Genomic DNA, 115343 nt, shown 5'->3' on the forward strand with positions numbered 1-115343 from the left:
CGAAATGGCGGCGGCGATGGGTCGCATTGTGCCCTTGTGTTTGCGCGTATTATAGCCAGAGTGGTTATCAGTGTGGAAATGACCACGCGGATTTTGGTCATGTATATTAGGGGGTTTTATTGGCTACCTCGACATCGGCAAATGTGGCGCATCAGCCAGCGGGGGGAGAGCCCTCGCGCAGAGATTTCCTTTATATTGCAACAGGCGCAGTCGGCGCAGTCGGTCTGGGATCGGTGGTCTGGCCGCTGATCAGCCAGATGAACCCGGATGCCTCGACGCTGGCGCTGGCGTCCTCGGAAGTGGACATTTCCGGCATAGCCGAAGGCCAGATCGTCACCATCAAGTGGCGCGGCAAGCCGGTTTTCATCCGTCACCGCACGCCGAAGGAAATTGAAGAAGCCCGCAACGTGGATATCAACACGCTGCCTGATCCGCAGTCGGACGAGTCTCGCGTCCAGAAGCCGGAATGGCTGATCCTGATCGGCGTCTGTACGCATCTTGGCTGCGTACCGCTCGGACATCAGGGTGAATATGAGGGTTGGTTCTGCCCTTGCCACGGCTCCGTCTATGATACTTCAGGCCGCATCCGCAAAGGACCTGCGCCGAAGAATCTGGAAGTGCCGGAATACACTTTCCTCACGCCGACAAAAGTTAAAATTGGTTAAGTGCCCCTGGCCCTACCTGAATTGCGAGACTTAACATGAGTGGACATTCGACCTACGTGCCCTCAACCGGCCTGACCCGCTGGCTTGACGCACGCTTGCCAATTATCCGCCTGCTGCATGATGCCGGTGTCAGTTACCCTGTGCCGCGCAATCTCAATTATTTCTGGACGTTCGGCGGCATTCTCACCTTCATGCTGGTGGCGCAGATCATTACCGGCGTCGTTCTGGTGATGCATTATACGCCTGAAGCCAGCGTGGCCTTCGGTTCTGTCGAGCATATCATGCGCGACGTGAACTACGGCTGGCTCCTGCGCTACCTGCACGCCAACGGCGCGTCCATGTTCTTTCTTGCCGTCTATATCCACATGTTCCGCGGTCTTTACTACGGATCATACAAGGCGCCGCGTGAAGTCCTCTGGATTCTCGGTGTCATCATCTTCCTGATGATGATGGCGACCGGTTTTATGGGCTATGTGCTGCCGTGGGGTCAGATGAGCTTCTGGGGTGCCACCGTCATCACCAATCTCTTCTCGGCCATTCCGTTGGTCGGAAGCAGCATCACAACCTGGCTGTGGGGCGGTTATTCGGTGGATAATCCGACGCTCAACCGGTTTTTCTCGCTGCATTATCTGCTGCCCTTCATGATTGCCGGTGTCGTTATCCTGCACATCTGGGCGCTGCATCATGTCGGCCAGAACAATCCTTCGGGCGTTGAGGTCAAGGATTACAAGAAGGACACGATCCCCTTCACGCCTTATGCCACGGTGAAGGACGGCTTCGCCATCGTCTGCTTCATGTTGTTCTATGCCTGGTTTGTCTTCTATGTGCCGAATTTCCTTGGCCATGCCGACAATTATATTCTGGCAAATCCGCTGCAGACCCCTGCGCATATCGTGCCGGAATGGTATTTCCTGCCGTTCTACGCCATCCTGCGCGCCATTCCCTCGAAGCTGGGCGGCGTCATCGCCATGTTCTCGGCCATTGCCGTGCTGGCCTTCCTGCCCTGGCTGGATACGTCCAAGGTCAAATCGGCAACCTTCCGCCCGGTTTACCGCGCCTTCTTCTGGATCTTCGTGATCGTGGGGCTGGGCCTTGGCTATCTGGGTTCGCAGCCGCCGTCGGACGGAACCGTGCTGGTCGCCCGTATCTTCACCACCTATTACTTCCTGCATTTCCTCGTGATTCTGCCGCTGCTGGGCCTGTTCGAAACGCCGCTGCCGCTGCCGGTCTCGATTGCGGATTCGGTTTTGGGTAAAAACGCCAACGCGCCGGCAAAAGCGTGAGGGGGCTTGAGGAAATGAAATCCATGTTGAAGTTGAAAACAACGTTCCTCGGACTGGCCTTCGGCCTTGCTGTGGCTGCTGCGCCTGCTCTGGCGCAGGAGCATCATTCCGTGGCGCCGGAGCGCCAGAGCTGGTCCTTCGCCGGCCCTTTCGGCACCTATGATCAGGCGCAGCTGCAGCGCGGCTATCAGGTCTACCGCGAAGTGTGCTCGAACTGCCATTCGATGAAATATGTCGCGTTCCGCAATCTTGCCGATCCGGGCGGGCCGGGCTTCACCGAGGCGCAGGTCAAGGCGCTGGCTGCAACCTTCAAGATCAAGGACGGCCCGAACGATTCGGGCGACATGTTCGAGCGTGAAGGACGCCCCTCGGATTATTTCCCGCCGGCTTTCCCGAACGAGCAGGCCGCCGCTGCCGCAAACAACGGCAAAGTGCCGCCGGATATGTCGGTTCTGGCCAAGGCCCGCACCTTCAAGCGCTATGATTATTTCCCGATGGACGTGCTTGCCGCCCTCTGGGACGTTGTCACGCAATATCAGGAACAGGGCCCTGACTATATCGTCGGTATCCTGAACGGCTATGAGGATGCTCCGAAGGGCTTCGCCCTGAATGGCGCCAATTACAACACGATCATGCCGGGACACCTGATCGCCATGCCCAAGCCGCTCAGCGACGGGCAGGTTGAATATACCGATGGCTCGCCCAAGACCGTCAAGCAATATTCGCTGGACGTCGCTGCGTTCCTGATGTGGGCGGCAGAGCCCAAGCTGGAGGAGCGCAAGCGCGACGGCTTCCGCACCATGGCGTTTCTGCTGGTCTTCGCCGGTCTGCTGTATTTCACCAAGAAGCGGATCTGGGCGGATGTCGCGCATTAAGGCTTGATACAGACATGAAATTGGCCTCACTCTTACCGGGTGGGGCCTTTTTTTTGGAGGGTGCATGACGAAGGCAAAGGTCGGGATCATCGGCGGTTCGGGTCTTTACGATTTTCCCGGTCTTGAGGATGCGCGCGAGGAGACGGTCCGCACACCTTGGGGAGAGCCATCCGACGTGCTCAAAACCGGACGTGTGGGCGCGGTTGAGGCCGTGTTTCTGCCCCGTCATGGCCGGGGCCACCGCTTCACGCCGTCGACGATCAACTATCGCGCCAATATTGCCGCCATGAAACAACTTGGCGTGACGGACATCATCTCCTTCTCCGCCTGCGGATCATTCCGAGAGGATTTGCCGCCGGGTCATTTTGTACTGGTCGATCAGTTCGTCGACCGCACGTTCCGGCGCGAGAGCAGCTTTTTTGGCGATGGCTGCGTGGCGCATGTGTCCATGGCAGAGCCGGTTGCGCCCCTGCTGCGCGAGCGCCTGTACCGGGCCGCGAATGCGGCTGGTGTGCCAGCGCATCCGGGCGGAACCTATCTGTGCATGGAAGGCCCGCAATTTTCGTCACGGGCGGAGTCGCTGCAATACCGGGCTTCTGGCATGGATGTCATCGGCATGACGACAGCCACCGAGGCCAAACTGGCGCGGGAGGCGGAGATTTCCTATGCCTGTGCCGCCATGGTGACCGATTATGATTGCTGGCATGAGAGCCATGCCCATGTCGACGTTGCCTCGGTCGTCGCCGTCATGAAGCGCAACAGCGGTGCGGCGCAGGCCATGCTGGACGCATTTCTGCGCGCCTTCCCAACCGAGCACGAGCCATGTCCCATCGGCTCCGATCGTGCACTCGATCACGCCATCATGACGGCGCCGTCGCACCGCTCACCCGTATTGCTGGAAAAATTGCGCGTCATAGCCGGACGCGTTCTCAACCCGTGAGGAACATTATGGATCTGAAGGACGCTATCCGCTCCATTCCCGATTATCCCAAGCCGGGCATCGTCTTTCGCGATATCACGACTTTGCTGGGAGATGCGCGTGCCTTCCGGCAGGCGATTGATGCGCTCGTGCAGCCATGGGCCGGCACAAAGATCGACAAAGTGGCGGGCATGGAAGCGCGGGGCTTCATTCTGGGCGGCGCGGTGGCGCATCAATTGTCGGCAGGCTTTGTGCCCATCCGCAAGAAAGGCAAGCTGCCGCATGCCACCGTGCGCATCGCCTATAGTCTCGAATATGGCCTCGATGAAATGGAAATGCATATGGATGCCGTGCGCCCTGGCGAGCGGGTTATTCTTGTCGACGACCTTATCGCAACGGGCGGCACGGCGGAGGGCGCCTGCAAGCTGCTCAAGCAGATCGGCGCCGATGTGGTTGCCGCCTGTTTCGTGATCGACCTGCCCGATCTGGGCGGCGCCGATAAGATCCGCAAGATGGGCGTACCGGTGCGCAGCCTGATCGAATTTTCCGGACATTGATCGCTACAGAGTGACAAACACCCGCGAGCGGAAGCGGAACACTTCCGCTCCGTCAGTATTGAATGCTTGATTCTGGCTTGTCACCAACCCCCAGCCGGGGCGCGATACCGCCCGCTTTTCCAGCACTGTGCTGGTGTAGCGCAGGGTTGTACCGGGCAGCAGGTTTGCGCGCCAGCGCATGGCCTCAAATCCGGGGGAGGGGCCGAATTGCGACGGCGGGAGCCGCTCCGGGTCGGTCAGTGCGGCGCTGCGCGCGCGGTGCCCGAGCATGGCGCGCATCCAGCCGCCAGCCATCAGCCAGGGGCTGATGTGTTGCGCGCCGGCTGCGTCATAGGCCTGATTGAAGGACTCCACTTCCGCTGCGCTGAAATGATGCACGCCCAGAAGGCAGGGTTCGCCCACCCGCATATGAGATAAACGCGCTGTATCGGCTTCATTGGCGGCAGGCGGCTCGGTTGCCGCATCGGGCAGAGTCAATGCCGGTGCGCCCCAATGCGAGATCTGGCTCATGATCAGCCCGTCCCCGCGCGTCGAGAGCCGGAGTTCGAGTGCAGCACGATCTTCATGTTCCATTTGCGCCGGAAGCAGATGCGCTTCTGCGAACAATTCGCGGTCCGGGCGCAGCGGGCTCAGCCAGCGCGTCTCCGGCACCTCACAGCAAACACATTCCAGTCCTCGCTGCTGCAACGCGCGGGAGACAAGTGCATGCTGCAGGGCACAGGTCTGCCAGCCGGAGGATGCAAGCCCCCTCAGCAGCGATGCCTGCGCCGCGGTTTCATCCATATGGAAGGGCTGCGGATCATAATCGCGGGCAAATCCGACAAGCGCCTCGCGTGAAAGAAACGTGCTCCCCAGCGCTAAAACTGCACCGGGCTCGCCGAACAACTGGCGCAACCGCAAGCCGGTCATATTCTGAAGGTCCAGAAGCGGTTGGCCAGAAAATTCCACATCAGGATCGTTCCCGTCGTGATGCTCTGCGCCAGAATATAGGGAATGCGCAAATAGCTCATCAGCAGCAGGCTCATCAGGAAGGTCAGGGTAAATCCCGTGCCGGCTACGGCAAAGAAGCGCCAGAACGCCTCGCTGTGACGCCGGTTGGACTGGCTGAACGTATGCCGTTTGTTGAGCAGATAGGATACGGTCATGCCGCCAAGAAAACCGATCAGCGTCGCGGGCACGGGGTTCCAGCCGAAATTTTCCCTCAGTCCGATCATCAGGCCGAAATGGACGAGCGTGGCTATGGCGCCGACCACCAGAAAGCTTGCGAATTGTTTTGAGAGCAGAATTCTGTACATGCCTATACCGGAATCCGGACGCTGACGCGCAATCCGCCGAGCGGGCTGTCGCCCAGGGTGATGTCGCCGCCATGCGCGCGGGCAATGTCGCGGGCTATGGCAAGGCCGAGGCCGGTGCCGCTCTCATCCTGATTGCGGGCCTCGTCCAGACGGAAGAAGGGCCGGAAGACAATTTCGCGTTGATCGGGCGCGATGCCGGGACCATCGTCGTCGATCATGATCGAGAGGAATCTGTCGTTACGCATGACCGAGAGGTCGATGTTCCTGCCATAGCGCTGGGCATTGCCCACGAGATTGGCAAGACAGCGCTTGAATGCGGCGGGGCGGAGCGTGACGGTCGTTTCGCCGGTTATGTTGATGCGGGTCTGGTGGCCGTTGCGTTCGGCATCTGATTTAAGTTCCTCGAGCAGGGCGCGAATATCGGTGGCTACCGGCGCTTCCCCGGTGTCGCCCTTTGCAAAGGCCAGATAGGCTTCCAGCATCATGCGCATTTCCTCGACATCGCGCTGCACGGCCTCAAGGTCTGGCGTCTGTTCCATCAGCGCCAGAGACAGCTTGAACCGCGTGAGAATGGTGCGCAGATCATGGCTGACGCCGTTGAGCATGGTGGTGCGCTGCTCGATGGCGCGGGCGATGCGGTTCTTCATCTCGATGAACGCTTTGCCTGCCTGCCGCACCTCGCGCGCGCCGCCCGGCTTGAACTCGAGATCGCGGCCCTTGCCAAAATCCTCGGCGGCATCGGCAAGGCGCAGGATCGGCCGGATCTGATTGCGCAGAAAGGCGATGGCCACGGCCAGCAGCACCAATGAGGTGCCAAGCATCCAGATGATGAAAATATGCGAATTGGAGACATAGGCGCTGTTTCGCGGCGCGATGATGCGCATCACATCCGGCCCGATCTTGATGCGTATCTCGATAAGGCGCGAGCGGCCGATCGTATCAAGCCAGAAGGGCCGCTTGATCTGCTGCGAGATTTCGCGCGAGAGCGCGTTGTCGAGCAGCGAGAAGAACGGCTTGGGCAGGGCTGGCGGCAGTTCCTCAGCGGTAAAGATCTGCACGTCCAGACCCCAGCGGTCTGCAGCCAGCTTTTGCAGCGCACGGAACTGACTGGGGCCGGGCGCCGCAACATAAAGATCGACGACAGCGCCAATATCCTGCGTCAGATTGGCCGAAAGACGCCGGGTCACCGACTGGTAGTGGCGCTCCATGAAGAAATAGGCCACCGCTGTCTGCAGCATCACCATCGGCACGATGACAATGATCAGCGAGCGGGCATAAAGCCCCTTGGGCATCATATTGCCGATGCGCCGCCAGATGCGAAACCAGTAGATACGGACGATCCGGCGAAATTCCTGAAGCGCCGGGGGCAGAGGCAGAGTGAGGTCCGGAATCCGCATTTAAGGATCGATAAGGATGCGATAGCCGACGCCCCGCACGGTTTGCAGGTAAAGCGGATTGGCCGGGTCATCCTCTATCTTCCTGCGCAGGCGGTTGATCTGCACGTCGATGCTGCGCTCGCTGCCGGATTCTCCCGGCGGGCCGAGGTCGTCGCGCGAGATCGTTTCCGATGGCTTTTCCAGCAAAGCGCCGAGAATTTCCTTCTCGCGGTCGGTGAGGTGGATAACTTCTTCGCCCCGGTGCAATTCGGCGCGGTCAAACAAAAAGGTGAACGGCCCGAAGCGCACGCTTGCGGCACTGCCCGAGACCAGCCGGGGACTGGAGCGGCGCAGCAGCGCCGCCACCCGCAGCACGAGTTCGCGCGGTTCGAACGGCTTGCCGATGTAATCGTCCGCGCCCGCCTCAAGCCCGCGCACGCGCGCCTCCGTTTCGCCGAGAGCCGAGAGCATCAGTATAGGCACGGCGGAATCGATGCGCAGGCGCGCGGCAAAGCTGAGGCCAGATTCGCCGGGCATCATCACGTCGAGAATGATCAGGTCAAAGGCGAATGTCTTGAGACAGGCCGTGGCCTCGACCACATGCTGGGCGGTGGTGACGCGATAACCCTGCTCCATGAGAAAGCGGGACAAGAGCGCGCGGATGCGGCTGTCGTCGTCCACCACGAGAATGTGGGGCGCGTCATCGGCAGGAAGCTGTGGTTTCTCTTTTGTCACGGTTCACCTGAAGCCGTCCGGCTTTCTCTCTAGATAATATTATCTTCGCGCCAAACAAGGCGCTCGGCCTTTTCTCTTTCCTCAGGATCGATCAAAGCCGTTAAGAATTTTATCGCATTGCCATGCGCTTGTGGCTCCAGCATGGCAAGCGCGCGAGAAAAGCGCTGGGTCTGCAGCCGCGCGAGGTCCATGGCGAGGCGCCGGCCCTCGGGCGTCGGATAAAGCAGGCGCTGACGCCGGTCGATTATGCCCGCCCGCACTTCGACATGTTTGGTGTCGACCAGCTCTTTCATCACCCGGTTGAGGCTCTGCTTGGTTATTTTCAAAATATCGAGCAGTTCCGCCACGGTGAGGCCCGGCTGACGCGAGACGAAATGCAGCACCCGGTGATGCGCCCGGCCAAATCTGAGGCTTTCCAGCAGGCGATCGGCATCGCCGACAAAATCCCGGTAGGCGAAGAAAAATAATTCGATCAGATCAAACATGGGCGCGGGTTCTCCCGGCGCGGATATCGCCGTCTGGATCTGTTTCGTATTATCTGAACCGGTCATGGTATTACGTCAGCACTATTGACATTGTTTGTGGCGTGATTAATCTCATATGAATACGTGTGCCTTAGGGCCGCCGTCAATCCAGAGACGCTTTTCGTTGAAAATAGCGGGGCTCGATCCGGCCAGAGGCGCATGATCGAACAGACTTTGCCCCATTGCGCGGCAGCTGTGTTTTGAGGAGTTGGATAAATGGCAGGCCTTTCTTTTGACCAACGTGACGGCTTCATCTGGATGGATGGAAAAATCGTTCCCTGGAAAGAGGCCAAGCTCCACGTATTGTCGCATGGTCTGCATTATGGATCCTGCGTGTTCGAGGGCGAGCGCGCCTATAATGGCAAGATTTTCAAATCGCGCGCGCATTCGGAGCGTTTCCGCAAATCGGCGCAGATCCTTGATTTTGAGATTCCCTATTCTGTCGAGCAGCTTGACGCAGCCAAGGCCGAAGTCGTGAAACTCAATGGTTCGCCCAATTGCTATGTGCGTCCGGTTGCCTGGCGCGGCAGCGAGATGATGGCGGTTGCGGCGCAGAATTCCACCATCCATGTGGCTATCTGCACATGGGAATGGCCGAGCATGTTCGATGTCGCCACCAAGATGAAGGGCATCCGGCTCGACATCGCCGATTATCGCCGTCCGGACCCGCAGACCGCCCCCTGCGACTCGAAAGCCGCCGGTCTTTACATGATCTGCACCATCTCCAAGCACCGGGCCGAGCGCAAGGGCTATGCCGATGCCATGATGCTGGACTGGCAGGGCCGCGTGGCTGAATGCACGGGCGCCAATATCCTGTTCACGCAGGGCGGCAAGGTGATCACGCCTATTGCCGATTGCTTCCTGAACGGCATCACCCGCCAGACCGTGATCGCGCTGGCGCGGGAAAACGGTATCGAGGTTGAAGAGCGCCGCATCATGCCGGAAGAACTGGCCGGCTTCGACGAATGCTTCATCTGCGGTACGGGCGCCGAAGTGACGCCGGTTTCCGAAATCGGTCCCTACAAGTTCACGCCCGGCGCAATTTCCCGCAAGCTGATCGACGTTTACACGGCGGCCGTGAACGGCTGAGCCTGATTCTGTTTCCGCTCATTCCCAGCGTTTCAGGCTTTGTTCGTCTGCATCTCTGGCGTCGACCCAGTCGCCGGAGGAGCCGTCCTTGCGATGTTCCTTTTTCCAGAAGGGCGCGCGGGACTTGAGATAATCCATGAGGAAGTCGGCGGCGGCGAACGCCTCGCCGCGATGGCCTGATGCCGCGATCACCAGGACAATCTGCTCGCCGGGTTGGATTTTGCCATAACGATGGATGATGGTCAGGCCTTGCAGTTTCCAGCGCTGCTGGGCCTGCGCCGCGAGGCGGGCAAGTTCCTCCTCGGCCATTCCGGGGTAATGTTCCAGTTCGAGGGCGCTGAGTTGCCCGCCTTCATCCCTGCACAGGCCAATGAAGCTCACCAGCGCGCCGACGTCCCGGCGTCCCTCGCAAAGCGCGCGCGCTTCGGCGGCAGCGTCAAAATCCTGTTCCTGAATCAATATTCTGGCCATGACGTCCTCAGCCGCCCGTCATGGGCGGAAAGAAAGCAATTTCCTTTGCTCCGGCGATTTTTGCATCATGCCTGACATGCTTGCGGTCGATGGCGGCGCGGATGAACGGGCCGCGCTCGAAGGCATAGGCATAGGTCTCGTCGCGCGCGGACAACCATTCAATGAGCGCGCCGACGGTTTCCACCGAGCCGGGAAGCTCCAGAATCTCTTCCGGCTTGCCGATCCGCTCACGCACCCACGCGAAATAGACGATTTTGACGCTCATTCCTCGACCACATGTTTGAAGCCTGCACGCAAATAATCATAACCTGTATATAGGGTGAGCAATGCGGCGGCCCAGAGCAGGATGTTGCCGATCTCCTCGGTATGGGTCAGCACGGGCTTTCCGGCCCAGCCGACGATGAGAAATCCCAGCGATACGATCTGCAGCGTCGTCTTGTATTTGGCGACGGTGGAAACCGGCACAGAGACCCGCAATTCGGCGAGATATTCGCGCAGGCCCGAGACGAGAATTTCACGGCACAGAATGACGATGGCGGCCCAGAGCGACCAGCTTCTGATGTCGCGGTTGGCCACAAGCATCAGCAGACAGCTTGCCACGAGCAGTTTATCGGCGATGGGATCAAGCATCCGGCCCAGCGACGATTGCTGCGACCAGGCTCTGGCCAGATAACCGTCGAAGAAATCCGTGATGCCCGCCAGCGTGAAAATGCCGAGCGCCGTCCAGCGCATCCAGAATTCGCCGGGCCAGTACATGCAGATGATCACCAGAGGCACGGCGACGACGCGGCCATAGGTCAGCAGATTAGGTAGTTTCAGGTGATTGAAGCTCTTCGAACGCATAGGGCAAAGGAACATGCGCCGCTTGCCGCCGTCAAGCCGCCGGAGACCAAGTTTTATCCCTGTTCGTTGAAAAAATTGAATACGAGCCGGGCGGTGGCTGCATTGATGCCGGGAATTTTTTCAAGATCAGCCAGAGCAGCGCGCGAAATGGCCTTTGCCGTGCCAAAAGCACTGAGCAGGGCGCGCTTGCGTTTGGGGCCGATCCCCTCGATTTCATCGAGCGGGTTCTTGGTGAAGTCCTTCTTGCGGCGGGCGCGATGGGTGCCGATGGCGAACCGGTGCGCCTCGTCCCGCAGCCGCTGAACGAAATAAAGCGCCGGGTCGCGCGGGGCAAGACGGAAGGGCGGCCTGCCCTCGACAAAGAACATCTCGCGTCCGGCATTGCGGTCTGGGCCCTTGGCGATGGAAGCCAGCGCCACGCCGCTGATGCCAAGCTCTTTCATGATGTCGCGCACGGCCTCGAACTGACCCTTGCCGCCGTCGATCAGAAGCAGATCGGGCCATTGCGGAAAGGTATCAGGATCGGCGACGGCGGGCGCCGCAGGCTCGCCCTTGTTTTCTTTGATAAGACGCTCGAAACGGCGCTTGAGCATGGTCCGCATCATGGCATAGTCGTCGCCGGGCTTTATGTCGGCGCTGTCCATATTGTAGGTGCGATAATGGGCTTTCATGAAGCCGTCAGGCCCGGCGACCACCATCGCGCCAATGGCGTTGGTACCCATGATGTGGCTGTTGTCGAAAATCTCAACCCGGCGCGGCGGCTTTTCGAGCCCGAATGTCTGTCCCAATGCAGCCAGCAGCTTGGTCTGCGCCGAAGTGTCCGCCAGCTTGCGGCCAAGCGCCTCGCGCGCATTGGTGAGCGCATGTTCGACAAGATCGCGTTTCTCGCCGCGCTGAGGCACGGCGATTTCAATCTTGCGGTCCATGCGCTCGCTCAGGGCATCGGCAAGCATCTCCCGGCATTCCACCTCATGGCTGAGCAGGATGAGTTCGGGCGCGGGCTTGTCCTCATAAAATTGCACCAGAAAGGCGCTGAGCACTTCCTCCGGCTCGAGGCTCTTGTCGGCGCGGGGGAAATAGGCGCGGTTTCCCCAGTTCTGGTAGGTGCGGAAGAAGAACACCTGAATGCAATTTTGCCCGGCCTCCTGCGTGATGGAGAAGACATCGGCCTCTTCGACGCTCTGCGGATTGATGCCTTGCGCGCCCTGAATATTGGAGAGCGCGGCAATACGGTCGCGCAGCTTGGCAGCCTTCTCGAATTCGAGATGTTCGGCATGGGCATGCATGTCGGCGGCAAGGCGCTCGCGCACGGCAATGCTCTTGCCGGAGAGAAAATCCCGGGTTTCCTGCACCAGTTCGGCATAGTCCTGCGGCGTTATCTCGCCGGTGCATGGCCCTGAACAGCGCTTGATTTGATAAAGCAGGCAGGGCCGCGTGCGGTTCTCGAAATAGGAATCGCTGCAGGTGCGCAGCAGAAAGGCGCGCTGCAGCGTGTTGAGCGTGCGTGTCACGGCCCCGGCATTGGCGAAGGGGCCGAAATAATCTCCCTTGCGGTTGCGCGCGCCGCGATGCTTGGTGAGCTGCGGCGCGGCGTGATCGCGCGTGAGCAGAATATAGGGAAAACTCTTGTCGTCGCGCATCAGCACGTTGAAGCGCGGCTTCAGTTGCTTGATGAGATTGGCTTCCAGCAGCAACGCTTCCGTTTCGGTGGCCGTGGTGACAAACACCATGGAGGCCGTCTGCGCGATCATCCGGGCGATGCGGTTCACGTGGCCGGCTGCACGTGTGTAGGATGCAACCCGCTTTTTGAGCGACTTCGCCTTGCCGACGTAGAGCACCTCGCCGCTGCTGTTCAGCATGCGATAAACGCCGGGCGAGAGCGGCAGGGTTTTCCAGAACTGATGAATGACCGCAGCGCCGCGCTTCACCGATTCCGGCGCGGCGGTTTCGTCGTCCAGTTCGAGTTCGAGCGAGGTGGCCTGCTCGTTCTCTTCCTCGAAGATTTCGTCAGGCGGGCTGTCCGGCAAGGTCTTGGGTCCTGTCATGGCTCTTATTTAAGGCGATTAAAGGTGAGCGCAACAGGTTCCGGCGATCAGAGATCCCGCTCAAAGCGCAGAGCCGTCATGCCATCCTCGTAAAAATCCTCATAAGTATCGAACTGGCGATAATGCCGGGAATAGAGCTTGATCGCCGGCTGGTTGTCGGCGCGCACCTCAAGCTGCATTTTGCTGCAGCCCCGTATGCGTGCGGCCTGCTCGCAAGCGGCAAGCAGGGCGGCGCCGGCGCGCTGGCCGTAAAATTCGGGCTGCACGGCAATGGAATAAAGCCGCGCGGTGCGCGAGCCCTTGCGAAAGGCGACAAGCGCATAGCCTGCAAAAGCGCCGTTCAGTTCGGCGACGATCATCGCCACGCGCGGGTTGCGGATATAGTCCCGGAGTGAGCGGCGCGAGAGCCGGTCGCCATCGAAAACCCGGTTTTCGAGAGATTCCAGCTGGTCGATGTCGCCGGGCAGGGCCGGGCGCAGTTGCAGATCTGCCGTCATGGTGCTGAACCTGCCGCCTGTGATGGGTGGGGCGGCAAAAACGCGTCGATCGCGGCCCAGCATTGCGCGCGGGTATTGTCCTGTTCCATCAGGACTTCATGTTCGGCCTGCGGCAGGGTGATCAATTTTCCGGCCTTGAGGCGATGGGCGAAGGCTTCCGTGGCGCGCAGGTCGACAACGCGGTCGCCGCCTGCGCCCAGAACCAGAATGGGTGTGACTGTGCGGCGCGGGAAATCCGGCTCCGCCAGTCTGGCAATGAGCCTGAAGGCGGCGTTGAGCCAACCTATCGTGCAATGGCCAAGACCAAGCTGCGGCGCCTGCGCCAGCGTCGCGGCATTGCGGGCATAGCGCGCCGCATCGCGCGTGAGCACATTGCCGGCGAAGGGTGCCGTATTGCTGGCTGTGCTGCCGCCGCCGGGCGCATATGCGCCGCCAAGGCCCAGTGCGTCGAGCGCGGCGATCAGCCAGCGGCTCAGTTTGGGATACCGGATGCCATAGATATCGATCATCGGCGCGGACAGCACCATGCGCGCGAAGGGCGCCTTGCCGCTGCCGGCCATGTCGAGCAGAATGCCGCCGCCCATGGAGTGGCCGAGGGCATAATGGGGCTCCGGGCAATCGGGCAGAAATTCACGCTCCATCGCTGCGACGTCCTGCCAGTACGCGTCGAATTCATCGATATGGCCCTTGCGCGGATTGGGCAGCAGGCGCTGCGATCCGCCTTGGCCGCGCCAATCAAAGGCCAGCACGCAAAAACCGCGCTCCAGAAATTCGCCGATCACCTCAAAATATTTCTCGATATATTCTGAACGCCCCTGACATATGACGATTGTGCCGCTGGCGGGGGCTTTTCGTGCCGGCCAGAGCGCCGCGCGCAGATGCAGGCCATCCGGCGTGACGACATCCCGCACGTCGGCGCCCGGCGGGCAGGGATTATCCGGCGTTCCGTAGAGTTGCATGCCTGAGCCTCCTGAATGCGATCTATAAGGCCGAATCACGTCATTTGAAATTCGAATTGCCTCTTGAAAGCCTAAAAATCAGCCCCCATCTCTTTTCCGCGCGGGCCATGTGGACGCGTCGGACATTGGTCTTCGCCCTATGGGAAGGCCCCGTCCGGGTAGTGATGCCGATCATCATTCATGTCGCTTCTTGGAGGATATGCTATGCGTTATGATTTTACCCCTCTTTATCGCTCAACCGTTGGCTTCGACCGTCTGTTCAGTCTGCTTGACCGCAGCGTCGGCAGCGATGTCGCGCCGACCTACCCGCCCTACAATATCGAGCGCAGCAGTGAAAACGCCTATCGCATCACACTTGCGGTGGCCGGGTTTGCGGCTGGCGAGCTTTCTATCGAAACGCGCGAGAATGCGCTGACGATCCGCGGCGCCAAGCAGGACAACGAAAATGAGAAAGCCGCTGCGAAGACCGAAATGCTCTATCAGGGCATTGCCGCGCGCAGCTTCGAGCGGATGTTCCAGCTTGCCGATCATGTGCAGGTAACCGGCGCGAGCCTTGAGAACGGCCTGCTGCATGTCGATCTCGTGCGGGAAATTCCCGAGGCCAAGAAGCCGCGGGCCATTCCGATCACAACCGGCGCCGGGGTAAAGACCATCGAGGCCTCGAAAGCCGCCTGATCCGGGAGCACGGCTCTCTCGCGCCCCTTGCCGTGAACCGGCAAAGCAATCCGGATTTTACCCCCGGGTTGCTTTGCCAACGGCGCACCGCATCGCGCCTCAGCCAGCGGCAATGCGCAGAAATTCCGCCACCTCGGCCGATGTGGTCGTGAAAGAACAGATCAGCCGGATGAAACTCTCGTCCTCTGCTGGGCGTTCGGCTGGCGGCAGCGCATGGGGCCGCCAGTCATAAAAAGCCGCGCCTGAGGCTTTCAGGCGTTCAGCCGTCGCGGCAGGCAGAATCACGAACAATTCATTGGCTTCACGCGGCCAGACGAGGCGGATGCCCTCTATGGCCGCAAGGCCATTGGCCAGCGTCTGCGCCATGGCATTGGCATGGGCGGCGAGTTCCAGCCAGTGGTCGCCTTCGAGATAGGCGGCCATCTGCGCGCCGAGCAGGCGGCCCTTTGACAATGTGTGGCCGGCCCTTTTGCGCAGATAGCCGAAATTTTCCGCCTGGGCGGGATTGAAGAAAACCACGGCTTCGCAGGCGAAGGCGCCATTCTTGCTCGCTCCCAGCGAAACCACGTCGATTCCGGCCTTCCAGCTCATTTGCGCCGGGGTCAGGCCCAGATGCAGGAGCGCGTTCGCAAAGCGCGCGCCGTCCATATGCACCGGAATCTGATGCTTGTGGGCCAGAGCGCTGAGTTCCGACAATTCATCGGCGGTATAGACAGTGCCGCTCTCGGTTGCCTGCGAGAGCGACAGGGCGGCGGGCTGCACATTATGCACCACGCCCCTCGGCAGGGCGGCGATGGCATCCTGCAGCGCGGCAGGAGTGATCTTGCCGTTTGTGCCGCCAATGCCGACAAGCTTTGCGCCATGCGTGAAAAATTCCGGTGCGCCGCATTCGTCTGAAACGATGTGGGATTGCTCGTGGCAAAAGATCGCACCCCAGGGCGGACTAAGGCTGCTCAAAGCCAGCGCATTGGCTGCCGTTCCGGTGCTGACCAGAAACACCTGGCACTCACGCTCGAAGAGCGCGGCGATCTGCTGTTCGGCGCGCTTGGTCCAGATATCCGTGCCATAGGCGCTGGCATTGCCCTGATTTGCGGCCACCAGCGCGGCCAGAACACGCTCGCTGGCAGGTGCGGTGTTGTCGCTTGCAAAATTCATGAGACCGTCCGATCCGTTGTCTTGTCCATCCGATCAAGGATAGGGCGGATCGGCCTGCGGATAAATGCTTTCATATTGCTAAATTTAAAGGCTTACCCCCGCTTGTCGAAGCTCATAAAATCTGTCAAATTGCGGCGCTCGTAAATGGGACAGCTATACTGACCATTATCGGGACTGAAAGGTGGAAATGGTTGTTGAAGCGGCTTTTCGCCGTTGAAAACACCAGATGGAGTTGAGAAATGACCAAGGTACGTGGAACTGGCCCTGAAGATCGTGGATTTGCCACCGCTGCGCGCGGAGCAGAGAAACGTCTTAAACGCCTGTCTTCCTCCACAACCCTTGCTTCCCTCGATCACGGAACCACTGACATGACGAATTTTTTTCACGCTGACGGCCTGCCGGATGCGCAGGGCCTTTACGACGCCCGCCATGAGCACGATGCCTGCGGCGTCGGTTTTGTTGCCCAGATGAGCAACCAGAAGTCGCATGATATTGTCGCCAAGGGTCTTGAGATCCTGCTCAACCTTGATCACCGCGGCGCTGTGGGCGCCGATGCCAAGGCAGGCGACGGCTGCGGCATGCTTATCCAGATTCCCGACCGCTTCCTGCGCGAGGAAATGAACCGCGCCGGCGTGACGCTGCCGCCGGCCGGTCAATATGCTGTGGGCGCGATCTTTTTGCCGCGCGATGCCGAGGGCCGCAAGATCGTCATTGATATTGTCGAGAAGACGGTTGCCGATGAGGGGCATCAGTTTCTTGGCTGGCGCGACGTGCCGGTGGATTCGTCCGGCCTTGGCGAGACGGTCAAGCCGACTGAGCCCGGCCATGCGCAATATTTCATCGCCAATGCCAAGCCCGAAATATCGCAGGATGAATTCGAGCGCCGGCTCTACATCACCCGCAAGGTGATCTCGGCGCGCGTCTATGCCCTCAGGGACAAGCGCACCCGCGAGTTTTACCCGGTGTCTTTGTCTTCGCGCACGCTGGTCTACAAGGGCATGCTGCTGGCGACGCAGCTTGGCGATTATTTCAAGGATCTGCGCGACCCGCGCCTCGAATCGGCGCTGGCTTTGGTGCATCAGCGTTTTTCGACCAATACGTTCCCGACATGGTCGCTCTCGCACCCCTATCGCATGGTGGCGCACAACGGCGAGATCAACACGCTGCGCGGCAATGTCAACTGGATGGCGGCGCGGCAGGCTTCCGTCGACAGCGAATTGTTCGGTGCGGATATTTCCAAGCTCTGGCCCATCTCCTACGAGGGCCAGTCGGATACAGCCTGCTTCGACAATGCGCTCGAATTCCTTGTGCAGGGCGGCTACAGCCTCGCCCATGCCATGATGATGCTCATTCCCGAAGCATGGGCCGGCAATCCGCTGATGGACAAGACGCGCCGCGATTTTTACGAATATCACGCCGCATTGATGGAGCCGTGGGACGGGCCGGCCGCCGTGGCCTTCACCGATGGCCGCCAGATCGGCGCCACGCTGGACCGCAACGGCCTGCGCCCCGCGCGCTATCTGGTCACCGATGACGGGCTTGTCGTCATGGCCTCGGAAATGGGCGTGCTGCCCATCCCGCAGGAGAAGATCATCACCAAGTGGCGTCTCCAGCCGGGCAAGATGCTGCTCGTCGATCTTGAACAGGGCCGCATCATCTCCGACGAGGAAATCAAGCGCACCCTTTCGAACGCTTCGCCCTATGGCCAGTGGCTGGAGCGCACGCAGATCGTGCTCGAAGACCTCAAGCCCGTCGCGCCGCGCGCGGCGCGCACGGATGTCTCGCTGCTCGATCGCCAGCAGGCCTTCGGTTACAGCCAGGAAGACCTGAAGATTCTGCTCGCCCCCATGGCGGTCACCGGGCAGGAGGCTGTCGGCTCCATGGGCACGGATACGCCGATTTCGGTGCTCTCCGACAAGGCGAAGCTGCTCTATACCTATTTCAAGCAGAATTTTGCGCAGGTGACCAACCCGCCGATCGATCCGATCCGCGAGGAACTGGTGATGAGCCTTGTCTCGTTCATCGGCCCGCGCCCGAACCTGTTTGACCTTGAGGGCAATTCGCGCCGCAAGCGGCTCGAAGTGCGCCAGCCCATTCTCACCAACGGCGATCTCGAAAAGATCCGCAACATCGGTCATGTCGAGGATACGTTCGACACCAAGACACTAGACATGACCTATCCGGTGGAAAAGGGCGCATCCGGCATGGCCGACGCTTTGGAGCGCCTGTGCGAGCGCGCCGAAGCTGCGGTGCATGGCGGCTACAACATCATCATCCTGTCGGACCGTATGGTCGGCCCCGACCGCATTCCCATACCGGCGCTGCTCGGCACGGCCGCCGTGCATCATCATCTCATCCGCAAGGGTCTGCGCACGTCTGTGGGCCTTGTGGTGGAGACGGGCGAAGCGCGCGAAGTGCACCATTTCTGCTGCCTCGCCGGCTATGGCGCGGAGGCGATCAACCCTTATCTTGCCTTCGAGACGCTGGATGCCATGCGCCCCGAACTCCCCGAGGAGGTTGATTCCTACGAGGTGGTCAAGCGGTTCATCAAGTCGGTGGACAAGGGCCTGCTGAAGGTCATGTCCAAGATGGGCATTTCGACTTATCAGTCCTATTGCGGCGCGCAGATTTTTGACGCTGTCGGCCTGCAGCAGTCCTTTGTCGACAAGTATTTCTTCGGCACCGCCACCACCATCGAGGGTGTTGCGCTGGCTGAAATCGCCGAAGAAACCGTCCGCCGCCACAAGGATGCCTTTGGCGACTCGCCGGTCTATCGCAATTCGCTGGAAGTGGGCGGCGAATATGCCTACCGCACCCGCGGCGAGGCCCATAACTGGACGCCGGATTCCGTGGCCCTGCTGCAGCATGCCGTGCGCGGCAACAGCCGGGACAAGTTCCGCGCCTATGCAAAGCTGCTGAATGAGCAGGACGAGAAGTTCCTCACCATCCGCGGGTTGTTCCGCATCCGCAATGCCGAGGAAGACGGGCGCAAGCCTGTTCCGCTCGATGAGGTTGAGCCGGCGGTCGAGATCGTCAAGCGTTTCGCCACCGGCGCCATGTCCTACGGGTCCATCTCCCGCGAGGCGCATACCACGCTCGCCATTGCCATGAACCGTATCGGCGCCAAGTCCAATACGGGCGAGGGCGGCGAGGAATCGGATCGCTATGTGCCGATGGCCAATGGCGATTCGATGCGCTCTGCGATCAAGCAGGTGGCTTCGGGCCGGTTTGGCGTCACGACGGAATATCTTGTCAATTCCGACATGATGCAGATCAAGATGGCGCAGGGCGCAAAGCCCGGCGAAGGCGGCCAGCTGCCCGGCCACAAGGTCGATGCCGTGATTGCCAAGGTGCGCCATTCGACGCAGGGGGTGGGTCTCATCTCGCCGCCGCCGCACCATGACATCTACTCGATCGAAGATCTGAAGCAGCTCATCTACGACCTGAAGAACGTCAATCCGGCGGCGCAGGCCTCGGTCAAGCTGGTGTCCGAAGTGGGCGTCGGCACGGTTGCCGCAGGCGTCTCCAAGTGCAAGGCGGATCACGTCACCATTTCTGGTTTTGAGGGCGGCACCGGCGCTTCGCCGCTGACCTCCATCAAGCATACCGGCAGCCCGTGGGAGATCGGCCTTGCCGAGACTCACCAGACGCTGGTGCTCAACAACCTGCGCTCGCGCATCACCGTTCAGGTGGACGGCGGCATCCGCACGGGCCGTGACGTTGTTATCGGCGCGTTACTGGGCGCGGACGAATTCGGTTGCGCCACCGCGCCGCTGATCGCTGCGGGCTGCGTGATGATGCGCAAGTGTCATCTCAACACCTGCCCGGTCGGGGTCGCCACGCAGGATCCCGTTCTGCGCAAGCGCTTTGTCGGCCAGCCGGAACATGTCATCAACTTCTTCTTCTTCGTCGCCGAGGAAGTCCGGGAACTGATGGCGGAAATGGGCTTCCGCACCTTCAATGAAATGGTCGGCCAGATGCAGATGCTCGACAAGAGCCGCGTTGTCGACCACTGGAAGGCCAAGGGGCTCGATTTCTCCAAGCTGTTCCACAAGCCGAAGGCATGGCCGGGCGCAACGCTCTTCCGCTCGCAGGAGCAGGATCACGAGCTTGATGCCGTGCTTGACCGTACGCTCATTGCCAAGGCCAGGGGCGCGCTCGAAAAGGGCACGCCGGTGATCATCGAGAGCCCGATCAACAACACCAACCGCACCGCAGGTGCGATGTTGTCGGGTGAGATTGCCAAGCGTTATGGCCACAAGGGGCTGCCCGACGACACGGTTCATGTGAAGTTCACCGGCACGGCGGGGCAGAGCTTTGGCGCATGGGCGGCGCATGGCGTGACGCTGGAACTGGAAGGCGAGGCCAACGATTATGTCGGCAAGGGCCTTTCGGGAGGCAAGCTCATCGTCTATCCGCCGAAGTCCGCCGCCAAGATCGTGCCGGAGGCGAGCATCATTGCGGGCAACACGCTGCTTTATGGCGCGATTGCCGGCGAGGCCTATTTCCGCGGTGTCGTGGGCGAGCGTTTTGCCGTGCGTAATTCAGGCGCGATTGCGGTTGTCGAAGGCACGGGCGATCACGGCTGCGAATATATGACCGGCGGCATTGTCGTGGTTATAGGACAGACGGGCCGCAATTTCGCGGCGGGCATGTCCGGCGGCATCGCCTATGTGCTGGACGAGGACGGCACGTTTGAAAAGCGCTGCAACCTCTCGATGGTCGAACTGGAGCCCGTGGCCGAGGAGGAAGAGCTCAATGAGCGCATCCACCATCACGGCGGCGATCTGGAGGGCCATGGCCGTGTCGACGTGATGTCGGACATGACGCGCTTCGACGGCGAGCGTCTGCATCAGCTCATCGCCAATCATGCCCGTTATACGGGATCGCAGCGCGCCAAGGATATTCTGGCGCATTGGGAGCAATATCTGCCCAAGTTCCGCAAGGTCATGCCGGTTGAATATCGCCGCGCCCTGCAGGAATTGTTGGCACAACAGAACGGCGAGCAGATGCTCGTGGCGGGAGAATAATCATGGGAAAGGTCACCGGCTTTCTGGAAATCGATCGGCGCGACCGGCGCTATGCCCCGGCTTCCGATCGCATCCGCCATTTCAAGGAATTTGTAATTCCGCTTTCGGAAGAAGCCACGAAGGATCAGGCGGCGCGCTGCATGAACTGCGGCATCCCCTATTGCCACAACGGCTGTCCGGTCAATAATCAGATTCCCGACTGGAATGATCTGGTTTATCTGGGAAATTGGGAAGAGGCTTCGCGCAATCTGCACTCGACCAATAATTTCCCGGAGTTCACGGGCCGTATCTGCCCGGCGCCCTGCGAGGCATCCTGCACGCTGAACCTGCCGGATACGCCTGTCACGATCAAGACCATCGAATGCGCTATTGTCGACCGCGCATGGGAGAACGGCTGGCTCAAGCCGGAACCCGCGGCAAACAAGACCGGCAAGAGGGTCGCCGTCGTCGGCTCCGGTCCGGCTGGCCTTGCCTGTGCCCAGCAACTGGCCCGCGCGGGCCATGAAGTGCATGTCTTCGAGAAGAACCAGAAGCCCGGCGGTTTGCTGCGCTACGGCATTCCGGATTTCAAGCTTGAGAAGAAGCTGATCGACCGCCGTCTGGCGCAGATGAGCGCCGAAGGCGTCATCTTCCATACCGGCGTCAATGTCGGTGTTGATTATCCGATTGAAAAGCTTCAGGCCGAATATGATGCCGTGGCTCTGGCCGGCGGTTCGGAAAAGCCGCGCGACCTGCCCGTGCCGGGCCGCGAACTCAATGGCGTGCATTTCGCCATGGAATTCCTGCCGCAGCAGAACCGCCGCGTCTCCAACGAGCCGGTAACGAGCAACATGCCGATTCTGGCCGGCGGCAAGCATGTCGTCGTCATCGGCGGCGGCGATACGGGTTCCGATTGCATCGGAACGTCGATCCGTCAGGGTGCGTTGTCCGTCACCCAGCTTGAAATCATGCCTGCACCGCCGGAAAAGGAAGACAAGCTGCTCACCTGGCCGAACTGGCCGCTGAAGATGCGCACGTCTTCCAGTCAGGAAGAGGGCGCTCAACGTGACTTCGCGGTCAATACCGTGCGGATCAACGGCGAAAATGGCGTGGTCACGTCCATTGACTGCGTGCGGCTGGATAGCAAGCTGCAGCCGATCGAGGGCACCGGTTTCCAGATCAAGGCCGATCTGATTTTGCTCGCCATGGGCTTCGTCGCGCCTGTCCACGAGGGGCTGCTCAACGGACTTGGCGTCAAGCTTGACGGGCGCGGCAATGTCGCGGCCGACGTGCGGACCTACAAGGCCAGCGTTGACAATGTGTTTGCCTGCGGTGACATGCGCCGTGGCCAATCGCTTGTGGTGTGGGCGATCCGCGAGGGCCGCCAGTGTGCACATGAGATCGACAGGCACCTGATGGGCGAGACGGTCCTGCCGCGCTGAGCCGCAAGCCAGTTGATGAAATTCAAGCCCGCGCGTGTCGCGGGCTTTTTCATGGATTGGGTGTATCTGCTGCCGGAGCCCACGAGAAATCGTCGGCGCGGCCGGGATGCGGGTCGAGGGTCGCCGGCGGCTGGATCCCGAGCGGCTTGCGGCTCCGGAGTGTCGGCACAAGTTCGCTGCCGGATGCGGAGGGCAGGGCCGTGAGCGAGATCACCGGGCCGGAAACAGGGCGTTCCACCTTGACGGGCGGCGGAATTTCTCCCGGCGCCGACTGGCCTTCGGGATTGTTGGCGGAAGGTGTCGGCGTCACGAGATCCTGCCGGGGCTGGTTTTCCTCAAACAGCCGCCGTATGTCCTTTTCAACCAGACTTGCCAGCTTGCGTGTGCCGGCCTTGGTAAAATGAATGCCGTCGCTGGTGCGCAGGCGCACGATCTGGCCGTTGAGATCCGGGCCGTTCTGGTCATAGTCGCCCTTTTCATTGGCGAAGAGATCCCAGATATCGATATATTCTGCGCCGCTCGCGCCAGCGGCATCGCGGTAGATTTCATTGAGCCGCGCCATGCGGTGCGCATAGTCCACATTGTGCATGATCGGCAGGCCGACCCAGATCAGTCTGACATGTTTGTCCTGAAACAGCTTGGCCTCGGCTTCCACGCGTGCGCGGTAGGAGTTGATCCATTCTTCCGAATCAACCGGGATAGTCACCTTGCCATCCTTGAGAAAAGGCTGGTGATCGTTTGAGCCGATCATGATCACGGCCACATCGGTTTTATCCGTGCCATTGAGCAGATCTGCGCTGGCTTGGCGCCAATCATAAAAATCATCGCGCACGAGGCCGGATGCATCGCGCGTGCGTTTGGTTACGAGTATTTCGGGCTTGTCGCTCAGTGCTTCGGTCAGGCCTTGCGCCAGCATGTCGCCGAGCGAATCCCCCAGCACCTGTACGAAAAAACTTGGCGGCACCGCGGGTCTGGCTGGTGTCTGCCTGTTGCCGGCGGCCAATGGAGCAAGCGGGCCGGCGCGCTTTTTTTTGGGCCTTGCAGGCTCTGCGGGGGCGGGCTTTGGCGGCTGCGGTGAAAAAATGCTGCGCAGCAGATCAAATATATTGCCGTTGGGCGGGCTCTGGGCCAATGCCGGGGCGAGGCCGCCAAGCAGAGCGGTCAAAATCAGAAAAAGGCGGATTTTATGGCGCAGCATGCCTCATCATAGCAGAGGGGCGCGTCCGTTGCATCTGTGGAAGCAGCCCTGACGCCGCCTATGGGCTGAGTTCGGCGGTCACGATCTGTTCGGGAGCAGATTGTTCAAGCCGCTGGTGCTCAATGGCCACCAGCAATGTCGAGCACAGCCCGATGATCAGGCCGAGGCGGGTGACCTGAAGCTGAAATTCCCTGACCCTCGAAATGCGGCGCTGGCGACGGGCCTTGAAGTCTTCGATTCCATCGGCTTTGAGATAGACCATGGGTGCGGTTCCCAGCATTCGATAAGGATGCACAAAAGTAGCTACAACTTTAATAATATATTATAGTTAATTATTTATTAAAAGTTGTAATCTGCATGTATATCCTGCCGTTGCTGGTCATGGTGTTTCAAGCGCCGAAGGGCAGAGTCCATGTTTCGGTGAGCGTGCGCGTGCCCGCGCGAAGGAAAGCGCGCAGGTCGGTGGATTGTCCCGGATCGACCTGAACATCTATGGCGGCGCGGAACCCCTCGATATGCGGATTGACCACCATGAATGAGCGCAGGATGCGGCCGTTTGTCGTGGTCGGCACCAGTTCCACGAGGTTGGCGTTGTTCAGGTAGAAGGCCAGATCGCCGCCGGCGAAATCGATGATGAAGCGCCGGGCGCCGAGCGGCACCGGATCGCCGGAGCCTTTGGCGTGGGGCTGCGTCTCGAATGTATGGAGCGCCTGCCCGCCCGGAGACAGGCGCGGATCGTCGAGCAATGCTGTGAGCCTGTAGCCGAAAACCACCGGCTTGCCCGGCTCAGCTGGAGCGCTTGGCACCCAGTTGGCGACGATATTGTCGTTCGTTTCGTCGGAGGTTGGCAGTTCGGTCAGTTCGATGCGGCCGTCGCCCCATTTTTCGCGCGGCTCCACCCAATAGGAAGGCCGCCGCTCATAAGCAAGATCAAGGTCCTGATAATGCTCGAAGGCGCGGTCGCGCTGCATGAGACCAAAGCCGCGGATATCCTTATCGACAAAAGCCGAGGTTTCCGAACGGTTTGGATTACGCAGCGGGCGCCATATCCATTCGCCCGTACCGGAATGCAGCAGCAGACCATCCGAATCATGCAATTGCGGGCGGTAATCGTCGGCGTTGCGCGGATCATTGACGCCGGTGAAGAACATGGAGGTCAGCGGCGCCAGCCCGATGTGAGTCAGGGAATGGCGCGGAAATAGATTGGCGGTGACGTCGATGAAGGATTCGAGGCCCGGATGCACATCGAACCGATAGGCGCCGGTCAGCGAAGGGCCGTCCAGCAGGGCATAGATCGTGGCGTGGTCGGCGCCGGGAGCCGGCGTCTCCAGCCAGAATTCGCGGAAGAACGGAAATTCTTCCGGGGCTGGGCCATTGTTCAGGGCGATGCCTCTTGCCGACAGGCCGTAATGCTGGCCGCGCCCGAGCAGGCGAAAATAGCTTGCGCCCAGAAAGGCGATCAGTTCGTCAAAGACGGTAGGCTGGTTGAGCGGGGCATGAAGCCGGAAGCCGGCAAAGCCCAGATCAACGGGGAAGGGCTGCGGAAATTTGTTATGGCCGTAATCAAACAGGCTCGCCGTATAGGGAATGGGCGCCGCAATGCCGTCCCGGATGAGATTGATCATCACCGGCTGCTTATACAGGTGTCCAAGATGGAACAATTGCAGCCTGAACGGGCTGTCCTTGGCGGCGAACAGTGATTTTTCCGGCCGGAAGCGGATATCGCGCCAGTCGTCATAACTCAGATTTTGCAGGGTGTCGGGCAGTTTTGCCGGCGAGGGATCGTAAGGCATGTTCGCCAGTTCACGGGCGCGCTTGATCACATCGTCGAAGCCGAAGGCCGCGTCGGGCACGCCGGGCGTTTGCGCGTGGAGCGGAATCACAGCGAACAGACTGGCGCTGGCGAGGGCGGTGAGGGCGGCGCGGCGGGTGAATTTGGTCATGAATTTCGTCTTGCTGGATAAAAGTGGCGAATTGAGGGTTCAGTAGCCTTAAATGGCCCGGCGGGCAAGGCAACCGGAGCCAAATCGTGACTCGGGATTTGACGCCGGATCCGGGCCAGATTCCAGCTCAAAATCTCCTGTCGGCGCGGCGCAGAAAATCTTTGTCTCGCGTATAAAAAACGCTTGCTTATGACAGCAAAATTCGTATTTATCGGCTTGCCCAATTTCGCACGTGCCTGTGGTCGTGTGTCGGTTGGTGGGGATCCGGACAAGAGGCCGGTCAACCACCTTCAAAAAGCCGGCAGCCGGAGGCGAACCGGCGAACTCCGCCAAACGGAGGACGCGACTTAAAGCAACGACGGACCGGGCTTTTTTGGTCTCTATTGCGCCTCCAAAGCGCGATAACCGAAGAGGCTTGTCTTTCTTGCCGGGCGTGCGGAGAGGTATTCCCCTCCAATCGATGGCTACGACCAGATGTATGATTTTCGAATCATGCAGCTGAACGCGTATCCAACGGCGCAGCATCTGACTGTGACTATCTGGTCTTGGCCGGGTATGCGCGGTCTTAGGTGGCAATTTGGTGTCTTTCGCGTTTCCAACGCGCGCAAGGACGGCTGACTTGTCTCCTGAAGAGTTCTAACTCCCACGCGAAAGCGTGGCCCTGGCTACAAAGGGGATGCCGCCATGACTGATCGTATTATGGATTTTCTGCGCGAGCGACGCGCGAACGGGCTGGATAACGGACCATGTGTCGTTGTCGACCTTGAGGTTGTACGCGACAATTACAATGCCTTCGCCAGGGCGTTGCCGGACACGCGCGTTTTCTATGCCGTAAAGGCCAATCCCGATCCGGCGGTGCTGGATCTGCTGGCGCGGCTCGGTTCCTGCTTCGATACCGCCTCGGTGGTCGAAATCCAGCAGGTGCTGGCCACTGGCGTTTCGCCCGACCGCCTGAGCTTTGGCAATACCATCAAGAAGGAGCGCGACATCGCCCGGGCCTTTGAACTTGGCGTGCGTCTCTTTGCCGTGGATTGCGAGGCCGAGGTGGAGAAGGTGGCGCGCGCCGCACCCGGATCGAAGGTTTTCTGCCGTATTTTGTGCAATGGCGACGGTGCTGAATGGCCGTTGTCGCGTAAGTTCGGCTGCGCGCCCGAAATGGCGCCGCGCGTGCTTGAGCTTGCGCACCGCTCCGGCCTGCAGGCTTATGGCATTTCCTTCCATGTCGGTTCGCAGCAGCGCAATCCGCGCATGTGGGATTCGGCGCTTGCATCCTCGGCCTCGATCTTCAAGGATCTGGCGGAGCGCGGCATCAATCTGCAGATGGTCAATCTGGGCGGCGGTTTCCCGACCAAATATCTCAAGAACGTGCCGGCCGTGAAGGCTTACGGGCAGGCGATCTTCCGTTCGCTGCGCAAGCATTTCGGCAACAATATTCCCGAGACGATCATTGAGCCAGGCCGCGGCATGGTTGGCAGCGCCGGCATCATCGAGGCGGAAGTCGTGCTCATCTCGAAGAAGGCCGACGACGACAAGGTGAAGTGGGTTTATCTCGATATCGGCAAGTTCAACGGGCTTGCCGAGACCATGGACGAGATGATCCGCTATCCTATCCGCACGGAATATGATGGCGATGCGCTGGAGCCTTGTGTTCTGGCCGGCCCGACCTGCGATTCGGTGGATGTGCTCTATGAAAAGGAGCCGTATCTGCTGCCCGTCAGTCTGGAGATCGGCGCGAAAGTGCTGATCGAGGGGACGGGCGCCTATACGACCACCTATTCGGCCGTTGAATTCAACGGTTTCCCGCCGCTCAAGTCCTATGTGATCTGAGCCGCGTCATTCCAGAGAGAGCCGGCAGCGGCTCTCAATCTTTTATCTTTCCCGAACGGCCATTTATGGTGCGAGGGTTGTCTTTGCCTGATGGAGGCTCTGATGACCACGATGAATTTTGCGCGCGCGGCCATTGCCCGCAGCTTGGATATTGCGGCCGAGCCGTCAACCTTGTCGCTGCGTCAGGAAACGCCGCGTGATTTCGTTGCGCGTGAAGCCTTGCTGGATGCCGCTTTCGGTCTCGGGCGTTTCGCCAAGACCTGCGAGCGTCTGCGAGAGGGGCGTCTGGCGGCGGCCGGGCTCAGCTTCATCGCGGAGGACAGCGGCATCATCGTCGGCACATTGCGCTTCTGGCATGTGGATGCCGGCGGCGTGCCTGCGCTCATGCTCGGCCCGCTCGCCGTATCGTCCAGCCATCGCAGTGTCGGCCTCGGCGCGACCATGATGCGGCTTGGCATGGCACGGGCAAAGGCCCTTGGTCATGAGGCTGTCATTCTTGTCGGCGATGCTCCCTATTATGAGCGGTTCGGCTTTCGCCGGGAATATGCAGAGCGGCTTGTGCTGCCCGGCCCCGTCGACGAGAAGCGGTTTCTTGCCTGTGAGCTTGCGCCGGGCGTTCTGGCCGGGGCCAGCGGCCTTGTCCGGGCAACGGGGCAGGTTGAGGGCGGCTGGCGCGTGGCAGCCTGAATCGCGCACGTGAATAGCGCAAAGCGGTTCGCCGTGGTTGACTCTTGCGGTCAATCATGGCTTTAACCCATTCAAATCAAATTGAATTCGGAGAAAATGATGCAGCATTGGCCAAAGCATGGGCATATTGACGGGGCGATTGTGATGATTGGTTTCGGGTCTATCGGCAAGGGAACTCTGCCGTTGATCGAACGTCATTTCACTTTTGATCGCGAGCGCCTGATCGTTATCGATCCGGACGACACCGACCGTCATATTCTGGATGCGGCGGGCATAAAGTTCCTGCATCTGGCCATCACCAAGGACAATTACCGCGAGGTTCTGCCGCCGCTGCTCACGGCTGGCAAGGGGCAGGGATTCTGCGTCAATCTTTCCGTCGATACCTCCTCGCTGGCGATCATGGAACTCGCGCGTGAAGTTGGCGCGCTGTATATCGATACCGTGGTCGAGCCATGGCCGGGATTTTATTTCGACAAGACGCTCGATACGTCGGCGCGCTCGAATTACGCGCTGCGCGAAAGCGTGCTCGAGGCGCGCCGCCGCAATCCGGGCGGAACGACGGCCGTGTCCTGCTGCGGCGCCAATCCGGGCATGGTTTCGTGGTTTGTCAAGCAGGCGCTGGTCGATCTTGCCAGCAAGCTTGGCGACGCCGGATCAGAGCCGAAGACCCGCGCCGAATGGGCCGCTCTCGCGCACCGTCTTGGTGTGAAGGGCATTCACATTGCCGAGCGCGACACGCAGCGCGCCAAAACGCCGAAGCCGCAGGGCGTGTTCGTCAATACCTGGTCGGTGGAAGGCTTTCTCTCAGAGGGTATGCAGCCGGCGGAGCTTGGCTGGGGCACGCATGAAAAGTGGATGCCGGACAATGCCGGAACCCACAAGAGCGGCTGCGGCGCGGCCATTTATCTCAACCAGCCGGGCGCGAACACGCGCGTTCGATCCTGGACGCCGACGGCGCAGGCGCAATATGGCTTTCTGGTCACGCATAACGAATCGATCTCGATCGCCGATTATCTGTCGGTGAAGGATGAGAGCGGCAAGGTCATTTATCGCCCCACCTGCCATTATGCCTATCACCCCTGCAATGATGCCGTATTGTCGCTGCATGAAATGTTCGGTCAGGCGGGCAGGATGCAGGATCAGCATCACATTCTCGGCGAGGCCGAAATTCTTGACGGCATCGACGAACTTGGCGTGCTGCTGTATGGCCACGGCAAAAACGCGTATTGGTTCGGCTCGCAGCTCTCCGTCGAGGAAACGCGCCGTATTGCGCCAAACCAGAATGCCACCGGTCTGCAGGTCACTTCCGCCGTGCTGGCTGGCATGGTCTGGGCGCTGGAAAATCCAAATGCCGGAATCGTGGAAGCCGATGAAATGGACTACCGCCGCTGCCTTGAGGTGCAGACGCCTTATCTTGGCCCGGTGATCGGCGCCTATACCGACTGGAACCCGCTGACAGATCGTCCCGGTTTCTTCCCTGAGGATATCGACGAGAGCGATCCCTGGCAGTTCCGCAACATTCTGGTGCGGTAAGGGGTTTTCGCAGGATTCCCTCTCCGGGGGGCATGCCCTTGCGAGGAGGCGAAGCCGACGCGGCAATCCATGAGGCACATGGATTGCTTCGCTTCGCCCGCAATGACGGTTGAGAGCTTTTGTCTCTCATCCTTTCTGCTCAGTGGAGTAGGGTGAGTATGACTCCAGTCCTGAACCTGCCTTAAACCGGCAGTGTCAGCAGGCCTGCCGCGCCGTCCCTTGTCCCGAAGGCGAGCCGCCGCCCGCCGCTGTCCCATGCGAGGGTGGTGACGGCATCCTTGCTGTCTTCCGGCATGGAACGCACCAGAATTTCCGAGCCGTCCTGCAGGCGGCACAGCACGATCCAGCCATCCTCATAGCCCGTGGCGATGATCAGCGCCTTCGGATGGAAGGCGCAGGCCGAGACGCGGGCCGAGCGCACGCCGCATTCGCGCGGCGACTGGCCCATGGGACCGCCCTTGGCCTGAAACGGCCATATGACACAGGCTTCCGCGCCGGATGTCGCCAGCCAGTTGCCGTCCGGCGACCAGGACAGCGAACGGGTCTTGGCCGGATAGCCGGTCATGCGCATGTTGGATTTGTCGGCGATGCGCCAGCCGTGCAGGGCATTCTCCTGCATCGAGGTTACTGCGAAGCGGCCGTCAGGCGAGAATGTGAGGTCGAGATGAGACCCTTTCCATTCGAGAAAATCCGGGACTGCGGCGGTATTGGGAAACCAGAGCGATACGCCGTTATAATGGGCGATGCCGAGACGGTAGCCCTTGGGCATGAAGGCGAGACCGCGCGGCGTCGAGGGCGCGCTCCAACTCCTGATCTCGCCGCGCGCGTCGCGGGCCCGGACGTCGCGCCCGGCATTCCAGGCCAGCACGCCGTCGTCGCGCACGGCGATCGTGTCGATCCATTTGCCGCCCTCATCGGCGATGAGCTGGCTTGTGCCGTCGCTGCTGGTGGCCAGCAGCTTGCCATCGTCGCCGCCGGTATAAAGCCGCGTGCCGTCGCTGGCGGCGCATAGAATGGCCGCATCCTTGTGGGCTGTTAAGATCTGCGGATTTTCTTTGGCCAGCACGATCCGGCCGTCGCTCAGGGCAAAGGCCGGCACGCCGCCGATGAACGTCGCGGCAATGACATGCTCGCCAGCTTCAACCGGCGCGACATTGGCGGTGAGCGATGAGGTTGGTGTTACAGCCGGCACGCTTCAAAGCCTTTGCGGATCAGGTCCTGCTTCAAATCCCGGCCGATAAACACCAGCTTGGAGCTGCGTTTTTCGTCCGCGCGCCAGTCGCGTTGCAGATCGCCGTCGAGGATCATATGCACGCCCTGAAAGACAAAGCGCTTCGGCTCGTTCCTGAAGGCGATGATGCCCTTGCAGCGCAGGATGTTCGGGCCTTCGGTCTGCACCAGATCGTTGATCCAGGGCATGAATTTATCCGGATCGACATCGCCGTCGTGTGTCAGCGCCACCGACTGCATGTCTTCGTCGTGATAATGCTTCAGACCGTGATGATGATCGTGGTCATGGTCATGATGGTGGTGATCATGATCGTGATCATGGTCGTCGGCATGGAGGAATTCGGGCTCGATTTCGAGAATGCGGTCGAGATCGAAAGCATTCTGCCCGAGTACCGCGTCAAGAGGCACAGCGCACTTTACGGTCTTATGCAGCTTGGCATAGGGGTTGATGGCGCGGATGCGGGCTTCGACTTCGCGCAATTCGCCCTCCGAGACAAGGTCGGTCTTGTTCAGGATGATGACATCGGCAAAAGCAATCTGGTTCTTGGCTTCCGGCGCGTCTTTGAGACGGGCGGAAAGCCATTTGGCGTCGGCGACGGTGACGACAGCGTCAAGGCGCGCCGCCTCGCCGACATCGGCATCGACAAAAAATGTCTGCGCCACGGGGGCCGGATCGGCAAGGCCGGTGGTCTCGACGATGATGGCGTCGAATTTGCCCTTGCGCTTCATCAGCCCTTCGATGATGCGGATGAGGTCGCCGCGGACGGTGCAGCATATGCAGCCGTTATTCATTTCAAAGACCTCTTCGTCGGCCCCGACGACGAGATCATTATCGATGCCGATTTCGCCGAATTCATTGACGATGACGGCAAAGCGCTGGCCATGTGGCTCGGTGAGGATCCGGTTGAGCAATGTGGTCTTGCCCGCACCCAGATAACCGGTGAGAACGGTGACAGGAATCTTGTCAGACATGCAAACTCCGCAAAAACTATTTGCCCCTATATGGGAGAGAAAGCGGGCTTTGTCATCTGTTCCTGTCTAAAAAGGGTGATATTGATAGGCCCAGGTCTCGGTGAGCACCTTGTCCCCGGCCTTGAGATAGAGCCTCAGTTCCACCGGTTCCGTGCCCTCGACGATGAGGTCGAACTGCGTACGCCAATGGCCCGGTACGTCATCCGGCACGGCTTCCGTCAGTTTGTAGGCGCCAAACGTGCCGCGCGATGTGCTGACGACCGCTTCGGGGATGATTCCGGCGGGAATATCCTTGAGCGGACCGCCGAGAAATTCAACGAGAAACTTGCGCACGCCTTTTGGCCGGGGCTGGCCGGGCTGGCCGCCGCGTCCAAGGCGCGTGGCCACCACGCGGCCCAGCGGCGAGGGAAACGGCTCGTCGGCCAACCAGTGAAGGCGGTAGGACAGATCATAGGCATCGCCCGCTTTTGCCGGCTTGCTGGGCACCCACATGGCAACGATATTGTCGTGGATTTCATCGTCCGTGGTCAGTTCCAGCAGTTGTACAGCGCCATCGCCCCAGCCGCGCGTCGGCTCCACCCATAATGAGGGGCGGCGCTCGTAGCGCACGCCATCCTGATAATGGTCGAAGACGCGGTCGCGCTGCAGCAGGCCGAAGCCTTTCGGATTCTGGTCGATGAAGGCTGAGGCCTGAATATGCGGCGGATTGTTCAGCGGCCGCCAGATGTGCTCGCCATTGCCTGTCCACATGGCGAGGCCGTCGGAATCATGCACTTCCGGCCGCCAGTCCTCGGCTTTGTCCTTCACGGTTTCGGAAAACCAGAACATCGAGGTCAGCGGCGCTATGCCGAACCGTGCCACATCTGCGCGCAGATGCACAGCGGCGCTGATGTCCATGATGACGCCCTTGCCCCGCTGCATGACAAAGCGATAGGCCCCGACGACGGAGGGGCCGTCCAGCAGCGCATAGAGCGTGACCGGCCCGTCGCCTTCCGGCGTTTCGATGTAGAACTGCGTGAAATCCGGGAATTCCTCAGATTTTCCGGCGACGGCGCTGTTGATGGCAATGCCTCTGGCCGAGAGACCATATTGGTACAATTCGCCGATGGCGCGGAAATAGGACGCGCCGAGAAACGCGACCCAGTCGTTCTTTTTCCAGTCTAGCTTGCCGTTGCGCGGTTCCTGATAGCGGAAGCCGGCAAAGCCGACATTGGCAGGCAGTTGCCGCGCCGGACTGTCGGCGGGCATATCGAAATAGGAAGGGTCATAGAGAATGGGCCGCGCTTCGCCTTTTGCAACGACATTCATGCCCACCGGCTTCTTGAAGAATTTGCCGAGGTGAAAGAAGGTGACGGGATATTCGCCCGGACCATCGGCAAAAAGGGCATGATCGGCGCGGTAGAATATTTTGCCGTGCGCCTCATAATCGATCTTGTCGAGAATGTCGGCGGCAACGACGGCAGGAGCCTGATAGGGCATGGCCGCCAGCGCCTTGACCTGTTCCTTCAGACTGTCAAAAGAGAATGGCCGGGCCGGGCCGAGATGCAGGCCGTTCAGGGTTTTCATGTCATCGGCTTCGGCCGCGGCTGCCGCGCCGATGGGATAGGACAGGCCAAGCGCGGCGAGAGCCTGCAGCAGCGCGCGCCGATCAATGGAAGATGGCATGGTGTCACCTCAAGCGGATGAATGAAAACCCGGAGGCGTTCCGGATCAGGTCTGTGCGGGAAGAGTTCAGGCGCGGATCGGCTCGACCTTGAGCGCGGCGCGCACAAACTTGAACACGCCAAAGCAGCCGATCAGCACGAAGAGCACCTCGACAATGCGGGAAATATCCTTGGGTAACTGGAACAGGCCGCCCAGCGCCCAGCCTGCGGCCCAGGACATGGCCAGCAATTCTGTGCCGAGCAGAATGCCGACGCTCACCACGGTCACGCAATTCTGCCAGTTGATCGATTTTTGCGCACTCTCGGTCAATGTCCGTTCCTCATCGCATTTTCTATGTTTGGATTATAGCAGGATTGCGCCGTAAACAAGGAATTTGTCGAATCCTCCGGCTGGACAAGACAGCCGCCAGTGATGAATATGCGGCAAAACGAGAGGAAACAGAATGTTGCATGTGACACCCGGCTTCTCCCGCATCGGCGAGGAAAATGCCTTCGCCGTCCTCGCCCGCGCCACCGAGCTCCAGCGTCAGGGCCGCGATATCATCAATCTTGGCATCGGCCAGCCGGATTTTGCCACGCCGGCGCATATTGTCGAAGCGGCGATCAAGGCCCTGCGCGACGGCCATCACGGCTATACGCCCGCAACCGGCATATTGCCGCTGCGCGAGGCGGTGAGCGCCGATCTCCACAAACGTTTCAATGTTGAGGTTTCGCCCGATCTCGTGATGATTGTGCCGGGCGGCAAGGTCACCATGTATATGGCCATTCTCATGTTCGGCGAGCCGGGCGCCGATATTCTCTATCCCGACCCCGGCTTCCCGATTTACCGTTCGATGATCGAATATACCGGCGCGCGCCCCATTCCCGTGCCTGTCCGCGAAGAGAACGGCTTTGCCTTCTCGGCGGAAGAAACACTGGCGCTGATCACGCCGCAGACGCGGCTCCTCATCCTGAATTCGCCCGCCAATCCGACGGGCGGCGTCACGCCGAAATCAGAGATCGACAAGCTCGTTGCCGGTCTGGCCCGGTTTCCGGATGTCGCCATCCTTTCGGATGAGATCTATGGCCAGATGACCTATGACAATGCCGTGCACCAGACCCTGCTCGCCTATCCCGAGATCCGCGACCGGTTGATCGTCCTCGATGGATGGTCGAAGACATATGCCATGACCGGCTGGCGCATGGGCTATTCGGTCTGGCCCAAGCCGCTCTACGACAACGCGCGCAAGCTGGCGGTCAATTCCTTCTCCTGCGTCAATGCCCCGGCGCAATGGGCGGGACTTGCCGCACTCACCGGCCCGCAGGATGCCGTTCACATGATGGTGGCCGAGTTCGACAAACGCCGCAAGGTGGTGGTGGAAGGGCTGAACAAGCTGCCGAATGTCGGATGCGCCACGCCCAAAGGCGCATTTTATGCCTTTCCGAACATCAGCCGCACCGGCTGGAAGGCCAAGAAGCTGGCCTCCGCACTGCTGGAAGAAGCAGGCGTCGCCACGATCGGCGGGCCGGATTTCGGCGTCTATGGCGAAGGCTATATCCGCCTGTCCTACGCCAATTCGACAGAGAATATCGTGAAAGCTCTGGCGCGGATGGATGAATTTCTGGCGAGCGCCAAGCCGGTTTGAAGGCCTGACCGCCTCTCCCCGCAAGTATCGGGACGCGCCAGGCGCGTCCCGGGATGACGGGGTAGGGCGATTCCCGCTAGCCCTTCAGCACGCTGGCGTCGCGCGCCAGCCGTTCAACCAGAGCATAATCTCCGGCAGCCAGCGCGCTGGCCGGGATCATCCATGAGCCGCCCACGCACACCACGTTTTTGAGCGCGAGATAGGTCTTGGCCTTCTCGGCATCGATCCCGCCCGTGGGGCAGAAGCGCAGTTCTCCCAGCGGCCCGCCGATGGAGGACAAGTATTTCGCGCCGCCGGCAGCTTCCGCCGGGAAGAATTTCAGCGCCGTGAAGCCGAGATCCATCAGGTTCATGGCTTCGGAGGCTGTGGCGATGCCCGGCAGGAACGGTATTGGCGAAGCGGCGGCTGCGCGGGCCAGCGCGGGCGACGTGCCGGGGCTGACCAGAAAGGCCGCGCCGATTTTGGCGCTGGCCTCGATCTGCTCGGGCCGGGTGATGGTGCCGACGCCGACAATCGCGCCCTGCACTTCGTTGATGATGGCCTTGATCGCATCCATGGCGGCGGGGGTGCGCAGGGTGATTTCGAGCACCGGCAGGCCGCCCGAGACAAGGGCGCGGGCCTGAGCAAGCCCATCCTCGACGCTGGAGACGGTCATCACCGGAATAACGGGCGCCCTGGCCATGACATTGAGCGTGGCTTGCGTGTGCTGGTAAAGGGTCATAACAACCTCGGCCTTCTGGAACTGAATTTGAGATATGAAACTTTTCCGTTTCCTAGCCTGTTCCGCTTGACGGGGCAACAGCCCAGACTGCACCCTGCGGCCTGCTTATGGACGAGGATCCTGTGAATGCGGACTGAGACGCGTGTGGTCGTGATCGGCGGCGGGGTTGTGGGCTGCTCCATTCTCTATCATCTGGCCAGAGCCGGATGGAGCGATGTGGTGCTCATTGAAAAGAGCGAGCTTACCTCCGGCTCCACATGGCATGCGGCGGGCGGCACGCATACGTTCAATGGCGATGCCAATGTTTCCCGCCTGCAGAAATACACGCTGGAGCTTTACCGTGAACTCGAAGAATTTTCCGGCCAGTCCTGCGGGCTGCATGCCAATGGCGGCCTGATGCTGGCGGCCAATCAAGGCGAGATGGATTTTCTCCATCTGATGAAATCACGCGCCCGCTACCTCGATATGGAAACCGAGCTCATTCCCGTTTCGGAGGCCAAGCGGCGCAATGTGCTGATCGAGGAAAAATATTTCACCGGCGCGCTGTGGCGTGCCGATGGCGGGCATTGCGATCCGGCCGGGACGACTCAGGCCTATGCCAAGTCGGCGCGGATGCTGGGTGCAGAAATCAACCGGTTCACCAGAGTGCTTTCGCTGGCGCAGCGCCCGGACGACAGCTGGGACGTGGTCACTGACAAAGGCGTGATCCACGCTGAACACGTGGTCAATGCCGCCGGGCTCTGGGCGCGCGAAATCGGCCACATGGTGGGGCTGGATCTGCCTGTTCTGGCGATGGAGCATCATTACATTGTCACTGAGGCGATTCCCGAACTTGAGGGGCTGGAGCGCGAGATCGTCAATACGACCGATTTTTCCGGCGAGATCTATGTGCGGCAGGAGGGCCGCGGCGCGCTGCTGGGCACCTATGAGCAGGCCTGCGTACCCTGGGCGCCGGACAAGACGCCCGATGACTTTTCCATGCAGCTTCTGCCCGATGATTTTGACCGGCTTGCCCCGGAACTGGAGGTCGGCTTTCAGCATTTTCCGGCTGTTGGCCGCGCCGGTATCAAAAAGGCGATCAACGGGCCGTTTACTTTCGCCCCGGATGGCAATCCGCTGGTCGGGCCGGTCAGGGGTCTGCGGAATTTCTGGGTGGCCTGCGCTGTGATGGCGGGCTTTTCGCAGGGCGGCGGCATCGGACTCGTTCTCTCACGCTGGATGAAGGACGGCGATCCCGGCGCCGATATCATGGCGATGGATGTATCGCGCTTCGGCGCTTATGCCACGCCAAAATATACGAAGGCACGAGTGATCGAGAATTACCGCCGCCGGTTCCGGCTGGCTTTCCCCAATGAGGAACTGACCGCCGCGCGGCCGGCACGCCAGACGGCGCTCTACACACGGCTTGATGCGGCCGGTGCGGTATTTGGCGCAAATTTTGGGCTCGAACACGCCTTGTGGTTTGCGCCCAATGGCGTTGCGCGGCGCGAAACCCCGACATACCGTCGTTCCGAGGCTTTTCAGCATGTCGGAGCCGAATGCAGGGCGGTGCGTGAGCGCGTTGGTCTTTATGAAACCTCCAATTATGGCAAATATGAAGTGACGGGTGCGGGTGCGCGGCGCTGGCTCGACCATCTGCTGGCCTGCAGGATTCCGCGGCCGGGCCGCATGGCCATCGCGCCGATGCTGAATGCGCGCGGCCGCATAGTCGGCGATCTGTCGGTTGCCTGTATCGGGGAGGATCGCTACCTGCTGATCGGCTCGGGTTTTGCCGAAGGCTATCACATGCGCTGGTTCATGGCGCAGCACCCGCCGCAGGATGTGTTTGTGCGCTCCGCTGCCTCGACGCTCAACGGACTGTCGCTCGCCGGCCCGCGGGCGCGCGATGTGCTGCAGAAGCTGGTGCGGCATGATATCGGCGCGCAAGCCTTCAGGCTATTCGATGTGCGCGAAATGGCGGTGGGGTCGGCTCCGGCGCTGGTTTCGCGTTCCGGTTTTACCGGCGAACTGGGCTATGAACTGTGGGTGACGCCGGATTACATCTGCGCGCTCTATGACGACATAATGCAGGCGGGGGCGGAATTCGGCATCCGCCTGTTTGGCGGACGGGCGCTCTCCTCCCTGCGGCTTGAAAAGAATTATGGTTCGTTCAACAAGGATTTCCGCCCCGACTATACGCCGTTTGAGGCGGGGCTTGACCGGTTTATTGATTTTTCCAAGAATTTCATGGGCAGGGAAGCGGTTCTGGCCGAGCGCGAAACGGGGCCGAAGAAGCGTTTCGTCACACTGAGTGTGGATGCGCCCCACGCTGATGTCATCGGCTACGAGACAATATTGCAGGACGGACGGGTCGTTGGCCATGTCACGTCTGGCGGATATGGCCATTGTGTGGGATCAAGCATTGCCATGGGCTATATTCCGGCTGAACTCGCGCAGGACGGGGCCAGTTTCATGATCGATATTCTGGGGCAGATGTGCCCCGCCAGACTGACCGCCGTACCGCTGCATGATCCGCAGGGCCTGAGGCTGCGGGCATGAGCGATCCTTTCAATCCGGAAGCGCCGCAGCCGCGTCGCCGCACGGGCGGACGGGGCGGGCGAGAGCGCGTGGCCGCGTCTGCGCCGCTGGGGCAGGTGCGCAATCCCTGGAAGCCGGTGGAGATCTTCACCGAAGAACAGATCGAGCAGATTCTGGCGGCAGCCTTTGCCGTGCTGCTGGATCACGGCATGGAAATCCGGTCCAGACAGGCGCAGGACATATATGACGCGCATGGCGCGCTTGTCGATTTTGAAACGGGCATCGTCAAATTGCCGCGTGAAGTGGTGACCGATTATCTGGGTTTCGCGCCCGAGACATTCACCCTTCGGGCGCGCAATGGCGCGCGCAATCTTGTTGTTGGCGGCAATGTGCTCAATTTCGGCCCCGTGGGGGGCGCGCCCAATGTTTCGGATCTCGCGCGCGGGCGGCGCTATGGCGACATGGCGGCCTTCGAGGAAATCATCCGGATCAACCATGCGCTGGGCGCGCTGCACTGGCAGGGCGGCGTGGTGGCGGAGCCGGTGGATGTGCCGGTGCCGGTGCGGCATCTGCGCATGAATATGGCGCATATCATCGGCAGCGATCAGGTCTGGCAGGCGCGCGGCGTCGGCGGGACTGCTGCAATGGATTCGCTGGCCATGAGCGCCATTGAGCACGGCTGTTCGCTGGAAGCGCTGGCCGGGGATCCGGCGCTGATGATCATCACCAATGTCAATTCGCCGCGCCGGGTCGATGAGGAAATTCTGGATTCGATCATGCTTATGGCCGCACACGGTCAATGCGTCTGCATCACGCCCTTCACACTGATGGGGGCCATGGCACCGATCACGCTTGCCGGCGCATTGGTGCAGCAGACAGCGGAGGCGCTGGCGATTATCACGCTGTGCCAGATGATCCGCCCCGGCGCGCCCTGCATCATGGGTGGGTTCACGTCGAATGTGGACATGCGTTCCGGCTCGCCGGCCTTCGGCACGCCGGAAAATGTTCATGCGACGCTTGGCGGCGCGCAGATCGCAAGAGCGCTCAAGCTGCCCTATCGCGCCAGCGCCGTGAATGCCTCGCCCGCGGTGGATGCGCAGTCAACCTACGAGACCGGCTTTTCGCTCTGGGCCGCGATCATGGCCCATGCCAATCTCATCACCCATGCGGCGGGCTGGCTGGAAGGCGGGCTGGTCAATTCCTACGAGAAAATCGTTGTGGATGCCGAGATGCTGCGCGGCTGGGCCGAAATGCTGAAGCCTGTGGCGTTCAATACGGATGATCTGGCGCTCGAAGCCATAGGCGCCGTGGCGCCGGGCGGGCATTTTTTCGGCTCGGCCCATACCATGGCCCGGTTCGAGACGGCATTCTATCGCCCGTTGCTTTCGGACTGGAGCAATTTTGAGAGCTGGCAGGAGCATGGCGCCAAAGATGCCACCACGCGGGCGCACGATATCTGGAAAAAGGCACTTGCCGAATATGAGCCTCCATCGCTGGATACCGGCGTCAGGGAGGCGCTGGCCGATTATGTGGCGCGGCGCACCCGCGAGCTGATGCCGTGATCGCCAATGCCCGCATGTATGGCGTGACGCCCGGAGTCGAGGCGCTTTGGCGTGGTTTGCTGGCGCATGTCTGCGCCGAAGCCGGCATGGCCATGGACTATCTGCCCTATCCGGCGCCGCAGCCGCTTGAGCCGCTCTGGCAGCGTCCCGACCTTGGCGCCGTGTTCATGTGCGGTTATCCGATCCGGCTGCGCATTGCCGATGTGCAGCCTCTGGCCGCGCCTGTGCCGCAAGCGGACTGGGCCGCGGGGTGTGCGGTCTACCGCACCGATTTCATTGTCCGCGCTGACAGCCCCTGCCGCACGCTCGCGGAGACATTTTCCGGCCATTTCGGCTGGACAGTGGCGCATTCGCATTCGGGTTTCAATGCGCCGCGTCATCATCTGCTGCGTTATCGCACAGCCGGGCGGCAACGGGTCTTTGCCCGGGTATCGGGCAATCTCATTACCGCGCGCGAAGTGCTGGACCGCGTTGCCGACGGCCGGCTTGATGTCGGGCCGCTCGATGCCTACTGGCATGATCTGATGCGGCGTCACCGGCCTGAACTTGTGCAGAATATCCGCATTATCGAGAGTACGGAATGCGCGCCCATGCCCTGTTTCGTGGCTGCAAAGGCGGTTTCCCCTACCGATGTTGCCCGCCTGAAGGCGGCCTTTGCGCAGGCCCACACGCAGAACTGGTTTTCCGCGCTCGCAGGGCCGCTCGGCATATCGGGCTTTGCCGGAGTTGATTTTTCAACCTATCAGCCAATGCAGGACTGGCAGGACGAAGCGCTGGCTGCAGGTTATGCCGAGCCGGGATGAGGGCGGCAACGGGGGTGTCGAAGCTTACGGCGCCCGTCCGAGCGGATGCACGGGCACATCATGCGTGCGCAGGAAATAGCGCCGGGCAATGTCGCCGTAGCCGTTGTAAAGCAGGCCGCCGTTCTCGCGCAGCAGGCGTTCGCGGTTCTTGCGGTACCAGGCAGGTATCTCATACCAGGGCATCATCGGTTCCTCATGATGCACAGAATGTAGGTTGTTGAATAAAAACAACCAGCCGAATATGCCGGCGTTCTCGACGATGGCCGTGCGCTCCTTGGTATTGGCGGCGGCGCGGTGTTCGGCGAAGGAGCGCAGCAGCATCAGCGATGTGCCGGGATAGACCATGCCGAAAACATAATAGACGAGATTGATCTTGCAGACGGCGATCAGCCAGAACAGCACAAGCGCGAGCGGCAGGACATGGCGCGCCCAGGCCGTGCGCGCCACATGCTTGCCCTTGCAGATGGCTCTGAATTCGCTGGCAAAAAACCGGGGCACGATCCAGAGCGGGCCGATAATGAGCCGCCCTGCCAGTGTATTCTGCGCCTTGACAAGCATACGCGCCGGCGCCGAGAGACGCGCCCAGTCCGAGTTTGTCCAGTAATAGGTTTCCGGATCGTCGAACGGGTCGGTCAGGCGTTCGTCGCGGTGATGGATGAGATGGCTGACCCGGTAGCTCTCGTAGGGCAGCCAGAGCGAGAGCGGGATGGAGGCCAGAGCCCGGTTGAACCCGCGCCAGATGGTGGGATGGCCATGCAGGATCTCGTGCTGCAGCGAGGTCTGCCAGGCAATGAGCCAGGCGCCGATGGGCGTCGTCACCCACCAGGGCAATGCATTGGCGTGGAAGGTGAGCAGTGCCCAGCCTGTGTAGATCAATGCAGCGAGTCCAAGAGTCGGCCATTCGATGCGCGCGCCGGAGGCCACGGCCTCTGGAGTGTCTTTCATCCCTTTTTCTGCCTGCATCGCGATATTTTTCTTGGAATTGCCCATAATGATCGATCAGTATCGGCAATATGCTAGGTTATTCGCCGTTTTGCGCAAAGCCGAATTGTCTTGTAGAAGAATGTTTCGACATATGAAATTTAGGTAGAATTCCGAATATGCGGCATGGACGGGATCATGACGGCTGAACGGCGCGGCCAGGCAACCATGGCGGATGTGGCGCGCCTTGCCGGAGTTTCGGCCATGACCGTTTCGCGCGCGCTCCGCTCGCAAAGCGCGATCGCGCCCGAGACGCGCGCACGCATTTTCGAGATCATAGAGCAGATCGGCTATGTGCCGGATATGACTGCAGGCGGGCTGTCCTCGCGCCGTTCCGGGTTTATCGCCGCGCTGGTGCCAACCATCAACAATTCCAATTTTGCCGATACGGCCCGCGGACTGACGGATGTACTCACGAGAGCGGGCCTGCAATTGCTGCTGGGCTACACCGATTATTCGCTGGAACGCGAGGAACTGCTGGTCGAATCCATGCTGCGCCGTCGTCCGGAGGGCATCATGCTGACCGGCGGCATTCACGCCGAGCGCACGCGGCGGCTTCTGAAGCGTGCGGCAATTCCTGTCATCGAGACATGGGACCTGCCTGCCGATCCGATCAATCACGTTGTCGGTTTCTCTAATGCTGCGGCGACCGAGGCGATGGTGCATCACCTTCATGCACGCGGCTACCGGCAGATCGCGTTCATCGGCGGCGCCAGCACCGAGGATACGCGCGGCTCCGACCGGCGGCTGGGCTATATGCGTGCCGTTGACCAGCTCGGCCTGCCGCAGGGCCGCATTGTCACCTATGGTCTGCCGCCCATCTCGATCGAACATGGCGGCGAGGCGCTGGCGCAGGTCATAGCCCGCTGGCCGCAGACTGATGCCGTTGTCTGCGTGTCGGATCTCTCCGCCTTCGGCGCGCTGAGCGAATGCCACAGGCGCGGCATCAAGGTGCCGGGCGAGATCGCCATAGCCGGCTTCGGCGATTTCGATCTCTCGCGCTGGTGCTGGCCGAAGATCACCACCGTCGCCATAGACAGCGCGCGCATCGGCCAGGCCGCCGGAGACCTGTTTGTGCGTGCGCTGCGCGGTAATGAGAGCGCCCTCCCGCCGCAGACAATCCGCTTCGATTTTTCGATCATCCAGCGCGAGACAAGCTGATCCGGCATTGCCGCGCAAATTTTGCGCATGACATGAGAACCTCTTGCCGACCGAGGAATTTCTCGCTAACGTTATCGATAACAAGAAGGGTAAGGCACGGCCTGCCCCAGACATTATCGTCGTTGCGGCCGCTCCGCGCGCACGAAAGGGGAGAAAAACTTGGCTTCGTCAATCCGCTCATCCGCTTTGGAGCCGACCGCCCGGGAACTGGCGCAGTTGAGCCCGGTCGAGCGCGTCAAGCGTCTGATCCCCGTTTACGGACTTGTTATTCTGGCCGTGGCGCTGGCGGCGCTGTTTTCCATTCTGCTGCCGACCACCTTCCCGACATTGCTAAACCTGCGTTCGATCATCTCGGACAAGGCCATTATTGCCATCCTGTCCCTCGCGGCCATGATCCCGATGGTGACCGGCAAGATCGATCTGACCATCGGTTATGGCATTGTGCTCTGGCATATTCTTGCCATATCGCTGCAGACCATGTTCGGCCTGCCCTGGCCGGTGGCGGTGCTGATTGTCATCCTGCTTGCCGCGCTGGTGGGGCTGATCAACGGGTTGCTGGTTGAGGTGGCGCAGATTGACTCGTTCATCGCCACGCTGGGTACCGGCACCATTCTTTACGCCATTGCCATGTGGCACTCGCAGGGACGGCAGGTGCTCGGCATCCTGCCCGATGGCTTTCTCAATCTGACGGCGAACGAATTCTGGGGCATTCCGCTGCCCATCACCGGCCTTTATCTGCTCATTCTCGCAACCATCATGTGGCTGGCCCTGGAATATCTGCCGATAGGCCGCTATTTTTACGCCATCGGCGCCAATCCGAAAGCGGCGAGCCTTAACGGCATTCCGGTGCGTTTTTACACCATGCTGGCGTTTATTGCTTCGGGCACATTGTCTGGCATTGCCGGGGTGCTTCTGGCCAGCAAGCTGCGCATCGGACAGGCGAGCGTCGGCCTCGAATTCCTGCTGCCGGCGCTGGTGGGCGCCTTTCTGGGGTCGACAACCATCAAGCCGGGGCGGGTCAATGTCTGGGGCACGCTGGTCGGCGTGACCATTCTGGCCATCGGCATTTCCGGTATTCAGCAATTTGGCGGCTCATTCTGGGTGGAGCCGATGTTCAACGGCTGCACGCTGCTGATCGCCATAGGTATTGCGGGCTACGCGCAGAGGAAGCGCGCGCCCGCAATGAAGAAAAAGCCCGCCGGGGAGAACCAGAGGCGGGATCAGGAGACAATCGGCAAGGATCAGCCTTAGCCGTTATAAAGGGAGGAACTCATGCTGAGACTGATGTTGCTGGGCGCGGCAAGCGCGCTTGTTCTGAGTGTCAGCGTGGCCAGCGCCGACGAATTCGTCGATATGGCCGCGAAAAAGGCCGCCGCCGCCGAGGCGCGCGCCGATAAATGGGACGGGCCGACCGCTGGCCCGAAGGCCGCCGCCGGAAAAAATATCGTATTTGTCGCCGGCGATCTGAAGAACGGCGGCATTCTGGGCGCCTCGGAGGGCGTGAAGGAAGCCGCTGCCGCCATCGGCTGGAAAGTGACCGTCATTGACGGGCAGGGCTCGGTTTCGGGGCGTACTGCCGCCATGGGTCAGGCGCTGACGCTGAAGCCCGACGGCATCGTTGTGGGCGGCTTCGACACCAAGGAACAGCAGGTTTCCTTCGATGCCGCAGCGAAGGCCGGCGTGCCGGTGGTCGGCTGGCATTCAGGCACCAAGCCGGGGCCGGAGCCCGAGGCGGGCATTTTCGCCAATGTCACCACTTCGCCGCAGGATGTCTCGGATACGGCCGCCTATGCCGCCATTGCCGACTCGAAGGGCAAGGCCGGCGTGGTGATCTTTACCGATTCGCAATATGAGATCGCCGTGTTCAAGGCCCGCGCCATGGAAGCCGTGATCAAGAAATGCGCCACCTGCAAGGTGCTTGAATTCGTCGATTCGCCGATTGCCGAAAGCTCGCAGCGCATGCCGCAGCTCACCACCACCCTGCTGCAGAAATATGGCGACGCCTGGACCTATTCGCTGGCGATCAACGATCTCTATTTCGATTTCATGGGTCCCTCGCTCTCTGCAGCCGGCAAGAAGGGTGACGGAACGCCGAAGGCCATATCCGCAGGCGACGGCTCCGAATCGGCCTATCAGCGCATCCGGGCCAAGCAATATCAGATGGCTACCGTGCCGGAGCCGCTCAATATGCAGGGCTGGCAGCTGGTGGACGAGCTGAACCGTGCTTTCGCCAAGCAGCCCTGGTCCGGCTATATTTCCGGCATTCATCTCGTGACGGCGCAAAATGTCGCCTATGACGGCGGCGCCAAGAATGTTTTTGATCCGGATAACGGCTACCGCGACCAGTATAAGAAAATCTGGGGCAAATGACACGCAAACATGCTCCGCCGGTTCAGGCGGAGCATGATGTTTAATATCGGCTGGCCCTCATTCCGCGCTATGCGCGGCCTGAGGGCCTTTTTTATGGCGATGTGGCCTCTCACGCCTTGCCATAGCCGCCGCCGGTGGGCGTGACGATGGTTATGGCTTCGCCTGCTTCCAGCACGGTCTGGGCGCAGCCGGGCAGTTCTTCGATATGGCCATCCTTGCGGCGTACGAGATTATGTCCAAGTTCTCCGCCCGCGCCGCCCTTGAGGCCAAATGTGGGTACGCGCCGGTGGCCGGAAAGAATGGCAAGATCCATTTTTTCGCGGAAGCGCACAGTGCGCGACGTGCCGTCCCCCGCATTCCATTTGCCCTTGCCGCCCGAACCGCGCCGGATATGAAAATCCTCCAGCACCACGGGGAAGCGATATTCCAGAATTTCCGGGTCGGTCAGGCGCGAATTGGTCATGTGGGTGTGCACGCCGGATGCACCGTTGAAGCCCTCTCCCGCCGGCGCGCCGGAACAGATGGTTTCGTAATATTGATATTTGTCGTTGCCGTAGGTGAGATTGTTCATGGTGCCCTGCGCGGCGGCTAAAGCGCCCAATGCGCCAAACAATGTGTCGGTGACGGCCTGCGAGGTCTCGACATTGCCCGCAACCACCGCAGCCGGATATTCCGGGCTGAGCAGTGAGCCTTTGGGCACGATGATGTGCAGCGGGCGCAGGCAGCCCGCATTCATCGGGATGTCGTCTTCCACCATCACGCGGAACACATAGAGCACAGCGGCGCGGGTGACGGGCTCGGGCGCGTTGAAATTGGTCGGCTGCTGCGGCGAGGTGCCGGTAAAATCGACGGTCGCCTCGCGCTTGCGCTTGTCGACAGTGATTTTCACCTTGATGAATGTGCCCTGATCCATCTCGTAGGAGAATTCGGAATCGCTCAGCTTTTCTATGACACGGGCGACGGATTCGGCGGCATTGTCCTGTACATGGCCCATATAGGCCTGCACCGTTTCAAGACCGAATTCGTGAATGATCTTGCGCAGTTCCTGCACGCCTTTCTCGTTGGCGGCGATCTGGGCCTTCAGATCGTTGATGTTCTGCACGACATTGCGCACGGGATATTGCGCGCCGAGCAGGAGGTTGCGCAGGGCCGTCTCCCGGAACTTGCCGCGATCCACCATCTTGAAATTGTCGATATAGACGCCCTCTTCGACAATATGCGTGGCCTTTGGCGACATGGAGCCGGGCGAGAGGCCGCCGACATCGGCGTGATGCCCGCGCGAGGCCACCCAGAACAGGATGTTCTTCTTGTGCTCGTCGAAAACGGGGGTGCAGACGGTGATATCCGGCAGATGTGTGCCGCCGTTATAGGGCGCATTGAGCGCGTAGACGTCGCCCGGTCTGATCCTGCCTGCATTCAGCCGGATGATCGTCTCCACCGAGCGGTCCATCGAGCCCAGATGCACCGGCATATGCGGTGCATTGGCCACCAGACGCCCTTCGGCATCGAATACTGCGCAGGAGAAATCCAGCCGCTCCTTGATGTTCACGGAATAGGCGGTGTTCTGCAGCGTCACGCCCATCTGCTCGGCGATCGACATGAACAGGTTGTTGAAAATCTCCAGCAGCACCGGATCGGCCCTCGTGCCGATGGCGGTGCGCTGGGCCAGCGCCTCGGTACGGGTGAGCACAACGTGATCCTTGGCGGTGACCTCGGCCTGCCAGCCCTTTTCGATCACGATGGTCTGGTGCGGTTCGATAAGGAGCGCCGGGCCCTTCATGGTCTGGCCCCGCTGCACATTGGCGCGCCGGTAGACCGCCGCCTCATGCCACTGCCCGGCGGAGAAAAACCGCGTCCGCGCATCGGCATTGGCGGGCGCCTGCGTCACGGCACCCTTGCGCTCGGCAAAGCGCGCGCCGCCGCCCACGGCTTCGACGGAGACGGCCTCCAGCATCATGGTCTTCGTGCGGTCCATGAAGCCGAAACGGGCCTTGTGCGCCTTCTCGAAGGCATGGCGCAGGCGCACCAGCGCGTCGCCGCCTTCGGGCATCGGCAGCACCAGCGCCGTATCGGTTCCGGCATAACGGATATGGGCGGAGACATGCACCTCGATATCCCGCGCGCCGACACCCTGTGCCGCCACCTCGTCGGCCGCCGCCGCGCCAAGCTGCATGCCGATATTGCGGATCGTATCCATCGCATTGACGTCGAGTTCCTCTTCCACGCCCTGGCTGCGGTGGGCGCGGATATCCGCAAGGCCCATGCCATAAGCCGACAGCAGCGAGGACAGCGGGTGAATGAGCACTGTCTTCATCGACAGTGCATCGGCCACAGCGCAGGCATGCTGTCCGCCCGCGCCGCCGAAACAATTGAGCGCATATTTGGTGACGTCATAGCCGCGCGCCACCGAAATTTTCTTGATGGCCTCGGCCATATTGGCCACGGCAATGCGGATGAAGCCGTCTGCCACTTCCTCTGGGCTGCGGCCGTCGCCGACATCGCGCGCCATCTGCGCGAAGGCGGCGCGCACGCTCTCCACATCCAGTGCTTCATTCTGCCGCGGGCCGAAGATTTTGGGGAAATAATCCGGCTGTAATTTGCCCACCATGACATTGGCGTCCGTCACCGCCAGCGGTCCGCCGCCGCGATAGCTTTTCGGGCCGGGCCGTGCGCCGGCAGAATCGGGGCCGACGCGAAAGCGCGCGCCGTCAAAATGCAGGATCGAGCCGCCGCCCGCCGCCACTGTGTGAATGAGCATCATCGGCGCGCGCATGCGCACGCCCGCCACTTCCGTCTCGAAGGCGCGTTCGTAGGCGCCGTCAAAATGCGCGACATCGGTCGATGTGCCGCCCATGTCGAAGCCGATGACCCGGTTGAAGCCTGCGCTCTTTCCGGTCTGGGCCATGGCCACCACGCCGCCCGCCGGGCCTGAGAGAATGGCGTCCTTGCCCTGAAACAGGCTGGCGGCGGTCAGGCCACCCGACGACATCATGAACATGAGCCGCGCGCCGGAGCGCCCGACATCCAGTTCCTCGGCGACCTGCGCCACATAGCGCGACAGGATGGGCGTGAGATAGGCATCCACCACCGTTGTGTCGCCGCGCCCCACCAGCTTGATCAGCGGCGAGACCTCATGCGAGACGGAAACCTGAGTAAAGCCCACTTCGCGCGCCACTTTTGCCGCCAGCTTTTCATGCGCGGGAAAGCGATAGGCATGCATGAAGACAATGGCGACGGCCACAAATCCGTCTGCCCGGGCCTTGACCAGCGCCGCGCGGATTTCCGCCTCATCGGGCGCGCGCTCGATGGTGCCGTCGGCCAGCACGCGCTCGCTGATTTCGGTTACGCCGGAATAAAGCTGCTCGGGCTTGATGATGTTCTTGGCGAAAATCTGCGGGCGCGCCTGATATCCAAGCTCCAGCGCGTCGCGAAAGCCTTTGGTGGTGACGAGCAGGGTTTTCTCGCCCTTGCGCTCCAGCAGCGCATTGGTGGCCACGGTTGTGCCCATCTTCACCGCGCCGATGCGACCGGCGGGAATGGCCTCACCCTTCGCAAGACCGAGAAGATCACGGATGCCCTGTACGGCAGCATCGCGATAGGCGGCCGGATTTTCGGAGAGCAGCTTGTGCGCGTGCAGATGCCCCGCCGGATCACGCCCGACAATATCCGTGAAAGTGCCGCCGCGGTCGATCCAGAAGTCCCAGAGCTGTGCGGCCTGTGCTGTCCTGCTGCGTGATCTTGCCATCTGATTTCTCCTTGCTGCCAACATCAACAATTTATCGACAATTTGTCAATAAGAAGATGGCGTTTTGGCTTGGTAAATAATTCGCCTTGCGCTAAACTTGCCTGAAAATGGAATCACCCATGTCTGATACACCGTCCACGTCCTCCCGCCTCGGCCCCATCGTGTCTTCAGCGCATCTGGCCACCGGCGCCCTGCCTGCGCTTTCCGAGTTTGAATTCGGACTGATGATGGCCGGTCATGCCTTCAACCGCTGGATGGTGCGCGCCATGGCGGCCAGCGGCGTCGCCGATCTTTCGGCGCTCGACATCATGGTGCTGCATTCGGTTAATCATCGCGGCCGCTCGAAGCGCCTTGCCGATATCTGCCTCGTCCTCAATATCGAGGATACGCATCTCGTGACCTATTCGCTGAAGAAGCTTTCGCAGCTTGGCCTTGTCAAATCGCAGAAGGCGGGCAAGGAAAAGGCCGTGGCCATCACGCCGCGGGGCGAATCCGTCTGTCTCAATTATCGCACCATCCGCGAGGATATTCTCATCGCCTCGGTGCGCGCGCTTGGCCTTGACGAGGCGGCGCTCTCGGACATGGCGGCGCGTTTGCGGCTCCTGTCCGGCACGTATGATCAGGCGGCCCGCGCTGCCGCGAGCCTTTGATGAATTACCGCCACGCTTTTCATGCGGGTAATTTTGCCGATGTGTTCAAGCATATCCTGCTGACGCGCATTCTGGCCTATCTCGTGCGCAAGCCCGCGCCGTTGTTTTATCTCGACACCCATGCCGGAACCGGCCTCTATGATCTGGCGTCGGATGCGGCGCAGCGTTCGCCCGAATGGCAGGGTGGCATTGCGCGTGTCGCGGGCTGGTCATGTCCGGACAAGCTCGCGCCGCTGCTGGCGCCCTATATTGAGGCGGCCATAGCCGGACAACAGCCGGATGCGCTGACATCATACGCCGGCTCGCCGCTTATTGCGCAGCGCTTGCTGCGGGCCGAAGACCGGCTCGTTCTGTGCGAATTACATCCGGAGGATGCAGAGGAGGCGCGGATACATCTGGGCCGCGACCGGCGCGTCCATATCCGCCAGGGCGACGGCTATGAAGCCCTGAACGCGCTCGTGCCGCCGAAAGAGCGGCGCGGCCTCGTGCTTATTGATCCGCCTTATGAAAAGCCCTCCGAATGGCATGATCTTGCGGCGGCGCTGAATCTGGCTCTGCGGAAATGGCCCACCGGCGTCTATGCGGTCTGGTATCCGATCAAGGATGGCCGGGAGGGCGAGATGCTGGCTGCTGCGCTGGACCCTGCGCGCATCCAGAATCTGCTCTGCCTCGAATTGCGCATCGCCGAGACAAACCGCGCTGGCAAGCATGACCGCAAGGGCCTTGCCGGAACCGGTATGCTGGTGATCAACCCGCCCTTTCCTATGGCGCAAGAAGCGCGGCTGATCCTGCCTGATCTTGCCCGGCTGCTGGCGCCCGGTCATCCTGAATGGCGTGTGGACTGGCTCCGGCAGAGCTGATCAGGCCCGGCGCGCCAACAGCAGCATGCCGCCGATGCCGGATAGCGCCGAGCCGATCAGCACGCCCGCCTTGGCGAGATCGGCCACCTGTTCCTGATCGTCGAAGGCCAGATGCGTGATGAACAGGCTCATGGTGAAGCCAATGCCGCAGAGCATGGCGACGCCGTAAAGCTGGCGCCAGTTCGCGCCCGCCGGCATATGCGCCGCGCCGAGCCTGACGGCGGCAAAGACACTGGCGAACACGCCCAGTTGCTTGCCCACGAACAAGCCAAGCCCCGCCCCAAGCGCTGCGCCGGAGAACAAGCCGCTGATGGCCAGCGCTATGCCGGCATTGGCGAAGCCGAACAGCGGCAGGATCAGCAGCGACACCAGCGGCGCGAGAGCGTGCTCCAGCCGCTGCAGCGGCGAGTGTCCCGACGAGCGCAGCGGCACGAATGCGGCGGTGAAGACGCCTGCCAGCGTCGGATGCAATCCCGAATGAAGGAAGCAGGCCCAGAGCAGCACAAAGCCGCCAAGATAGGGCCAGAGCGCCATGATATTGCGCCGGTTGAGCAGCCACAGAGCCAACATCACCAGCAGCCCGAGACACAGAGGCAGGATGTGAATCGCCGCAGTGTAAAATCCGGCGATGATCGCCACCGCGCCCAGATCATCGAGAATGGCCAGCGCCGTGAGAAACACGCGCAGGCTGGCCGGCACCCGCGGGCCAAGCACCGCGACGCAGCCCAATGCAAAGGCGATATCCGTGGCCGAGGGAATGGCCCAGCCGCGCCAGAGCGCCGGATCATGCCGGTTGATCGCAAGATAGATCAGGCTCGGCGCCGCCATGCCGCCCACTGCGCCAAAGAGCGGCAGGGTGCGGCTGCGCCAGCTGCTGAGCGCGCCGTCGACCCATTCCCGCTTGATCTCCAGTCCGACAAGCAGAAAGAACACCGCCATCAGGCCGTCGTTTATTGCGGGCTGAAAGCCGATGCCGCCATGTTCGGAAGTGAGAACCGAAAAATAGAGAGGCGCGTAACGCGAATTGGCGAGGCCAAGCGCCAGCACGCTGGCCAGAAGCAACAGCATATCGCCGGAGACCGCATTGGCGACAAAAACGGCGAAGCTGCGGAACGGTTTCAGCATGATCTCACGGCATTCCCAAATTCAGATAGAACCATGCCAAAAACCGGCCAGACAGAAGATTGATCTTTGGCGTAAATTGCCTGCAACTAGAAGCCAGATCGTAATGCTTTGCAAAGGTGAATTGCAATGAAGTCTCATGCGCAGGTAGTTGTCATCGGCGGTGGCGTGGTGGGCGCCAGTGTGCTCTATCATCTCACCAAGCTCGGATGGCGGGATGTGGTTCTGCTTGAGCGGGCGGAACTCACCGCCGGGTCCACCTGGCATGCGGCGGGCGGTGTCCATACCGTTAACGGCGATCCGAATGTCGCCAAGCTCCAGCAATATACCATCGAGCTTTACAAGGAAATCGAGGCTATTTCCGGCCAGAGCTGCGGCGCGCATATCACCGGCGGCATCATGCTTGCCGGCACGAAGGAGCGCGTCAACTGGCTGAAAATGGCGCAGGCGCGCGGCCGTTATCTTGGCATGCACCTTGAGATGATCTCCCTCGACGAGGCCTATGATCATTTCCCGCTGATGGATAAATCCAAGTTCATCGCCGCCATGTATGACCCCGTCGAGGGCCATGTCGACCCCTACGGCGTCACCCACGCCTATGCCAAGTCAGCGCAGATCGGCGGCGCCACCATCTACCGCCAGACGCAGGTCACCGATCTCACCCAGAATGAGGACGGCTCGTGGAATGTCATCACGGCGCAGGGCAATATCCATGCCGAGCACGTGGTCAATGCCGGCGGCCTGTGGGCGCGCGAGGTGGGCCGCATGGTGGGCATCGAGCTGCCCATTCTGGCCATGGAACACCAATATCTGATCACCGAGGATCTGCCGCAGCTGCAGGGCCGCAAGGAGCTTGTCCACTGTATCGACTTCGAGGGCGAGATCTACACAAGGCAGGAGCGCGGCGGGGTGCTGCTCGGCACCTATGAGCGCGCCGGCGTGCCCTGGTCGGAAAAGGAAACGCCGTGGGATTTCGGCCAGAACCTGCTGCCCAACGACCTTGAGCGCATTGCGCCCTCGCTGGAGGTGGGTTTCGATCATTTTCCGGCCATTGGCGAGGCGGGCATCAAGAAGGTCATCAACGGCCCGTTCACCTTTGCGCCGGACGGCAACCCGCTGATAGGCCCGGTGCGCGGATTGCGCAATTTCTGGGTGGCCTGCGGCGTCATGGCCGGGTTTTCGCAGGGCGGCGGCGTCGGCCTCGCCTTGTCCAACTGGATGGTGCATGGCGATCCGGGCTTCGATGTCTGGGGCATGGATGTCGCCCGCTATGGCTCATGGGCAACATTGGCCTATACTAACAAGAAGGTGCGCGAGAATTATTCCCGCCGCTTCTCGATCCGCTTTCCCAACGAGGAACTGCCCGCCGCGCGGCCCCTGCGCACCACGGGTGCCTATGACCTGCTCAAGGCCGAGAATGCGGTCTTCGGCGATTATTGCGGTCTTGAACATGCGCTCTGGTTCGCTCCCAAAGGCACGGACCCGGTCGAGGAGGTGACTTTCCGCCGCTCCAACGCCCACGAGCATGTCGCTGCCGAATGCCATGCCGTGCGCAATTCCGTCGGCCTGCTGGAAATTTCCAACTATGGCAAGTTTGAGGTCACCGGTCCCAATGCCAGCGTGTTTCTGAGCCATGTCATGGCCAACAAGCTGCCCGCTATCGGCAGGATGGTGCTTTCGCCCATGCTCAACGAACAGGGCAAGCTCATCGGCGATTTCACCATCGGGCGCCTTGCGGAAAATCATTATATCCTCATCGGCACCTATGCCGCCGAGATATTCTACATGCGCTGGTTTGAGCAGCATATGCCGGGGGAGGGCGTCGAGGTGCGTCCCTGTGCCATGGAGGTCAACGGCTTCTCGGTCGCCGGGCCAAAATCGCGCGCGCTCCTGCAGAACCTTGTGCGTGAAGACCTGTCCACCGCGGCATTTCCTTTCCTCAGCTTCAGGAAGATGGATGTCGGCATGATCCCGGCCTATGTCGGACGCGTCTCCTTCACCGGCGATCTGGGCTATGAGATCTGGGTGCATTGCGAATATCAGCGCGCGCTTTTTGAGCTGCTCAAGGACGCCGGCGAAGCTTTCGCCATCCGGCCCATCGGCGGACGGGCGCTCAATGCCCTGCGTCTGGAAAAGAGTTTCGGCACATGGGCGCGCGAATATCGTCCGATCTATGGCGCTTATGAGGCCGGGCTTGGCCGCTTCGTCGATCTGAACAAATATGCCTTTATCGGCAAAGAGGCCGCAGAAAAGGAAAAGGCGAATGGCGGGACGCTGCGCCTCGTCACCTTTGATATTGCCGCGACCGATGCCGATGCCATCGGCGACGAACCGATCTGGCATGACGGCAAGGTGGTTGGCTGGGTCACGTCCGGCGGCTACGGCCACAGCGTGCAAAAATCGCTGGCCATGGGCTATATCCCCCGCGAACTTGCCGGGGCAGACAGCGGGTTCGAGGTGGAGATCATCGGCGAACGCCGCCCGGCCCGGCTGCTCAAAGAGGCTGCCTTCGATCCCACCGGCGCAAAAATGCGCGCCTGAAGCCCGGCGGTTTGCAGTCGCCTGTCGTCCGCCGCCTGACGGGCGGCGGCGCTCACATCGGCAGGTCGAATTTTCTGGTGTCGATGTCGTCCACCGGCGGCAGTGACGGGGCTATCTGTTGCGGACGGACATAGGCCGTTTGCCGTTGCGGCGCATAATTGTCCGCGCCTATGGGTGCGGGCGGGCGCAAGAGATCGTCTATGGTTCTGGGACGCGGCGAATAGGCCTGATAAACCGGCGGCGCACCTATATTGATCGGGCCGGGACCCATCGCCACCTCGGAATTATGCGGCGCCGCATTGCGTACATTGAGTTCCGGCGCGGGCGGCAGATCGGGCGGGCCGGGCTCGTGGCCGGGAGGCAGCGGCTTGCAGATCGTGTGCATTGTTCCGTCGCGCATGAAAGAATGCCGGGCGAGATCGACGTGAATGTGGTTGTGATGATACGAATCGGCGCCGGGGGCCAGAACCGTGGTGAAATAGGAGCACGCACCGGCCTGCGCCTCATGCAGGAAGGCCTGTTTCTGGTCGTCGCGGCTGTTCCAGTCTTTCTCGACGTTGATCTCACGGCCTGAGGCGAGAACGAAACCGGCAATGTCTATGGCATTGCCGAAGGAATGTTCTGAGAGCGCTGCGCCATATTTATGGTCGATGGAGCGGCAGGAATAGGAGCCCATGGTCTTGATTTCGACAACAGGCTCGCCAAAACGCGCTTCGGCGCTGGGCTGCACGGAATTAAGTACCCATTGGTCCAGCGCGGGGATCATGGGGCAGGCGAGCGTGGCGTGGGTGTCGAGTGCGACAGTGCCACCCGCGAGTGCCGTGGTGCGGAACGGATGCACCATGCCGCAGATGCCCGGCCCGTCGATCGCGGTCATGGGTTCGGTATAGGCTGTCGGCTGCACCAGCTTTTGCGCGAGGCATGCTTCCTCGGCCTGCGTGCGCCACGCCGGACGCTGCGCACGTTCAAAAAGCGAGCACCCGGCCAGACTGATCAATGCCAGACCGAGTGCGAGATATGGTCTTACCCTACGCACCATACCATAAGGTTAGGTGGATTTATTTAAGATGCGGTTAAGCATAAGAAAACCGGAGGCGAGAGCGCTCACCAGCCGAAGAGAACCTGGCCCAGCAGCCGCCCCGGCACCAGCGTGAACAGTCCGGCGATGCAAAGCCCGGCAAAATTGCTCAGCATGATGTATTTATGCCGGGCGACATGGCCGCTGCGGATGGCCAGAAGGCCGAGCGGGATGGAGCATAATGTCACCAGCGAGAGCAGATGTATGGGGCTGAAATGCCCCGGAAACAGGCTTTGTATGCCGATGGAGGTTGCGGCTGTTGCCAGCATGAGCCCGCTCCAGATGCGGCCGCTCCATTTGTGCAGCGCGCTGCCCTTGCGCTGGACGGCGATCGAAATGCCCAGAACCAATGCGCCGATGGCCAGCATAAGATGCATTAGAACCACAGGGTTTGCGCTATAAAACGGGGTCACAGTCATTTGGTTTCCGTTGGTCTCGCGTTGCTGGTTCTGAAACCAGTTTTTAATTCCGGCACTGGCCAGCCCGATTTTTCAGATTCCAATACTAAGGAATTTCAAATCTCACAAATGAGATTATTCTCCAGCCGGAACCGTGTCAATTTCATCGCCCGTACCGCACCGGTTATTTCGGTGTGTATCACATTTTGAAATGTCGATATCTTCAATTGATGTTTGCGGGTTGACCGATAAACCTGACGATAAACGCCTTATAGGTACAGGCGCCGGCCGCAGGCCCGCCGTCCAAGGCAAGAGAGGATTTCATGGTACAGCCCGCGCCGCAGGTTGCGTCCGCAGCCAGAGTGACGATCACCGGAATCGAGATCAGCCAGCACCGGCTGCATTTCTCGCCGCCGTTTCACGCAAGCTGGGACACCAAGCCGCGCACCTTCTGGGACGCGACAATCGTGCGCGTCCATACCGATGCGGGCATCACGGGCATTGGTTCGGGCGATCTTATGGTGGGCTTTGCCGGCCATGAGGATCTGTTCATCGGGCAGGACGCGCTGGCGATAGAGCGCCACTGGCGTGTGATCAACAACATCAATTTCCATTATGGCCGCTGCTGGCCGCTTGATCTCGCGCTCTGGGATCTCGCGGGCAAGATCACCGGCCAGCCGTGCTGGCGCCTGCTGGGCGGCTTGTCGAATTCCATCCGCGCCTATGCGTCGTCCGGCACCCTGCGTGCGCCCGAAGCCCTCGCCGATGCTGCGGAGGCCTATCTGGCGCAGAATTTCACTGCGCTGAAGATCCGTTTTCACCGCGGCGACTGGCGCAAGGACATCCGCGCGCTCGAGGCGGTGCGGAAGCGTATCGGCGACAGGATGGACCTGATGGTCGATTGCAATCAGGGCTGGCGCATGACCTGGGATACCTATGCGCCATGGTCGCTCAAGGATGCTGTCAAGGTGGCGCGCGAACTGGAGAATCTCGGCGTGTTCTGGATGGAGGAGCCGCTCTACAGGGGCGACCGCGAGGGCATGAAGAAGCTGCGCACCATGACGGATGTGCGTATCGCCGGGGGCGAGATGACGCGCGAGCTTTATGAATTCCGCGATCTCATCACCGAGGGGGCGGTAGACATCGTTCAGCCGGATGTGGCGCTGGTGGGCGGCATCACCGGCTGCCGCCGCGTAGGCCTGATGGCGCAGGAGCATAATCTGATTTTCACGCCGCATACCTGGACGAATGGCATGGGCGTCACCGCCAATGCCCATCTCACGGCCGGCATGTCGGACGCGCCTTTTATCGAATATCCCTATGATCCGCCGGAGTGGGGCCTTGACCGGCGCGACTACATGATGGCCGAGCCCTTGAAAGTTGACGCGAATGGCATGATTGTTCTCTCGGATCGTCCCGGAATGGGGTACGATCTCAATGAAGATCTTCTGGCCAAGACTCGCATCGGATAGGGACAAAAATGGATCGCAAATGGCTGCCGTTGAATGCATTGCGCGCTTTTGAGGCTGCGGGGAACCTGCTGAGCTTCACTGCCGCCGCCAACAAGCTGACTGTGGCGCAGAGCGCGGTGAGCCGCCACGTGATCGTGCTGGAGCAGTTTCTCGGCGTGCCGCTGTTCGAGCGCAGGCCGCAGCAACTCATTCTCACCGATGCGGGCAAGCACCTTCTGCCGGTGGTCTCCAAGAGCTTCGATCGCATCGATCAGGCCCTGGGTGAGATCATCCGCGAGAAGGGTACGCCCAAGCGCGTGCTGAAAGTGTTTCTGCCGCCGACCTTCGCGCATCAGCTTGCCATTCCGCTGCTGCAGGATTTTCGCGCCGAGCACCCCGACATCACATTGGAAATTGCGTCCAAACCCTCAAATTCACCCGCCGATGGCGATCCGGATGTCGCGGTTGTCTACAGCCAGCCCGAAGTGAGCAATTCCATTCTCGACCTGTTGTGGATGGTGCGGCTGACCGTTCTGTGCACGCCGCAGGTTGCGGCAAGCTTCGATGGCACGGACATCACCACCTTCCTCACCCGAAACGACCTCCTGCACGTCAAGCTGGATCAGCGCCCGCGGCATGAGTTCTGGGAAATGTATATGCGCGGCCTCGGCCGGCCGGATATCCGCGTTGACCGCGGCCTCGTTTTCGATACGGCGCAGCTTGCGGTGCAATATGCCCTGACCGGCGGCGGGCTGGCGCTGGTGGACCCCATGCTGTTCAAGACGGAGATTGCCGAGGGCCGTCTGGTGCAGCCTTTCGATACATTGCTCGACGATGGTTATGGTTATTATCTGGCCACGCACCCGGAAGATCTGAATAATGAGGCTGTTTCTCTGTTCCGCTCATGGTTGATTCGCTGGTTTGGCGGATTTAATCTTGCTGAAGGAACGAATATTTCTGTAAAATAATTTTTTATATTTAATTCCAGCCAGAATTCATGAGCCGTACTCGACATGTACTGAAATTATAGATTATGGTCGCCGTGCTTCCCTATGGGAATATTTGCACGGGAGTTATCATGCGTACATTTGTTGTAGTCGGCCTGGCGTTCACAATGATCTGCGCCGCCGGACAGGCCGGCGCGCAGAGTGTGATGAAGCAATGCAGCGATGCCTATCAGGCCGCCAAAGCCGCGAATGGCCTCAACGGTGAGACATGGCCGCAATATTTCAGCCATTGCGCCACCGAAAAGAAAGCCGTCACGCCTGCAACACCTGCCGCGCAGGCGGTTCCGGCGGCACCAGCCGCCCCTGTTGCCGCCGCGGCCTCTGTTCCCGCTGCTTCCGTTCCTGCTGCTGCTCCGACGCCAGCGAAGGACAATACTGCGGCGCCAGACGGGACCGCCAAACAGGCGGAAGCCTCGGACAAGACTGATCAGGCTGCCCCGGCCGCTTCGCCCGCCAGATCCCGCCAGAAAGAATGCGGCAATGAATGGCGCGCCAACAAGGCGGCTCTCAAGGCGCAATATGGCTCCTGGCCGAAATATTGGAGCGCCTGCAACCTGCGCCTTAAATCCGGCGGCAAATAGCAGCGACGCTCCGCGTTCACAGGCCCAGATAGGCGCTGGCCGAAATCGCCACGCCGAGTGCGGTGAGGCCAAGCGCCATGTGCCAGGGCCAGCGTCTGCCGCGCGTGATGATGGCGATGGTCGCAACCGCAATGGCCACGTGAATAATGGTCACGCCGATCGTGAGAATATGGTGGCGATGTTCGTGCCCGTCCGCTTCGGCCAGCTTTTCGTCGCGCTGATGCTCGAGTTCCTCGGCCTTTTTGCGGATCTCGTTCTGATCGGTCTCGTTGCCGCGCGCGCTTTTGTCGAATGCGGCTGCATCGCCCGCGCCGCCGGCTTTTGCCTGCTGGCTGGCAATGTCATACAGGTTTTTCTTGATGCTTTTTGCCTGAAAGAAGGCCCATTGGTCGCTGGCCTGGCTTTGCCGCAGGACGGCGACATTCTTTTCGGAGATGGCCTTGCCGGACTCGATCGTCTCCAGCGAGCCGATTGTCGCCGCGATCACCGCCAGCACCGCAATGGTCATCGAGACCGTGGTCAGAAACGGATTGTCCTCATGGGCGGCATGCTGGGCATGTTCGGCATGTTCCAGATGTTCCTCGGTCTGGTTTTCCATTTTCGGCCTCATTAAAAATCAGTGCACCGATATCCTAGCCCGGGCAGGACCCGATTGCCAGCGCGGTGCTTTTCGTGTGCAATGCAATAACCATATGGCGCGACGAAGATTGCCGAATTTTAATTTGCGCTCCGTGTGTAATCGCCACTACACAGGGCGGCGCTCTGGAAACAAGAAGGTGGCCGGACTCCGGATTGACTGCATGATCAGAACCCTATTGCGATCCGGTGTTGTGCTGGTGCTTTTGCCTTTGGCCGGCTGCGTGGCCGAGGCCGACAAAACTGAGCTCGCTATTGCCGTTCCGGGGCAGTTCAGCGCTGCAAAGGGCGCGGCAGCCTCGGCGATGGATACTGATTGGAGCCGCGCGTTCGGCTCTGACGAACTGGCCCGCCTGAGTACTGAAGCTCTGGCCGGCAATTTCGACATCGCCACCGCAACGGCCAAGATCGAGCAGGCGCAGGCGCAGGCGGGCATCAGCGGCGCCGCGCTTTATCCGACGATTGACGCCAGTTCCGACGCCTCGCGCAGCATGACGCCGGGCACCGCCAAATCGAGAAACGGTCCGTTCACGCGGGTGGTCAGCAACAGTTTCGATCTGGGCCTCAACGCCAGTTACATGGTCGATTTCTGGGGCCGCAACCGCGCAACCGCGGCGGCGGCGCAGGCGGGCGTGACCGCCAGCCTCTATGACCGGGAAACGACGCGCCTTTCCACGCAGGCGGCTGTCGCCAACGCTTATTTTCAATATCTGGCCGCGCAGGACCGTCTGGCCATTGCGGCGCAAAATCTTGCGACGGCGGAACGTGTTCTCACCGTTATCAATGCGCGCATCACGGTCGGCACGGCCACGAAGCTCGATCAGCTCACGCAGGAATCGGTTGTGGCCAATGCCAAAGCCGCCGTGCCGCCGCTCGACATTTCTCTGGCGCAGGCGCGCATGACGCTGGCCGTTCTGCTGGGCAGGCCGCCGGAAAGCCTGACGATCCGCGGGGGGAGCCTTTCCCGCCTTCGCGATCCGAAGATCACGCCCGGCCTGCCGTCGCAGATATTGGTTCGCCGGCCCGATATTGCTGCAGCCGAGGCCCGCCTCGAGGCGCAGAAAGCCAATGTCGCCGCGGCGCGGGCGGCCTTCCTGCCCGCTGTGTCCCTGACCGGCAAAGCGGGGCTGGAGAGCATGACGCTGAAGAATCTCTTCCGCCCCGAGGCAGCGCTTGCATCGCTCGCCGCCGGGCTGACTCAGCCCATTTTCGATGGCGGCACGCTGCAGGGCGAACTTGCAGATGCGCGCGCGCAGCAGCAGCAACTGTTGCTCGCCTATCGCAAGAGCATCATTTCCGCCTTTTCGGATGTCGAGAATGCCCTTACGGCAATAGCGGCGCAGCGGCGGCATGAGATGTTGCAGGGCGAGGCGGTTGCCGCCGCGCAGCGCACCTATGACATCAACGAGAAGATTCTGCGCGAGGGATCGGTGGATGTGACCAGCGTCCTCAACGCCGAAACCAACCTGTTTCAGGCGCAGGACGCGCTTGTGCAAATTCGACTGGCGAAATTTTCGGCCTATATCAGCCTGATCGAGGCACTGGGCGGCGGCTGGACCATGCCGGACAAGGCAGGGGGGCTATGAAAAGGCTGATCATCATCGTTGTTCTGGCGCTGGCCGTTTTTTATGGCTACAGCGAGGTCACCGGCTATCGGCCCGCCTTTCTCGCGCGGCTCTGGCCAGTCGCGCCCGTGCAGAAAGATCCCAAACTGGCGCGCCGCGCCCTTGGCGACGAGGCCATTTCCGTGCTGGCCAGCCCGGTGCGGGTGGAAAATGTGCCGGTTACCGTCGATGCCATCGGCACCGCGCAGGCGCGTAACACCGTTGTCGTGCGTTCGCAGATAGACGGCAAGCTGATCGCGCTCAATTTCACGGAAGGGCAGGATGTTGCGGCGGGCGATCTGCTGGCGCGGCTTGATCCTGCTGCGGCGCAGGCGCAATATGATCAGGCTCAGGCGAAAAAGGCGCAGGATGAGGCTGTTCTCGCCAATGCCCGCATCGATCTTGAACGTTATTCAAAACTGGCCACCTCGCAATATACCTCGCGCCAGCAGGCCGATACGCAGGCGGCAGTCGTGACGCAGGACGAGGCCATCGTGCGGGCGGATGAAGCCGCTCTGGCCAGCGCAAAGGTGCAGCTCGATTACACCAGCATCCGCGCGCCCATCAGCGGGCGGGTGGGGCTGCGGGCGATTGACAACGGCAATATTCTTCATGCCTCCGACACCAATGGTCTGGTGACGATCACGGAGGTGCGGCCCATTGCCGTCATATTCAACCTGCCGCAAAAATATGTGCGGGCGGCGCTGTCTGCCTATTCACGCGGGCCGCTGCCGGTGAAAGTGCTGGATTCGGACAATGCCACGCCTCTTGATGAGGGGCATGTGACCGTCATCGACAATCAGGTCGATCAGACATCTGGAACGGTCAGGTTCAAGGCGGAATTTCCCAATGCGCAGTTGCAGATCTGGCCGGGCCAGTTCGTCAATGTGCGCATTGAGGTCGCCAATCTGCCCGATGCCATGGTGGTGCCTGCCGTTGCGGTGCAGCGCGGCCCCTCGGGCGCCTATCTCTACCGGATCAATGCAGATTCGACATTGGCGCAGGTGGCGGTCAAGGTTACGTATCAGGACGAGACGCGCGCCGTGGTCGAGGGCGATATAGCTGCAGGGCAGCAGGTTGTCATGTCAGGTTTCGCACGGCTTAAGGACGGCGCCAGGGTCAGCGTGTCCGACGGTAAGGCCGCGCCCGCGCCTGACGCCAAACCCGCCGATCCGGCGGCAAAGAAGAAGCCATGAGCGACGACGGGCGCGAAGGTCCGGCGCCGTCGGCGGGCAGCGTCTCGGCACCCTTCATCCTGCGCCCTGTCGCCACATCGCTGCTGGCGCTGGCAGTGCTGCTGTGCGGAGTGCTCGGCTATATGCGGCTGCCTGTCTCGGCCCTGCCGCAGATTGATTTTCCGACCATCGTGGTCACAACCCAATTGCCGGGGGCCAATCCTGATACGATCGCGCAACTCGTCACCGCGCCGCTGGAGCGCCAGTTCGGGCAGATCCCCTCGCTGGCCGCCATGTCGTCTCAGAGCACGTTCGGGCTGAGCCAGATCACGCTGCAATTCGACCTTGACCGCAATATTGATGCCGCGGCGCAGGATGTCCAATCGGCGATCAATGCCGCCAATTCCAACCTGCCGAAAAATCTGCCCTATCCACCAACCTATTCCAAGGTGAATACGGCGGACGCGCCCATTCTCATTCTTGCGCTCACATCGCGCAGTGTGTCCCTGCGTGCGCTGAGCGATATAGCTGACACGCTGATCGGCCCGCATCTCAGTCAGGTGAGCGGTGTCGGCCATGTCTCGATTGAGGGCAACATCCGCCCTGCGGTGCGCATCGACGCCGATCTCAATCGTCTGGCGGCCTATCAGATCAGTCTGGAGGATATGCGCAGTGCCATATCTGCGGCCAATGTTGCGGGCTCCAAGGGGGCTATCGACGGCGCCTTGCAGTCCTACACCATCGGCGCGAACGACCAGATCGGCGCGGCGGATGCCTATCGTCAGGTTGTGGTTGCGCATCGCAACGGCATCTCGGTGCATCTTGGCGATGTCGCCGCCATCTCGGACGGGCTGGAAAATACCCGCGTCGGCGGCTGGTATCAGAACGAACCGGCCATCGTGCTGAATGTGCAGCGCCAGCCGGGCGCCAATATCGTCCGCACCGTTTCCGCCGTTCTGGCGGAACTGCCGCGCCTGCAAAGCGCTATTCCCGCCGGAGCCGAACTCAGGATCGTGCATGACCGCACGAACACGATCCGCGCCTCGATTCACGATGTGCAGTTCACGCTGGTTCTGAGCGCGGCGCTGGTTGTGCTGGTTGTGCTGTTGTTTCTGCGGTCGCTGCGCGCCACGATCATCGCCGGCGTGGCGCTGCCGCTGTCGCTGATCGCCACCTTCGCACTGATGTATGTGGCGGGCTTCAGCCTCGACAATCTCTCGCTGATGGCGCTCACCATCGGCACGGGCTTCGTTGTCGACGATGCGATTGTCATGATCGAAAATGTCGTGCGCAATATCGAGGGCGGCAAGACGCCGTTGCAGGCGGCGCTCGACGGCGCGCGCGAAATTGGCTTCACTGTTATTTCGCTGACGGTTTCGCTGATTGCGGTGTTTATCCCGCTGCTGTTCATGACCGGGCTTGTCGGCCGGATGTTCCGCGAATTCGCGCTCACACTCACCATTGCCGTGGTGGTTTCGGCGGTAGTTTCGCTCACCCTGACGCCGATGATGTGCGCGCGCCTGCTCAAACCGTCGGCGGGAAGACGCCCGCACTGGCTGGCGCGTCAGGCCGAGCGGCCGCTGAACTGGATGAACGGAGCCTATGCCCGGAGTCTGGACTGGGCGCTGGCCCGCCGCGGGCTGATGGTGGGCGTGATGCTTGTCACCATGCTCGCCACCGGCCTTTCCTATGTCTACATGCCGAAGGGCTTTCTGCCGGAGCAGGATACCGGGCTGATCGAGCTGACATTGGAGGCCGCGCCGGATATTTCGTTCGCCCAGATGACTCTGGCGCAGGCGCAGGTGGCCGAAGCCGTGCGCAAAGACCCCGATGTCGCCGGTCTTACGGCGGTTGTGGGCGTCGGCACCACCAATGCCACCGGCAATGTGGTGCATATGGCGGTCAGCCTGAGGGACAGGGCGCTGCGCCGCGACAGCGCCGCTGTCATTGCCGCACGGCTTCAGGGCCTTGTTTCGGACATGCCGGGGCTGGCCCTGTTCGCCCAGCCTGTGCAGGATCTGCAGATTTCCACCCGCGTCACCCGCGCGCAATATCAGTATATCCTGTCCGGCTCGGATGGAGCGCAGGTGGCGCTCTGGGCGCGCAGGCTGGTGGCGCGGCTGCGGCAGGACCCGGTTCTGCGCAATGTTTCGAATGAATATGATTCAACCGGGCTGCGCGCGCAGGTCAGGATCGACCGCGACAAGGCCGGACGCTTCGGCATATCGATGCAGACCGTGGATGACACGCTGAACGACGCCTTCGGGCAGCGGCAGGTCTCGACCATCTATGCGCAGGCCAACCAATATCGCGTCATTCTTTCTGCCGCCGATGCGCAGAGCCGCGATGTCTCGGCCCTCTCGCATATCTATCTGCCGGGGGCCAATGGCGTGCAGGTGCCGCTGCAGTCCTTTGCCACGGTTGAACTGATCTCCGCGCCGCTTGTAGTGGCACATGAAGAACAGTTTCCGGCGGCGGCGCTCAGTTTCGATCTTGCGCCCGGCAAGTCGCTTGGCGCTGCGGTGCTGGCGATGGCGCAGGCGCAATCGGATATCGGCATGCCCGCGTCGGTCATCGGCAATTTCAGCGCCGATGCCGCAGAATTCCAGAATGCGCTGGCCGGTGAGCCCTGGCTCATTCTGGCGGCCATCGTCGCCATCTATCTGGTGCTCGGCATCCTGTACGAGAATTTCTTTCACCCTGTCACCATCCTGTCCACCCTGCCTTCCGCCGGCGTGGGAGCGTTGATCGCGCTGCAATTGCATGGCGACGATCTTTCGGTTGTGGCCCTGATCGGCATTCTTCTGCTCATGGGCATCGTCAAGAAAAATGCGATCATGATGATCGATTTCGCTCTGGAGGCCGAGCGGGGCGAGGGCCTCAGCCCCTATGAGGCGATCGTGCGCGCCTGCCATCTGCGATTCCGCCCCATCATGATGACGACCCTGGCGGCTTTGCTCGGCGCATTGCCTCTGGCTTTCGCGCATGGCACGGGCAGCGAATTGCGCATGCCGCTCGGCATTTCCATTGTTGGCGGTCTTGTTCTGAGCCAGATGCTCACACTGTATACGACGCCCGTCATCTATCTGCTGATTGAAGGCCTGCGCCGCAGGCCGTCGCGGCTGGCGCCGGCATCATGAATGCCTCGCGTCTCTTCATCCTGCGTCCCGTGGGGACGACGCTCATGGCGCTCGGCCTGTTTCTTGTCGGCATGGTGGCCTATGTCTTTTTGCCGGTCGCGAGCCTGCCTGCGCTTGATTTTCCGACCATTCGCATATCTGCCAGCCGTCCGGGCGCCGACCCGGCAACCATGGCAGCCAGTGTCGCCGCGCCGATAGAGCGCCGCCTCGCCACCATTTCGGGCGTGAGCGAACTCACTTCGGTCAATTCTCTCGGCAACAGCCAGATAACCATCCAGTTCGACACGAGCCGCGCCGTCGACTCGGCGGCGCAGGATGTACAGGCTGCGCTCAACGCCGCCGCCACCGACCTGCCGGGCGACCTGCCGGTTCTGCCGACCTTCCGCAAGGCCAATCCGGCAGCCATGCCGGTGCTGATCCTCGCCCTGACCTCCGATACGCTCGCGCCTTCGGCGATCTATGACATTGCCGATACGCTGCTGGTGCAGCGCATATCGCAATTGCCGGGGGTGGCGGATGTGGTTGTCAGCGGCTCGGAACAGCCGACGGTACGCGTGCAGGTGGACGGCGCGCGGCTGGCCGCGATGGGGCTGAGCTTCGATGCCGTGCGCGCGGCCATTGCCGCTGCCAATGCCCATGCGCCGATCGGCGCACTGGAAGGCGCGGCGCAGACCATCACGATCGGCGTGGACGACCAGCTCGTCAAGCCGGGCGATTATGCGGATATCGTCATCCGCACGAGCAATGGCCGGTCAATCCGGCTGGGCGATGTTGCCAAAGTGTCGCCCGGCGTGCGCAACCGGCGCTCAAGCGCGACCTATAATGGCAAGCCTGCCGTGATCCTGCAGGTGACCAAGCAGGCCAATGCCAATGTCATCGAAACGGTCGATGGCGTGAAGGCGCTGCTTCCGGCCCTGCGCCCTTTCCTGCCGGCAGGACTGGATATCTCCATTCTCAACGATCAGACGAAGGTGATCCGCAATTCCGTGCAGGAAGTTCAGAAAACTCTCGGTATGTCGATCATTCTGGTCATGCTGGTGGTGGCTTTGTTCATGCGCGGCGCAACCGCCGTCATTGCCGCCGGTGTCACCGTGCCGCTGACGCTGGCCGGAACGTTCGGCGCCATGTGGCTTGTCGGATTTACCGTGGATAATCTTTCGCTCATGGCGATCATTATTTCGGTAGGCTTTGTTGTCGACGATGCCATTGTCATGATGGAAAACCTGCACCGCAACATGGAAAAAGGCCTCAGGCCTTTGCAGGCGGCGCTGGCAGGCTCACGGCAGATCAGCTTCACCATTATTTCCATCAGCCTTTCATTGATTGCCGCCTTTGTACCTCTGCTGTTTGCCGGGGGGCTTGCGGGCAAGATCCTGCGGGAATTCTCGCTCACGCTGACCTTTGCGGTGCTGATTTCGACCTTTGTCTCGCTGTCTGTCACGCCGATGATCTGCGGCCATTTCATGAAGCTGGAGGAAGGGCCGCCGCATTGGCTGGGGCGTCAGGTGGAGCGGATACTTGCGGGAATGATCCGCTTTTACCGTGCCACGCTCTGGCCGGTGCTGCATCATCCCTGGCTGGCGGGGCTGGCCACAGTCGTCACCGTTAGCCTGACGGTCGGACTCATCATCGAGTCGCCGAAAAGCCTGTTCGCGCAGGATGATACCGGCCTGATCTTCGGCTCAACCGAGGCGGCTCCGGATGTCTCCTTCGCCGCCATGCTGGATCTGCAGAACAAGGCGGCGGCGATTATCCGTGCCGACCCGGCGATTGCATCCGTCGCTTCGTTTATCGGCAGTGCCGGTCCTTTGTCGAATGCCGTCAATCAGGGGCGGTTGTTCATCGGCGTCGATCCGCAGACGCTGAAGACGACCCGCTCGATCGATATCATCAACCGCCTGCGTCCAAAGCTGGCCCGGCTGGCTGGCATTCACGTCTATCTTTCGCCGTCCTTCAGCATCCGTGCGGGCGCGCGGCAGGGCAAATCGGTCTATCAGTTCACGCTCTGGGACCCCGATCTCAACGAGCTTGAGGCCGCAATTCCCCGCGTGCTGGCGCGGTTCGGCATGTTGCCCGGCCTTGTGGATCTGACCTCGGACCGTGATTCGGGCGGGCTGCAGGCAAATGTCGTCATTGACCGCGATATGGCGGCGCGCCTCGGCGTTTCCGTGCAGGATATCGACACGGCCCTGAACAATTCCTTTGCCCAGCGGCAGATATCGACCATTTACGGCGATCGCAATCAATATAGCGTCATTCTGGAACTTCCCTCGGATCGCCAGCGCGACCCGGCGGACATACCGGATATTTACCTGCCCTCAAGCTCGGGCAGGCAGGTGCCGCTGGCAGCGCTCGCGCATGTCGAACGCACCACCACGCCGCTGGCGGTCAATCATCAGGGCCCGTTTCCGGCGGTCACCTTTTCCTACGATCTGGCGCCGGGCTATAATCTCAATGACATGTCGAAGGCGATGGAAGCGGCCGTGGCGCAACTGCATCTGCCCGATAATCTGCATGCCGATCTCGCCGGCGATGCGCTGGCGTCGACGCAGGGCACATCCGGCACGGGCCTGCTGATCATCACGGCGCTGCTGGCGGTCTATATCATTCTTGGCGTGCTCTATGAGAGCCTGCTGCATCCGCTCACCATCCTGTCGACGCTGCCATCGGCGGGTCTGGGCGCGCTGATCGCGCTGCGCGTGGCCGGCATGGACCTCAGCCTTGTGGCGATGATCGGCATCATCATGCTGATCGGCATCGTCAAGAAGAACGGCATCATATTGGTTGATTTTGCCATTGCCGCGGAGCGCGGGCAGGGGCTGGCGCCCGCGGACGCCATTTTTGCGGCCTGCATGGAGCGTTTCCGGCCGATCCTGATGACGACAATGGCGGCGATGCTGGGAGCAGTGCCGCTGGCCATTTCCACAGGGCCGGGTTCTGCCCTGCGTCAGCCGCTCGGCGTCACCATCGTCGGCGGGCTGCTGCTCAGCCAGATATTGACGCTTTACACCACGCCGATCATCTATCTCGGTCTTGCCAATCTCTCGCGCTGGAATAAAACGCGCCGGAGCGGCGCACCCGCCGTCGCGGGCCTATAAATTACAGATCCGGTAACCGAGCGTTAACCTTAACCATGTCTTAAAGAGGGGGATGCGTGTTGCGGGCCTGTGCGGCTTTTTTGCAGCCTGCCTCAGATTTGCCGGATTGCTGACGCTGATGGCGTTGAAAATGTGTAAGATTTGAAGGATCAAATCATGAATGCTGCTGACGTAGCCACGACCGCAATGTCGCCCGTGACGGAAGTTTCCCTGATAGGCATGTTCTGGTCAGCGCATTTTGTCGTCAAGCTGGTGATGCTGGGCTTGCTGGGTGCCTCAGTCTGGTGCTGGGCCATCATCATCGATAAAACCATTATGTTCTCGAAAACCTCCAAGGCCATGGAGCGTTTCGAGGAAGTGTTCTGGTCTGGCCAGTCGCTGGAAGATCTTTACCGCGGCCTCTCCGTGCGCCCCACCATTGCCTCGGCCAGCCTGTTCGTGGCGGCCATGCGCGAATGGAAGCGCAGTTTCGAGACGGCAAGTTCCTCGTTCATGGGGTTGCAGGCGCGTATCGAGAAAGTGCTGGATGTGTCCATCCAGCGCGAGATCGAGCGGCTCGAGTCCAATCTTCTCGTTCTGGCGACGGTGGCCTCCACCGCGCCGTTCATCGGCCTGTTCGGCACCGTATGGGGCATCATGACGGCCTTCCGGTCGATTGCCGCATCCAAGAACACGTCGTTGGCCGTGGTGGCGCCGGGTATCGCCGAGGCGCTGTTTGCCACGGCTATCGGCCTGTTTGCCGCTATTCCGGCGCTGATCGCCTATAACAAGCTGCAGGGGCAGGTGGCCAAGACGCAGGCGCGTCTCGAAGTTTTCGCCGATGAATTTTCGGCGATTCTGTCGCGCCAGATCGATCAGCATTCGGCGGATCGCAAGGGCTGAAGGAGCACGATCATGGGAATGGCTGCAGCCAAGGGCGGTGCGAAGGGCGGACGGCGCAGACGCGGCGTGCCGCGCTATGGCGCCATGGCCGATATCAACATGACGCCGTTCATCGACGTGATGCTGGTTCTGCTCATCATCTTCATGGTGGCCGCGCCGCTTCTGGCCACAGGTGTGCCGATCGATGTGCCGCCGACCGCCGCAGGACCGATCAATGTCGATCAGAAGCCGATCACCATCTCGATAGATGAGAAGGGCGACATATATCTGCAGGATCAGCCTGTGCCCGCCGATCAGCTTGCCGACAAGCTGAAGGAACTGGCGAAGGCCGGGTTTGACGAGCGCATCTATGTGCGCGGCTCGAAGCAGGTCAATTACGGCCGCGTGGCGGAAGTCATGGCCACGGTCACCACTGCGGGTTTCAAGAAGGTCGCGCTCATCACGGAATCGCAGAACAAGTAAGCAAACGCCAGGGTCGCTTGAGTTTGAAATTGTCCTTGAAACAGCCAGGTCTTGCCATTTCGGTGTTCGTGCATGTCGCGGCACTGCTGGCGGCTTTGTTGTCTTTTTCCAACACGCCCAAGTTCGAGGATGCGCAGGAAGTTGTCTCGGTCGATATCATCTCCGATTCGCAGATGAACGATATCATGAAGGGTGACAAGCAATCCAAGCTGGTCAAGCCGCAGCCAAAGCCCAAGGTCGACAAGCTGGCGGACAAGGAAACGCAGGCGCCTTTGCCGCCAACGCCGGACGCCAAGCGCGACGTGCCGCCGCCGCCGCCCGCTTTCAAACATAACGACAATCCCGGTCAGGACGAGACGCCGAAACCCGAGGCCGCCAAGCCGACGCCCCCGCCGCCAGAGCCTCCCAAGCCGCCGGAACCCCCGACCCCGCCTAAGCCGCCCGAACCGGTGAAGCCCGCGCCGGCCAAGGAAGAGCCGAAGCCGCCTGTGCCGCTGCCGCCGCCTGATGCCGAGATCACGCGTCCCGACACGCAGAAGCAGGATGTTGCCAAGCCCGAGCCGCCGAAGGAGCGTCCGCGTCCGCCGGTCAAGCCTGCCCAGAACGAATCCAAGCCGCCAATCAAGCTCGATGAGGTGGCCAAGCTTCTGGAACAGAAGAAACTCGATGAACTGGCCAAATCCGCGTCCAGGCCGAAATCGGGCGACGAAAAGGCACAGCGCAACCATAGTTTCAATGTGGCCGATATCAGCAAGCTGCTGAACAAGGATATTGCCGAAAGTCAGGGCTCATCCGGCAAGCAGATGAACGCCAATCCCTCGGCGGGAACGGCGACGGCCAATGCCGATCATATGTCGCCCAACCTTAAGGCGCAGCTCGACGGCTGGCTGATCGACAGATACCACAGCTGCTGGGACCTGCCGATCACGCTGCCCACGGGCCCGAAATATGTGCCTAAGGTTTCCGTCAGCCTCAATCCCGACGGGTCGCTCGCAAGCCCGCCGCAATTGCTCAATCCGCCCACGGACCCCACCTACAAGCCGCTGGCCGACAGCGCGCTGCGTGCGGTTGTCAGCTGCAATCCGCTGAAAATGCCGCCGCATTTCCTGCCCTATTATTCCGAATGGAAGAGCCGCGATATCGTTTTTGATCCGGAGGATCGCTGATGCGCGCGGCGGGTTGTAATATTTTTCATTTTATTCAAGAAACGGTGTGATTTATGTCGAGAAAGGCCCCTTTCATGATGAAACGTTCATCCTTCCTGGCCGGGATGGCAGCCTCCGTGGCCCTGCTTGTCAGTCCGCCGGTTATGGCGGCTTCCGAACTGGTGGTGCGCGGCGGCTCCAGCTTTCGCCCCGTGACCATCGCCATTACCAATTTTCAGGGCGAGGGCGACCTTGGCGCGCGCCTGACGCAGGTGATCACCAATAATTTTCAGCGCTCGGTGTTTCTGGCTCCGGTGGATGCCTCGGCCGCAGGCGCGGTGAACCCCGATGCAGCGCCAAACATGGCGGCCTTTCGCTCGGTCAATGCACAATATGTCGTGACAGGCCGCATAGCCCGGCAGGCCGATGGCCGGCTCAAGGCCGGTTTCCGGCTCTGGGAAGTCGGGTCGGGCTCGCAGGTTGCGGGTCAGGAATATTTTGCCGATGTCAATAACTGGCGCCGCGTGGCTCATATCATTTCCGATGCGATCTTTACCAAGGTCACCGGCGAGAAGGGCTTTTTTGACACGCGCATCGTCTTTGTCGACGAGACCGGCCCGGCCGAGAAGCGCATTAAACGCCTGGCCATCATGGATCAGGATGGCGCGGGCGTGCGTTATCTGACGAAGGGAACGGATATTGTGGTCACGCCGCGTTTCTCGCCCACGGCGCAGGAACTCACCTATACGTCGTTCGCGGAAGGCGAGCCGAAAGTTTTTCTTTACAATATCGAGACGGGCCAGCGCGAGGTTGTCGGCAATTTCCCCGGCATGACGTTCTCGCCGCGCTTCTCGCCCGACGGCCAGCGTATCGTGATGAGTCTGGCGCAGGGTGCTGCCTCGAATCTCTTCACCATGGATCTGCGCTCGCGCACGACAACCCGCCTCACCGACACAGCGGCCATCGACACGTCGCCGTCCTATTCGCCGGATGGATCGCAGGTGGTGTTTGAATCGGATCGCGGCGGCACACAGCAGATTTATGTCATGAGCGCCGCTGGCGGCGGCGCCCAGCGCATATCGTTCGGCGAAGGGCGCTATTCCACGCCGGTCTGGTCGCCGCGCGGCGATTACATCGCCTTCACGCGCCAGCGCAACGGTCTGTTTGCCATTGGCGTGATGAAGCCGGACGGCTCGGGCGAGCGAATCCTGACCGAAGGTTTCCATAACGAAGGGCCGACCTGGGCGCCCAACGGCCTTTTCCTGATGTTCTTCCGCGATCCGGGCGGCGCATCGGGGTCGAGAATCTACATGGTGGATATTTTTGGCCGCAGCGAATTTCAGGTACCGACCCCGGCTTACGCCTCTGATCCGACCTGGAGCCCGCTACTCAACTAAAGGCTGGCGGTTTTTGGCGCAGGCGCGCCAACGGCGGCTCTTTCATACTTCCGGCGCGCTTCGTTCTGCGGCGCGCCAGAGCTGTTCCGGCCCTTTACCTGCCGTTAACTATAGCCGAAGCTTTTCGCGGCTGAGTCAATAAAGCGGCAATGTTTATGGTTTCCGGAACCTTCTATTAACCTTGAACACAGTAACCATATCGCATGACAAGGCTTCACGCCGACCGGAAATGACAGGAGTACAGGAATGACAGTCTCGCAACTTGGCCGCAGTTTGCGCCTCATCACAATTTTCTGCGCCGGGCTGGCCCTGACCGCCTGCGCGAAGAATGCTTCGGACGATCTTCTGGGCGGCGGCGCCAATTCCCAGATGAACCGCATGGCGGCGACACCCGGCAGCGCACAGGATTTCACCGTCAATGTGGGCGACCGCGTGTTCTTCGAGTCGGATCAGTCTGACATCACGCCCACCGGCCAGGCCACTCTGGACAAGCAGTCGCGCTGGCTCACCCAGTATGGCTCATATAATTTCACGGTTGAAGGCCATGCCGACGAGCGCGGCACGCGCGAATATAACTTTGCGCTGGGTGCGCGCCGCGCCGAAGCCGTCAAGAATTACCTGATCTCGAAGGGCATTGCCGCTTCGCGCATCAAGACGGTCAGCTATGGCAAGGAACGCCCCGTTGCTACCTGCAACGACATTTCCTGCTGGTCGCAGAACCGCCGCGCCGTTACGGTGCTGGACGGCGCCAACGGCTGATCCGGAACATTCAGTGTTGTTTCTATCTGACCGGCGCCTCAGGGCGCCGGTTTGTATTGCAGCGCTATATTTACCATCTTATTTTAGTCTTACTCGTGCTACATGGTGAGCCAAACATACAAATCAGGATGTGATAGATGAAAATGCGCGGTGTTGCTGTGATTGGTCTTGGGCTGATGCTGCTGGCGGGGCCGGTTTACGGGCAAGACCTGCTGCCGCCGGGCGCTGTGCAATCTGGCGAACAGGATCCGAACGCGCCTGCTCTCGCACCTGATGAACCAAATCTCGTATTGCGGGTGCAGCGGCTGGAAAGCAGCCTGCGCACGCTCAACGGCCAGATCGAAGAATTGCAGTTCCAGAACAAGCAGTTGCAGGAAGCACTCCGCAGGCTGCAGGAAGCCGGGCAGCCCGGCGCGGGCGCGCAGGCCAATGTGCCGGGCGCTGCAACCAACCGTGCCGCGGCCGATCTGCCTCCTCCCGCGGGCGCTGCGCCGCTCAAGGAGGGCGATGCGTTCAACCCCGCAGCCCAGCCCAACGCGCCGGGCGTGCCGCGTCCGCTTGGCATAGGTCCGCAGCCGGGGCTCGGTATTCCAAAGGATGCGTCCGCGCCGATGCGATTGTCCAGTTCCGCGCCGCTGACAACCCCGGAAGGTACGGTTATCGCGGATAATGCCGCCGTCAATCCGCGCGAGGAATTCGATATCGCCCTGACTTTCCTGAAACAGGCTCAATATGCCGATGCCGAAAAAGCCTTCCGCGATTTTCTCACCAAGCACCCTAAGGACAAGCTCGCGCCTGACGCCACCTATTATCTCGGTGACACGTTCTTTGAACGCAAACGTCACCGTGAGGCAGCGGAGCAATATCTCAAGGTCTCGACCGATTATCCCGCTTCCGCCCATGCGCCGGAGGCCATGTTCCGGCTTGGCATCTCGCTTGCCGGACTGGACGCCCGCGAGCAGGCCTGTGCCACTTTTCAGGAGATCGGCCATAAATATCCCAATGCTTCAGTCGTACTGAAGCGCGGCGTCGAGCGTGAAATTGCCAAGAACAAATGCTGAGGCCACGCCGCTTGGCGAAGCCGAGGCCGCCGGTATTCTTGCGCCGCTGACCGGGCAGACCCTGCTGCTGGCGGTTTCCGGCGGCCCGGACTCGATCGCCATGATGGGCATGGCGGCGCTTTGGCGGACATTGGCCGGCGGCGGTGCACGGCTTTATGCGGCAACCATCGATCATGGTCTACGCGCGCAATCGCGGGCGGAAGCCGAGGCTGTGGGCCTGTTCGCGGCGCACCTTGGAATCGACCACGATATTCTGGACTGGACAGGGCCAAAGCCTGCCACCGGCATTCAGGAGGCGGCGCGCGCGGCGCGCTACCGGCTGCTGGTCGAGCGCGCTCAGGCGCTGGGTGCCTGCTTGCTGACTGCGCATACAGCCGATGATCAGGCCGAGACAATTCTGCTGCGCCTTGCGTGCGGCTCCGGCCCGGCAGGCATGACCGGAATGAAGCCTGAGCGCCTTCGTGACGGCATCCGGCATATCCGCCCGCTGCTCGGCATTGCCAAGGCGCGTCTTGTCGCCACCTGCGCGGCGCGTGGCTGGCCGTTCGTCACTGATCCGTCCAATGCCGATCCGCGCTTTGCCCGCGCGCGGGTGCGCCGCATCATGCCGGTTCTGGCCGCGGAAGGGCTGTCGCAGGAGCGGCTGGTGCGGCTGGGCAAAAGGCTGGATAAACTCGAAGATCTGGTCGCGTCGCGGCTGGATGATGCCTGGGCGCGGGCGCTTGTCACGCTCGGCCCCGCTCTTGCCGCCTTTGATCTGGCGCGATTGCGCGGCGAACCGCTCATCGTCATTGAGCGTTTGCTGCAAAGAACGCTGGACCATCTGCATCCGGGGGCGCCCCAGCGGCTGGAGCGGATCGAATCTTGTGCAGAGGAACTGATGCTGGCGCAGGCGGGGGGAGTGGCCTTTCGACGCAGTCTTGGTCAGGCTGTGGTCAGCCTTGACCGGAGCGCGCATCTGAAAATCGTTCCCGCACCCCCGCGAAGGCGCGGACGCAGTGCCGCCGAAAGGCCTGGCACGCCATAATCCGGCCTTGGAAACCTGCCAGAAGACGGTGATTTTGCTGTCGAACCGGCGTCTTTTTTGCCTTACACTTGGCAAATGCGGCAAGGACGCCTAAATAGAAGATTGGTTTTGGCCTCGCTATACAGGCGATGTCCGGAAACCGGGAAACAAGTTGCAGGTTTTTCATGAACCCGACCATTCGGAACTTTGCCCTTTGGGTGGTGATCGCTGTCCTTTTGATGGCATTGTTCACAGTGTTTCAGAACAGCGGCCAGCATTCTTCGGCCCAGGAAATCACCTATAGCCAGCTTCTGTCGGAAGTGGACCGCGGTTCTATCCGCGATGTCACCATCTCCGGGCAGGATATTGTCGGCCATTATCAGGACGGGCGCTCCTTCAGCACGGTTGCGCCGCCGCAGGTCAGCGGCCTGACAGACCATCTCTACGCCAAGAACGTGTCGATTTCCGCCAAGGCGCCGACAGAGGGCAATTCCTGGCTGGTCTATCTGCTGGGTAACGCGCTGCCGATACTGGCTCTGATCGGCTTCTGGCTGTTCATGTCGCGGCAGATGCAGGGCGGCGGCACCAAGGCCATGGGCTTTGGCAAGTCCAAGGCCAAATTGCTGACGGAGGCGCATGGCCGCGTCACGTTCGAGGATGTCGCGGGCATCGACGAGGCCAAGGAAGACCTGCAGGAAATCGTTGAATTCCTGCGTGATCCGCACAAGTTCCAGCGTCTGGGCGGGCGTATTCCGCGCGGCGTGCTGCTTGTCGGCCCGCCCGGCACAGGTAAGACGCTCACCGCGCGTGCGGTGGCGGGCGAGGCCAATGTGCCGTTCTTCACCATCTCAGGCTCTGATTTTGTTGAAATGTTCGTGGGTGTCGGCGCCAGCCGTGTGCGCGACATGTTCGAGCAGGCCAAGAAGAACGCGCCCTGCATTATCTTCATCGACGAAATCGACGCCGTGGGCCGTCACCGCGGTGCAGGTCTTGGCGGCGGCAATGACGAGCGCGAGCAGACGCTGAACCAGCTCCTCGTCGAGATGGATGGTTTCGAGCAGAATGAGGGCATCATCATCATCGCCGCAACCAACCGTGCCGATGTGCTTGACCCTGCGCTGCTGCGCCCGGGCCGTTTCGACCGGCAGATTCACGTGCCCAACCCCGATGTGCTGGGCCGCGAGAAGATCCTGCGCGTTCACGCGCGCAAGGTGCCGCTGGCGCCCGATGTCAATCTCAAGGTTCTGGCCAGAGGCACGCCGGGATTTTCCGGCGCGGATCTGATGAATCTCGTCAACGAGGGCGCGCTTCTGGCGGCGCGGCGCAACAAGCGCGTCGTCACCATGGCCGAATTCGAGGATGCGAAGGACAAGGTGATGATGGGCGCGGAACGCAAGTCCGCGGTGCGCACCGCCGAGACCAACAAGCTCGTGGCCTATCACGAGGCCGGCCACGCGATTGTCGGGCTGCATGTGCCCAAAATCGACCCGCTGCACAAGGTCACCATCATTCCGCGCGGCGCGGCTGGCGGCCTGACCATGATGCTGCCGGAGGAAGACCGCCTCGGCTACACGATCCAGTATTGCACCTCCAACATCGCCATGACTTTCGGCGGACGCGAGGCCGAGCTGCTGATTTTCGGGCCGGATATGGTCTCGAACGGCGCTGCCGGCGATATTCAGCAGGCAACCCGCATGGCGCGGGCCATGGTCACGCAATGGGGCATGTCCGAAAAGCTCGGGCGCGTGCGCTATGCCGCCAACAATCAGGAAGTGTTCCTCGGGCATTCTGTCTCGCAGAGTCAGAACATGTCGGAGGAGACGGCCAATCTGATCGACTCGGAAGTGCGCCGGCTGATCGAGGATGGCGAGCAGACCGCCCGCCATATTCTCAAGGAGCATGAAAACGAGCTGCATATGCTGGCGAATGCCCTGCTTGAATATGAAACGCTCACCGGCGACGAGGTGCGTGATCTTCTGGCCGGGAAGCCGATCGTGCGCGACAATGACGAGGGTCCGTCCAGCGGCGTGCGTTCCTCGCCGGTGCCGACCTCCGGCTCGGGGCGTCCGGCTTCCGACAGCGGCCTCGAACCGCAGCCGTCAGCCTGATGGCGCGGCCGCTTGTTCTCATCACGGGCGGCTCCCGCGGGATCGGGGCCGCCTGTTCCATTGCCGCTGCGAAAGCCGGCTATGACGTTGCCGTCAATTATAACAGCGATGCAGCAGCCGCGCTGCGCGTGGTGGAGCGATGCCGCGAACTGGGCGCCTCCGCCGAGTCCTTTCAGGCCGATATCGGCCGGGAGGAGGATATAAGGCAGCTTTTCGCCGATATTGCCGCGCGCACGCGCCCCATTACCCATCTTGTCAACAATGCCGGGATCACAGGCCGGATTGCGCCGCTCGATGAAACGGACAGCGCGGTCATACGCGCGGTGATCGATGTCAATGTGACGGGCGCAATTCTGGTGGCGCAGCAGGCGGTGCGGCAGATCAGGGCCAATGGCGGCGGCGCCATCGTCAATATTTCCTCGGCAGCCACCACTATTGGCTCCCCGGGCGAATATGTCTGGTATGCCGCCTCGAAAGGCGCGATCAATTCCTTCACCATCGGCCATGCACGGGAACTGGCGACGCAGAATATCCGCGTCAATGCGGTGGAGCCGGGGCTGACCGAGACAGATATTCACGCCAGCGGCGGCAAGCCGGACCGGGCGCAGCGGCTGAGCAACATGATTCCGATGCAGCGCCCCGGCCTGCCCGAGGAAATCGCCGAGGCGGTGCTTTTCCTGCTTTCCGATGCCGCAAGCTATATCACCGGATCGATCCTGCGGGTGAGCGGCGGGCGGTAATATTCCCTGTTTTCAGGTTCAAAGCTTGCCTTTTGCGCGCTTTTCCTCTATTGCACCGCTCGCGTCCCTTCAGACACCCCTGGAGGCGAGGACGTTGTTAAAAAAGGATGAGCACTATGGCCGAGTACAAGCAACTCGCGGCCACGGCGCGCACCGGGACCGGCAAGGGGGCCGCCCGCAGCGCACGTCGTGATGGTCGCATTCCAGCAGTGATTTATGGCGGCGGCGAAGCCGCAGAGCCGATCACGCTCGATTACCGCACTCTCAACAACCTGATCTATGCAGGGCACTTCCTGACCACGATTTTCGAAATCGACGTCGATGGCAAGAAGCAGCGCGTTATTCCGCGCGATTACCAGCTTGATCCGGTGCGCGACACCGCGCAGCATATCGATTTCTTCCGCCTCAAGCCCGGCGCTTCGATCCGCGTCGATGTGCCCGTGCATTTCCTGCATCAGGATATCTGCCCCGGCCTCAAGAAGGGCGGTTCGCTCAATATTGTCGCCCATGCCATCAACATGCGCGTGCCGGCTGACAATATTCCCGGCGCGATCGAGGTTGATCTCTCGACCTCCGATTTCAACGATTCGATCCATCTGTCGTCGCTGAAGCTGCCGGAAGGCTGCAAGCCGACCTCGGCTGAAAAGGACTTCACGGTCGCCACCATTGTGCCGCCCGTCGCTGTTGCCGAAACTCCGGCTGCTGCTGCCGCCGAAAAGGGCAAGAAGAAGTAAATTCTTCTTGCAGTTTCAAGATTTTCGCCCGCATTTTGCGGGCGAATTTGTTTTGGGCAGAGGGTTCAGATGCTTCTTTTTGTTGGTCTTGGCAATCCCGGTCCGCAATATCGCCATAACCGGCATAATATCGGCTTTCTCATGATGGAGGCGATAGCCCGGGCGTCGGGCTTTCCGCCGTTCCGCGCCAAATATCATGGCGAGATCAGCGAGGGTATGGTTGCGGGCGAGCGCGTGATGCTGCTCAAGCCGCTCACCTTCATGAACGAGAGCGGGCGCTGCGTGGCCGAGGCCATGCGTTTTCTCAAGGTGCCGCTGCAGAATGTCGTGGTCTTTCACGATGAACTTGATCTCGAGGACGGCAAATTGCGGGTCAAGCTCGGTGGCGGCAATGCCGGCCACAATGGCCTGCGCTCCATTTCGGCGTTGTGCGGCAATGAATATCGCCGGGTGCGTCTGGGCATCGGGCATCCGGGCGACAAAAGTCTGGTTCATCATCATGTCCTGAGCGACTTCAAGCCGGATGAGCGCGTGTGGGTGAACAGGCTATGCGCTGCCATTAATGCGCATCTGCCGCTGCTGGTGAAGGGCGAGGACATGACCTTTGCCAGCAAAGTGGCGCTCGATATGGGCAAGCCCTAAAATTTCGGTCGCAAATGGGCCGATTTACGGCTAGGACACTGGCTCAATTCCGCTGTTTAACAACTGGATCATCTCATGGGTTTCAAATGTGGCATTGTCGGCCTGCCGAATGTCGGTAAATCGACACTTTTCAACGCGCTCACGCAGACGGCCGCCGCTCAGGCCGCCAATTATCCGTTCTGCACCATTGAGCCGAACGTCGGCGATGTCGCCGTGCCTGACCCGCGTCTCGAAGAACTGGTGAAAATTGCCCATTCCAAGGAAATCATCCCGACGCGCCTGACCTTTGTCGATATTGCCGGTCTGGTGCGGGGCGCCTCGAAGGGCGAGGGGCTTGGCAATCAGTTTCTTGCCAATATCCGCGAATGCGACGCCATAGCTCATGTGGTGCGATGCTTTGAGGATGGCGACATTACCCATGTCGAAGGCAAGATCGCGCCGATCAACGATATCGACATCATCGAGACCGAGTTGATGCTCGCCGATCTGGAAAGCCTCGAAAAGCGCCTTCCTGCGCTGGAAAAGCGCGCCAAGGGCGGCGACAAGGAAGCCAAGGAGACGCTCGAACTCGTCAACCGCTGTCTCGTGCTGCTGCGCGAGGGCAAGCCGGCGCGTCTGGCCGCCCCGCCGCCAGAGGACCGTGACGCCCGCAAGTCCTTTGCAAGCCTTGGCCTGCTTTCCTCGAAGCCGGTGCTCTATGTCTGCAATGTCGAGGAAGCGTCCGCCGACAAGGGTAATAGCTTTTCCGAGACCGTGAAGGCGCGCGCTGCCGAAGAGGGCGCTGTCGCCGTTGTTGTCTCAGCCAAGATCGAAAGCGAGATCGCCGTGCTGCCGCCGGAGGATCAGCGCGACTATCTCGATGCTGTCGGCCTTGCCGAGCCCGGCCTCAACCGTTGTATCCGCGCGGGCTACAACCTGCTGCATCTCATCACCTATTTTACCGTAGGCCCGAAGGAAGCGCGCGCCTGGACCATCGAAAAAGGCACCAAGGGGCCGGCGGCTGCCGGCGTCATTCACAGCGATTTCGAAAAAGGCTATATCCGCGCCGAAACCATCTCTTATGAGGATTACATCCAGTACAAGGGCGAGGCTGGCGCGCGCGAGGCGGGCAAGTTCCGCCTCGAAGGTAAGGATTACGTCGTGCAGGACGGCGACGTGCTGCATTTCCGCTTTGCCAACTGATCCAGCGTTGCGCCGCTTCCCATCCTTTAGCAAGCCCTGGATGAGGGGGAGCGGATAAAGCTTTGCTCCCTCACCCGAGGATAAAACGTGTTCCCCTCACCCTGAGCTTGTCGAAGTGCAAGGGGGCCAGCCTCATCTGAACAGGTCTTCCTTTTCCATGCCTTTGTACAGCGAGGCCACCTGTTCGCCATAGCCATTGTAGATGAGCGTGGGGCGGCGCTCGTCGCTGCCAAGCAGGTTTTCCGTCGCCTGACTCCAGCGCGGATGCGGCACCGCCGGATTGACATTGGCCCAGAAGCCATATTCCGAACTTTGCAGCTTTTCCCAAAGCCCTACAGGCCGTTCGGCGACGAAGCTGATCCTGACGATGGATTTGATCGATTTGAAGCCATATTTCCAGGGCACCGCAAGGCGCAGGGGCGCGCCATGTACCTTGGCAAGCGGATGGCCATAGGCGCCGGTCGCCATGAAGGCGAGATCGTTGGTCGCCTCGGCCAGTGTCAGTCCCTCGATATAGGGCCAGGGGTAGAACGGCACTTTCTGCCCCGGCGCCATTTTCGGATTGAGGAAGGTCTCGAAGCGGATGTATTTTGCCTCTGCCTTGGGCTTTGCGGCGTTTACCAAAGCCTTCAGGGGAAAGCCTGTCCAGGGAATCGTCATTGACCAGGCCTCGACGCAGCGATGACGATACAGGCGTTCCTCAAGCGGCATGGATTTGATCAGGTCGTCGATTGCCCATTCCTTCGGCGTCTCCACCAGACCGTCGATTTTCACGCTCCAGGGCCGGATGATCAGCTTGTCGGCATTGAGCTTCTTGTCGGTGCTGTATTCATAGAAATTATTGTAGGAGGCGTTCTGCGCCTCCGGCGTCAGGGGCCGGTCGAGCGTGTAGGCATCGTTGTGCTTGGCAGGATAGAGCGCGGCGCTCGGGTCGGTATCCGCCCGCGCTGTACCGGGCAGAAATCCCGCGCCGAGGGCTGCCGCGCCCGAAGCGAGCAATGTGCGGCGGTTCAGAAAAACCTGTTCCGGCGTGATTTCACTGGCCGGAAGGTCCCAGCATTTTTTCGATCTGATCAACATGGCATTTCTCTCCTTGCCATGAAGATACGCGCGAAAAAGCCTTTGGCCTCATCACAATATCGAGAATTTTTCGTGAGTACCTGTCCGAAGCGCCTTTGAGCAGCGCCTGTTTTGACAAGATCGTGCCTCGACAGGCTCATGCTTCGGCAGGCTCACCATGAGGAGAAGGAAGGGCGCAGGCCACAAACACGCCTCACCCTGAGCCTGTCGAACCTCATCCTGAGCTTGTCGAACGGTCGACAAGCTCAGGATGAAGGCTTCAGCTCAGGCTGGCAGTGAAACGCTGGATTTTTTCGCAGGCTTCTTCAAGCAGCTTGTTGGATGTGGCGTAGGAAATGCGGAAATTGGGGCCGAGGCCGAAGGCCGAACCATGCACCACCGCAACACCTTCCGCTTCCAGCAGTTCGGTGACGAAGTCCTCGTCGCTGGCGATCACCTTGCCCGACGGCGCTTTCTTGCCGATGGCCTCCGCACAGGACGGGTAGACATAGAATGCGCCTTCCGGCGTCGGGCATTTCAGGTGGCGCGCCTGATTGAGCATGGACACAACGAGGTTGCGCCGTTCCTCGAAGGCCTTGCGGAACACGGGCAGATGCGCCTGGGTGCCGTTCAGCGCCTCGACAGAGGCCCATTGCGCGATGGTGCATGCGCCGGAGGTCTGCTGGCCCTGCACCATGTCCATGGCCTTGATCAGCATTTCCGGCCCTGCCGCATAGCCGATGCGCCAGCCGGTCATGGCATAGGCCTTCGACACGCCGTTCATGGTGAGCGTGCGGTTGATGAGGCCGGGCTCCACCTGCGCCGCGGTGGTGTAGGTGAAATCGCCATAAATCAGATGCTCGTACATGTCGTCGGTCAGCACCCAGACATGCGGATGGCGCATCAGCACGTCGGTAATGGCCTTGAGTTCGTCGCGCGTATAGGCGGCGCCAGACGGGTTCGACGGCGAATTGAGCACGATCCACTTCGTGCGCGGCGTGATGGCAGCCTCGAGATCGGCGGCCTGCAGCTTGAAATTATGCGCCATGGTCGTATTGACGAATTTTGGCGTGCCGCCGCACAGCAAAACCATGTCCGGATAGGACACCCAGTATGGCGCGGGGATGATGACCTCATCGCCGGGGTTCAGCGTGGTGAGGAAAGCATTGTAAAGGATCTGCTTACCGCCGGTGCCGACGATGGTCTGCGTCGCCTTGTAGTCGAGCCCGTTCTCGCGCTTGAACTTGGCTGCAATGGCCTCGCGCAGCGGCATGATGCCGGAGACGGGCGGATATTTGGTCTCGCCGCGGCGGATGGCGTCTATTGCGGCAGCCTTGATATTGTCCGGCGTATCGAAATCCGGCTCGCCGACGGACAGGCTGATCACATCCCGGCCCTGAGCTTTCAGATCGCGTGCCTTTTGCGTCACGGCGATTGTGGCGGACGGCTTCACGCGAGAGAGGGCATCGGCAAGAAACGCCATATTCGGTCTCCAAAGTTGCTTGAATGGACGCGACCATAGTTTTGCCTGAGCGCGGCTGCAACAAGAATTCACGCGCGCAGGGCCGGATTTTTGATTTTTCGGCTGGAGCGCAATCGGATAACTCGCTGCATTTTCCTGAAAGCCCTTATCTTTTTCACGCAATTGTTATTGTGCAGGCTGACAAGCACGGGCTAAAGGCCCTATATAAATTCAGAACCAGCATCCGCGTGATGTGAGAATTCTTGAAATAGGGATGGATTCGTTCATGCTTGATCCGAATGTCGAGACGCAGCGCCAGAGCCCGGCCGCGCGTCATGACCATGCACCCGCCGTTCTGGCCGCCTCGGAAGTGGCGGGGCCGGACATTTCCCATTTTCATCTGGCCAATGGCCTTGAGGTTGTGGTGATCCCCGACCGGCGTGCGCCCATTGTCACGCATATGGTCTGGTACCGCAACGGCTCTGCCGATGATCCGGTGGGCAAATCCGGCATTGCACATTTCCTTGAGCATCTCATGTTCAAAGGTACGGAAAAATATCCGCAGAGCGCGTTCTCCGATCTCGTCTCCGAACTGGGCGGGCAGGAGAATGCCTTCACCTCCAACGATTTCACCGCCTATTTCCAGCGCATCGCCAAGGAGCATCTGGCCAGAATGATGGAGATGGAGGCGGATCGCATGAGCAATCTTGTGCTCACCGACGAGGTTGTCGCGCCTGAGCGGGATGTCGTGCTCGAAGAGCGGCGGATGCGTACGGATTCCGACCCTGCGGCTGAACTGAGCGAATCCGTGCAGGCGGCCCTGTTCGTGCATCATCCCTATGGCACGCCGGTCATCGGCTGGGGGCACGAAATCGAAGGCCTGAACCGGCAGGATGCACTTGATTATTACCAGCGCTTCTACACGCCGGAAAATGCGGTGCTCATCGTCGCGGGGGATGTTGAAGCTGGCGAGGTGCGCCGTCTGGCCGAATCCACCTATGGGCAGATCCCTGCGCGCGGCGCGCCGCCGCGCCGCCAGCGCGCCAAGGAGCCAGCCTCCCGGGCGCACCGGCTCGTCACGCTGAATGATGAAAAGGTGGAGCAGCCGTCGCATCAGCGCGTCTATCTGGTGCCGTCCTATGCGACCGGCGCCCGCCATGAGGGCGAGGCGCTGGAGGTTCTGGCCCATGTGCTGGGCGGCGGACAAACGAGCCTGCTTTACCGCAGCCTCGTGATGGAGCGCAAACTGGCGGTCGCTGCAGGCGCCTATTATTGGGGGCAGGCGCTCGATGATTCCCGCTTCTTCCTTTACGGGATGCCAGCGGAGGGCGTTACGCTGGAGCAGCTTGACGCCGCTATGGACGAGGAGATCGCCCGTCTGGCCGAACATGGCATCGACGAGGGCGATCTTGCCCGCGCCAAGACGCGTCTCGTCGCCGATGCCATCTATTCGCAGGACAACCAGACCGAGCTTGCGCGCTGGTATGGTATTTCGCTCACCACAGGCCAGAGCGTCGAGGATATCCGCGCCTGGCCCGAGCGGATCGAGGCGCTGAGCGCCGCCGATGTCACGGCCGCGGCCGTCAAATGGCTTGATCGCCGCAAATCCGTGACCGGCTTTCTTCTGCCGGCTGCCTGAACTTTAAATTGGTGAGTGGAATGGGTGAAACGCAAAGAAAGTCTCGCAGCGGATCTGTCCAGCAGGGCGTTACGCCGGGGGGGATAAAATTCTGGCTGGTGGAGGATTACGCGGTTCCGCTGATTGCCATGGAATTCGCCGTAACCGGCGGCGCGGGGCAGGACCCCGAGGGCAAGGCAGGCGCCGCCACCATGCTGGCCGGGCTTCTGGATGAGGGGGCTGGCCCTTATGATTCAGAAGCTTTTCACGAAGAACTCGATAATTACGCCATAGAAATGTCCTTTGGCGCGGATTACGATCATTTTTCCGGACGTATGCGCTCGCTCAAGAAGCATATCGGCCCGGCCTTCGAGCTTCTGGCTCTGGCGCTGAATGAGGCGCGTCTCGACGAGGAGCCGGTTGAGCGGGTGCGTGCGCAAATTCTCGCCGGAATCAAGCGCGATGCGCATGATCCGCATGAAATGGCAAGCGAAACCTGGCGGCAGCTGGCCTTTCCCGGCCATGCCTACAGCCGTTCGACGCATGGCACGCTCGAATCCGTGGCCGGACTGGCGCGCGCCGATCTCGTGGCTCTGCGCCAGAGCTGTTTTGCGCGCGACGAACTCTATATCGCGGTTGTCGGCGCCATCGATGCCGGAACATTGAGCGGGCATCTCGACCGGGTGTTCGGGGCATGGCCCCTTGCTGGCGCAAGGCGCGCCGTCCCCGCGATCGATATTCAGAATCTTGGCCAGCGCAAGATCATTGATCTCGATATTCCGCAGGCGACGATCCAGTTCGGACTGCCGGGCATTGCCCGCCATGATCCGGACTATATGGCCGGCTTTGTCGTCAACCACATTTTTGGCGGCGGCAGCTTTTCGGCGCGCCTGTTCAAGGAAGTGCGGGAAAAGCGCGGCCTTGCCTATTCGGTGCATTCCAGCCTCGCGACATTCGACCATTCGGCGCTGTTCATGGGCAGCACCTCCACCAAGAACGAGCGCGCCTTCGAGAGCCTTGCCGTTATTGAAGAGGAAATCGCCAAAATGGCAGCGGAAGGCCCGACCGAGGAAGAACTGGTCGCTGCCCGCAAATATCTCACCGGCTCATATGCGCTGCGCTTCGACACATCGACCAAGATCGCCAGCCAGCTGACGCATCTTCAGGTCGAGCATTTTACCCCGGCCTATCTCGATGAGCGCAACGCCATGATTGAAGCGATCGATCTGGATCAGGCGCGGCGGGTTGCGCGCCGGCTCTTTGCCGACAAGAAACTGCTGGTTGCCATTGTCGGCAAGCCGGAAGGGGCCTGATGCGGGTTCGGCGGCTCGATCCTGTCCTTATTGACCGTATCGCCGCCGGCGAAGTGGTGGAGCGGCCCGCCTCTGTCGTCAAGGAGCTTGTCGAAAATGCGCTCGATGCCGGCGCACGCTCGATCGATGTGACGCTGGCGGGCGGCGGGCTGGATCTGATCCGCGTTGTCGACGACGGCAAGGGCATGGATGCCGAGGATCTCGCTCTCGCTGTTGAGCGTCATGCGACCTCGAAAATCCCTGATGCCGATCTGAGTAATATCGTCACGCTCGGATTTCGCGGCGAGGCGCTGCCGTCCATCGGCTCAGTCGCGCAGCTTGATATTGTCACGCGACCGAAGAGCGGTGACATGGGTTTTGCCATCCGGGTCGATATGGGCGCCAGAAGCGAGGTGCGTCCGGCTTCCGGCACATTTGGCACGCGTATCGAGGTGCGTGCGCTTTTTGCTGCCGTGCCTGCGCGGCGCAAGTTTCTCAAAAGCGAACGGGCCGAGAGCCTTGCCGCTGTCGATGTGCTCAAGCGGCTCGCCATGGCGCATCTCGATGTGCGCTTCGCGCTTGGCGGAGACGGGTTCTCGGGATTCACCTATGCGCCATGCGGCGGCGAACAGGGGCTGATCCAGCGTCTTGGCCAGATTCTCGGCCCTGAGTTCCGGGATAATGCGCTGGCGGTCGATGCCGCGCGCGACGACCTGAGCCTGACCGGCTTTGCCGGCCTGCCGACGTTTCACCGCGCCAATGCGCAGGCGCAATATCTTTTCGTCAATGGGCGGCCCGTGCGCGATAAATTGCTCAACGGCGCTGTGCGTGCGGCCTATGCCGATTATCTGCCCTCCGACAGGCACCCGTCTCTGGTGTTGTTTCTGCAGTGCGCGCCGCATTTCGTCGATGTCAACGTGCATCCGGCCAAGGCGGAAGTGCGCTTTCGCGATGGCGGCATGGTGCGCGGCCTGATCATCGGCGCGCTGCGCGAGGCGCTTGCCGGCGCATTGCACCGGGCCAGCAGCACGGGCGGCAGCCGGACGCTTGAGGTGATGTCGCGCTCAGTCCGTGCGCCGGGTTTCACACCCGCACGGCCGCTGGACTGGGACTGGCGCGCCTCGCCCGCCGCGCCGCCGGGGCTTGATCGCGGCTTCGAGGCGCCGCCGCAGGCCGGGTTCCTGCATGTGCCGTCCAGCGACATGCGCGCCGACCAGCACCAGCCGGAGCAGGAGATGCTGCCGCTGGGTGCGCCCAAGGCGCAGGTGCACGACACCTATCTCATTGCCCAGACGCGGGACGGCATTGTCATTATCGATCAGCATGCCGCCCATGAGCGGCTGGTTTATGAACGGCTGAAGGCCGAGCGGGCCAGCGGCGCAATAGCGCGGCAGATTCTGCTCATTCCGGTGATCGTCGATATGCCGGTCGATGAAGCGCAGCTTCTGATGGATCACGCGCAGATGCTGGCCGGGCTGGGGCTTGTCGTCGAGGCCTTCGGGCCCGGCGCGATAGCGGTGAGCGAGGTGCCGGCACAGATCGCCAATGGCGCGCTGGAGCCGCTTATCCGCGATCTGGCGCAGACACTGGGCGAGGATGGCGCCCTGAAGCTGGAAAGGCGGCTTGACCACGTGCTGGCAACCATGGCCTGCCATCATTCCGTGCGGGCGGGGCGGCGGATGCGGCCCGAGGAAATGAGCGCGCTGCTGCGCGAAATGGAGCGCACCCCCGGGTCAGGGCAGTGCAACCATGGCCGCCCCACCTATGTCGAACTGAAGCTCGCCGATATCGAGCGGCTGTTCGGGCGCTCCTGAGCAAAAAAAAGGGCTGGACATAAATGTCCAGCCCGACCTGCGGTGAGGGGAACCCGCAGATAATTCAATGCAGCATAAAACTCTGGGAGGAGCGGCCGATGAATTAAATTCGGGCGGAGTATCGTCTGAGGGAAGCTGTTACACAATCGCTGAAATGTCAGTGCAGACATGCGTATAGCGCAAACCAAACGGCGTTGCAGACGTTCAGTAATGCCAGCGCTGGGCTTTCGACACCAGAAAATCACGAAAAACCTGCACACGGGCCACGTTTTTCATCTCTTCCGGATAGACCAGATAGCAATCCAGCTCCGGCATGTCGGTTTGCGGCAGCAGGCGCACGAGCCCTGAATCAGGCGGGATGATGTAATCCGGGAGCACTGCGATGCCGATGCCTTTTTCGACAGCGAAGCGGATGGCGGTGATGCTGTTGACCGTCATCGCGGGCTGGCGCGGATTGCGGTGGTCGCGTCCGACATAAAGCAGCGAGTTGATGTTGTTCAGAAACACCGCGTCCATCGTGTTGAAGCTGATGATCCGGTGCTTTTCGAGGTCGGCAATCGAGCGCGGCTGGTCATGCTTCTTCAGGTAGTCCGTCGAGGCATAGGCGTGAAAATGCATGGTGAACAGCTTGCGCTGGATGAGATCGGTCTGTGTTGGCGCGCGCATGCGCAGCGCGACATCGGCCTCGCGCATCGAGAGATCGAGCTCGTCGTCGGCAAAGATGAGATGCAGCCGTATATCGGGATAGAGTTCAAGAAACTCGCCGACGCGCGGCGTCAACCAGTTGTTGCCGATGCCGAGCGTGGTGGTGACCCGCAGGTCTCCGTGCGGCTTGGCGCGGCTGTCGTTGAGGCGGATGCGCGCGCTGTCCAGCTGCTGCACCACGTCTTTCACGGTGCGCGAAAGCAGTTCGCCCTGTTCCGTCAGGATGAGGCCGCGCGCATGGCGGTGAAACAGCGGCACCTGAAGTTCGTGTTCAAGCGCGCTGACCTGACGGCTCACCGCTGACTGGCTGAGGCCGAGCGATTCTCCGGCATGAGTGAAGGAGCCGGCATCGGCTGCGGCCTGAAATATCCGCAGCTTGTCCCAGTCAAATGTCCGCTCGCCCGCCATTACGTTCCGCCCTTTTGCATCAGCAAATCATTGTTTGCGACAAAAGTCTATGGTTCTAGGCTTTTTGCGCGGCCAGGAAGCGCTCGGCTTCCAGCGCCGCCATACAGCCCATGCCGGCTGCCGTCACGGCCTGACGGTAGATATCGTCGGCAACATCCCCTGCAGCGAAAACGCCGGGCAGGTTGGTGGCGGTGGAATCGGGCGCGGTGCGGATATAGCCATTCGGCTTGAGATCGATCTGCCCGGCAAACAGTTCCGAGGCCGGCGCATGGCCGATGGCGACGAATACGCCGTCGACCTTCAGCTCGCTGGTGGCGCCGCTCTGCAGGTTCTTGAGGCGGACGTGGGTCACGCCAAGCGGATCATGCACACCGCAGACCTCCTCAAGCGCCGTATTCCACACCACTTCGACATTTGGCGTTCTGAACAACCGGTCCTGCAGGATTTTCTCGGCCTTGAAGGCGTCCCGGCGGTGGATCAGCGTCACCTTTCGGGCAAGATGGCTCAGATAGAGCGCTTCTTCGACCGCGGAATTGCCGCCGCCGACCACAAGCACATCTTTGCCGCGATAAAAGAAGCCGTCGCAGGTGGCGCAGGCGGACACGCCATAGCCCTTGAATTTTTCCTCGGACGGCATGTCGAGCCATTTGGCCTTGGCGCCGGTGGCGATGATCAGCGCGTCGCAGGTGTAGACGGTGCCATTATCGCCGGTCAGGGTGAAGGGGCGGCGCGAGAGATCGGCGCTGACGATATGATCGGAGATCATGCGCGTGCCGACATGCTCGGCCTGGGCTTTCATCTGTTCCATCAGCCATGGGCCCTGAATCGGGTCCTTGAATCCGGGGTAATTCTCAACGTCGGTGGTGATCATCAGCTGGCCGCCGGGCTCGAAACCCGCGACCATGACCGGCTCCAGCATGGCCCGGGCGGCATAAATGGCGGCCGTGTAGCCGGCGGGGCCGGAACCGACGATAAGAACTTTTGCATGAATGGAACTGGCCATGAAAACCTCGAACAACAACCGCGGACAGCGCGGCACCTGCAGCTTTTCAGATTTGTGCCGAACCAGCGTGAATAAACTCCGGCTCGGGCCGGATGCAGCTCTGCGGGCTGGATCAGCGGCAGGAAATGCCCGCAACGGATCGGTTCAAACCTGAAATACCCGAGCAGCTGTTATAGGAACGCGTTTCCCGCGCTGCAAGGCGGCGCGGGCGAATCATTGTGAATTGCCTATCAATTTTATCGATTTTTCCGGTCAGGCGGCTGAGGCCGTTTCAATCGAGGCTCTGGTGATGAGATTTTCGATGGTGAGATCGGCGCCCTTCAGCTCGGCGACGATGGCGCCATGTGAGAAGACAAGTGCGCGGTGGCACAGGCGCGAGACCTCTTCAAAATCGGTCGACACCACGATGATTCCGAGGCCGCTGTCGAGCGCGCCGTCCAGCAGGCGGTAAATCTCGGCCTTGGCGCCCACATCGACGCCGGCGGTCGGGTCTTCGGCAATAAGCAGTTTTCCGCCGATCTCAAGCCAGCGGCCGACAACCACCTTCTGCTGATTGCCGCCCGACAAAGCCTCGATAGGCAATTCCGGCGCGTTTGGCTTCAGGCCGACCCGTTCGCCGATGGCGCCTGCCGCCTGTCTCTCGTTCGATGCGCCGCGCCATTTCAGGAAGGAACGGCCGAAGGCAGCAGGGTTGAGAAAGGTGTTCTCGCGGATATTAAGCCCCTGCGCGGTAGATTCCTCCACGCGCTCGCGGGCGATGAGGCCGATGCCGGCCTTCATGGCGCTGCGTGGCGAGGACAGATCTGGCCGGGTTCCTGCCAGTTCCACTTCACCGTGAAATGGGGCAAGGCCGAAAAGCGCGCGCCCGACTCTCTCCTGCCCTGCGCCGCGCAGGCCGACGAGGCCGACGATCTCGCCATGATGAACCGTGAAACTGACAGGCCTTGCGCCTTCGGTTGTCAGGTCGCGCGCCTGAAGCAAGGCTTTGCCCGGCTGGCGCGGCTTGCCGGCATAGCGCTCCAGCGCCTTGCCGACGATCAGTGTGACGAGCGCTTCGGGTGTCGTTTCCCTGACAGCGCTTTCGCCCACCAGCGCGCCGTCGCGCAGCACGGCGACGCGGTCCGCTATCTCAAAAACCTCGTCGAGCCGATGCGACACATAGATCATCGCGACGCCGCGCGCTTTGAGCGGTCGCAGTGCATCGAACATGCGGTGCACCTCGTCGGCGGGCAATGAAGCGCTGGGCTCGTCCAGCACGATGACGTCTGCCTCCACCGCCAGCGCGCGGGCAATGGCGACGAGCGACTTCTCGGTGCGCGAGAGATCCTGTACCCGCGTGTCGGGATCAATGTCGCAGCCGATCTGCGCCAGCGCCCGCGCTGCATTGGCCTTGGCTGATTTCCAGTCGATGAGCGCGCCGCGCGCCGGAAAGCCGATGGCGAGCGCCATATTCTCGGCAATGCTCATCCATTCGATAAGACCGAGGTCCTGATGTATGAAGGTCACCGGCTGGGGCTGGCCGAAACGCGGTGCACGATATTGAAACGGGGCGCCGTGATAGAGAATATTGCCCGAGTCAGGCTGGTGAATGCCCGCCAATGTCTTGATCAGCGTGGATTTTCCCGCGCCATTCTCGCCAAGCAGCGCGAGAATTTCGCCGCGATGCAGGTTGAGGCTGACACCCTTGAGCGCCTGTGTGCCGCCAAAGCTCTTGACGATGCGGTCGAAGCAAATCACCACATCATCGGTCCGCGCGCCGCCAGCCTCGCTCATCGTCTCGTCTCCCCGATATCTTGTTATCGATATCATAGGCGCAAAGCCGCCTTTCAGGCAATGGCTGCGTCGCCGCCTTCATCGCTGGATACGCAGCGCGAGCATGAACAGGTTGTCGTGATAGCGCGCGGCCGGGTTGGTGCTGGTCTGGTTGGTGTAGGTGTAGCTGCCCTTGAGCACCAATTCGCGGCTGAGCGCATAATTGGCCCCAAGCTGGCCGATCCAGATCCGGTCATCCTGACACTGGCAGGTGTAATGATTAAATTGGTAGGCGGCATTAGCCGTGAGAGTGAGGTTGCGCAGCAGCGCATGTTCGATGCCGCCCGAAAGCCGCGAATCAATGAGAGCCGACGCGTCGGCCAGACTGGTTTCATCAACGCTGGTGCTGCCGTTGAGCCGGATTTTGGTCAGGGGCGTGACGTCCCAGACCAGTTTGGCTTCGGCAACGGGGCGGGTAATGTCGGGCAGGCGGGCGTCGCGATAGTCCCGGTGCTGCACGCCGGCATCGATCTCCGCATTGATGAGGCTGGTGATGCGGTAGCTTGTGCCCAGCACCACCCGCTCACCCGATGAAGAACGGGCATAGCCCGAGACATCGAGCCCGTGATCGTAAACACGGGTGTCAATGCCGGCCTCGACGAACGGCATGATTTCCGGCGTGATCTCCACTCCGGCACGGCTGCGCAGTTCATACTGGCTGAAATTGCTCTGCTCCAGCGCCAGGCTGGTGCCGTCGGCGAGGGGCGCGGCCTCGAAGGTTGTGCGATCCACCGCGCCGCGTAGCGAAAGCACTGTTGCGCCCAGATGTTCGGTTATGCCCGCAGCGGCTCCGTATTCATAGACGCCTGAGGGGCGCAAAACCGGCGAAGCGGAATTTTCAGTCTGGTCGTAGCGCCGCCGGTCATATTTCGCATAGGCTTCGAGATTGATGCCGGTGCTGTGCGACAGATTTATCGTATCGCGCAGCGCGATATTGAAATCCGGGTTATTAAGGGCGGAGGCTCCGGGATAGTCGGTATAGCCGGCCTTCAATGTGCCGGAAAAGTCGTTGATGGCGGTTGTGGCGCTCAGCGTTCCGCCAATTTCCTGACGCAGGAAGGCCCGGCCCTTGCCCTCGGGCTGGCGGGCCGGATTGGACTCATAGCCGACAGCGCTTTCGGAATAGGGAAAGAGCCGCAGGGCACCAATGGCGATGCCGGTCGGTGCATAGGCATCGGGCGGCGGCTTGTGGCTGGCGGCGCGCGCCGCTGCCCGCAGCGCCGCCTGCTGCGTTCCCGATCCGACGTCGGGCAACTGCCGGTGGGCGGGATCGATCATGCCGGGCAGACCGGGCGATGGCGGAACTGTTGCCGATGTGGCGGCGGAACCCGGATATCCCGCATCGCCGTTCTCATCAAGAGCGGGGCGCAGGCCATCCGCATTCATCTGCGCAAGGGCAGGCGTGCAGACGTGAAGCGGCAATACCGCACCGAGGCAGAGCATCAGGAAGTGGGGCCTTTGCAAGGAACGGCGCACGTTTGCCTGTCTATCCAGCCGGTATCGAAAGTAATCCGGTTCCATGTTTAAATATTTATGGTTAATGCTTGGTTATCTGCCCGGTTGAAGGGAGAGTCGAAATCCGCTCCGAACAATGCTAGAAGCTGCGCATGACCGAGCAGAATCACACAGCCGTCCTTTCGGCACTCCACTCCTTGCGCACCGAGCGCGCCGGCATCGAAGCGATGGAGGCGGCGCTGGCCAGCACATCCGATCCGCGTCTTGCCGACAGCTTCAGCAAGGCGGTGGCCGCGCTGGCTGCGCTCAAGGGCCGGGTGATCGTCACCGGCATGGGCAAATCCGGTCATATCGGCCGCAAGCTGGCCGCAACCTTCGCCTCCACCGGCACGCCGGCGTTTTTTGTCCATCCGGCCGAAGCCAGCCACGGCGACATGGGCATGATTCAGGAAGGCGACGCGATTCTGGCGTTGTCCTGGTCAGGCGAGACAGCGGAACTGGCCGATATCATTACATTTTCGCGCAGGTTCAAGATTTTGCTGATCGCCTTCACCTCGCGGCCGGAGGGGACGCTGGCGCGCGAGGCGGACATTCCGCTGGTGCTGCCGCGCGCGGAGGAGGCCTGTCCGAACGGTCTTGCGCCCACCACCTCGACAACCATGCAACTTGTGATCGGCGATGCGCTGGCCGTTGCCCTGTTGCGCGCGCGCGGGTTCACGGCGCGGGATTTCAAGGTGTTTCACCCCGGCGGCAAGCTTGGCGCGCAATTGGTGCTGGTGCGCGACATCATGCATAAGGGCGAGGACATGCCGCTCATGCAGGTCGGCGCGAGCATGGCGGACGCCGTGGTGCGCATGACGCAGAAGCGGCTGGGCTGTGTGCTGATCTCCGATGCTGCGGGTACTCTGCGCGGCATTGTCACCGATGGCGACCTGCGCCGCAATGTCAACCGCGCCGACCTGCTGACAACGCCGGTCGATGCGCTGATGAGCGGCCGGCCATTGACCGTAACCGGCGATATGCTGGCGGCGGAGGCGCTGCAGATGCTGGAAAGCCGCAAGGTTTCCGTTCTGGCGGTTGTCGATGCCCAAAACCGGCCCGTCGGCGTGGTTCACATGCATGACCTGCTGCGTCAGGGCGTAGCGTAGTTCCAATGCGGCCTGAATCTGGCGCGCGTCATTTGACTTCATCGTCATTCGCGCCTTCTCTTTGTCGCAATTGATCCTGAAAGTCATCGGGGGCGGGGTGCGGGCCATGGAGCGGTTCTTGCGGTTTTTTTGTGCGGTAATCTTGTGCCTGTGCGCTCCGGCGGCGCTGGCGCATCCGCATGTCTGGGTCAAGGTGCATACCGAGGTGCTGTTCGATCCGCAGGGTGCGGTCACGGGTCTGCGCCATGTCTGGACCTTCGATGAAATGTATTCCGCCTTCAAAATTCAGGGGCTGGGCACGGCAGGCAAGCCGCCGACAGCCGAACAGCTCGCGCCGCTGGCGCAGAGCGATCTTTCCGCGCTGGCCGATTACCATTATTTCACCGTGGTTATGCTTAACGGCAAGAAGGTTGAATTCGGCACGCCGCAAAATCCGCGGCTCGATGTCGGCGCCGACAAGACGGTGACCATGACCTTCGATCTGCCTCTGGCTGCGCCTGTCGCACCGCGCCCGGCGCTGACGCTGCAGGTTTATGACCCGGAATTTTATGTTGAGTTTGATTTTGCCAAGGATAATCCGGTGACGTTCGATCACGCCCCGGCAGGCTGCTCCAACAGCGCCATCAAGCCTAAGCCCTTGTCCTCGGACGAAACCAGGCAATTGTCGGAAGCCTTTTTCGCCAATCTGTCGCCGGGGGCCAATTTCGGCATGAAACTGGCCACGCGCATGATCATCGCCTGCCCATGACCCATCCTATCCATGAGGCCTGAATGCAGAAACATCCGTTGAAGATTGCCTCGGCCCTGATATTTCTGCCTTCCGCCGCATGGGCCGGAAATCCGTTCAGTGTCGGCATCAGCGAGGGCGGCGCGCCGTCCAATGGTTTTTTTCGCTGGATCATCGAGCAGCAGCTTTATTTCGAGCAAGGCCTCATCCGGGGCATACATGCCGTCGTCTCCAGTCCTTCCGCAGGGCTGACGCTGGCGCTTCTGAGCTTTGTCTATGGCGTGTTTCATGCGGCAGGTCCGGGCCACGGCAAGGCTGTGCTCGCTTCTTATATGATTGCCAATGAACAGGCGTTGCGCCGTGGCCTTGTGCTCTCGCTCATCGCTGCCGTGCTGCAGGGCTTTGTCGCCATCGCGCTGGTCGGCGTGCTGGCGCTGGTGCTGCATGTGACGGCCCAGACCATGAAGGGCGCGGCGCATGAGGTGGAACTGGCGAGCTTCGCCCTGATCGCGCTGCTTGGCGGCTGGCTGACGCTGCGCAAGGGGCGGGCCTTTCTGGCACTCTTCTCGCGCAGCGGCGCCCACGCGCATGGGCACGGCCATAATCACGGCCATGGTCACGCCCACGCCGCTCACGATCATCATGCGCATGGTCATGATGATCACCGCCATGGCGATCACAGCCATGACGATCACAGCCACGACGACCATGGCCTTGAATCTGGCCATGTGCACGACGAACATTGCGGCCATTATCACGCGCCCTCACCCCGGACGCTGGGCGCAGGCTTTTCGTGGAAAAGCGCGATTATGACTGTGCTTGCTGCTGGTTCCCGGCCATGTTCCGGGGCTATACTCGTGCTCGTCTTTGCACTGGCGCAGGGCATATTCTGGGCCGGAATACTGGCGACGCTGGCCATGTCGCTCGGCACGGCCATAACAACAGGCTCTCTGGCGGCTGTAGCCGTGCTCGGCAAGACAATCGCTGTGCGTCTGGCCGGATATGACAATGCGCGCACGGAATTTGTTGTCCGCGGCCTTGAATGTCTGGCTGCGGTCTTTGTTCTTGTGGTTGGTCTCGGTCTTTTTTTCGGTCTCATGTCGGAGATTTAGGCAATGATACTTGTCGGGATGCTGGATTCTCCGTTTGTGCGCCGCGTGGCCATTGAACTGAAGATCAACCGCATCGCTTTTGAACATCGTTCCATTTCGGTGTTTCGGCAGATGGATGAATTCGCGCGGATCAATCCGCTGCTCAAGGCGCCGAGCCTCATATGCGACGATGGCGAGGTTCTGTCGGATTCGTCGCTGATACTGGATTACATCTGGAATGTGGTTGCGCCCGGCAGGGGGCTGATGCCAGCAGGGCCGGCGCGCCAGCACGCATTGCGGCTTGTCGGTCTGGGCCTTGTGGCCGCTGAGAAGGCCGTCCAGTTTCAATATGAGTGCAAGAGGCCTGAGGAGTTCCGCTACCAGCCCTGGCTGGAGCGCGTCACCCGGCAGATGCATGACGCCTTCGCGCTGCTTGAGCCGGAAGTTGCCCGGGCCGCGCCCTGGTTGTTTGGCGAGCGCATAAGTCAGGCCGACATCAGCATTGCCACCGCATGGAAGTTTCAGGACTTCGCGCTCAAGGATGTTGTCCGTGCCGGGCAATATCCGCATCTTGAGGCATTCTCGGCCCGTGCCGAGGCGCTGCCCGAGTTTATGGCCACGCCGCTGGAGTGAGCCGCTTTTGATGCGCTGCGTTTTTTATTGGCAAAATAGCGCCTTGCCTCTAGTCAAGGCCGTGAAAAAGGTGTAGGCACACGGCTCAATTTGGCTGACCTTCGTCGTCGGCCGCATGGAGATTATTATGGCAGTTCCAAAGCGAAAGACATCCCCTTCGCGTCGCGGCATGCGCCGCTCGGCTGATGCGCTGAAGGCCCCGACCTATGTTGAGGACAAGGACTCCGGCGAATTGCGCCGTCCGCATCACGTCGACCTGAAGACCGGCATGTATCGTGGCCGTCAGGTGCTCAAGGTCAAGACCACCGAAGCTTAAATCGGGTGAGTTCTGTACTTCAAGGCCGGCGCATTGCCGGCCTTTTTGTTTGGTCGGGCAGTCTCAGGCGCGCGTGGCGACAAGCGCGCCGCCGACAATCGCCAGACAGGCAAAGCCAAGCGCCCAGCTGGCGCTGGCATAGCCCGTGAGCACCAGAATGAGCGTTGAAAGCACGGGCGCGGCATAGGACGCCACGCCAAGAAAGCGGATATCGCCGTTTTTGACGCCATAATCCCACGTGAAAAATGCCAGCCCGACCGGCCCCAGTCCAAGCGCGGCAATGGCGAGGGCCTGCGACAGGCTTTGCGGCCAGACGCTCGTCTCGAACAGGCCGTGGCACAGAGCGGCAAGAAGCGCGGTGGCCAGGCAAAAGCCCGTGACCGCCATGCTTGGCACGCCCCGGAGCGTCCGCGACAATACCGAATAGCTGGACCAGACAAAGGCGCAGGCCAGCGCAAGGCCATATCCGGGCAGATAGCGTGTTTTCAGTGCAAAGCCCTCGCCTCGCGCAAGTTGGGCGCCCGTCATCAGCACGAAAACGCCGATAAGGCCCAGAAATGCTCCGGCGACATGTTTCGTGCGCAACCTCTCGCCGGGCAGCAGAGCCGAGAAGAGCACGATCAGCAGCGGCCACAGATAGGCAATCAGCCCGGCTTCGGCGGGCGGCGCCAGACGCAGGGCCGAAAAATACAGCGCATGATAGCCGAAGAGTCCGAAAATGCCGATTGCCCAGACCTTCGGCGGCTGGCGGAGCGCAGCCAGTTCGCCGCGCAACAGCGCGAGCGCCAGCCCCGCGAGGCCGGAAATGGCGAAGGTCATGGCGGCCAGTTCAAACGGCGGGATGGCGCCCGTGGCGGCTGTGAACAGCGCCAGACAAGACCAGAGCAGAATGGCGATGCAGCCGATGAGGGTGGGCGCGGTGAGACTCATGATATTATAGCTTTGTTTTGCTGCTCACCCGCGCCGCGCAAGCGCCGCTCTCCCCTTCATCCTTCGGCAAGCCCGGGACGAGGGGGAAAGCGGACGCGCTGAAAAATCCCCCGGTCAGATTCAGCTCATCAGCTGGCCGCCGTTGGCCGAGAGGGTTGAGCCGGTGATGAAGCCTGCGTCATCGGAGGCAAGGAACACCACGCAGCGGGCGATCTCTTCCGGCTCGCCGAGGCGGCCCACCGGAATATGGGGCAGGATGGCCTTTTCAATCACGGCCGGATCGATGGCCTTCACCATATCCGTAGCAATATAGCCCGGACAGATGGCATTGACAGTGATGCCGGCGCGCGCGCCTTCCTGAGCCAGCGCCTTGACGAAGCCGATGTCGCCCGCCTTGGCCGCGGAATAATTCACCTGTCCCATCTGGCCCTTCTGTCCGTTGATCGAGGATATGCAGATCACGCGGCCAAATTTGCGGGCGCGCATGCCTTCCCAGACCGGGCGGGTCATGTTGAACAGAGAATTGAGATTGGTGTTGATCACCGCATACCATTGCTCAGGCGTCATTTTGTGGAACATGCCGTCCTTGGTGATCCCGGCATTGTTGACAAGCACATCGATCGGGCCGAGGTCCTTTTCAACCTGCGCCAGACCGGCAGCGCAGGCCTCATAGTTCGAGACGTCCCATTTATAGACCTGTACGCCGGTTTCCGCCTTGAAGGCGGCTGCGGCCTCATCATTGCCATGATAGGTGGCGGCGACTTTGTAGCCTGCCGCTTTCAGGGCCTTGGAAATGGCTGCGCCAATACCGCGCGTACCCCCGGTAACAATTGCAACTCGGCTCATTTTAAGCTCCTTATGGCTTCCTTGGGGGCGCGGTCTGCTGCCGCGCGCCCCTTCGTGGATTTTTTAGCGTTCAACCGTAAGGGCGATGCCCATGCCGCCGCCGATGCACAAGGTGGCGAGCGCCTTCTTGGCGTCGCGGCGCTGCATTTCATGCAGCAAGGTCACCAGAATGCGCGCGCCCGAGGCGCCGATCGGGTGGCCGATGGCTATGGCGCCGCCATTGACATTGACGATGGCCGGATCCCAGCCCATGTCCTTGTTCACGGCGATAGCCTGCGCGGCAAAGGCCTCGTTGGCTTCGACGAGGTCGAGATCCTTGACCTTCCAGCCGGACTTTTCCAGCGCCCGGCGCGAGGCCGGGATCGGGCCGGAGCCCATGACTGCCGGATCAACGCCCGCCGTCGCCCATGAGACAATGCGTGCCAGCGGCGTGAGGCCGCGCTTTCTGGCCTGTTCGGCGGTCATGACAACCAGCGCGGCCGCGCCGTCGTTGATGCCGGAGGCATTGCCGGCCGTCACCGTGCCGTCCTTGGAGAATGCAGGCCGGAGCTTGGCCAGTGCTTCGAGCGTGGTGCCGGGGCGGATGAACTCATCCTGATCGACGATAATGTCGCCCTTACGGCTCGACACGGTGAAGGGCACGATCTCGTCCCGGAACTTTCCGGCCTTCTGGGCGGCTTCCGCCTTGTTCTGCGAAGCGGTGGCGAAACGGTCCTGCTCGTCGCGGCTGATCTGCCATTTTGCCGCCACGTTCTCGGCAGTCGTGCCCATGTGATAACCATGGAAGGCATCGAACAGGCCGTCACGCAGCATGGTGTCGACGAATTTGAGGTCGCCCATCTTGGTGCCATTGCGCAAATGCGCCGAATGCTGCGACATGGACATGGATTCGATGCCGCCTGCGACCACGATATCGGCATCGCCATTGGCGATCTGCTGCATGCCCAGCGCCACGGCGCGCAGGCCCGAGCCGCACAACTGGTTGATGCCGAAAGCGGTTTTTTCCTGCGGTACTCCAGCCTTCATGGCGGCCTGACGCGCCGGGTTCTGGCCTTGTCCGGCCGAGAGGATCTGTCCCATGATCACTTCATCGACCTCGCCGGCCTCGATTTTGGCGCGGGCCAGTGCGGCAGTGATGGCTGCAGCGCCCAGATCATGGGCGGGCGTATTGGCGAAAGCGCCGTTGAACGAACCTACGGCGGTACGGGCAGCGCCAACAATAACTATTTCCTTGGACATCAGTCTCTCCTGAATGTTCGCCGGGGGCCAACCGGCATCAGATCCGACGGGACGGCGGGTTTAAACGGTCGATTGCCCTGCTCGTCACATTGGCTGTCGATCGTGTCGTGGTCAAGACTACCAAAGGGGGCAATAGTTCAAAATGTGGATTGCACCTTCGTCGCAGAGTTGAAACACCGTCTCCCGTGGCAATGTGATTTTGCGTCGCAAAAGGCATATGTTGACGCAGTGCGTCAATTATATAGAAATGGATGCACGTTTTGCGTAAGGATCAGGCGATGACAACCGAGAAGCCCCCCATCACAATAAAGAAATATGCCAACCGGCGTCTGTATAACACCGGAACCAGCGCCTATGTCACGCTTGAGGATCTGGCGCAGATGGTCAAGGTGGGCGAGGATTTTCAGGTTTTCGATGCCAAGACCGGAGAGGATATCACGCGCTCCGTTCTGGCGCAGATCATTTTCGAACAGGAAGCCAAGGACGGCCAGAGCATGCTGCCAGTGACATTCCTGCGCCAGCTCATACGTTTCTATGGCGATTCCATGCAGATGCTGGTGCCGAGCTACCTCGAGTTCTCTCTCGGGCGTCTGGCCAGCGAGCAGCAGAAGTTCCGGGATCAGATGAGCCAGACATTTGGCGTGCCCAATTTCGGAGTCAAAGCCATGACGCCGGAGGCTTTTGGCCCCATTGATGAAATGGCGCGTAAAAACATGGCCATGTTCTCGCAGGCGCTGAATATGTTCAATCCGTTCGGCAGCCTTGTCGCAAATGGCCAGCCTCCGGCTCAGGCGAGTTCTCCCGAACAGCCGCAGGCCGCAGGCGGCGCCGACGAACTCAGCCAGCTCAAGGCGCAGATGGCCGAAATGGCGGCTAAGCTTGAACGCCTGACGAAATAGCCGGTATCTGGCGCGCCGCAAGGTCCGTGCCGGTTTCAGGCGAGGTGGCCCTGCCGAAATAATAACCTTGCAGGTAATGCACCCCCCAGCCCGCCAGAAGGCGGGCGGTTTCTTCATCCTCGACCCATTCGGCCACGATGGGCACGCCGAGATATTTTGTCAGATCGACGAGAGCATGGACGAAGGTGCGGTCGTCTGCGGATTGCAGCATGTTTTTGACAAATGCGCCGTCGATCTTGATGAAATCGAAATTCAGGTGCCGCAGCCCGCGGAACGATGTGTGGCCTGAGCCAAAATCGTCCATGGCGACGCTGACGCCGATGGATTTCATTTCCTCGATGGCGCGCTGGGTGGATTCAAGATTGCCGATGGCGAGGGTCTCGGTAATTTCCACGATCAATTGCCTGGCAAGATGCGGTGTATCGGCAAGCGCCGATTTGAGACGCAGCGGCCATGCCGGATCGTGGGCGGTGGCGGCTGAGATGTTGAAGGCGAGGCGCGTGCCGGGATTGCGCTTCAGGTGTTCGACGGCCAGTTCGAGAATTGCCTGATCCAAAGTCTGGATCAGCCCCACCTGTTCGGCGAGCGGCAGGAATTTCTCCGGCAGCATGATCTGGCCGTCGGGTCGCTGGATGCGCACGAGCGCCTCGAAAAAGGCGATTTTTCCGGTTGCGGCATGAACCACCGGCTGAAACGCCAGCCTGACCTGATTGTGCTCTATGGCGTGGCTGATGTCCCGGGTGATCTGTGCCATGAGCAGGCGGGATTCCTGCCGCACCAGACTTTCCGAATAGGCCTTGAATTTCTGGCTGATATTGGCGCGGGTGAATTCGAGCGCTTCCTCGGCATTTTGCAGAATGGCGCGAGCGTTGCGTCCGTTGCGCGGCGCAACCGCGCCGCCGATACGAAGACATGTTTGGACCGGCCCAGCCGAAGTGCTCACCGGCTGGTGATTCAGCGCGTCGAGAAAGCGATGAGCGGCGATGATCATCTGTTCGCTGTCGCAGTTTTCGAGGACGAAACCGAATTTGTTGCCGGTGTAGCGGGCAATCAGATCCGAATCGCGCATCGTCGTCTTCAGTTGCCGTGCCGTGCCGGTAATGACTTCCTCGCCGATGCCATAGCCATAGGCGCGGTTTATGACCGCGAGATTGTCGATGGCGGCGAGAAGCACCGAAACGGGCTTCTGCTCGCGCAGGCTGCTCGCAAGCGTGGTTTCAAGGTGCTTGAACATGAAATTGCGGCTGTACGTGCCTGTGAGCAGGTCAAGCTGCGATTCCTGCAGGCTGAGAAGATGTTTCTGGTAGGATTCGGTTACTTCACGGATGACGCCGCGCGCCAGCCCCGGCTTGCCATCCGGCCCTGCGAACCAGATTCCGATATCCTCGACCCAGATCGTGCGCCCATCCTCTCCCATAATGGCATAATGCGTCTGGAAATCGACACCCTTGCCAAGATCCTGCCGGGTTGATGAGAAAATTATGTCATAGCGGGAGGATTTATTGTCGGGGCGCAGCAGGGCGGCAAAATCCAGCCCTGTCGATGTGCGGGCCGCCTGCGGCACAATTTCGGCGATATTGTCCGACCAGTTCAGCGCGTCTGTGGTGATGTTCCAAGCATATGACGCGCCTCTGATCGCCTGAAGTATTGCGTGACCATCCGGCGGACTGAACCGCTTGTCCGGATCGGCCGGCTGCGGGTTCATCATATCCTTTATGTCTATGCTCGTTAAAATTTTTGCTGATTGCCCATATTCAGGCTGGCTGCGACCGGCAATAACCTCGCTTATGCTTTTCTTTAGGATGGGTCTTGAACGTATATCTGTTGTTTTCAAGCTCACGATACTATCCTGAATTGCATTATACGCCGTATATGTGCGTTGTGTCTGCAATATTATTATCAGAATAGCTGTTAATACTCTGTTGCTTACCTGTACGTCACGGTTTCACGGCGTCCAGCCGGCGGGGGCAAGTTCGAAATGGGCAAATGAAAACCCCGGCGCGACCGTACAGCCAACCAGCGTCCATGCGCCAAGCGTGCGTGCCGACTGCCAGGCCATTGGCGGGACAACAGCTTGCGGGCGCTCGCCTTCGGGCAGATTGGCGCCAAGTCTGTGCGAGACCGTCTGGCTATTGTCGGCGACGGAAAGAAGCAGCGGCGCCCCGGCGTAATAGTGCCAGACTTCCGCCGAGTCTATGCGGTGCCAGGCGGAAATCTGCCCCGCGCGCAGCAGGAAATAGATAAGCGTGGATGCAGGGCGTACGCCCTGCGGGCCGGAGCTGTCGCAAAACGTCTGACGGTAATAGCCGCCCTCGGGGTGAGGCTCAAGCCGCAGGCAGGCGATGATTTCTTCCGCTGTGAGCTCCCGCGTCATGGTCAGCCGCGGTTCTTGCGTTCGCGCAATTCCGCGAAGACGGCGGCAGGGTCGGACCCGGCCATATTGACCGCTGCCTGAACGGCTGGTTCGTCGGCGCGCAGGAACGGATTTGTGACCAGTTCAAGAGCGATGGTGGTGGGCAATGTGGCTTTGCCCTCCTGGCGCATATCCTCGACCTCGGCAAAGCGGGCTTTCAACTGGCTGTTTCCCGGCTCTATTCCAACCGCGAATTTTGCATTGCCCAGCGTATATTCGTGGCCGCAATAGACCTGCGTTTCTCCCGGCAGGGCGGCCAGTTTCATCAGCGAGTTCCACATCACCGCCATAGGCGTCTCGAACACGCGCCCGCACCCCATGGCAAACAGCGTATCGCCGGCAAAAAGAAGGTTTTCCTCTTCAAAATGATAGCAGATATGTCCGGCGGTATGTCCCGGCGTTTCGATGATCCGCGCCATGCTCTGACCGATCCGGATGTCGTCGCCTTCCTTCAGACGGATGTCGATCGGCCCCGTCACCGCGGCAATGCGTTCAGCCTCAGCGGCGGGTGCCGCCACTTTCAGGCCGGGGCGGCTCTGGCGCAAGGGCGCAACGCCCTGCACATGGTCGGCATGATGGTGGGTCAGCCAGATGGCGTCGAGGCTCCAGCCCTTTTGCTTCAGTGCGGCCTCTATGGCATCGGCCTCCGGGGCGTCTATGCTGATGGTGGTGTTGCTGACAGCGTCATGCAGCAGGACGCCGAAATTGTCGCTCAGGCAATTGAACTGAAAAACATGAAGTGTCATGGCTATCCCGTATCTGGCTGAAAATGCAGCTCATGAAAATAATGCCGCCGCATGGATCATGCAGCGGCATTTTGATTAAACATTCCGATGTCGGGCCGCGCTCAGGCGGCTTCGATCATGTCCGGATCGCTCTCGCTGTCAGCATCGAGTTCGAGATCGCTGTCCGCATCAAGCTCCGCCTCGGCCTTGGACGGGCGGCGCGGGCCTTTCTGCAACTGGGTTTCGATCAGCTTGCTGGCTTCGAGATCGAGCAGTTTCTGTACGGCGGCAATCTCGCGGGCCATGCGGTCGAGCGCGGCTTCGTAGAGCTGGCGCTCGGAATAGGATTGCTCCGGCTGCACATCGCTGCGGTAAAGATCGCGCACCACCTCAGCGATGGCCACGAGATCGCCTGAATTGATCTTGGCTTCATATTCCTGCGCGCGGCGCGACCACATGGTGCGCTTGACGCGGGCGCGGCCCGACAGCGTGTTCATGGCGCGCTTGACGACATCGGCCTCGGCCAGCTTGCGCATGCCGACGCTGGCGACCTTGGGGGTGGGCACCTTGAGCGTCATCTTGTCCTTGGCGAAGGTGATGACGAAAAGCTCAAGCTTGAAGCCGGCCACTTCCTGTTCTTCGATTGCGACAATCTGACCGACGCCATGGGCCGGATAAACAACGAATTCATTGACCTTGAAACCTGCGCGCTGGCTGGCGGGCTTTGCCGGAGATTTTGCGGCCGGTGCTGCGGCTGGCGCAGCCCGGGACGAGGTGAGCTGCGGCGAACCGGCCGGAGCGCTGGAGCCTGCGGCGAGCTTGGGCTTTTGTGTTGTTGTTGCCATGGTTGCAGAAGTCTTTCCTGTCACGATTGTCCCGTCCATTATTCTAGAAGGCCAATATCTGAGCACTCGCCATTTGCGGCCGCGACACGCGCGCGTCCCAAATCGGGCGAAAATGAAAATCAATTACCAGTCTGGGCGACACCTTGATCTTGTCATTCTCTCTCATGCCTTTTCAGGCACCCATAAATCCGAGAATGCCCAGCATTCCGGTCGCCAAAAAGAACCTGCCGCGCGCGCCTCTGTGAAAAGAAGCCGCAACTTGCCAAGTCCGGGTCACATATTCACGTCATGCCGAGCCAATGAACCGCCTGATGACCGTCAAAAAATCTTGCTCCCTCAAGATGCTTAAAAATCGCATGAGAAAGCAAAAATCACTTCAGGCTGGGATCATTTTCGCAAACGCATGTCTGCTGAAAGTTGACGCAGAGAAACGTTTAACACAGTTTTATGAAAAAATCAAAGGAAAGCAGTCAAATGGCACAGTCCAGCTGCCATGCGTCCGCGGCATGGTTAACCAGCCGCGGCATCAGCATGTTCAGTCGCCTTTTCCGGGCTCGGGCGAGAAATAGGCCTCGAGCTTGCCGGGCTTGCCGTCAAATTCCTTTGCATCGGCAGGCGGATCGCGCTTGACGGTGATATTCGGCCAGACCTTTGCATAATCCGCGTTCAGCTTGAGCCAGGAATCGAGCCCCGGCTCGGTATCCGGTTTGATGGCTTCCGCCGGGCATTCAGGCTCGCACACGCCGCAATCGATGCATTCATCCGGGTGGATGACCAGCATGTTTTCACCTTCGTAAAAACAATCCACCGGGCACACCTCGACGCAATCCATATATTTGCACTTGATGCAATTATCGAGGACGACATAGGTCATAACGGTCTCCTTCGCCCGATCAATGCAAGGTTGAGGGGCAAGCTGCTTTAACAGCGGTGTGCTAAAGGCTTTAAAGCCGATATGCAAGAACTTGGTTGTCGCAGGCAGCGCTTTTCATGCCAAAAAGGCGCTTTGCTACAGAGGCAAGGCTCCGCCGTTCTTGATTTCCTCCATGACGGCGTAGGTATGTGTGGCGCGCACACCCGGCAAAGTCAGAATCACTTCGCCGAGAAAGCGGCGGTAATGAGCCATGTCCGGCACGCGCGTCTTGATGAGATAATCGAAGCCGCCGGCGACAAGATGGCATTCGAGAACTTCGGGTGCGCGGCGCACGGCGGCATCAAAACGCTCGAAAACGTCGGATGTGGTGCGATCCAGCGTCAGTTCAATGAAGACGAGCAGCGAAAGGCCAAGCTTGATCGGGTCGAGCTTGGCGCCGTAACCCGTAATGTAGCCCTCCCGCGTCAGGCGTTTCACGCGTTCCGTCGTCGCTGTGGGCGAGAGGCCGACGCGGTCGGCCAGTTCGACCGTGGCGATGCGGCCGTCGATCTGAAGAACACTCAGAATCTTTCGGTCCAGACGATCCAGATCCTGCGCGACCGGCATTGGCGCTTGCGATTGTTGATTAGTGACCGACACTAAAAATTCTCCTATTTTAGTGAAACCCACTATCTTATAGCATAATCTTCCTATGGTTCGTCTATAAAAATTCGAATATTGTGCATAAATTCACAATGGAGGGGCGGTCGATGGCACAGATGGGCTCAAACGGACAAATCATCCGGTTCCGGGCGGAATATGCCCCTGCGGATGAGGTTATCGCGGCGGCCCTGATGTCGCAAGTGCAGTTTCCGGCTGCGATCGAAGCACGGATCGATGCAGAAGCCACGCGGCTGATCGAGGCGATCCGCGCCCCGAAAAGCGGGCTTGGCGGCATCGAGGATTTTCTGCGCGAATATTCTCTCTCCACCAAGGAGGGGCTGGCGCTGATGGTGCTGGCCGAGGCCCTGCTGCGGGTGCCGGATGGCGGAACGGCAGATCAGCTCATCGAGGACAAGCTTTCGCAGGCGGACTGGAGCCAGCACGAGGCGCGCTCCGACGCAATGCTGGTGACGGCTTCGAGCTGGGCTCTGGGCCTGACGGCGCGTGTGATCCAGCCGGGCGAGACGCCGGAGGGCATTCTGGGCGGCCTTGCCAAGCGCCTCGGACTGCCCGCCGTGCGCGCGGCTACGCGGCAGGCGATGCGCCTCATGGGGTCGCATTTCGTCCTTGGCCAGAATATCGGCGAGGCACTTAAGCGGGCAGCCTCGAAGGAGGGCAAGCTCTACCGCTACTCGTTCGATATGCTGGGCGAGGGCGCGCGCACCGCCGCCGATGCCCGCCGCTATTACGAATCTTATGCAAAGGCGATTGAGGCTATCGGCGCGAGTGCCGGCAACAGGCCGCTGCCGGATCGTCCCGGCATTTCGGTGAAGCTCTCGGCGCTGCATCCGCGCTATGAAGCGGTGAGCCGGGAGCGCGTGATGGCGGAACTCGTGCCGCTGGTCATCGAGCTTGCGGCTCTGGCCAAATCGCATGATCTCAATTTCACCATTGATGCCGAGGAAGCCGACCGGCTCGAACTTTCCCTCGATGTCATCGCCGCCGTGGCGCGCGATGAGCGCCTCGCAGGATGGGACGGCTTTGGCCTTGCCATACAGGCCTACCAGAAGCGCGCAACCCATGTGATCGACTTCATTTCCGCGCTGGCAGCCGAACTTGACCGCAAATTCATGGTGCGTCTGGTGAAGGGCGCTTATTGGGACACGGAAATCAAGCGGGCGCAGGAGCGCGGCCTTGCCGATTATCCGGTTTTTTCCCGCAAGGCGATGACCGATCTCAACTATCTTGTCTGCGCGCGCAAGATGCTGCTGGCCCGCCCGCGCATCTATCCGCAGTTTGCCACGCATAACGCGCTGTCCGTCGCCACGATTCTGGAAATGGCGGGCGGGCCGGAAGGTTTCGAGTTCCAGCGCCTGCATGGCATGGGCGAGGATCTGTATCGTGCATTGTTGGCTTCACATCCCGGTATTGCCTGCCGCACCTATGCGCCGGTCGGCGAGCATGAGGATCTGCTGGCCTATCTGGTGCGCCGCTTGCTTGAAAATGGCGCCAATTCCAGTTTTGTCTCGGTTGCGGCAGACCCTAATGTACCGATCCGGGATCTTTTGAAGCGTCCGCAGGACATTGTCGGTTCGGCGGCTCAGGCGCGCAATGCGCATATTCCGATGCCCGCCCAGCTCTATGGCGCAGCGCGGCGCAATTCGGCCGGTGTCGAATTTGGCGATGAAGCCGCGCTTGCAGACCTGCTGGCCGAAGTGCATGCCGCTATCGTGCCGGATGCCGCAGCCAGCCTTATCGATGGACGCAAGGCCGGGGGCGAGATGCGCGCCCTGCGCTCGCCCATAGACGGACTGGCCTTTGGCTCCGTGCGCGAGGCGCAGTCCGATCTTGTCGCGGCAGCCATGGCCGCGGCCAGAGCGGGGTTCAGGTCCTGGGCAGCGACGCCAGTGGCAGACCGCGCCGCCGCGCTGGATCGCGCTGCCAGCCAGCTGGAGGCGCAGCGTGGCCTGTTTCTGAAACTGCTTCAGGTCGAGGCGGGCAAGACGCTGGACGATGCCGTGGCCGAATTGCGCGAGGCTGTCGATTTCTGCCGCTATTATGCGGCGCAGGCGCGTCAGGGCTTTGGCGAGGCCGAAGTCATGCCGGGGCCGACCGGCGAGACCAACCGGCTCGTTCATCGCGGGCGTGGTGTCTTTGTCTGCATAAGTCCGTGGAATTTCCCGCTGGCGATCTTTCTCGGACAGGTCAGCGCGGCGCTGGTTGCCGGCAACAGCGTCGTTGCCAAACCGGCTGAACAGACGCCGATGATTGCGATGAAAGCCGTCGAACTGCTGCATGCCAGCGGCGTGCCGGTCAGCGCGCTGCAGCTTGTCGTCGGCGGCAGGGGCGTCGGCGGCGCATTGGTGGCGCACAAGGATGTCGGCGGTGTGGCGTTTACCGGCTCCACCGCCACCGCATGGGCGATCAACCGCGCGCTGGCGGCAAAGGATGGGCCGATCGTACCGCTGATCGCGGAAACGGGCGGCATGAACGCGATGATCGTCGATGCCACGGCTCTGCCGGAGCAGGTGGCCGATGATGTGGTGCTTTCGGCTTTTCGCTCGGCCGGGCAGCGCTGCTCGGCGCTGCGCCTGCTCTGCGTGCAGGAGGATGTCGCCGACAAGATGATCGAGATGATCGCGGGCGCGGCCCGCGAACTGAAGATTGGCGATCCGCGCGAAATCAGTACGCATATCGGGCCGGTCATTGACCAGACGGCGCTGGACCGCCTCACTGCGCATGTAGCCGATATCCGCACAAGGGCGCGGGAAATCCGCATAGGCGAAGCGCCCGCGTCAGGCGGCACATTCCTTGCGCCGCATATTTTCGAGCTGAAGGCCGTCTCGGACCTCAAGGCCGAAATCTTCGGGCCGATCCTGCATGTCGTGCGGTTCAGGGCAGGGCAGCTCGATGCCGTCTGCGATGCGATTGAGGCGACCGGCTACGGACTGACGCTGGGCGTGCATTCGCGGATTGACGCCACGATCGAGCGTGTGGTGGCAAGGCTTGGCGTCGGCAATGTTTATGTCAACCGCAACATGATCGGCGCCGTGGTCGGCACCCAGCCTTTCGGCGGTTCCGGCCTCTCAGGCACAGGCCCGAAGGCTGGCGGGCCGAATTATCTGAAGCGCTTTGCCTCCGAACAGGTTGTGTCGGTCAATGTGGCGGCGGCGGGCGGCAATGCCTGCCTCATGACTTTGGCGGAGTGAGCGGCGGCTGGACGAAGCGGCTGCGCGACAGCTTTGCGCCGGGAACGGCGGCGGTGCCAAGGTGGGGCACCGCCACGCGCGCCGGCTTGCGGTTGAGGATTGGCCGGTAAAGCTGCTTGCTGGCCTCAACCACATGAACGCCTGCAAATGGCAGGGACAGGCTGCGGCCGATCTTCTCGAACATGCGCGCCGAGCGCAGCAGAATGTGCCGCTCGAACGGCGGCAGGTAGAGCGCCTCGCTCCAGTGCACCGGCGAAAACAGCGCCTCGCGCAGCAGATTGCGCAACTGGCCGCGTGAGAACGGCTGGCCCTGACCGAAGGGCGTGCCTTCGGAACGCGCCCAGAGCCCGGAACGGCTCGGCGCGATGACGAGCATGCGCCCGCCCGGCGTCAGGATGCGCCAGATCTCATCCAGAAGGCTGCCGGGATGATCCGCCATTTCGAGACTGTGCACGAGCAGCACGCGGTCTATGGAGGAATCAGGCAGGGGCAGGGCATCCGGGTCGACCAGCGCGGTCGAGGAAAGTCCTTCCGGCCAGTTCACCACGCCTTGCGCTGCTGACATGAAGGCGAGCGTACGCAGTGCCTGCGGCCGCAGACCTTCAAGATAGGGCGGCGCATAGCCAAGGCCAAGCACGCTGAGGCCGACGCAGGACGACCAGCGGCTCTGGATTGTTTCTGAAAGAATCAGCCGTGCGCTTCGTCCAAGGGCTGTGTCGTAGAAGCTGCCCAGATCAACGATATCAAATGCCATGGCGTCAGTATGGCAGTTTCCGCCCGAGCGTCAATTTCCGGTCTCGACAAAGCCGACGAAGGGCAGTTGCCGGTAGGAATGCGCCACATCCATGCCATAGCCGACAACAAAGAGATCAGGGCACTGGAAGCCGACATATTCGGCCTCGACCTGAACAGCGCGGTGGCCCGGCTTTTCAAGCAGCACGCACAGGCGCACGCTTTTTGCGCCTCTGGCGATCAGCAGATCCTTGGCGAAGGCAAGGGTGCGTCCCGATTCGAGGATATCGTCGACAAGCAGCACGTCGCGGCCCTGAACCGGCGAGTCAATATCTTTCAGGATATTGGGACGCCCGGTGGAGACGGTGCCGGTGCCATAGGATGAAATGTGGATGAATTCGGCCTGCGGCTCCATGCCGATATTATGCATGGCGCGCAAGAGATCCGCCGCAAACATGAACGAGCCTTTGAGCACCGCGATCACCAGAAGATCCTGCATCTGTGCATCCTTGATCTGCCGGGCCATTGCGTCGATGCGCGCGGCGATTTCCGGCGCGCTGATCAGTTCCTTCACATTTCTTTCCCTGCTCATGTTCTGGTTCACTCCGGCGGACAATCCGGCCTGTCTAGCGCAGAACGGCGCGTCATGCATCGATAAAATGCGTTATCCTCACCGGTTGATTGGGCCGGCAACCGACAAGCGCGAAACAATTTTGCCCCATTGGCCTGTCAATATGGTTAAGCTGCGGTTAAGCATTTTATGGCGAATGTAGCGGGCGAAAAGGATGGGCAAAGCCTGATGGACGTGGTGCGTTTTGAAAATGTCGGCTTGCGCTATGGCCTTGGGCCAGAGGTGCTGCGCGACATCAGTTTTGGCATCGCGCCGCGCAGTTTCCAGTTTCTCACCGGACCCTCGGGCGCGGGCAAGACCACGCTGATGCGCCTGATGCTGCTGTCGCTCAAACCGACCCGCGGCCTCGTGACCCTGTTCGGACAGGACGCCAACCAGCTTGACAAACACATGATCACCGCCATGCGGCGGCGGATCGGCGTCGTGTTTCAGGATTTCCGCCTGCTCGATCATCTTTCCACTTACGAGAATGTCGCTCTGCCGCTGCGCGTGCAGGGGCGTGACGAGAGTTCCTATCGCGCCGAAGTGACGGAACTGCTGCATTGGGTGGGGCTGGGCGAGCGCATTCACGCCTTTCCGCCTGTGCTCTCGGGCGGAGAAAAGCAGCGCGCCGCCATAGCCCGGGCGCTTATCGTGCGGCCCGAGCTGCTTCTGGCGGATGAGCCGACCGGCAATGTCGATCCCTCGCTGGCGCGGCGGCTGCTGCGGCTTTTCGTCGAATTGCAGAAATCGGGTACGGCAGTCGTGATCGCGACCCATGATCTGGGGCTGATGGATATGTTCGAGGGCGCGCACCGGCTGGTGCTGGGCGACGGGCGGATGCACATCTATGAATGAAACTCATCTTGCCGAAGCAGAAAACTGGGAGCCGATGCCGCTGGTGCCGGGCGCCTCCATCGCCGGACGCGCTCTGGTGATTGTCATTGCCATCATGACCTTTCTTGCGGCGCTCACTGCCGGGGGTGCCATATTGGTTTCTCGTGCCTCGCAGGACTGGCGCGGCACCGTCTCGCGCGAAATGACCATTCAGGTGCGCCAGATTGCCGGACATGATGTTGACGCCGCTGCCGCAAGGGCCGGCGAAATTGCCAGACACATCCCCGGCATTGCCGAAGTAAAGGTCTATACAAAAGCCGAATCCGAGCAACTGCTGGAGCCCTGGCTCGGCGCGGGGCTTGATCTGAGCCAGTTGCCGGTGCCGCGCCTTGTGGTGCTGCGCCTTTCGCGTGACGGCGTGCGCCCGGATGTCGATGCCTTGCGCAAGGCGCTGGTCAGCGAAGTTCCGGGTTCCAGCCTTGACGATCATGCCATGTGGCTGGACAGGCTGGTGGTGATGGCCAATTCAGTGGTTATTGTCGCGCTGCTGATCTTTGCGCTTGTCGTGGTGGCCATGGTGCTGGCCGTGGCCTTTGCCACGCGCGGCGCAATGGCCGGCAACCGCGAGATCATCGATGTGCTGCATATGGTCGGGGCGGCGGACTCGTTCATCGCCGATCAGTTTCAGCGTCATTTCATATTGCTTGGCCTCAAGGGCGGTCTGATGGGCTCTGTTGCCGGGGCTCTTGCCTTTCTGGGCGCTGGCGCACTGGCATCGCTGTGGGTGGCCACGCCGGGCGGCGATCAGGTGCGTTCGCTTTTCGGTTCGTTTTCGCTGGGGCTGCCGGGCTATGGGGCTGTGCTGATGATCGGTCTTGCGCTGGCCCTTGTGACGGGGCTGATGTCGCGGCTAGTCGTGTTCCGGCACCTGCACGGCCTGAGCTAGGCGGAGAGCGTCATGCTGAAGCAAATGATCCGTCGGCTGATCTGGGCAATCGTGCTGCTGTCAGCGGCGGCGTTCGCGGCCGGGTTCATCGGCTTCATGCGTGCCACCCGCGAGTTCGAGAGCATGGCGCTGCAGCGTTTTGCCGTAACCGATGGCGTGGTGGTGTTCACGGGCGGTCAGGACAGAGTGAGTGAAGGCATTAATGTGCTGGCCAGCGGGCGCGCCAAAAGGTTGCTGATTTCGGGCATGAACCCGAATACGTCCAGCGCCGATCTCGCCCATGAACTGGCTAAATTCCGCAATTTCAGCGAGTGCTGCATCGATCTGGGCTATGAGGCGCAGAACACTATCGGCAATGCCGAAGAAACACGCAACTGGATGCGGGCGCATCATTTTGTTTCGCTGACAGTTGTCACATCCTCCTATCACATGCTGCGGGCGCTGGCTGAATTGCAGCATGCGCTGCCCGGCACCGAGCTTGTGCCGCATGTGGTGATGGATGTGGCGCGCGGCCGGGGGGAGCCCGTCTCGGCCGATAATCTGCGGCTGTATTTTGTGGAATATGTCAAATATTTGGTTGCTCATCTGCGATTCATGCTTGTGCCGGCGGAGGGATTGTCGTCCAACGGAGCAAGCAGGGCCGTGTTTCTCGCTCCCGGGGGAGGAGCAGACTGTGCCTTGCCGCATGATGCCTTCTGCCGGCAGGACTTTGCATGATAATCGTCCGTTCAATTCTGTTTAACATTGCCTTTTATCTCAATCTTTTCGCGCTGCTCATTCTCGGTTTGCCGGGTCTGCTGCGGGGCCGTGCCAGCGCCATCGGTCAGGCGCGGCGCTGGGGCGTCTCGTCCATCTGGCTCATGGAGAAAATCTGCGGCATCCATGTCGAGTTCCGCGGTCTTGAACATCTGCCTGCAGGTGCCTGCATCGTGGCGTCAAAACATCAGTCGGCCTTCGAGACCTTCGCCCTGATGACCCACTGCCCCGATTTCAGCTATGCGCTGAAGAAGGAACTTCAGCATCTGCCTCTGTTCGGCTGGTATATCCGCGCCGCGCAGCAGATCGTGGTGGACCGGCAGAAGGGCGGCTCCGTGATGCCGCAACTGCAGCGTGCGGCGGCGCAGGCTTTCTCCGAGGGACGCCAGCTCATCATTTTCCCGGAAGGGACGCGCCGTCCCGTCGGCGCGCCGCCTGCCTACAAATATGGCGTGGCGCAGATTTACGGCGCGAGCAACGTGCCCTGCGTGCCTGTGGCGCTCAATGCCGGCCTGTTCTGGCCGCGGCGCTCGTTCCTGCGCCGGCCCGGCAAGCTGGTCGTCGAATTCCTGCCGGCCATCGCACCGGGCATGGAGCGGCGCGCCTTTTTTGCGACCTTGCAGGACCGTATCGAATCGGCCACCGACAGGCTGGTGGAGGAGGCCATCAAGGCCGATCCGAGCCTCGCCAGGGTGCGGCGACGCATGTCCGGCAAGGCGGGGGCTTAGACAGCGGCGCGGAACAGGGCAGCTTGACGATCTGGCATTTTTGTTCTAGTTTTGTTCCATACAACAGAATCAGATGGATGGTCGCGATGCTCTATGCCGCAAGTATGTCCCGGGCTTTTCCGCCATGTCCGCGTGCCGCGTCCAGCCTGAGTCTCAGCGCGCTCACGGATGGTCTGGCGCGCAGTTTTCAGGCCTGGCGCGGGCATTCGGGCCGGCGCTACGTCTGTTCGGTCTTTCCGGCCGGCGACGCCAGCGCCATGGACACGCTGCAAGCCTATGCCCATGCGGTTGTTCTGGCTGTGCGGCGCGACGAGGCCGGTTCTGCCTGTCTGGTTGCTGCCGGCGACAGCGGCGCCCTGCCAGAGCTTTTCTGGCTCGGCGGCGCGATGACACAGATCGCCCGCGAGAACATATCCGAATTTCATATTCATCTGATGGCCGAGACACAGGCCGCACGCGAGGCCGTGATCGCGGATCTTGTGGCCGCACAGCAAAATTGACGCATTCCGGCGCGGGCGGCTTTTGTGCCTATTCCGCCATGCGGCGCACCAGCCATTCGAGCGTGTGGTCGCGGATATCCATCTGGACGAGGTGCTCATATGTGGCACGCACATAATCCGGGTTGGCGCCGGATTGGCCCACCCCGTGCCGCACCAGCCGCAACTGATCCTCCGGCGGCAGGCGGCCGGCATATTGCGGATGAGCGCGGTCGGCGACATAGGCCAGCGCGCTGATGGCGCGGCCATCGGACAGGCGGGCCTTTAGCCGCGTTTCCCGATAGACCATGGTCACCTGTTCGCGCGCCCGCAGATAGGCCACCACGTCGCCATGTTCTGCCGCTGCCACCTCATAGGCCAGTCCGCGGCATAAGCCGCCCCTGTCCAGCCCGAGCACAAGGCCCGGCGCCTCGCGTGTGCCGCGGTGGAAATGAGAATAGATGCAGAGAGAGCGATGATAGCCATGTATCGTCGCCGGATGCGCCGATAAAAAGGCAAAACCGGGGTTCCATATGAGGGAACCATAGGCAAAGACCCAGAGCGAGCCGGTTTCACGCGTGTCGGAGGCTGACGCCATGAGGGTTCCGTTCACTAAAAAGCCGCAAATTTTGCATTTCAATTCATTGTGACGCAAGTTTGGTCACGTTGCCGCGCTTCTAT

General features: G+C 61.0%; 100 protein-coding genes. 56 read left to right on the top strand and 44 right to left on the bottom strand.

Annotated features, from left to right (window positions below; genetic code table 11):
• The first annotated feature begins 119 nt into the window (after positions 1-119).
• The 5 genes from petA (at position 120) to AC0N03_RS10220 (ending at position 4299) form a co-directional block, all read left to right on the top strand.
• Positions 120-665: a ubiquinol-cytochrome c reductase iron-sulfur subunit gene (petA, locus tag AC0N03_RS10200; RefSeq protein WP_474288615.1), complete on the top strand. Its 546-nt coding sequence runs from the start codon at positions 120-122 to the stop codon at positions 663-665.
• Positions 666-700: 35 nt separating this feature from the next.
• Complete coding sequence (locus tag AC0N03_RS10205; protein ID WP_474288617.1) at positions 701-1948, top strand: cytochrome b; 1248 nt, start codon at positions 701-703, stop codon at positions 1946-1948.
• A 14-nt stretch (positions 1949-1962) separates the two neighbouring features.
• Entirely contained in the window at positions 1963-2823 is an 861-nt protein-coding gene (locus AC0N03_RS10210; protein WP_474288618.1) for a cytochrome c1, read from the top strand.
• Between the two features lie 64 nt (positions 2824-2887).
• Positions 2888-3763, top strand: a complete 876-nt coding sequence (locus AC0N03_RS10215) for an S-methyl-5'-thioadenosine phosphorylase (RefSeq protein ID WP_474288619.1) — start codon at positions 2888-2890, stop codon at positions 3761-3763.
• Between the two features lie 8 nt (positions 3764-3771).
• Positions 3772-4299, top strand: coding sequence for an adenine phosphoribosyltransferase (locus AC0N03_RS10220; protein WP_474288620.1), 528 nt, complete (start codon positions 3772-3774; stop codon positions 4297-4299).
• A gap of 3 nt (positions 4300-4302) precedes the next feature.
• Here AC0N03_RS10220 and AC0N03_RS10225 read toward each other — a convergent pair whose 3' ends face one another.
• From AC0N03_RS10225 to AC0N03_RS10245, 5 genes are read right to left on the bottom strand one after another with little or no spacing between them, the layout of a single operon-like run.
• On the bottom strand, positions 4303-5208 hold the full coding sequence (locus tag AC0N03_RS10225; protein WP_474288621.1) for a MaoC family dehydratase: 906 nt from the start codon (positions 5206-5208) through the stop codon (positions 4303-4305).
• Positions 5205-5594 carry a GtrA family protein gene (locus AC0N03_RS10230; protein ID WP_474288622.1) on the bottom strand — a complete coding sequence of 130 codons (390 nt, stop codon included), beginning with the start codon at positions 5592-5594 and terminating at the stop codon, positions 5205-5207. Before AC0N03_RS10230 ends, AC0N03_RS10225 begins: the two co-directional genes overlap by 4 nt.
• 2 nt (positions 5595-5596) lie before the next feature.
• Positions 5597-6991 (bottom strand): ATP-binding protein, encoded by a 1395-nt coding sequence (locus AC0N03_RS10235; protein ID WP_474288623.1) that lies wholly within the window; start codon positions 6989-6991, stop codon positions 5597-5599.
• The gene (locus AC0N03_RS10240) at positions 6992-7705 is read right to left on the bottom strand and encodes a response regulator (RefSeq protein ID WP_474288624.1); all 714 of its coding nucleotides are present in this window, start codon (positions 7703-7705) and stop codon (positions 6992-6994) included. It lies immediately after the preceding gene.
• 29 nt (positions 7706-7734) lie between these two features.
• Positions 7735-8256: a MarR family winged helix-turn-helix transcriptional regulator gene (locus tag AC0N03_RS10245; protein WP_474288625.1), complete on the bottom strand. Its 522-nt coding sequence runs from the start codon at positions 8254-8256 to the stop codon at positions 7735-7737.
• A 189-nt stretch (positions 8257-8445) separates the two neighbouring features.
• On the opposite strand from AC0N03_RS10245, the gene AC0N03_RS10250 reads away from it, so the two are divergent.
• Positions 8446-9318, top strand: coding sequence for a branched-chain amino acid aminotransferase (locus AC0N03_RS10250; RefSeq protein ID WP_474288627.1), 873 nt, complete (start codon positions 8446-8448; stop codon positions 9316-9318).
• 18 nt (positions 9319-9336) lie between these two features.
• Here AC0N03_RS10250 and AC0N03_RS10255 read toward each other — a convergent pair whose 3' ends face one another.
• From AC0N03_RS10255 to AC0N03_RS10280, 6 genes are read right to left on the bottom strand one after another with little or no spacing between them, the layout of a single operon-like run.
• Positions 9337-9789, bottom strand: coding sequence for a molybdenum cofactor biosynthesis protein MoaE (locus AC0N03_RS10255; RefSeq protein ID WP_474288628.1), 453 nt, complete (start codon positions 9787-9789; stop codon positions 9337-9339).
• A 7-nt stretch (positions 9790-9796) separates the two neighbouring features.
• The gene (gene moaD / locus AC0N03_RS10260; protein ID WP_474288629.1) at positions 9797-10054 is read right to left on the bottom strand and encodes a molybdopterin converting factor subunit 1; all 258 of its coding nucleotides are present in this window, start codon (positions 10052-10054) and stop codon (positions 9797-9799) included.
• On the bottom strand, positions 10051-10632 hold the full coding sequence (gene pgsA / locus AC0N03_RS10265) for a CDP-diacylglycerol--glycerol-3-phosphate 3-phosphatidyltransferase (RefSeq protein ID WP_474288630.1): 582 nt from the start codon (positions 10630-10632) through the stop codon (positions 10051-10053). Before pgsA ends, moaD begins: the two co-directional genes overlap by 4 nt.
• Positions 10633-10685: 53 nt before the next feature.
• A complete protein-coding gene (gene uvrC, locus AC0N03_RS10270; protein WP_474288631.1) occupies positions 10686-12677 on the bottom strand; it encodes an excinuclease ABC subunit UvrC in 1992 nt (663 codons plus the stop codon).
• Positions 12678-12724: 47 nt separating this feature from the next.
• The gene (locus AC0N03_RS10275) at positions 12725-13174 is read right to left on the bottom strand and encodes a GNAT family N-acetyltransferase (protein WP_474288632.1); all 450 of its coding nucleotides are present in this window, start codon (positions 13172-13174) and stop codon (positions 12725-12727) included.
• Positions 13171-14133, bottom strand: coding sequence for an alpha/beta fold hydrolase (locus AC0N03_RS10280; protein ID WP_474288634.1), 963 nt, complete (start codon positions 14131-14133; stop codon positions 13171-13173). Before AC0N03_RS10280 ends, AC0N03_RS10275 begins: the two co-directional genes overlap by 4 nt.
• 204 nt (positions 14134-14337) lie before the next feature.
• Here AC0N03_RS10280 and AC0N03_RS10285 point away from each other — a divergent pair, with 204 nt between their 5' ends.
• Positions 14338-14808, top strand: coding sequence for an Hsp20 family protein (locus AC0N03_RS10285; protein WP_474288635.1), 471 nt, complete (start codon positions 14338-14340; stop codon positions 14806-14808).
• 99 nt (positions 14809-14907) lie between these two features.
• Here the strand turns inward: AC0N03_RS10285 and AC0N03_RS10290 are convergent, their stop codons facing one another.
• Positions 14908-15963 carry a threonine aldolase family protein gene (locus AC0N03_RS10290; RefSeq protein ID WP_474288636.1) on the bottom strand — a complete coding sequence of 352 codons (1056 nt, stop codon included), beginning with the start codon at positions 15961-15963 and terminating at the stop codon, positions 14908-14910.
• Between the two features lie 368 nt (positions 15964-16331).
• Between AC0N03_RS10290 and gltB the strand changes: the two genes are divergently transcribed.
• Complete coding sequence (gltB, locus tag AC0N03_RS10295) at positions 16332-20993, top strand: glutamate synthase large subunit (protein WP_474288744.1); 4662 nt, start codon at positions 16332-16334, stop codon at positions 20991-20993.
• 2 nt (positions 20994-20995) lie between these two features.
• Positions 20996-22414 (top strand): glutamate synthase subunit beta, encoded by a 1419-nt coding sequence (locus tag AC0N03_RS10300; protein ID WP_474288639.1) that lies wholly within the window; start codon positions 20996-20998, stop codon positions 22412-22414.
• Positions 22415-22463: 49 nt separating this feature from the next.
• Here the strand turns inward: AC0N03_RS10300 and AC0N03_RS10305 are convergent, their stop codons facing one another.
• The 3 genes from AC0N03_RS10305 to AC0N03_RS10315 form a co-directional block, all read right to left on the bottom strand.
• The gene (locus AC0N03_RS10305) at positions 22464-23612 is read right to left on the bottom strand and encodes an SGNH/GDSL hydrolase family protein (RefSeq protein ID WP_474288640.1); all 1149 of its coding nucleotides are present in this window, start codon (positions 23610-23612) and stop codon (positions 22464-22466) included.
• 58 nt (positions 23613-23670) lie between these two features.
• Positions 23671-23874, bottom strand: a complete 204-nt coding sequence (locus tag AC0N03_RS10310; RefSeq protein WP_474288641.1) for a hypothetical protein — start codon at positions 23872-23874, stop codon at positions 23671-23673.
• Between the two features lie 127 nt (positions 23875-24001).
• Positions 24002-25555, bottom strand: coding sequence for an OpgD/OpgG family glucan biosynthesis protein (locus tag AC0N03_RS10315; protein WP_474288642.1), 1554 nt, complete (start codon positions 25553-25555; stop codon positions 24002-24004).
• A 684-nt stretch (positions 25556-26239) separates the two neighbouring features.
• On the opposite strand from AC0N03_RS10315, the gene AC0N03_RS10320 reads away from it, so the two are divergent.
• From AC0N03_RS10320 to AC0N03_RS10330, 3 genes are all read left to right on the top strand, one after another.
• Positions 26240-27382 (top strand): type III PLP-dependent enzyme, encoded by a 1143-nt coding sequence (locus tag AC0N03_RS10320; protein ID WP_474288643.1) that lies wholly within the window; start codon positions 26240-26242, stop codon positions 27380-27382.
• 102 nt (positions 27383-27484) lie between these two features.
• The gene (locus AC0N03_RS10325; RefSeq protein WP_474288644.1) at positions 27485-28069 is read left to right on the top strand and encodes a GNAT family N-acetyltransferase; all 585 of its coding nucleotides are present in this window, start codon (positions 27485-27487) and stop codon (positions 28067-28069) included.
• A gap of 99 nt (positions 28070-28168) precedes the next feature.
• A complete protein-coding gene (locus AC0N03_RS10330; RefSeq protein WP_474288645.1) occupies positions 28169-29602 on the top strand; it encodes a homospermidine synthase in 1434 nt (477 codons plus the stop codon).
• Positions 29603-29783: 181 nt separating this feature from the next.
• On the opposite strand, the gene AC0N03_RS10335 is transcribed toward AC0N03_RS10330, so the two are convergent.
• The 4 genes from AC0N03_RS10335 to AC0N03_RS10350 form a co-directional block, all read right to left on the bottom strand.
• Complete coding sequence (locus AC0N03_RS10335) at positions 29784-30794, bottom strand: WD40 repeat domain-containing protein (protein ID WP_474288647.1); 1011 nt, start codon at positions 30792-30794, stop codon at positions 29784-29786.
• Positions 30782-31804, bottom strand: a complete 1023-nt coding sequence (locus AC0N03_RS10340; RefSeq protein WP_474288648.1) for a CobW family GTP-binding protein — start codon at positions 31802-31804, stop codon at positions 30782-30784. The genes AC0N03_RS10335 and AC0N03_RS10340 overlap by 13 nt, the downstream gene beginning before the upstream one ends.
• Positions 31805-31870: 66 nt before the next feature.
• On the bottom strand, positions 31871-33469 hold the full coding sequence (locus tag AC0N03_RS10345; RefSeq protein ID WP_474288650.1) for an OpgD/OpgG family glucan biosynthesis protein: 1599 nt from the start codon (positions 33467-33469) through the stop codon (positions 31871-31873).
• Positions 33470-33535: 66 nt separating this feature from the next.
• The gene (locus AC0N03_RS10350; protein WP_474288651.1) at positions 33536-33778 is read right to left on the bottom strand and encodes a hypothetical protein; all 243 of its coding nucleotides are present in this window, start codon (positions 33776-33778) and stop codon (positions 33536-33538) included.
• Positions 33779-33911: 133 nt separating this feature from the next.
• Between AC0N03_RS10350 and AC0N03_RS10355 the strand changes: the two genes are divergently transcribed.
• Positions 33912-35093 carry a pyridoxal phosphate-dependent aminotransferase gene (locus AC0N03_RS10355; protein WP_474288652.1) on the top strand — a complete coding sequence of 394 codons (1182 nt, stop codon included), beginning with the start codon at positions 33912-33914 and terminating at the stop codon, positions 35091-35093.
• Between the two features lie 76 nt (positions 35094-35169).
• Here the strand turns inward: AC0N03_RS10355 and eda are convergent, their stop codons facing one another.
• On the bottom strand, positions 35170-35814 hold the full coding sequence (gene eda / locus AC0N03_RS10360; RefSeq protein ID WP_474288653.1) for a bifunctional 4-hydroxy-2-oxoglutarate aldolase/2-dehydro-3-deoxy-phosphogluconate aldolase: 645 nt from the start codon (positions 35812-35814) through the stop codon (positions 35170-35172).
• Between the two features lie 126 nt (positions 35815-35940).
• On the opposite strand from eda, the gene AC0N03_RS10365 reads away from it, so the two are divergent.
• The 3 genes from AC0N03_RS10365 to AC0N03_RS10375 are packed head-to-tail and all read left to right on the top strand — an operon-like array spanning position 35941 to position 40696.
• Positions 35941-38352, top strand: a complete 2412-nt coding sequence (locus tag AC0N03_RS10365) for a GcvT family protein (RefSeq protein WP_474288654.1) — start codon at positions 35941-35943, stop codon at positions 38350-38352.
• Entirely contained in the window at positions 38349-39893 is a 1545-nt protein-coding gene (locus AC0N03_RS10370; RefSeq protein ID WP_474288655.1) for a trimethylamine methyltransferase family protein, read from the top strand. The genes AC0N03_RS10365 and AC0N03_RS10370 overlap by 4 nt, the downstream gene beginning before the upstream one ends.
• Positions 39890-40696 carry a phosphate/phosphite/phosphonate ABC transporter substrate-binding protein gene (locus AC0N03_RS10375; protein WP_474288656.1) on the top strand — a complete coding sequence of 269 codons (807 nt, stop codon included), beginning with the start codon at positions 39890-39892 and terminating at the stop codon, positions 40694-40696. Before AC0N03_RS10370 ends, AC0N03_RS10375 begins: the two co-directional genes overlap by 4 nt.
• 24 nt (positions 40697-40720) lie before the next feature.
• Here the strand turns inward: AC0N03_RS10375 and AC0N03_RS10380 are convergent, their stop codons facing one another.
• Positions 40721-41641, bottom strand: coding sequence for a fatty acid desaturase (locus tag AC0N03_RS10380; protein WP_474288657.1), 921 nt, complete (start codon positions 41639-41641; stop codon positions 40721-40723).
• A gap of 174 nt (positions 41642-41815) precedes the next feature.
• Here AC0N03_RS10380 and AC0N03_RS10385 point away from each other — a divergent pair, with 174 nt between their 5' ends.
• From AC0N03_RS10385 to AC0N03_RS10395, 3 genes are all read left to right on the top strand, one after another.
• Positions 41816-42838 (top strand): LacI family DNA-binding transcriptional regulator, encoded by a 1023-nt coding sequence (locus AC0N03_RS10385; RefSeq protein WP_474288658.1) that lies wholly within the window; start codon positions 41816-41818, stop codon positions 42836-42838.
• A gap of 159 nt (positions 42839-42997) precedes the next feature.
• A complete protein-coding gene (locus AC0N03_RS10390) occupies positions 42998-44089 on the top strand; it encodes an ABC transporter permease (RefSeq protein WP_474288659.1) in 1092 nt (363 codons plus the stop codon).
• A gap of 21 nt (positions 44090-44110) precedes the next feature.
• Positions 44111-45208 (top strand): ABC transporter substrate-binding protein, encoded by a 1098-nt coding sequence (locus AC0N03_RS10395; protein WP_474288660.1) that lies wholly within the window; start codon positions 44111-44113, stop codon positions 45206-45208.
• 109 nt (positions 45209-45317) lie between these two features.
• Here AC0N03_RS10395 and AC0N03_RS10400 read toward each other — a convergent pair whose 3' ends face one another.
• Positions 45318-48953, bottom strand: a complete 3636-nt coding sequence (locus AC0N03_RS10400) for a hydantoinase B/oxoprolinase family protein (protein ID WP_474288661.1) — start codon at positions 48951-48953, stop codon at positions 45318-45320.
• A 119-nt stretch (positions 48954-49072) separates the two neighbouring features.
• Between AC0N03_RS10400 and AC0N03_RS10405 the strand changes: the two genes are divergently transcribed.
• Both AC0N03_RS10405 and AC0N03_RS10410 read left to right on the top strand, forming a co-directional pair.
• Positions 49073-49603, top strand: coding sequence for a winged helix DNA-binding protein (locus AC0N03_RS10405; protein WP_474288662.1), 531 nt, complete (start codon positions 49073-49075; stop codon positions 49601-49603).
• Entirely contained in the window at positions 49603-50463 is an 861-nt protein-coding gene (locus AC0N03_RS10410; RefSeq protein ID WP_474288663.1) for a 23S rRNA (adenine(2030)-N(6))-methyltransferase RlmJ, read from the top strand. Before AC0N03_RS10405 ends, AC0N03_RS10410 begins: the two co-directional genes overlap by 1 nt.
• Here AC0N03_RS10410 and nhaA read toward each other — a convergent pair whose 3' ends face one another.
• On the bottom strand, positions 50464-51588 hold the full coding sequence (gene nhaA / locus AC0N03_RS10415; protein ID WP_474288664.1) for a Na+/H+ antiporter NhaA: 1125 nt from the start codon (positions 51586-51588) through the stop codon (positions 50464-50466). It lies immediately after the preceding gene.
• Positions 51589-51714: 126 nt separating this feature from the next.
• Here nhaA and AC0N03_RS10420 point away from each other — a divergent pair, with 126 nt between their 5' ends.
• On the top strand, positions 51715-54126 hold the full coding sequence (locus tag AC0N03_RS10420; protein ID WP_474288665.1) for a GcvT family protein: 2412 nt from the start codon (positions 51715-51717) through the stop codon (positions 54124-54126).
• Positions 54127-54178: 52 nt separating this feature from the next.
• On the opposite strand, the gene AC0N03_RS10425 is transcribed toward AC0N03_RS10420, so the two are convergent.
• Positions 54179-55165: an extensin-like domain-containing protein gene (locus tag AC0N03_RS10425; protein WP_474288666.1), complete on the bottom strand. Its 987-nt coding sequence runs from the start codon at positions 55163-55165 to the stop codon at positions 54179-54181.
• 65 nt (positions 55166-55230) lie between these two features.
• Positions 55231-55581 (bottom strand): DUF2306 domain-containing protein, encoded by a 351-nt coding sequence (locus AC0N03_RS10430; protein WP_474288667.1) that lies wholly within the window; start codon positions 55579-55581, stop codon positions 55231-55233.
• Positions 55582-55925: 344 nt separating this feature from the next.
• Here AC0N03_RS10430 and AC0N03_RS10435 point away from each other — a divergent pair, with 344 nt between their 5' ends.
• The 3 genes from AC0N03_RS10435 (at position 55926) to AC0N03_RS10445 (ending at position 58641) form a co-directional block, all read left to right on the top strand.
• The gene (locus AC0N03_RS10435) at positions 55926-57074 is read left to right on the top strand and encodes a mandelate racemase/muconate lactonizing enzyme family protein (protein WP_474288668.1); all 1149 of its coding nucleotides are present in this window, start codon (positions 55926-55928) and stop codon (positions 57072-57074) included.
• Positions 57075-57082: 8 nt separating this feature from the next.
• Positions 57083-58021, top strand: coding sequence for a LysR substrate-binding domain-containing protein (locus AC0N03_RS10440; protein WP_474288669.1), 939 nt, complete (start codon positions 57083-57085; stop codon positions 58019-58021).
• A gap of 110 nt (positions 58022-58131) precedes the next feature.
• Positions 58132-58641 (top strand): hypothetical protein, encoded by a 510-nt coding sequence (locus AC0N03_RS10445; RefSeq protein ID WP_474288670.1) that lies wholly within the window; start codon positions 58132-58134, stop codon positions 58639-58641.
• A gap of 16 nt (positions 58642-58657) precedes the next feature.
• Here AC0N03_RS10445 and AC0N03_RS10450 read toward each other — a convergent pair whose 3' ends face one another.
• Positions 58658-59239: a DUF4337 family protein gene (locus AC0N03_RS10450; protein ID WP_474288671.1), complete on the bottom strand. Its 582-nt coding sequence runs from the start codon at positions 59237-59239 to the stop codon at positions 58658-58660.
• A 202-nt stretch (positions 59240-59441) separates the two neighbouring features.
• Here AC0N03_RS10450 and AC0N03_RS10455 point away from each other — a divergent pair, with 202 nt between their 5' ends.
• From AC0N03_RS10455 to ychF, 16 genes are all read left to right on the top strand, one after another.
• Positions 59442-60863: an efflux transporter outer membrane subunit gene (locus AC0N03_RS10455; RefSeq protein ID WP_474288672.1), complete on the top strand. Its 1422-nt coding sequence runs from the start codon at positions 59442-59444 to the stop codon at positions 60861-60863.
• Complete coding sequence (locus tag AC0N03_RS10460; RefSeq protein WP_474288673.1) at positions 60860-62077, top strand: efflux RND transporter periplasmic adaptor subunit; 1218 nt, start codon at positions 60860-60862, stop codon at positions 62075-62077. Before AC0N03_RS10455 ends, AC0N03_RS10460 begins: the two co-directional genes overlap by 4 nt.
• Positions 62074-65196, top strand: coding sequence for an efflux RND transporter permease subunit (locus AC0N03_RS10465; protein WP_474288675.1), 3123 nt, complete (start codon positions 62074-62076; stop codon positions 65194-65196). The genes AC0N03_RS10460 and AC0N03_RS10465 overlap by 4 nt, the downstream gene beginning before the upstream one ends.
• Entirely contained in the window at positions 65193-68294 is a 3102-nt protein-coding gene (locus AC0N03_RS10470; RefSeq protein ID WP_474288676.1) for an efflux RND transporter permease subunit, read from the top strand. Before AC0N03_RS10465 ends, AC0N03_RS10470 begins: the two co-directional genes overlap by 4 nt.
• Positions 68295-68450: 156 nt before the next feature.
• The gene (gene tolQ / locus AC0N03_RS10475) at positions 68451-69176 is read left to right on the top strand and encodes a protein TolQ (protein ID WP_474288677.1); all 726 of its coding nucleotides are present in this window, start codon (positions 68451-68453) and stop codon (positions 69174-69176) included.
• 12 nt (positions 69177-69188) lie between these two features.
• Positions 69189-69638 (top strand): ExbD/TolR family protein, encoded by a 450-nt coding sequence (locus AC0N03_RS10480; protein ID WP_474288678.1) that lies wholly within the window; start codon positions 69189-69191, stop codon positions 69636-69638.
• A gap of 35 nt (positions 69639-69673) precedes the next feature.
• Positions 69674-70804: a cell envelope biogenesis protein TolA gene (locus AC0N03_RS10485; protein WP_474288679.1), complete on the top strand. Its 1131-nt coding sequence runs from the start codon at positions 69674-69676 to the stop codon at positions 70802-70804.
• A gap of 74 nt (positions 70805-70878) precedes the next feature.
• Complete coding sequence (gene tolB / locus AC0N03_RS10490; protein ID WP_474288680.1) at positions 70879-72180, top strand: Tol-Pal system beta propeller repeat protein TolB; 1302 nt, start codon at positions 70879-70881, stop codon at positions 72178-72180.
• A 246-nt stretch (positions 72181-72426) separates the two neighbouring features.
• Positions 72427-72939, top strand: coding sequence for a peptidoglycan-associated lipoprotein Pal (gene pal / locus AC0N03_RS10495; RefSeq protein WP_474288681.1), 513 nt, complete (start codon positions 72427-72429; stop codon positions 72937-72939).
• A 137-nt stretch (positions 72940-73076) separates the two neighbouring features.
• Positions 73077-74000: a tol-pal system protein YbgF gene (ybgF, locus tag AC0N03_RS10500; protein ID WP_474288682.1), complete on the top strand. Its 924-nt coding sequence runs from the start codon at positions 73077-73079 to the stop codon at positions 73998-74000.
• Entirely contained in the window at positions 73975-75027 is a 1053-nt protein-coding gene (gene tilS / locus AC0N03_RS10505) for a tRNA lysidine(34) synthetase TilS (protein ID WP_474288683.1), read from the top strand. Before ybgF ends, tilS begins: the two co-directional genes overlap by 26 nt.
• A 164-nt stretch (positions 75028-75191) precedes the next feature.
• Positions 75192-77114, top strand: a complete 1923-nt coding sequence (gene ftsH, locus AC0N03_RS10510) for an ATP-dependent zinc metalloprotease FtsH (RefSeq protein ID WP_474288684.1) — start codon at positions 75192-75194, stop codon at positions 77112-77114.
• Positions 77114-77854 carry an SDR family oxidoreductase gene (locus AC0N03_RS10515; protein WP_474288685.1) on the top strand — a complete coding sequence of 247 codons (741 nt, stop codon included), beginning with the start codon at positions 77114-77116 and terminating at the stop codon, positions 77852-77854. The genes ftsH and AC0N03_RS10515 overlap by 1 nt, the downstream gene beginning before the upstream one ends.
• A gap of 116 nt (positions 77855-77970) precedes the next feature.
• Entirely contained in the window at positions 77971-78588 is a 618-nt protein-coding gene (locus AC0N03_RS10520) for a 50S ribosomal protein L25/general stress protein Ctc (protein WP_474288686.1), read from the top strand.
• A gap of 69 nt (positions 78589-78657) precedes the next feature.
• Positions 78658-79230, top strand: a complete 573-nt coding sequence (gene pth, locus AC0N03_RS10525) for an aminoacyl-tRNA hydrolase (RefSeq protein ID WP_474288687.1) — start codon at positions 78658-78660, stop codon at positions 79228-79230.
• A gap of 75 nt (positions 79231-79305) precedes the next feature.
• Complete coding sequence (ychF, locus tag AC0N03_RS10530; RefSeq protein WP_474288688.1) at positions 79306-80412, top strand: redox-regulated ATPase YchF; 1107 nt, start codon at positions 79306-79308, stop codon at positions 80410-80412.
• Positions 80413-80544: 132 nt separating this feature from the next.
• Here ychF and msrP read toward each other — a convergent pair whose 3' ends face one another.
• The gene (msrP, locus tag AC0N03_RS10535) at positions 80545-81492 is read right to left on the bottom strand and encodes a protein-methionine-sulfoxide reductase catalytic subunit MsrP (protein ID WP_474288689.1); all 948 of its coding nucleotides are present in this window, start codon (positions 81490-81492) and stop codon (positions 80545-80547) included.
• Between the two features lie 259 nt (positions 81493-81751).
• A complete protein-coding gene (locus AC0N03_RS10540) occupies positions 81752-82954 on the bottom strand; it encodes a pyridoxal phosphate-dependent aminotransferase (protein WP_474288690.1) in 1203 nt (400 codons plus the stop codon).
• 265 nt (positions 82955-83219) lie between these two features.
• On the opposite strand from AC0N03_RS10540, the gene AC0N03_RS10545 reads away from it, so the two are divergent.
• Genes AC0N03_RS10545 through mutL form a run of 3 tightly spaced genes read left to right on the top strand, consistent with a single transcriptional unit; the run spans position 83220 to position 87657 of the window.
• Complete coding sequence (locus AC0N03_RS10545) at positions 83220-84572, top strand: M16 family metallopeptidase (protein ID WP_474288691.1); 1353 nt, start codon at positions 83220-83222, stop codon at positions 84570-84572.
• A gap of 20 nt (positions 84573-84592) precedes the next feature.
• Positions 84593-85864, top strand: a complete 1272-nt coding sequence (locus AC0N03_RS10550; protein WP_474288692.1) for a M16 family metallopeptidase — start codon at positions 84593-84595, stop codon at positions 85862-85864.
• Positions 85864-87657, top strand: coding sequence for a DNA mismatch repair endonuclease MutL (mutL, locus tag AC0N03_RS10555; protein ID WP_474288693.1), 1794 nt, complete (start codon positions 85864-85866; stop codon positions 87655-87657). Before AC0N03_RS10550 ends, mutL begins: the two co-directional genes overlap by 1 nt.
• Positions 87658-87861: 204 nt before the next feature.
• Here the strand turns inward: mutL and AC0N03_RS10560 are convergent, their stop codons facing one another.
• The 4 genes from AC0N03_RS10560 to AC0N03_RS10575 form a co-directional block, all read right to left on the bottom strand.
• Complete coding sequence (locus tag AC0N03_RS10560) at positions 87862-88770, bottom strand: LysR family transcriptional regulator (RefSeq protein WP_474288694.1); 909 nt, start codon at positions 88768-88770, stop codon at positions 87862-87864.
• A gap of 55 nt (positions 88771-88825) precedes the next feature.
• Positions 88826-89773: a thioredoxin-disulfide reductase gene (gene trxB, locus AC0N03_RS10565; RefSeq protein WP_474288695.1), complete on the bottom strand. Its 948-nt coding sequence runs from the start codon at positions 89771-89773 to the stop codon at positions 88826-88828.
• A gap of 252 nt (positions 89774-90025) precedes the next feature.
• Positions 90026-91546 (bottom strand): sugar ABC transporter ATP-binding protein, encoded by a 1521-nt coding sequence (locus AC0N03_RS10570; protein ID WP_474288697.1) that lies wholly within the window; start codon positions 91544-91546, stop codon positions 90026-90028.
• Between the two features lie 78 nt (positions 91547-91624).
• On the bottom strand, positions 91625-93061 hold the full coding sequence (locus AC0N03_RS10575) for an outer membrane beta-barrel protein (RefSeq protein ID WP_474288698.1): 1437 nt from the start codon (positions 93059-93061) through the stop codon (positions 91625-91627).
• Positions 93062-93192: 131 nt separating this feature from the next.
• Between AC0N03_RS10575 and AC0N03_RS10580 the strand changes: the two genes are divergently transcribed.
• The 5 genes from AC0N03_RS10580 to rpmF all read left to right on the top strand — a co-directional run bounded on the left by AC0N03_RS10580 (position 93193) and on the right by rpmF (position 96955).
• Positions 93193-94188 carry a KpsF/GutQ family sugar-phosphate isomerase gene (locus tag AC0N03_RS10580; RefSeq protein WP_474288699.1) on the top strand — a complete coding sequence of 332 codons (996 nt, stop codon included), beginning with the start codon at positions 93193-93195 and terminating at the stop codon, positions 94186-94188.
• 118 nt (positions 94189-94306) lie between these two features.
• Positions 94307-94936, top strand: a complete 630-nt coding sequence (locus AC0N03_RS10585) for a DUF1007 family protein (RefSeq protein WP_474288700.1) — start codon at positions 94307-94309, stop codon at positions 94934-94936.
• Positions 94937-94959: 23 nt separating this feature from the next.
• The gene (locus AC0N03_RS10590) at positions 94960-96027 is read left to right on the top strand and encodes a nickel/cobalt transporter (RefSeq protein ID WP_474288701.1); all 1068 of its coding nucleotides are present in this window, start codon (positions 94960-94962) and stop codon (positions 96025-96027) included.
• Positions 96028-96030: 3 nt separating this feature from the next.
• On the top strand, positions 96031-96639 hold the full coding sequence (locus tag AC0N03_RS10595) for a glutathione S-transferase (RefSeq protein ID WP_474288702.1): 609 nt from the start codon (positions 96031-96033) through the stop codon (positions 96637-96639).
• A gap of 127 nt (positions 96640-96766) precedes the next feature.
• A complete protein-coding gene (gene rpmF / locus AC0N03_RS10600) occupies positions 96767-96955 on the top strand; it encodes a 50S ribosomal protein L32 (protein ID WP_474288703.1) in 189 nt (62 codons plus the stop codon).
• 63 nt (positions 96956-97018) lie between these two features.
• On the opposite strand, the gene yddG is transcribed toward rpmF, so the two are convergent.
• The 3 genes from yddG to AC0N03_RS10615 form a co-directional block, all read right to left on the bottom strand.
• On the bottom strand, positions 97019-97885 hold the full coding sequence (yddG, locus tag AC0N03_RS10605; protein WP_474288704.1) for an aromatic amino acid exporter YddG: 867 nt from the start codon (positions 97883-97885) through the stop codon (positions 97019-97021).
• 120 nt (positions 97886-98005) lie between these two features.
• A complete protein-coding gene (gene phbB, locus AC0N03_RS10610) occupies positions 98006-98731 on the bottom strand; it encodes an acetoacetyl-CoA reductase (protein WP_474288705.1) in 726 nt (241 codons plus the stop codon).
• A 63-nt stretch (positions 98732-98794) separates the two neighbouring features.
• Positions 98795-99970: an acetyl-CoA C-acetyltransferase gene (locus tag AC0N03_RS10615; RefSeq protein WP_474288706.1), complete on the bottom strand. Its 1176-nt coding sequence runs from the start codon at positions 99968-99970 to the stop codon at positions 98795-98797.
• Between the two features lie 278 nt (positions 99971-100248).
• On the opposite strand from AC0N03_RS10615, the gene phaR reads away from it, so the two are divergent.
• Complete coding sequence (gene phaR, locus AC0N03_RS10620) at positions 100249-100869, top strand: polyhydroxyalkanoate synthesis repressor PhaR (RefSeq protein WP_474288707.1); 621 nt, start codon at positions 100249-100251, stop codon at positions 100867-100869.
• On the opposite strand, the gene AC0N03_RS10625 is transcribed toward phaR, so the two are convergent.
• The 6 genes from AC0N03_RS10625 to AC0N03_RS10650 all read right to left on the bottom strand — a co-directional run bounded on the left by AC0N03_RS10625 (position 100844) and on the right by AC0N03_RS10650 (position 106332).
• Positions 100844-102574: a putative bifunctional diguanylate cyclase/phosphodiesterase gene (locus AC0N03_RS10625; protein WP_474288708.1), complete on the bottom strand. Its 1731-nt coding sequence runs from the start codon at positions 102572-102574 to the stop codon at positions 100844-100846. The two genes, phaR and AC0N03_RS10625, sit on opposite strands and share 26 nt — an antisense overlap.
• Before the next feature lie 240 nt (positions 102575-102814).
• Positions 102815-103243, bottom strand: coding sequence for a cupin domain-containing protein (locus AC0N03_RS10630; protein WP_474288709.1), 429 nt, complete (start codon positions 103241-103243; stop codon positions 102815-102817).
• A gap of 2 nt (positions 103244-103245) precedes the next feature.
• Positions 103246-104028 (bottom strand): hydroxyacylglutathione hydrolase, encoded by a 783-nt coding sequence (gene gloB, locus AC0N03_RS10635; RefSeq protein WP_474288710.1) that lies wholly within the window; start codon positions 104026-104028, stop codon positions 103246-103248.
• 101 nt (positions 104029-104129) lie between these two features.
• A complete protein-coding gene (locus AC0N03_RS10640; RefSeq protein ID WP_474288711.1) occupies positions 104130-104852 on the bottom strand; it encodes a CarD family transcriptional regulator in 723 nt (240 codons plus the stop codon).
• A 535-nt stretch (positions 104853-105387) separates the two neighbouring features.
• Complete coding sequence (fdxA, locus tag AC0N03_RS10645; protein WP_474288712.1) at positions 105388-105726, bottom strand: ferredoxin FdxA; 339 nt, start codon at positions 105724-105726, stop codon at positions 105388-105390.
• Positions 105727-105861: 135 nt separating this feature from the next.
• A complete protein-coding gene (locus tag AC0N03_RS10650; RefSeq protein WP_474288746.1) occupies positions 105862-106332 on the bottom strand; it encodes an Lrp/AsnC ligand binding domain-containing protein in 471 nt (156 codons plus the stop codon).
• A 152-nt stretch (positions 106333-106484) separates the two neighbouring features.
• On the opposite strand from AC0N03_RS10650, the gene putA reads away from it, so the two are divergent.
• Positions 106485-109577: a bifunctional proline dehydrogenase/L-glutamate gamma-semialdehyde dehydrogenase PutA gene (gene putA / locus AC0N03_RS10655; RefSeq protein WP_474288747.1), complete on the top strand. Its 3093-nt coding sequence runs from the start codon at positions 106485-106487 to the stop codon at positions 109575-109577.
• Here putA and AC0N03_RS10660 read toward each other — a convergent pair.
• Both AC0N03_RS10660 and hpt read right to left on the bottom strand, forming a co-directional pair.
• Entirely contained in the window at positions 109558-110331 is a 774-nt protein-coding gene (locus AC0N03_RS10660) for a class I SAM-dependent methyltransferase (protein WP_474288713.1), read from the bottom strand. The genes putA and AC0N03_RS10660 overlap by 20 nt on opposite strands.
• Before the next feature lie 30 nt (positions 110332-110361).
• Positions 110362-110901, bottom strand: a complete 540-nt coding sequence (hpt, locus tag AC0N03_RS10665) for a hypoxanthine phosphoribosyltransferase (protein WP_474288714.1) — start codon at positions 110899-110901, stop codon at positions 110362-110364.
• Positions 110902-111069: 168 nt separating this feature from the next.
• On the opposite strand from hpt, the gene ftsE reads away from it, so the two are divergent.
• From ftsE to AC0N03_RS10690, 5 genes are all read left to right on the top strand, one after another.
• On the top strand, positions 111070-111777 hold the full coding sequence (gene ftsE / locus AC0N03_RS10670) for a cell division ATP-binding protein FtsE (protein WP_474288716.1): 708 nt from the start codon (positions 111070-111072) through the stop codon (positions 111775-111777).
• Positions 111770-112702 (top strand): cell division protein FtsX, encoded by a 933-nt coding sequence (locus AC0N03_RS10675; protein ID WP_474288717.1) that lies wholly within the window; start codon positions 111770-111772, stop codon positions 112700-112702. Before ftsE ends, AC0N03_RS10675 begins: the two co-directional genes overlap by 8 nt.
• Positions 112703-112714: 12 nt before the next feature.
• Entirely contained in the window at positions 112715-113419 is a 705-nt protein-coding gene (locus tag AC0N03_RS10680) for a YdcF family protein (RefSeq protein ID WP_474288718.1), read from the top strand.
• Positions 113416-114186, top strand: a complete 771-nt coding sequence (locus AC0N03_RS10685) for a lysophospholipid acyltransferase family protein (RefSeq protein ID WP_474288719.1) — start codon at positions 113416-113418, stop codon at positions 114184-114186. The genes AC0N03_RS10680 and AC0N03_RS10685 overlap by 4 nt, the downstream gene beginning before the upstream one ends.
• A 77-nt stretch (positions 114187-114263) precedes the next feature.
• Positions 114264-114686, top strand: coding sequence for a hypothetical protein (locus tag AC0N03_RS10690; protein WP_474288720.1), 423 nt, complete (start codon positions 114264-114266; stop codon positions 114684-114686).
• A 28-nt stretch (positions 114687-114714) separates the two neighbouring features.
• Here AC0N03_RS10690 and AC0N03_RS10695 read toward each other — a convergent pair whose 3' ends face one another.
• Positions 114715-115260 carry a gamma-glutamylcyclotransferase gene (locus AC0N03_RS10695; protein ID WP_474288721.1) on the bottom strand — a complete coding sequence of 182 codons (546 nt, stop codon included), beginning with the start codon at positions 115258-115260 and terminating at the stop codon, positions 114715-114717.
• Positions 115261-115343: the final 83 nt, after the last annotated feature.

It is taken from the genome of Methylocystis sp. sgz306128 (assembly GCF_056032725.1).

Bases quoted from the DNA above. Each gene is read 5' to 3' on its own strand.
- AC0N03_RS10550 (WP_474288692.1), top strand. From the start codon at position 84,593: ATGGGTGAAACGCAAAGAAAGTCTCGCAGCGGATCTGTCCAGCAGGGC.
- putA (WP_474288747.1), top strand. From the start codon at position 106,485: ATGGGCTCAAACGGACAAATCATCCGGTTCCGGGCGGAATATGCCCCT.
- AC0N03_RS10315 (WP_474288642.1), bottom strand. From the start codon at position 25,555: ATGACCAAATTCACCCGCCGCGCCGCCCTCACCGCCCTCGCCAGCGCC.
- AC0N03_RS10365 (WP_474288654.1), top strand. From the start codon at position 35,941: ATGCGGACTGAGACGCGTGTGGTCGTGATCGGCGGCGGGGTTGTGGGC.
- AC0N03_RS10340 (WP_474288648.1), bottom strand. From the start codon at position 31,804: ATGTCTGACAAGATTCCTGTCACCGTTCTCACCGGTTATCTGGGTGCG.
- AC0N03_RS10220 (WP_474288620.1), top strand. From the start codon at position 3,772: ATGGATCTGAAGGACGCTATCCGCTCCATTCCCGATTATCCCAAGCCG.
- nhaA (WP_474288664.1), bottom strand. From the start codon at position 51,588: ATGCTGAAACCGTTCCGCAGCTTCGCCGTTTTTGTCGCCAATGCGGTC.
- AC0N03_RS10245 (WP_474288625.1), bottom strand. From the start codon at position 8,256: ATGACCGGTTCAGATAATACGAAACAGATCCAGACGGCGATATCCGCG.
- trxB (WP_474288695.1), bottom strand. From the start codon at position 89,773: ATGGCCAGTTCCATTCATGCAAAAGTTCTTATCGTCGGTTCCGGCCCC.
- AC0N03_RS10470 (WP_474288676.1), top strand. From the start codon at position 65,193: ATGAATGCCTCGCGTCTCTTCATCCTGCGTCCCGTGGGGACGACGCTC.
- ftsH (WP_474288684.1), top strand. From the start codon at position 75,192: ATGAACCCGACCATTCGGAACTTTGCCCTTTGGGTGGTGATCGCTGTC.
- AC0N03_RS10250 (WP_474288627.1), top strand. From the start codon at position 8,446: ATGGCAGGCCTTTCTTTTGACCAACGTGACGGCTTCATCTGGATGGAT.
- AC0N03_RS10235 (WP_474288623.1), bottom strand. From the start codon at position 6,991: ATGCGGATTCCGGACCTCACTCTGCCTCTGCCCCCGGCGCTTCAGGAA.
- AC0N03_RS10305 (WP_474288640.1), bottom strand. From the start codon at position 23,612: ATGCTGCGCCATAAAATCCGCCTTTTTCTGATTTTGACCGCTCTGCTT.
- AC0N03_RS10540 (WP_474288690.1), bottom strand. From the start codon at position 82,954: ATGGCGTTTCTTGCCGATGCCCTCTCTCGCGTGAAGCCGTCCGCCACA.
- pgsA (WP_474288630.1), bottom strand. From the start codon at position 10,632: ATGCGTTCGAAGAGCTTCAATCACCTGAAACTACCTAATCTGCTGACC.
- AC0N03_RS10290 (WP_474288636.1), bottom strand. From the start codon at position 15,963: ATGAATTTTGCAAGCGACAACACCGCACCTGCCAGCGAGCGTGTTCTG.
- mutL (WP_474288693.1), top strand. From the start codon at position 85,864: ATGCGGGTTCGGCGGCTCGATCCTGTCCTTATTGACCGTATCGCCGCC.
- AC0N03_RS10560 (WP_474288694.1), bottom strand. From the start codon at position 88,770: ATGGCGGGCGAGCGGACATTTGACTGGGACAAGCTGCGGATATTTCAG.
- AC0N03_RS10570 (WP_474288697.1), bottom strand. From the start codon at position 91,546: ATGAGCGAGGCTGGCGGCGCGCGGACCGATGATGTGGTGATTTGCTTC.
- AC0N03_RS10695 (WP_474288721.1), bottom strand. From the start codon at position 115,260: ATGGCGTCAGCCTCCGACACGCGTGAAACCGGCTCGCTCTGGGTCTTT.
- AC0N03_RS10430 (WP_474288667.1), bottom strand. From the start codon at position 55,581: ATGCATCTTATGCTGGCCATCGGCGCATTGGTTCTGGGCATTTCGATC.
- AC0N03_RS10545 (WP_474288691.1), top strand. From the start codon at position 83,220: ATGCTTGATCCGAATGTCGAGACGCAGCGCCAGAGCCCGGCCGCGCGT.
- uvrC (WP_474288631.1), bottom strand. From the start codon at position 12,677: ATGACAGGACCCAAGACCTTGCCGGACAGCCCGCCTGACGAAATCTTC.
- AC0N03_RS10650 (WP_474288746.1), bottom strand. From the start codon at position 106,332: ATGCCGGTCGCGCAGGATCTGGATCGTCTGGACCGAAAGATTCTGAGT.
- AC0N03_RS10420 (WP_474288665.1), top strand. From the start codon at position 51,715: ATGAAGTCTCATGCGCAGGTAGTTGTCATCGGCGGTGGCGTGGTGGGC.
- phbB (WP_474288705.1), bottom strand. From the start codon at position 98,731: ATGAGCCGAGTTGCAATTGTTACCGGGGGTACGCGCGGTATTGGCGCA.
- AC0N03_RS10450 (WP_474288671.1), bottom strand. From the start codon at position 59,239: ATGGAAAACCAGACCGAGGAACATCTGGAACATGCCGAACATGCCCAG.
- AC0N03_RS10325 (WP_474288644.1), top strand. From the start codon at position 27,485: ATGACCACGATGAATTTTGCGCGCGCGGCCATTGCCCGCAGCTTGGAT.
- AC0N03_RS10275 (WP_474288632.1), bottom strand. From the start codon at position 13,174: ATGACGGCAGATCTGCAACTGCGCCCGGCCCTGCCCGGCGACATCGAC.
- gloB (WP_474288710.1), bottom strand. From the start codon at position 104,028: ATGACACTTCATGTTTTTCAGTTCAATTGCCTGAGCGACAATTTCGGC.
- AC0N03_RS10395 (WP_474288660.1), top strand. From the start codon at position 44,111: ATGCTGAGACTGATGTTGCTGGGCGCGGCAAGCGCGCTTGTTCTGAGT.
- AC0N03_RS10690 (WP_474288720.1), top strand. From the start codon at position 114,264: ATGGTCGCGATGCTCTATGCCGCAAGTATGTCCCGGGCTTTTCCGCCA.
- AC0N03_RS10590 (WP_474288701.1), top strand. From the start codon at position 94,960: ATGCAGAAACATCCGTTGAAGATTGCCTCGGCCCTGATATTTCTGCCT.
- AC0N03_RS10625 (WP_474288708.1), bottom strand. From the start codon at position 102,574: ATGAACCCGCAGCCGGCCGATCCGGACAAGCGGTTCAGTCCGCCGGAT.
- AC0N03_RS10640 (WP_474288711.1), bottom strand. From the start codon at position 104,852: ATGGCAACAACAACACAAAAGCCCAAGCTCGCCGCAGGCTCCAGCGCT.
- AC0N03_RS10680 (WP_474288718.1), top strand. From the start codon at position 112,715: ATGCTGAAGCAAATGATCCGTCGGCTGATCTGGGCAATCGTGCTGCTG.
- AC0N03_RS10310 (WP_474288641.1), bottom strand. From the start codon at position 23,874: ATGGTCTATCTCAAAGCCGATGGAATCGAAGACTTCAAGGCCCGTCGC.
- AC0N03_RS10210 (WP_474288618.1), top strand. From the start codon at position 1,963: ATGAAATCCATGTTGAAGTTGAAAACAACGTTCCTCGGACTGGCCTTC.
- AC0N03_RS10465 (WP_474288675.1), top strand. From the start codon at position 62,074: ATGAGCGACGACGGGCGCGAAGGTCCGGCGCCGTCGGCGGGCAGCGTC.
- AC0N03_RS10330 (WP_474288645.1), top strand. From the start codon at position 28,169: ATGCAGCATTGGCCAAAGCATGGGCATATTGACGGGGCGATTGTGATG.
- yddG (WP_474288704.1), bottom strand. From the start codon at position 97,885: ATGAGTCTCACCGCGCCCACCCTCATCGGCTGCATCGCCATTCTGCTC.
- eda (WP_474288653.1), bottom strand. From the start codon at position 35,814: ATGACCCTTTACCAGCACACGCAAGCCACGCTCAATGTCATGGCCAGG.
- moaD (WP_474288629.1), bottom strand. From the start codon at position 10,054: ATGAGCGTCAAAATCGTCTATTTCGCGTGGGTGCGTGAGCGGATCGGC.
- AC0N03_RS10615 (WP_474288706.1), bottom strand. From the start codon at position 99,970: ATGTCCAAGGAAATAGTTATTGTTGGCGCTGCCCGTACCGCCGTAGGT.
- tolQ (WP_474288677.1), top strand. From the start codon at position 68,451: ATGAATGCTGCTGACGTAGCCACGACCGCAATGTCGCCCGTGACGGAA.
- hpt (WP_474288714.1), bottom strand. From the start codon at position 110,901: ATGAGCAGGGAAAGAAATGTGAAGGAACTGATCAGCGCGCCGGAAATC.
- AC0N03_RS10660 (WP_474288713.1), bottom strand. From the start codon at position 110,331: ATGGCATTTGATATCGTTGATCTGGGCAGCTTCTACGACACAGCCCTT.
- AC0N03_RS10345 (WP_474288650.1), bottom strand. From the start codon at position 33,469: ATGCCATCTTCCATTGATCGGCGCGCGCTGCTGCAGGCTCTCGCCGCG.
- AC0N03_RS10440 (WP_474288669.1), top strand. From the start codon at position 57,083: ATGGATCGCAAATGGCTGCCGTTGAATGCATTGCGCGCTTTTGAGGCT.
- msrP (WP_474288689.1), bottom strand. From the start codon at position 81,492: ATGTTGATCAGATCGAAAAAATGCTGGGACCTTCCGGCCAGTGAAATC.
- AC0N03_RS10480 (WP_474288678.1), top strand. From the start codon at position 69,189: ATGGGAATGGCTGCAGCCAAGGGCGGTGCGAAGGGCGGACGGCGCAGA.
- AC0N03_RS10435 (WP_474288668.1), top strand. From the start codon at position 55,926: ATGGTACAGCCCGCGCCGCAGGTTGCGTCCGCAGCCAGAGTGACGATC.
- AC0N03_RS10445 (WP_474288670.1), top strand. From the start codon at position 58,132: ATGCGTACATTTGTTGTAGTCGGCCTGGCGTTCACAATGATCTGCGCC.
- AC0N03_RS10515 (WP_474288685.1), top strand. From the start codon at position 77,114: ATGGCGCGGCCGCTTGTTCTCATCACGGGCGGCTCCCGCGGGATCGGG.
- AC0N03_RS10460 (WP_474288673.1), top strand. From the start codon at position 60,860: ATGAAAAGGCTGATCATCATCGTTGTTCTGGCGCTGGCCGTTTTTTAT.
- AC0N03_RS10255 (WP_474288628.1), bottom strand. From the start codon at position 9,789: ATGGCCAGAATATTGATTCAGGAACAGGATTTTGACGCTGCCGCCGAA.
- tolB (WP_474288680.1), top strand. From the start codon at position 70,879: ATGATGAAACGTTCATCCTTCCTGGCCGGGATGGCAGCCTCCGTGGCC.
- AC0N03_RS10355 (WP_474288652.1), top strand. From the start codon at position 33,912: ATGTTGCATGTGACACCCGGCTTCTCCCGCATCGGCGAGGAAAATGCC.
- AC0N03_RS10400 (WP_474288661.1), bottom strand. From the start codon at position 48,953: ATGGCAAGATCACGCAGCAGGACAGCACAGGCCGCACAGCTCTGGGAC.
- AC0N03_RS10385 (WP_474288658.1), top strand. From the start codon at position 41,816: ATGACGGCTGAACGGCGCGGCCAGGCAACCATGGCGGATGTGGCGCGC.
- AC0N03_RS10410 (WP_474288663.1), top strand. From the start codon at position 49,603: ATGAATTACCGCCACGCTTTTCATGCGGGTAATTTTGCCGATGTGTTC.
- AC0N03_RS10285 (WP_474288635.1), top strand. From the start codon at position 14,338: ATGCGTTATGATTTTACCCCTCTTTATCGCTCAACCGTTGGCTTCGAC.
- pth (WP_474288687.1), top strand. From the start codon at position 78,658: ATGCTTCTTTTTGTTGGTCTTGGCAATCCCGGTCCGCAATATCGCCAT.
- pal (WP_474288681.1), top strand. From the start codon at position 72,427: ATGACAGTCTCGCAACTTGGCCGCAGTTTGCGCCTCATCACAATTTTC.
- ychF (WP_474288688.1), top strand. From the start codon at position 79,306: ATGGGTTTCAAATGTGGCATTGTCGGCCTGCCGAATGTCGGTAAATCG.
- AC0N03_RS10320 (WP_474288643.1), top strand. From the start codon at position 26,240: ATGACTGATCGTATTATGGATTTTCTGCGCGAGCGACGCGCGAACGGG.
- AC0N03_RS10280 (WP_474288634.1), bottom strand. From the start codon at position 14,133: ATGCAACTCTACGGAACGCCGGATAATCCCTGCCCGCCGGGCGCCGAC.
- AC0N03_RS10370 (WP_474288655.1), top strand. From the start codon at position 38,349: ATGAGCGATCCTTTCAATCCGGAAGCGCCGCAGCCGCGTCGCCGCACG.
- fdxA (WP_474288712.1), bottom strand. From the start codon at position 105,726: ATGACCTATGTCGTCCTCGATAATTGCATCAAGTGCAAATATATGGAT.
- AC0N03_RS10455 (WP_474288672.1), top strand. From the start codon at position 59,442: ATGATCAGAACCCTATTGCGATCCGGTGTTGTGCTGGTGCTTTTGCCT.
- AC0N03_RS10425 (WP_474288666.1), bottom strand. From the start codon at position 55,165: ATGGTGCGTAGGGTAAGACCATATCTCGCACTCGGTCTGGCATTGATC.
- gltB (WP_474288744.1), top strand. From the start codon at position 16,332: ATGACGAATTTTTTTCACGCTGACGGCCTGCCGGATGCGCAGGGCCTT.
- AC0N03_RS10595 (WP_474288702.1), top strand. From the start codon at position 96,031: ATGATACTTGTCGGGATGCTGGATTCTCCGTTTGTGCGCCGCGTGGCC.
- ybgF (WP_474288682.1), top strand. From the start codon at position 73,077: ATGAAAATGCGCGGTGTTGCTGTGATTGGTCTTGGGCTGATGCTGCTG.
- AC0N03_RS10300 (WP_474288639.1), top strand. From the start codon at position 20,996: ATGGGAAAGGTCACCGGCTTTCTGGAAATCGATCGGCGCGACCGGCGC.
- AC0N03_RS10580 (WP_474288699.1), top strand. From the start codon at position 93,193: ATGACCGAGCAGAATCACACAGCCGTCCTTTCGGCACTCCACTCCTTG.
- AC0N03_RS10675 (WP_474288717.1), top strand. From the start codon at position 111,770: ATGAATGAAACTCATCTTGCCGAAGCAGAAAACTGGGAGCCGATGCCG.
- AC0N03_RS10630 (WP_474288709.1), bottom strand. From the start codon at position 103,243: ATGACGCGGGAGCTCACAGCGGAAGAAATCATCGCCTGCCTGCGGCTT.
- phaR (WP_474288707.1), top strand. From the start codon at position 100,249: ATGACAACCGAGAAGCCCCCCATCACAATAAAGAAATATGCCAACCGG.
- ftsE (WP_474288716.1), top strand. From the start codon at position 111,070: ATGGCGAATGTAGCGGGCGAAAAGGATGGGCAAAGCCTGATGGACGTG.
- AC0N03_RS10685 (WP_474288719.1), top strand. From the start codon at position 113,416: ATGATAATCGTCCGTTCAATTCTGTTTAACATTGCCTTTTATCTCAAT.
- AC0N03_RS10405 (WP_474288662.1), top strand. From the start codon at position 49,073: ATGTCTGATACACCGTCCACGTCCTCCCGCCTCGGCCCCATCGTGTCT.
- AC0N03_RS10215 (WP_474288619.1), top strand. From the start codon at position 2,888: ATGACGAAGGCAAAGGTCGGGATCATCGGCGGTTCGGGTCTTTACGAT.
- AC0N03_RS10205 (WP_474288617.1), top strand. From the start codon at position 701: ATGAGTGGACATTCGACCTACGTGCCCTCAACCGGCCTGACCCGCTGG.
- AC0N03_RS10225 (WP_474288621.1), bottom strand. From the start codon at position 5,208: ATGACCGGCTTGCGGTTGCGCCAGTTGTTCGGCGAGCCCGGTGCAGTT.
- AC0N03_RS10380 (WP_474288657.1), bottom strand. From the start codon at position 41,641: ATGAAAGACACTCCAGAGGCCGTGGCCTCCGGCGCGCGCATCGAATGG.
- AC0N03_RS10520 (WP_474288686.1), top strand. From the start codon at position 77,971: ATGGCCGAGTACAAGCAACTCGCGGCCACGGCGCGCACCGGGACCGGC.
- AC0N03_RS10230 (WP_474288622.1), bottom strand. From the start codon at position 5,594: ATGTACAGAATTCTGCTCTCAAAACAATTCGCAAGCTTTCTGGTGGTC.
- rpmF (WP_474288703.1), top strand. From the start codon at position 96,767: ATGGCAGTTCCAAAGCGAAAGACATCCCCTTCGCGTCGCGGCATGCGC.